Annotated in this window: 116 protein-coding genes (2 of these 116 running past the window's edge); 54 read left to right on the plus strand and 62 right to left on the minus strand. The window is 67.5% G+C overall.

Annotation, left to right across the window (positions count from 1 at the left end; translation table 11 throughout):
• Positions 1-284, minus strand: the 5' end (the start) of a protein-coding gene (locus A5697_RS17040) for a TDT family transporter (protein ID WP_068011454.1). 865 nt of this gene lie to the left of the window's left edge; only the first 284 of its 1,149 coding nucleotides appear in the window; its start codon is at positions 282-284; the stop codon falls past the left edge of the window.
• A 108-nt stretch (positions 285-392) separates the two neighbouring features.
• Between A5697_RS17040 and A5697_RS17045 the strand changes: the two genes are divergently transcribed.
• Together A5697_RS17045 and A5697_RS17050 are read left to right on the plus strand one after the other, a co-directional pair.
• The gene (locus tag A5697_RS17045) at positions 393-620 is read left to right on the plus strand and encodes a hypothetical protein (protein WP_231972093.1); all 228 of its coding nucleotides are present in this window, start codon (positions 393-395) and stop codon (positions 618-620) included.
• Between the two features lie 277 nt (positions 621-897).
• Entirely contained in the window at positions 898-2,457 is a 1,560-nt protein-coding gene (locus tag A5697_RS17050) for an LCP family protein (RefSeq protein ID WP_156673340.1), read from the plus strand.
• Between the two features lie 24 nt (positions 2,458-2,481).
• On the opposite strand, the gene A5697_RS17055 is transcribed toward A5697_RS17050, so the two are convergent.
• Complete coding sequence (locus A5697_RS17055) at positions 2,482-3,273, minus strand: SDR family NAD(P)-dependent oxidoreductase (protein WP_067951444.1); 792 nt, start codon at positions 3,271-3,273, stop codon at positions 2,482-2,484.
• Positions 3,274-3,350: 77 nt separating this feature from the next.
• On the opposite strand from A5697_RS17055, the gene A5697_RS17060 reads away from it, so the two are divergent.
• Positions 3,351-4,244 (plus strand): NAD(P)-dependent oxidoreductase, encoded by an 894-nt coding sequence (locus A5697_RS17060; protein ID WP_068011456.1) that lies wholly within the window; start codon positions 3,351-3,353, stop codon positions 4,242-4,244.
• Here A5697_RS17060 and A5697_RS17065 read toward each other — a convergent pair.
• From A5697_RS17065 to A5697_RS17080, 4 genes are all read right to left on the minus strand, one after another.
• A complete protein-coding gene (locus A5697_RS17065; protein WP_067951447.1) occupies positions 4,227-5,057 on the minus strand; it encodes an SDR family oxidoreductase in 831 nt (276 codons plus the stop codon). The two genes, A5697_RS17060 and A5697_RS17065, sit on opposite strands and share 18 nt — an antisense overlap.
• Before the next feature lie 81 nt (positions 5,058-5,138).
• Entirely contained in the window at positions 5,139-6,062 is a 924-nt protein-coding gene (locus A5697_RS17070) for an enoyl-CoA hydratase (protein WP_068011457.1), read from the minus strand.
• A gap of 64 nt (positions 6,063-6,126) precedes the next feature.
• Positions 6,127-6,924: an iron export ABC transporter permease subunit FetB gene (gene fetB / locus A5697_RS17075; RefSeq protein ID WP_068011458.1), complete on the minus strand. Its 798-nt coding sequence runs from the start codon at positions 6,922-6,924 to the stop codon at positions 6,127-6,129.
• Positions 6,924-7,601 carry a phosphate ABC transporter ATP-binding protein gene (locus tag A5697_RS17080; protein ID WP_197501040.1) on the minus strand — a complete coding sequence of 226 codons (678 nt, stop codon included), beginning with the start codon at positions 7,599-7,601 and terminating at the stop codon, positions 6,924-6,926. The genes fetB and A5697_RS17080 overlap by 1 nt, the downstream gene beginning before the upstream one ends.
• A gap of 16 nt (positions 7,602-7,617) precedes the next feature.
• Between A5697_RS17080 and A5697_RS27805 the strand changes: the two genes are divergently transcribed.
• The 3 genes from A5697_RS27805 (at position 7,618) to A5697_RS17090 (ending at position 9,925) form a co-directional block, all read left to right on the plus strand.
• Positions 7,618-7,782: a hypothetical protein gene (locus A5697_RS27805; RefSeq protein WP_102419489.1), complete on the plus strand. Its 165-nt coding sequence runs from the start codon at positions 7,618-7,620 to the stop codon at positions 7,780-7,782.
• Positions 7,783-9,261: a trehalose-6-phosphate synthase gene (locus A5697_RS17085; protein ID WP_068011459.1), complete on the plus strand. Its 1,479-nt coding sequence runs from the start codon at positions 7,783-7,785 to the stop codon at positions 9,259-9,261.
• Positions 9,262-9,346: 85 nt separating this feature from the next.
• Positions 9,347-9,925, plus strand: a complete 579-nt coding sequence (locus A5697_RS17090) for a hypothetical protein (RefSeq protein WP_067946109.1) — start codon at positions 9,347-9,349, stop codon at positions 9,923-9,925.
• On the opposite strand, the gene A5697_RS17095 is transcribed toward A5697_RS17090, so the two are convergent.
• From A5697_RS17095 to A5697_RS17150, 12 genes are all read right to left on the minus strand, one after another.
• Positions 9,922-10,413 carry a mammalian cell entry protein gene (locus tag A5697_RS17095; RefSeq protein ID WP_067946111.1) on the minus strand — a complete coding sequence of 164 codons (492 nt, stop codon included), beginning with the start codon at positions 10,411-10,413 and terminating at the stop codon, positions 9,922-9,924. The two genes, A5697_RS17090 and A5697_RS17095, sit on opposite strands and share 4 nt — an antisense overlap.
• The gene (locus A5697_RS17100) at positions 10,413-11,087 is read right to left on the minus strand and encodes a mammalian cell entry protein (RefSeq protein ID WP_067946113.1); all 675 of its coding nucleotides are present in this window, start codon (positions 11,085-11,087) and stop codon (positions 10,413-10,415) included. Before A5697_RS17100 ends, A5697_RS17095 begins: the two co-directional genes overlap by 1 nt.
• Before the next feature lie 14 nt (positions 11,088-11,101).
• Positions 11,102-12,826: a virulence factor Mce family protein gene (locus A5697_RS17105; protein WP_068011460.1), complete on the minus strand. Its 1,725-nt coding sequence runs from the start codon at positions 12,824-12,826 to the stop codon at positions 11,102-11,104.
• Between the two features lie 13 nt (positions 12,827-12,839).
• On the minus strand, positions 12,840-13,994 hold the full coding sequence (locus tag A5697_RS17110; protein WP_067946117.1) for an MCE family protein: 1,155 nt from the start codon (positions 13,992-13,994) through the stop codon (positions 12,840-12,842).
• Complete coding sequence (locus A5697_RS17115; protein ID WP_068011461.1) at positions 13,995-15,434, minus strand: virulence factor Mce family protein; 1,440 nt, start codon at positions 15,432-15,434, stop codon at positions 13,995-13,997. It abuts the gene before it with no gap.
• On the minus strand, positions 15,431-16,495 hold the full coding sequence (locus A5697_RS17120) for a virulence factor Mce family protein (RefSeq protein WP_067946120.1): 1,065 nt from the start codon (positions 16,493-16,495) through the stop codon (positions 15,431-15,433). The genes A5697_RS17115 and A5697_RS17120 overlap by 4 nt, the downstream gene beginning before the upstream one ends.
• On the minus strand, positions 16,485-17,537 hold the full coding sequence (locus A5697_RS17125) for a virulence factor Mce family protein (protein ID WP_067946122.1): 1,053 nt from the start codon (positions 17,535-17,537) through the stop codon (positions 16,485-16,487). The genes A5697_RS17120 and A5697_RS17125 overlap by 11 nt, the downstream gene beginning before the upstream one ends.
• Complete coding sequence (locus A5697_RS17130) at positions 17,537-18,739, minus strand: virulence factor Mce family protein (RefSeq protein WP_068011462.1); 1,203 nt, start codon at positions 18,737-18,739, stop codon at positions 17,537-17,539. The genes A5697_RS17125 and A5697_RS17130 overlap by 1 nt, the downstream gene beginning before the upstream one ends.
• A gap of 19 nt (positions 18,740-18,758) precedes the next feature.
• Positions 18,759-19,601: an ABC transporter permease gene (locus tag A5697_RS17135; protein ID WP_066955180.1), complete on the minus strand. Its 843-nt coding sequence runs from the start codon at positions 19,599-19,601 to the stop codon at positions 18,759-18,761.
• A 7-nt stretch (positions 19,602-19,608) separates the two neighbouring features.
• On the minus strand, positions 19,609-20,373 hold the full coding sequence (locus A5697_RS17140) for an ABC transporter permease (protein WP_067946127.1): 765 nt from the start codon (positions 20,371-20,373) through the stop codon (positions 19,609-19,611).
• A 236-nt stretch (positions 20,374-20,609) separates the two neighbouring features.
• Positions 20,610-21,524, minus strand: a complete 915-nt coding sequence (locus A5697_RS17145; protein ID WP_067946129.1) for a 3-oxoacyl-ACP reductase — start codon at positions 21,522-21,524, stop codon at positions 20,610-20,612.
• Positions 21,525-21,557: 33 nt separating this feature from the next.
• On the minus strand, positions 21,558-21,749 hold the full coding sequence (locus A5697_RS17150; RefSeq protein WP_066955960.1) for a ferredoxin: 192 nt from the start codon (positions 21,747-21,749) through the stop codon (positions 21,558-21,560).
• Positions 21,750-21,950: 201 nt separating this feature from the next.
• Between A5697_RS17150 and A5697_RS17155 the strand changes: the two genes are divergently transcribed.
• The 5 genes from A5697_RS17155 to A5697_RS17170 all read left to right on the plus strand — a co-directional run bounded on the left by A5697_RS17155 (position 21,951) and on the right by A5697_RS17170 (position 26,838).
• Positions 21,951-23,129, plus strand: coding sequence for an acyl-CoA dehydrogenase (locus tag A5697_RS17155; protein ID WP_068011463.1), 1,179 nt, complete (start codon positions 21,951-21,953; stop codon positions 23,127-23,129).
• Positions 23,130-23,156: 27 nt separating this feature from the next.
• Positions 23,157-24,254, plus strand: a complete 1,098-nt coding sequence (locus A5697_RS17160; protein WP_067946133.1) for an acyl-CoA dehydrogenase family protein — start codon at positions 23,157-23,159, stop codon at positions 24,252-24,254.
• Between the two features lie 4 nt (positions 24,255-24,258).
• A complete protein-coding gene (gene fadD17, locus A5697_RS17165) occupies positions 24,259-25,806 on the plus strand; it encodes a long-chain-fatty-acid--CoA ligase FadD17 (protein ID WP_068011464.1) in 1,548 nt (515 codons plus the stop codon).
• Between the two features lies 1 nt (position 25,807).
• Positions 25,808-26,017 carry a hypothetical protein gene (locus A5697_RS27295; RefSeq protein WP_231972094.1) on the plus strand — a complete coding sequence of 70 codons (210 nt, stop codon included), beginning with the start codon at positions 25,808-25,810 and terminating at the stop codon, positions 26,015-26,017.
• A 107-nt stretch (positions 26,018-26,124) separates the two neighbouring features.
• Entirely contained in the window at positions 26,125-26,838 is a 714-nt protein-coding gene (locus A5697_RS17170) for a serine hydrolase (RefSeq protein ID WP_067946137.1), read from the plus strand.
• Here the strand turns inward: A5697_RS17170 and A5697_RS17175 are convergent.
• The 4 genes from A5697_RS17175 to A5697_RS17190 are packed head-to-tail and all read right to left on the minus strand — an operon-like array spanning position 26,824 to position 31,623.
• A complete protein-coding gene (locus A5697_RS17175; protein ID WP_068011465.1) occupies positions 26,824-28,374 on the minus strand; it encodes an acetolactate synthase large subunit in 1,551 nt (516 codons plus the stop codon). The two genes, A5697_RS17170 and A5697_RS17175, sit on opposite strands and share 15 nt — an antisense overlap.
• Positions 28,371-29,195 (minus strand): amidohydrolase family protein, encoded by an 825-nt coding sequence (locus A5697_RS17180; RefSeq protein ID WP_068011466.1) that lies wholly within the window; start codon positions 29,193-29,195, stop codon positions 28,371-28,373. Before A5697_RS17180 ends, A5697_RS17175 begins: the two co-directional genes overlap by 4 nt.
• Positions 29,196-29,218: 23 nt before the next feature.
• Complete coding sequence (locus A5697_RS17185; protein ID WP_068011467.1) at positions 29,219-29,986, minus strand: fructosamine kinase family protein; 768 nt, start codon at positions 29,984-29,986, stop codon at positions 29,219-29,221.
• Positions 29,983-31,623, minus strand: coding sequence for an acyl-CoA synthetase (locus A5697_RS17190; protein ID WP_068011468.1), 1,641 nt, complete (start codon positions 31,621-31,623; stop codon positions 29,983-29,985). Before A5697_RS17190 ends, A5697_RS17185 begins: the two co-directional genes overlap by 4 nt.
• A gap of 70 nt (positions 31,624-31,693) precedes the next feature.
• Here A5697_RS17190 and A5697_RS17195 point away from each other — a divergent pair, with 70 nt between their 5' ends.
• Both A5697_RS17195 and A5697_RS17200 read left to right on the plus strand, forming a co-directional pair.
• Complete coding sequence (locus tag A5697_RS17195) at positions 31,694-32,512, plus strand: crotonase/enoyl-CoA hydratase family protein (protein WP_067946160.1); 819 nt, start codon at positions 31,694-31,696, stop codon at positions 32,510-32,512.
• A gap of 130 nt (positions 32,513-32,642) precedes the next feature.
• Positions 32,643-33,506 (plus strand): hypothetical protein, encoded by an 864-nt coding sequence (locus A5697_RS17200; protein ID WP_068011469.1) that lies wholly within the window; start codon positions 32,643-32,645, stop codon positions 33,504-33,506.
• Positions 33,507-33,542: 36 nt separating this feature from the next.
• Here the strand turns inward: A5697_RS17200 and A5697_RS17205 are convergent, their stop codons facing one another.
• Genes A5697_RS17205 through A5697_RS17215 form a run of 3 tightly spaced genes read right to left on the minus strand, consistent with a single transcriptional unit; the run spans position 33,543 to position 36,524 of the window.
• Complete coding sequence (locus tag A5697_RS17205) at positions 33,543-34,736, minus strand: cytochrome P450 (RefSeq protein WP_067946148.1); 1,194 nt, start codon at positions 34,734-34,736, stop codon at positions 33,543-33,545.
• A complete protein-coding gene (locus A5697_RS17210) occupies positions 34,733-35,449 on the minus strand; it encodes an acetoacetate decarboxylase family protein (protein WP_068011470.1) in 717 nt (238 codons plus the stop codon). Before A5697_RS17210 ends, A5697_RS17205 begins: the two co-directional genes overlap by 4 nt.
• A gap of 43 nt (positions 35,450-35,492) precedes the next feature.
• A complete protein-coding gene (locus A5697_RS17215) occupies positions 35,493-36,524 on the minus strand; it encodes an LLM class F420-dependent oxidoreductase (protein ID WP_068011527.1) in 1,032 nt (343 codons plus the stop codon).
• 64 nt (positions 36,525-36,588) lie between these two features.
• Between A5697_RS17215 and A5697_RS17220 the strand changes: the two genes are divergently transcribed.
• From A5697_RS17220 to A5697_RS17235, 4 genes are read left to right on the plus strand one after another with little or no spacing between them, the layout of a single operon-like run.
• Positions 36,589-37,584, plus strand: coding sequence for a Zn-ribbon domain-containing OB-fold protein (locus tag A5697_RS17220; protein ID WP_067943196.1), 996 nt, complete (start codon positions 36,589-36,591; stop codon positions 37,582-37,584).
• Positions 37,585-37,599: 15 nt separating this feature from the next.
• On the plus strand, positions 37,600-38,664 hold the full coding sequence (locus A5697_RS17225; RefSeq protein ID WP_068011471.1) for a thiolase domain-containing protein: 1,065 nt from the start codon (positions 37,600-37,602) through the stop codon (positions 38,662-38,664).
• Positions 38,664-39,863, plus strand: coding sequence for a thiolase domain-containing protein (locus A5697_RS17230; protein WP_068011472.1), 1,200 nt, complete (start codon positions 38,664-38,666; stop codon positions 39,861-39,863). The genes A5697_RS17225 and A5697_RS17230 overlap by 1 nt, the downstream gene beginning before the upstream one ends.
• On the plus strand, positions 39,860-40,267 hold the full coding sequence (locus tag A5697_RS17235; protein WP_068011473.1) for a nuclear transport factor 2 family protein: 408 nt from the start codon (positions 39,860-39,862) through the stop codon (positions 40,265-40,267). The genes A5697_RS17230 and A5697_RS17235 overlap by 4 nt, the downstream gene beginning before the upstream one ends.
• Here the strand turns inward: A5697_RS17235 and A5697_RS17240 are convergent.
• Entirely contained in the window at positions 40,264-40,788 is a 525-nt protein-coding gene (locus A5697_RS17240) for a gamma carbonic anhydrase family protein (protein WP_068011474.1), read from the minus strand. The two genes, A5697_RS17235 and A5697_RS17240, sit on opposite strands and share 4 nt — an antisense overlap.
• A gap of 127 nt (positions 40,789-40,915) precedes the next feature.
• Between A5697_RS17240 and A5697_RS17245 the strand changes: the two genes are divergently transcribed.
• Both A5697_RS17245 and A5697_RS17250 read left to right on the plus strand, forming a co-directional pair.
• Positions 40,916-42,073 carry a Rieske 2Fe-2S domain-containing protein gene (locus tag A5697_RS17245; protein WP_067943202.1) on the plus strand — a complete coding sequence of 386 codons (1,158 nt, stop codon included), beginning with the start codon at positions 40,916-40,918 and terminating at the stop codon, positions 42,071-42,073.
• Between the two features lie 5 nt (positions 42,074-42,078).
• Positions 42,079-42,525, plus strand: a complete 447-nt coding sequence (locus A5697_RS17250; protein ID WP_068011475.1) for a hypothetical protein — start codon at positions 42,079-42,081, stop codon at positions 42,523-42,525.
• Position 42,526: 1 nt separating this feature from the next.
• Here A5697_RS17250 and A5697_RS17255 read toward each other — a convergent pair whose 3' ends face one another.
• The 7 genes from A5697_RS17255 to A5697_RS17285 all read right to left on the minus strand — a co-directional run bounded on the left by A5697_RS17255 (position 42,527) and on the right by A5697_RS17285 (position 48,876).
• Entirely contained in the window at positions 42,527-43,672 is a 1,146-nt protein-coding gene (locus A5697_RS17255; RefSeq protein ID WP_067943206.1) for a sulfotransferase, read from the minus strand.
• Complete coding sequence (locus A5697_RS17260) at positions 43,672-44,454, minus strand: SDR family oxidoreductase (protein WP_067943207.1); 783 nt, start codon at positions 44,452-44,454, stop codon at positions 43,672-43,674. Before A5697_RS17260 ends, A5697_RS17255 begins: the two co-directional genes overlap by 1 nt.
• 2 nt (positions 44,455-44,456) lie before the next feature.
• Positions 44,457-45,584, minus strand: coding sequence for a hypothetical protein (locus A5697_RS17265; protein ID WP_067943209.1), 1,128 nt, complete (start codon positions 45,582-45,584; stop codon positions 44,457-44,459).
• Positions 45,585-45,671: 87 nt separating this feature from the next.
• The gene (locus A5697_RS17270) at positions 45,672-45,983 is read right to left on the minus strand and encodes a hypothetical protein (protein WP_068011476.1); all 312 of its coding nucleotides are present in this window, start codon (positions 45,981-45,983) and stop codon (positions 45,672-45,674) included.
• Between the two features lie 64 nt (positions 45,984-46,047).
• The gene (dmpG, locus tag A5697_RS17275; RefSeq protein WP_068011477.1) at positions 46,048-47,109 is read right to left on the minus strand and encodes a 4-hydroxy-2-oxovalerate aldolase; all 1,062 of its coding nucleotides are present in this window, start codon (positions 47,107-47,109) and stop codon (positions 46,048-46,050) included.
• Positions 47,106-48,038 (minus strand): acetaldehyde dehydrogenase (acetylating), encoded by a 933-nt coding sequence (locus A5697_RS17280; RefSeq protein ID WP_068011478.1) that lies wholly within the window; start codon positions 48,036-48,038, stop codon positions 47,106-47,108. The genes dmpG and A5697_RS17280 overlap by 4 nt, the downstream gene beginning before the upstream one ends.
• A gap of 52 nt (positions 48,039-48,090) precedes the next feature.
• Complete coding sequence (locus tag A5697_RS17285) at positions 48,091-48,876, minus strand: 2-keto-4-pentenoate hydratase (protein ID WP_068011479.1); 786 nt, start codon at positions 48,874-48,876, stop codon at positions 48,091-48,093.
• Between the two features lie 72 nt (positions 48,877-48,948).
• On the opposite strand from A5697_RS17285, the gene kstD reads away from it, so the two are divergent.
• Together kstD and A5697_RS17295 are read left to right on the plus strand one after the other, a co-directional pair.
• A complete protein-coding gene (kstD, locus tag A5697_RS17290; protein ID WP_068011528.1) occupies positions 48,949-50,631 on the plus strand; it encodes a 3-oxosteroid 1-dehydrogenase in 1,683 nt (560 codons plus the stop codon).
• Between the two features lies 1 nt (position 50,632).
• On the plus strand, positions 50,633-51,493 hold the full coding sequence (locus tag A5697_RS17295) for a MaoC/PaaZ C-terminal domain-containing protein (protein WP_068011480.1): 861 nt from the start codon (positions 50,633-50,635) through the stop codon (positions 51,491-51,493).
• Between the two features lie 108 nt (positions 51,494-51,601).
• On the opposite strand, the gene A5697_RS17300 is transcribed toward A5697_RS17295, so the two are convergent.
• From A5697_RS17300 to A5697_RS17330, 7 genes are all read right to left on the minus strand, one after another.
• Positions 51,602-52,441 (minus strand): hypothetical protein, encoded by an 840-nt coding sequence (locus A5697_RS17300; RefSeq protein ID WP_067943221.1) that lies wholly within the window; start codon positions 52,439-52,441, stop codon positions 51,602-51,604.
• Positions 52,442-52,567: 126 nt separating this feature from the next.
• Positions 52,568-53,737 (minus strand): lipid-transfer protein, encoded by a 1,170-nt coding sequence (locus tag A5697_RS17305; RefSeq protein WP_067943223.1) that lies wholly within the window; start codon positions 53,735-53,737, stop codon positions 52,568-52,570.
• Positions 53,737-54,138, minus strand: a complete 402-nt coding sequence (locus A5697_RS17310; RefSeq protein ID WP_067943225.1) for a MaoC family dehydratase — start codon at positions 54,136-54,138, stop codon at positions 53,737-53,739. Before A5697_RS17310 ends, A5697_RS17305 begins: the two co-directional genes overlap by 1 nt.
• Positions 54,135-55,088, minus strand: coding sequence for a bifunctional MaoC family dehydratase N-terminal/OB-fold nucleic acid binding domain-containing protein (locus A5697_RS17315; RefSeq protein WP_068011481.1), 954 nt, complete (start codon positions 55,086-55,088; stop codon positions 54,135-54,137). The genes A5697_RS17310 and A5697_RS17315 overlap by 4 nt, the downstream gene beginning before the upstream one ends.
• Complete coding sequence (fadE29, locus tag A5697_RS17320; protein ID WP_067943230.1) at positions 55,085-56,248, minus strand: acyl-CoA dehydrogenase FadE29; 1,164 nt, start codon at positions 56,246-56,248, stop codon at positions 55,085-55,087. The genes A5697_RS17315 and fadE29 overlap by 4 nt, the downstream gene beginning before the upstream one ends.
• Positions 56,239-57,252, minus strand: a complete 1,014-nt coding sequence (locus tag A5697_RS17325; protein WP_067943232.1) for an acyl-CoA dehydrogenase family protein — start codon at positions 57,250-57,252, stop codon at positions 56,239-56,241. The genes fadE29 and A5697_RS17325 overlap by 10 nt, the downstream gene beginning before the upstream one ends.
• Before the next feature lie 7 nt (positions 57,253-57,259).
• Entirely contained in the window at positions 57,260-58,501 is a 1,242-nt protein-coding gene (locus A5697_RS17330; RefSeq protein WP_068011482.1) for a cytochrome P450, read from the minus strand.
• Between the two features lie 122 nt (positions 58,502-58,623).
• Between A5697_RS17330 and A5697_RS17335 the strand changes: the two genes are divergently transcribed.
• From A5697_RS17335 to A5697_RS17350, 4 genes are all read left to right on the plus strand, one after another.
• Entirely contained in the window at positions 58,624-59,787 is a 1,164-nt protein-coding gene (locus A5697_RS17335; protein WP_067943236.1) for a steroid 3-ketoacyl-CoA thiolase, read from the plus strand.
• Positions 59,788-59,794: 7 nt separating this feature from the next.
• The gene (locus A5697_RS17340; RefSeq protein ID WP_068011483.1) at positions 59,795-60,181 is read left to right on the plus strand and encodes a hypothetical protein; all 387 of its coding nucleotides are present in this window, start codon (positions 59,795-59,797) and stop codon (positions 60,179-60,181) included.
• Positions 60,182-60,190: 9 nt separating this feature from the next.
• Positions 60,191-60,643 (plus strand): nitroreductase family deazaflavin-dependent oxidoreductase, encoded by a 453-nt coding sequence (locus A5697_RS17345; RefSeq protein ID WP_067943241.1) that lies wholly within the window; start codon positions 60,191-60,193, stop codon positions 60,641-60,643.
• Positions 60,644-61,027: 384 nt separating this feature from the next.
• Complete coding sequence (locus A5697_RS17350) at positions 61,028-61,912, plus strand: hypothetical protein (protein WP_156673341.1); 885 nt, start codon at positions 61,028-61,030, stop codon at positions 61,910-61,912.
• A gap of 167 nt (positions 61,913-62,079) precedes the next feature.
• Here A5697_RS17350 and A5697_RS17355 read toward each other — a convergent pair whose 3' ends face one another.
• Together A5697_RS17355 and A5697_RS17360 are read right to left on the minus strand one after the other, a co-directional pair.
• Complete coding sequence (locus tag A5697_RS17355; RefSeq protein ID WP_068011485.1) at positions 62,080-62,985, minus strand: SDR family oxidoreductase; 906 nt, start codon at positions 62,983-62,985, stop codon at positions 62,080-62,082.
• 14 nt (positions 62,986-62,999) lie between these two features.
• Positions 63,000-63,785, minus strand: a complete 786-nt coding sequence (locus A5697_RS17360; protein ID WP_197501041.1) for an SDR family oxidoreductase — start codon at positions 63,783-63,785, stop codon at positions 63,000-63,002.
• A gap of 59 nt (positions 63,786-63,844) precedes the next feature.
• Here A5697_RS17360 and echA20 point away from each other — a divergent pair, with 59 nt between their 5' ends.
• From echA20 to A5697_RS17385, 5 genes are read left to right on the plus strand one after another with little or no spacing between them, the layout of a single operon-like run.
• Entirely contained in the window at positions 63,845-64,603 is a 759-nt protein-coding gene (gene echA20, locus A5697_RS17365; RefSeq protein WP_068011486.1) for a (7aS)-7a-methyl-1,5-dioxo-2,3,5,6,7,7a-hexahydro-1H-indene-carboxyl-CoA hydrolase, read from the plus strand.
• Positions 64,600-65,484 (plus strand): cholesterol ring-cleaving hydrolase subunit IpdA, encoded by an 885-nt coding sequence (ipdA, locus tag A5697_RS17370; protein WP_068011487.1) that lies wholly within the window; start codon positions 64,600-64,602, stop codon positions 65,482-65,484. Before echA20 ends, ipdA begins: the two co-directional genes overlap by 4 nt.
• A complete protein-coding gene (gene ipdB, locus A5697_RS17375) occupies positions 65,481-66,224 on the plus strand; it encodes a cholesterol ring-cleaving hydrolase subunit IpdB (RefSeq protein WP_067949479.1) in 744 nt (247 codons plus the stop codon). The genes ipdA and ipdB overlap by 4 nt, the downstream gene beginning before the upstream one ends.
• Positions 66,224-67,300 carry a (3aS,4S,5R,7aS)-5-hydroxy-7a-methyl-1-oxo-octahydro-1H-indene-4-carboxyl-CoA dehydrogenase gene (gene ipdC, locus A5697_RS17380; RefSeq protein ID WP_067949477.1) on the plus strand — a complete coding sequence of 359 codons (1,077 nt, stop codon included), beginning with the start codon at positions 66,224-66,226 and terminating at the stop codon, positions 67,298-67,300. The genes ipdB and ipdC overlap by 1 nt, the downstream gene beginning before the upstream one ends.
• A 41-nt stretch (positions 67,301-67,341) precedes the next feature.
• A complete protein-coding gene (locus A5697_RS17385; RefSeq protein ID WP_067949475.1) occupies positions 67,342-67,767 on the plus strand; it encodes a nitroreductase in 426 nt (141 codons plus the stop codon).
• 99 nt (positions 67,768-67,866) lie between these two features.
• On the opposite strand, the gene fadA6 is transcribed toward A5697_RS17385, so the two are convergent.
• Genes fadA6 through ipdE1 form a run of 4 tightly spaced genes read right to left on the minus strand, consistent with a single transcriptional unit; the run spans position 67,867 to position 71,625 of the window.
• Positions 67,867-69,027 carry a steroid 3-ketoacyl-CoA thiolase FadA6 gene (gene fadA6, locus A5697_RS17390; protein ID WP_067949473.1) on the minus strand — a complete coding sequence of 387 codons (1,161 nt, stop codon included), beginning with the start codon at positions 69,025-69,027 and terminating at the stop codon, positions 67,867-67,869.
• Between the two features lie 4 nt (positions 69,028-69,031).
• The gene (gene kstR2 / locus A5697_RS17395) at positions 69,032-69,634 is read right to left on the minus strand and encodes a TetR family transcriptional regulator KstR2 (protein WP_156664354.1); all 603 of its coding nucleotides are present in this window, start codon (positions 69,632-69,634) and stop codon (positions 69,032-69,034) included.
• 45 nt (positions 69,635-69,679) lie between these two features.
• Entirely contained in the window at positions 69,680-70,468 is a 789-nt protein-coding gene (ipdF, locus tag A5697_RS17400; RefSeq protein WP_067949471.1) for a (5R,7aS)-5-hydroxy-7a-methyl-1-oxo-2,3,5,6,7,7a-hexahydro-1H-indene-carboxyl-CoA reductase, read from the minus strand.
• The gene (ipdE1, locus tag A5697_RS17405; protein WP_068011488.1) at positions 70,465-71,625 is read right to left on the minus strand and encodes an acyl-CoA dehydrogenase IpdE1; all 1,161 of its coding nucleotides are present in this window, start codon (positions 71,623-71,625) and stop codon (positions 70,465-70,467) included. Before ipdE1 ends, ipdF begins: the two co-directional genes overlap by 4 nt.
• Positions 71,626-71,673: 48 nt before the next feature.
• Between ipdE1 and fadD3 the strand changes: the two genes are divergently transcribed.
• From fadD3 to A5697_RS17430, 5 genes are read left to right on the plus strand one after another with little or no spacing between them, the layout of a single operon-like run.
• Complete coding sequence (fadD3, locus tag A5697_RS17410; RefSeq protein WP_068011489.1) at positions 71,674-73,218, plus strand: 3-((3aS,4S,7aS)-7a-methyl-1,5-dioxo-octahydro-1H-inden-4-yl)propanoate--CoA ligase FadD3; 1,545 nt, start codon at positions 71,674-71,676, stop codon at positions 73,216-73,218.
• Position 73,219: 1 nt separating this feature from the next.
• Positions 73,220-74,365, plus strand: coding sequence for an acyl-CoA dehydrogenase family protein (locus A5697_RS17415; RefSeq protein ID WP_068011490.1), 1,146 nt, complete (start codon positions 73,220-73,222; stop codon positions 74,363-74,365).
• Positions 74,362-75,297 carry an acyl-CoA dehydrogenase family protein gene (locus A5697_RS17420; RefSeq protein ID WP_068011491.1) on the plus strand — a complete coding sequence of 312 codons (936 nt, stop codon included), beginning with the start codon at positions 74,362-74,364 and terminating at the stop codon, positions 75,295-75,297. Before A5697_RS17415 ends, A5697_RS17420 begins: the two co-directional genes overlap by 4 nt.
• A complete protein-coding gene (locus A5697_RS17425; protein ID WP_068011492.1) occupies positions 75,294-76,244 on the plus strand; it encodes an acyl-CoA dehydrogenase family protein in 951 nt (316 codons plus the stop codon). Before A5697_RS17420 ends, A5697_RS17425 begins: the two co-directional genes overlap by 4 nt.
• A complete protein-coding gene (locus A5697_RS17430) occupies positions 76,241-77,398 on the plus strand; it encodes a pyridoxal phosphate-dependent aminotransferase (RefSeq protein ID WP_068011493.1) in 1,158 nt (385 codons plus the stop codon). The genes A5697_RS17425 and A5697_RS17430 overlap by 4 nt, the downstream gene beginning before the upstream one ends.
• On the opposite strand, the gene A5697_RS17435 is transcribed toward A5697_RS17430, so the two are convergent.
• The gene (locus tag A5697_RS17435) at positions 77,395-78,225 is read right to left on the minus strand and encodes an arylamine N-acetyltransferase (RefSeq protein WP_068011494.1); all 831 of its coding nucleotides are present in this window, start codon (positions 78,223-78,225) and stop codon (positions 77,395-77,397) included. The genes A5697_RS17430 and A5697_RS17435 overlap by 4 nt on opposite strands.
• A gap of 97 nt (positions 78,226-78,322) precedes the next feature.
• Here A5697_RS17435 and A5697_RS17440 point away from each other — a divergent pair, with 97 nt between their 5' ends.
• The 4 genes from A5697_RS17440 (at position 78,323) to A5697_RS17455 (ending at position 83,364) form a co-directional block, all read left to right on the plus strand.
• Entirely contained in the window at positions 78,323-78,925 is a 603-nt protein-coding gene (locus A5697_RS17440) for a DsbA family protein (RefSeq protein ID WP_068011495.1), read from the plus strand.
• 149 nt (positions 78,926-79,074) lie between these two features.
• Positions 79,075-82,224 (plus strand): serine/threonine-protein kinase, encoded by a 3,150-nt coding sequence (locus A5697_RS17445; protein ID WP_068011496.1) that lies wholly within the window; start codon positions 79,075-79,077, stop codon positions 82,222-82,224.
• A complete protein-coding gene (locus A5697_RS17450; RefSeq protein WP_197501042.1) occupies positions 82,224-82,769 on the plus strand; it encodes a nitroreductase family deazaflavin-dependent oxidoreductase in 546 nt (181 codons plus the stop codon). Before A5697_RS17445 ends, A5697_RS17450 begins: the two co-directional genes overlap by 1 nt.
• A gap of 145 nt (positions 82,770-82,914) precedes the next feature.
• Positions 82,915-83,364, plus strand: coding sequence for a hypothetical protein (locus A5697_RS17455; RefSeq protein ID WP_068011497.1), 450 nt, complete (start codon positions 82,915-82,917; stop codon positions 83,362-83,364).
• A gap of 172 nt (positions 83,365-83,536) precedes the next feature.
• Here A5697_RS17455 and hsaB read toward each other — a convergent pair whose 3' ends face one another.
• Genes hsaB through hsaA form a run of 4 tightly spaced genes read right to left on the minus strand, consistent with a single transcriptional unit; the run spans position 83,537 to position 87,064 of the window.
• Positions 83,537-84,100, minus strand: coding sequence for a 3-hydroxy-9,10-secoandrosta-1,3,5(10)-triene-9,17-dione monooxygenase reductase subunit (gene hsaB / locus A5697_RS17460; protein ID WP_067944993.1), 564 nt, complete (start codon positions 84,098-84,100; stop codon positions 83,537-83,539).
• 2 nt (positions 84,101-84,102) lie between these two features.
• Complete coding sequence (hsaC, locus tag A5697_RS17465; RefSeq protein ID WP_068011498.1) at positions 84,103-85,005, minus strand: iron-dependent extradiol dioxygenase HsaC; 903 nt, start codon at positions 85,003-85,005, stop codon at positions 84,103-84,105.
• Entirely contained in the window at positions 85,005-85,877 is an 873-nt protein-coding gene (gene hsaD, locus A5697_RS17470) for a 4,5:9,10-diseco-3-hydroxy-5,9,17-trioxoandrosta-1(10),2-diene-4-oate hydrolase (protein WP_067311088.1), read from the minus strand. Before hsaD ends, hsaC begins: the two co-directional genes overlap by 1 nt.
• 2 nt (positions 85,878-85,879) lie before the next feature.
• Positions 85,880-87,064, minus strand: a complete 1,185-nt coding sequence (hsaA, locus tag A5697_RS17475) for a 3-hydroxy-9,10-secoandrosta-1,3,5(10)-triene-9,17-dione monooxygenase oxygenase subunit (protein WP_067944987.1) — start codon at positions 87,062-87,064, stop codon at positions 85,880-85,882.
• Positions 87,065-87,220: 156 nt separating this feature from the next.
• Here hsaA and A5697_RS17480 point away from each other — a divergent pair, with 156 nt between their 5' ends.
• The 3 genes from A5697_RS17480 to A5697_RS17490 all read left to right on the plus strand — a co-directional run bounded on the left by A5697_RS17480 (position 87,221) and on the right by A5697_RS17490 (position 89,797).
• Positions 87,221-88,303, plus strand: coding sequence for a ferredoxin--NADP reductase (locus A5697_RS17480; RefSeq protein ID WP_067944985.1), 1,083 nt, complete (start codon positions 87,221-87,223; stop codon positions 88,301-88,303).
• 50 nt (positions 88,304-88,353) lie between these two features.
• A complete protein-coding gene (locus tag A5697_RS17485; RefSeq protein WP_067944984.1) occupies positions 88,354-88,887 on the plus strand; it encodes a hypothetical protein in 534 nt (177 codons plus the stop codon).
• A gap of 82 nt (positions 88,888-88,969) precedes the next feature.
• The gene (locus A5697_RS17490; RefSeq protein ID WP_068011499.1) at positions 88,970-89,797 is read left to right on the plus strand and encodes a class I SAM-dependent methyltransferase; all 828 of its coding nucleotides are present in this window, start codon (positions 88,970-88,972) and stop codon (positions 89,795-89,797) included.
• Between the two features lie 7 nt (positions 89,798-89,804).
• Here the strand turns inward: A5697_RS17490 and A5697_RS17495 are convergent, their stop codons facing one another.
• Entirely contained in the window at positions 89,805-91,922 is a 2,118-nt protein-coding gene (locus A5697_RS17495) for an acyl-CoA dehydrogenase (protein WP_068011500.1), read from the minus strand.
• 337 nt (positions 91,923-92,259) lie between these two features.
• Here A5697_RS17495 and kstR point away from each other — a divergent pair, with 337 nt between their 5' ends.
• Complete coding sequence (kstR, locus tag A5697_RS17500; RefSeq protein ID WP_040621610.1) at positions 92,260-92,859, plus strand: cholesterol catabolism transcriptional regulator KstR; 600 nt, start codon at positions 92,260-92,262, stop codon at positions 92,857-92,859.
• A 22-nt stretch (positions 92,860-92,881) separates the two neighbouring features.
• Here kstR and A5697_RS17505 read toward each other — a convergent pair whose 3' ends face one another.
• The gene (locus A5697_RS17505) at positions 92,882-93,961 is read right to left on the minus strand and encodes a LacI family DNA-binding transcriptional regulator (protein WP_068011501.1); all 1,080 of its coding nucleotides are present in this window, start codon (positions 93,959-93,961) and stop codon (positions 92,882-92,884) included.
• Between the two features lie 129 nt (positions 93,962-94,090).
• Here A5697_RS17505 and A5697_RS17510 point away from each other — a divergent pair, with 129 nt between their 5' ends.
• Genes A5697_RS17510 through A5697_RS17540 form a run of 7 tightly spaced genes read left to right on the plus strand, consistent with a single transcriptional unit; the run spans position 94,091 to position 100,434 of the window.
• Positions 94,091-95,032 carry a metal ABC transporter solute-binding protein, Zn/Mn family gene (locus A5697_RS17510; protein ID WP_082953450.1) on the plus strand — a complete coding sequence of 314 codons (942 nt, stop codon included), beginning with the start codon at positions 94,091-94,093 and terminating at the stop codon, positions 95,030-95,032.
• On the plus strand, positions 95,029-95,853 hold the full coding sequence (locus tag A5697_RS17515; protein ID WP_067944976.1) for a metal ABC transporter ATP-binding protein: 825 nt from the start codon (positions 95,029-95,031) through the stop codon (positions 95,851-95,853). Before A5697_RS17510 ends, A5697_RS17515 begins: the two co-directional genes overlap by 4 nt.
• Positions 95,850-96,710, plus strand: coding sequence for a metal ABC transporter permease (locus A5697_RS17520; protein ID WP_067944974.1), 861 nt, complete (start codon positions 95,850-95,852; stop codon positions 96,708-96,710). Before A5697_RS17515 ends, A5697_RS17520 begins: the two co-directional genes overlap by 4 nt.
• A gap of 31 nt (positions 96,711-96,741) precedes the next feature.
• Positions 96,742-97,452, plus strand: coding sequence for a sensor domain-containing protein (locus tag A5697_RS17525; RefSeq protein ID WP_231972095.1), 711 nt, complete (start codon positions 96,742-96,744; stop codon positions 97,450-97,452).
• A gap of 59 nt (positions 97,453-97,511) precedes the next feature.
• Entirely contained in the window at positions 97,512-98,270 is a 759-nt protein-coding gene (locus tag A5697_RS17530) for a LamB/YcsF family protein (protein ID WP_068011502.1), read from the plus strand.
• Entirely contained in the window at positions 98,270-99,187 is a 918-nt protein-coding gene (locus A5697_RS17535) for an MBL fold metallo-hydrolase (RefSeq protein ID WP_068011503.1), read from the plus strand. Before A5697_RS17530 ends, A5697_RS17535 begins: the two co-directional genes overlap by 1 nt.
• Before the next feature lie 5 nt (positions 99,188-99,192).
• On the plus strand, positions 99,193-100,434 hold the full coding sequence (locus A5697_RS17540; RefSeq protein ID WP_068011531.1) for an SLC13 family permease: 1,242 nt from the start codon (positions 99,193-99,195) through the stop codon (positions 100,432-100,434).
• On the opposite strand, the gene A5697_RS17545 is transcribed toward A5697_RS17540, so the two are convergent.
• Genes A5697_RS17545 through carD form a run of 6 tightly spaced genes read right to left on the minus strand, consistent with a single transcriptional unit; the run spans position 100,431 to position 105,480 of the window.
• Positions 100,431-101,405 (minus strand): glycerophosphodiester phosphodiesterase, encoded by a 975-nt coding sequence (locus A5697_RS17545; protein ID WP_369806124.1) that lies wholly within the window; start codon positions 101,403-101,405, stop codon positions 100,431-100,433. The two genes, A5697_RS17540 and A5697_RS17545, sit on opposite strands and share 4 nt — an antisense overlap.
• Positions 101,406-101,410: 5 nt before the next feature.
• Entirely contained in the window at positions 101,411-102,343 is a 933-nt protein-coding gene (rlmB, locus tag A5697_RS17550) for a 23S rRNA (guanosine(2251)-2'-O)-methyltransferase RlmB (protein ID WP_068011505.1), read from the minus strand.
• Complete coding sequence (gene cysS / locus A5697_RS17555) at positions 102,344-103,762, minus strand: cysteine--tRNA ligase (RefSeq protein WP_067944965.1); 1,419 nt, start codon at positions 103,760-103,762, stop codon at positions 102,344-102,346. It abuts the gene before it with no gap.
• A gap of 50 nt (positions 103,763-103,812) precedes the next feature.
• Positions 103,813-104,292: a 2-C-methyl-D-erythritol 2,4-cyclodiphosphate synthase gene (gene ispF / locus A5697_RS17560; protein WP_068011506.1), complete on the minus strand. Its 480-nt coding sequence runs from the start codon at positions 104,290-104,292 to the stop codon at positions 103,813-103,815.
• Positions 104,289-104,975, minus strand: a complete 687-nt coding sequence (ispD, locus tag A5697_RS17565) for a 2-C-methyl-D-erythritol 4-phosphate cytidylyltransferase (protein ID WP_068011507.1) — start codon at positions 104,973-104,975, stop codon at positions 104,289-104,291. Before ispD ends, ispF begins: the two co-directional genes overlap by 4 nt.
• Before the next feature lie 16 nt (positions 104,976-104,991).
• Positions 104,992-105,480, minus strand: a complete 489-nt coding sequence (carD, locus tag A5697_RS17570; RefSeq protein WP_007166539.1) for an RNA polymerase-binding transcription factor CarD — start codon at positions 105,478-105,480, stop codon at positions 104,992-104,994.
• 297 nt (positions 105,481-105,777) lie between these two features.
• Between carD and A5697_RS17575 the strand changes: the two genes are divergently transcribed.
• Genes A5697_RS17575 through disA form a run of 3 tightly spaced genes read left to right on the plus strand, consistent with a single transcriptional unit; the run spans position 105,778 to position 108,886 of the window.
• Positions 105,778-106,326: a hypothetical protein gene (locus tag A5697_RS17575; RefSeq protein WP_067944960.1), complete on the plus strand. Its 549-nt coding sequence runs from the start codon at positions 105,778-105,780 to the stop codon at positions 106,324-106,326.
• 59 nt (positions 106,327-106,385) lie between these two features.
• Complete coding sequence (gene radA, locus A5697_RS17580; RefSeq protein ID WP_067944958.1) at positions 106,386-107,816, plus strand: DNA repair protein RadA; 1,431 nt, start codon at positions 106,386-106,388, stop codon at positions 107,814-107,816.
• Positions 107,813-108,886 (plus strand): DNA integrity scanning diadenylate cyclase DisA, encoded by a 1,074-nt coding sequence (disA, locus tag A5697_RS17585; RefSeq protein WP_066955447.1) that lies wholly within the window; start codon positions 107,813-107,815, stop codon positions 108,884-108,886. Before radA ends, disA begins: the two co-directional genes overlap by 4 nt.
• On the opposite strand, the gene A5697_RS17590 is transcribed toward disA, so the two are convergent.
• Together A5697_RS17590 and A5697_RS17595 are read right to left on the minus strand one after the other, a co-directional pair.
• Positions 108,883-109,689, minus strand: coding sequence for a hypothetical protein (locus A5697_RS17590; RefSeq protein ID WP_156673342.1), 807 nt, complete (start codon positions 109,687-109,689; stop codon positions 108,883-108,885). The two genes, disA and A5697_RS17590, sit on opposite strands and share 4 nt — an antisense overlap.
• A 113-nt stretch (positions 109,690-109,802) precedes the next feature.
• Entirely contained in the window at positions 109,803-110,420 is a 618-nt protein-coding gene (locus A5697_RS17595) for a carbonic anhydrase (protein WP_068011508.1), read from the minus strand.
• Between A5697_RS17595 and A5697_RS17600 the strand changes: the two genes are divergently transcribed.
• Positions 110,419-111,330 carry an A/G-specific adenine glycosylase gene (locus A5697_RS17600; protein WP_068011509.1) on the plus strand — a complete coding sequence of 304 codons (912 nt, stop codon included), beginning with the start codon at positions 110,419-110,421 and terminating at the stop codon, positions 111,328-111,330. The genes A5697_RS17595 and A5697_RS17600 overlap by 2 nt on opposite strands.
• Before the next feature lie 10 nt (positions 111,331-111,340).
• Here the strand turns inward: A5697_RS17600 and A5697_RS17605 are convergent, their stop codons facing one another.
• On the minus strand, positions 111,341-112,700 hold the 3' portion of the coding sequence (locus A5697_RS17605) for an NADH-quinone oxidoreductase subunit C (RefSeq protein WP_068011510.1). 119 nt of this gene lie beyond the right edge of the window; 1,360 of the gene's 1,479 nt are visible here — the last part of the coding sequence; its start codon lies beyond the right edge, outside the window; it ends in the stop codon at positions 111,341-111,343.

Consider the following 112,700-nt stretch of genomic DNA (forward strand, 5'->3'; position numbering starts at 1 on the left):
AAGTGCGCCATCTGCGGATTGCGCGCGTGCGTGCGCGCAACGGTGGGGTGGCGCAACCAGTGCCCGCCCACGAGGACGATCAGCACCACGAGCAGGACGGCGGCGATCACCCAGACCACCTGGGCGAATGCGCGCAATCCCACCACATGCACGGGCAGGGTGGCACCGGCGATGGCGACGATCCCGGTGCCCATCACCGAGGCGAACCAGTTGGGTCCGATGTTGCCCAGTACCTCGACCCGGGTCTGCGGCGACGGCGGGCCCTCCGGGTTGGTGATGGTCATAGCTGAGAAACCCTACTGCGCCGCGCCGAACCGGGCGGGCGTCCCGCTTAGACTCCAACGGTGATGCATCAGGCCCCCACGACGAGGCAGGCAATCACGAGGGTCCCCATGATGATCGGGATTGCCGTGGTGGTGGCGCTCGCCATTCTCGCCATCCCGATCAAGCAACGATGCGGGGCGCCGGGCTTGTCCTGCGCGACGGCGGTGGACCCGCAAGGCAATGTGCATTACTACTACGAAGTCGAGCCGTTGGGTGTTTATCTCGCCGAAATCGTGACCGGCTCGAACATCACCGTTTTCTACGAGTCGGGCGAGGACCTGGTCCAAGCCCGGTAGCGGTGTCTCGACTCGATAACAGGTTCGAGTCGGTCCCCTCGGAAGTGTGACGTGGTCGAAACCACGATGCGACGCTCGAGCCGGAACGCGCTGGTCAGGCTCAGATTGCCACCGCTAACGCGCCCGCGGGCCGGCGCAACGGGCCGACCTGGGAAGCGTTCTCGATTGGGGGCTTCACAGCAAGCTAACGCATACTTGACACCATGCTTGAAGCGACATCGCCGCAAACCGCCGTTGCGGTGGCTGGTGATGCGCTAAGCGTGGGCAGAGGTTTGTGATGGCCCGCTCGGGCGGTGCCCATCGCCGTCATCGAGCCGTGCGCCAACCCTCACGTTTCCGTAAAGGGCTGACGCGTACCCTGGGCGCGCTGATCTCAGTGGCGGCGGTCGGGCTGACCGGGGCCGGGTACTACGTGGCCCACGGCGCGCTGGGCGGCATCACCGTTTCGAACGCCCTGCAGCCCGACGATCCGCGGTCCAGCGGTGACGACATGAACATCCTGCTGATCGGGCTGGACTCCCGCAAAGATCAGGACGGCAACGACCTGCCCTGGTCGATCCTGAAGCATCTGCACGCCGGCGATTCCGACGACGGCGGCTACAACACCAACACGCTGATCCTGGTGCACGTCAGTGCCGACAACAAGGTTGTCGCCTTCTCGATCCCGCGCGACGACTGGGTGCCCTTCACCGGGGTCCCCGGATACAACCACATCAAGATCAAGGAGGCGTACGGCCTCACCAAGCAGTACGTCGCGAACAAGCTTGCCAATCAGGGCACCAGCAGCCAGAAGGAACTCGAGACGAAGGGTCGCGAAGCCGGCCGGGCGGCGACCCTGCGTGCCGTGCGCAGCCTGACCGGCGTTCCGATCGACTATTTCGCCGAGGTCAATCTGGCCGGGTTCTTCGACCTGGCGCAGACCCTGGGCGGGGTGGAGGTCTGCCTCAACCACCCCGTCTACGACTCGTATTCCGGTGCCGACTTCCCGGCAGGGCGGCAGACGCTGGACGCCTCCCAGGCGTTGTCGTTCGTCCGGCAGCGCCACGGGCTGGAAAACGGGGACCTGGACCGGACCCACCGGCAGCAGGCGTTCATCTCGTCGGTCATGCAGGAGCTGCAGGCCTCGGGAACCTTCACCAACCTGGACAAGCTCAAGGGCCTCATGGCGGTGGCGCGTAAGGATGTGGTGTTGTCCTCCGGTTGGGACGAGGAGATGATCCAGCGGCTGGGTTCGCTGGCGTCCGGCGGACACGTCGAGTTCCGGACGCTGCCGGTAGTGCGCTACGACAACATCGACGGCCAGGACGTCAACATCATCGACCCGGCCGCGATCAAGGCGGAGGTGGCCACGGCGATCGGCGCCGCGCCCCCGACCACGACGCCCGCCACCACGGCCGCCAAACCGAGTCCGTCGACCATCGTCGACGTCATCAATGCCGGCAGCATGAGCGGACTCGCGACCGAGGTGTCCCACGCCCTGCAGAACCACGGCTACACCACGGGGCAGACCCGGGACCGCAATTCGGGTGAGCCGACGGCGAGCACCGTCGCCTATGGCGCCGGGGCGGAAACCGACGCGCGTAACGTGGCCAAACTGCTCGGCCTCGACGCGCCGAGTCAGCCCGACCCCAGCGTCCAGCCCGGACACATCAGGGTGACCGTTGACACCAATTTCTCGGTGTCGATGGTTGACGACGGCACTTCGGACGAAACGTCGAGCACCACCACAACGTCGACCAAAGCCAAGACTTATTACTACAACGGCACCACCACGACCTATCCGACGCCGGATCAAGGGAAACCGATCGACGGCGGCGGCGTGCCGTGCGTTAACTAGCGGCCAAGCCGGGTCGCATTCCGGTTAGGCGTGCGTCCCGCCGTCGATGCGGATCTCGGTGCCGGTGATGAACGCGCCGTCATCGGAGACCAGCATGGCGATCACCCCGGCGACCGCCGACGGGTCGGCCATCCCGGTGCCGCTGGACTCCACCGTGGTCGGCAGGATCGGCATCAACCTCGAAAACAACGACCAGTCAGCGTCTTTCGGGATGTATCCCCCGGTCGCGTCGGTGATTCCGGACTTGATGCTGCCAGGTGCCACGCAGACGGCGCGCAGACCATCACGCGCGTATTCAAGCGCCAGTGAATGGGTGAAGGCCTGAATTCCGCCTTTGCTTGCCGCGTATGCCGCCATATACGGGTGGGCGAACGACGCCGAGGTTGAACTGAAATTGACGATCGCGCTGCGAGGATTCGCCAGTAGCGTCGGAAGTGCTTCGCGCACAACGAGAAACGTCCCGGTCAGATTGACGCCGACGATTTGGTTCCACAGGTCCAGGCTGGTCTGGTGGGTGTGCGCGGCGCGCAGAATGCCGGCCGCATTGACCAACGAATCGAGGCCGCCGAGCCCGTCGACGGCCCGGCGCACGCCGTCAATCACCGAGTCCTCGTTGCCCACGTCCATCGGCACGGTGGTGAGGCGGCCGGCGGTCGCGGCCTCGTCGGCACGGGCCCGGGTGGCGTCCAGGCCGCCCTCGGCGACGTCGGAGGCGACCACGGTGGCGCCCTCGTCGAGGAGCCGCAGCGCGGTCGCCTGCCCGATCCCCGACGCGGCGCCCGTCACCAGGATTCGCTTGCCATCGAGTCGATTCATTGCTCGCTCCCGTGCTCGTCGCGTCACTAGGCGCTCATCATCGCAAAGGGCGGCCGCCGACAAGGCAGAGTGGGTGCATGGACATCGGATTCATCGGCTTGGGCAACATGGGCCAGGGCATGGCCGCCAACCTGATCGGGGCGGGCCATCAGGTCACCGTCTACAACCGCTCCCCCGGCAAGGCGCAGGGCCTGGTCGAGCGGGGCGCCACCGCCGCCTCGACCGTCGCCGAGGCCTGCACCGGCGACGTGGTGTTCACCATGCTGGCGGACGACCGCGCGGTCGAGGCCGTTGCGTTCGGCGAACAAGGGATTCTGGCGGCACTGACCCCGGGCGCCACGCACGTCTCGTCGAGCACCATCAGCGTTGCCCTCTCGGAGCGCCTGACCGCCGCGCACGGTGAAGCGGGCCAGCGGTATGCCGCGGCGCCGGTATTCGGTCGGCCCGAAGCGGCCGCTGCCGCAAAGCTTTTCATCGTCGCGGCGGGTGCGCCGCAGATGCTGCAACCGCTATCCCCGCTATTCGACGCGATCGGCCAGCGAACCTTTGTGGTGTCTGAGCAGCCGCACACGGCCAACCTGGTGAAGCTGAGCGGCAACTTCCTGATCGCTTCGGTGATCGAGAGCGTCAGTGAAGCCGTCGCGCTGGTGGCCAAGGCGGGGGTCGACAGGCAGCAGTACGTCGACATCCTCACGTCGACGTTGTTCGCGGCCCCCGTCTATCAGACCTACGGCGGGCTTATCGCCCGCCGGGAATTCGAGCCGGCCGGGTTCGCCGCCCAGCTGGGCCTCAAAGATGTTCGCCTGGCGCTCGCCGCCGCGGAGCAGTTGCAGGTGCCGCTGCCTGTGGCAAGCCTGCTGCGTGACCGGTTCCTTACGTTGGTGGCCACCGGCGGCGGACACCTGGACTGGTCGGCGCTCGCCACGCTCGCCGATCGAGACGCCGGCCTGGCTTCAGACGACTCCGCGTAGCCCGTCGGCGCCGAACGCGGGTTCCAGCATGGCGGAGTAGTCCGGGCCGCGGCGCAGCATGAGCCCACCGTCGACGTTGATGATCTGCCCGGTGATGTAGCACGCTGCGTCGCTGAGCAAGAACATCGCAAGGTTGGCGACGTCCTCGACCTCGCCGGGCCTTGGCAGCGGCGTGCACTCGCGGTAGTCCTCACTCACCTCCGGCAACGCGAAGACCGGGGCGACCAGATCCGTGCGGATCAGGCCCGGGCGGATGCTGTTGACGCGCACCCAGGACGGGCCGAGTTCGTCGGCGGCCAGCTGCATCATGTGATCGACGGCCGACTTGCTGACGCCATAGGCGCCGAACCATCGGTGGGTGTTGCTGGCGGCGATCGACGAGATGCCCACGAACGAACCACCGCCGCCGCGGACCAGCTCGCGCGCGGCGTGCTTGAGCACGTACATGGTGCCGTTGACGTTCAGGTCGACGGTGCGCCGCCAGCCCTCCGAGTCGATCTGGGTGATCGGCCCGATGGTCTCAGAGCCACCCGCGCAGTGCACCACGCCGTGGAGTTGGCCGTGCCAGGCCGTGGCGGCGTCCACCGCGCGGGCGGCCTCCTCCTCGTTGGTGACGTCGGTCGGCTCGTAGCGAATAGAGCCGCCACTGTGAAGCGCTTCGATCTCGCTGACGGCCCCCGCCAGCCGGTCGGGATTGCGGCCGACGATCATGACCGAGGCGCCCGCCCCGACCAGCCCCGCGGCCACGCCCTTGCCGATCCCGCTGCCACCGCCGGTGACCAGATATGTCCGGTTTTCGAAAGAAAGATGCACGCGACGCCCTCTCAAACTGAAACAGGTTCTAGATATCGAACCACGCGGAGAAGTCACCGCGGCAATGGGTGGCCGCGTGCGCTACGGCGTATCGCGGCGGGCCACCTGTGTCGGCTTCGCGTTGCGCCAGTCCTCGACGTCGGGCGGCAGTCCGACCGCGTACCTGTTCTCGTTGTGGGCCGCCCAGTGCGCATGTCCCAGCTCGTGGATGTGGAAGGCGTGCCGCAGGGCCTCGGTGAATCCCATTGCATCGGAAGCGGCATTGACCGAGTCCTTGACGAGCAGCGCCGCCATCGTGGGCCGGTCGGCGATGCGCCGGGCGAATTCGAGCGTCTTGTCGGCCAGCTCGTCGACCGGGAACACCTTGGACACCATGCCGAGCCGATAGGCTTCGTCGGCGTCGAGCGAATCTCCGGTCAGCAGCAGCTCTTTGGCCTTGCGGGGACCGAATTCCCAAGGGTGGGCATAATATTCGACGCCGGGCATCCCCAAGCGCACCGCGACGACATCGCTGAACTTGGCATTGTCGGCGGCCACGATCAGGTCGCACGCCCAAATCAGCATCAGACCCGCGGAGATCGCGTTGCCCTGCACCTGGGCGATGGTGATTTTGCGTAAATCCCGCCAACGGCAGGTGTTTTGGAAGAAGTAGTGCCATTCCTGCAGGTAGATCTTCTCCACGATCGGATCGCGCGTCCCGCCGTTGATCCGGAAGCTCGGAAGTTGGCTACGCTCCGCGATCGCCAGCTCTGAGCCCAAGTCATGGCCCGCGGAGAAGTTCTTGCCGCGCGCCGCCAGGATCACCACGCGCACGGTGTCGTCGGCCTCGGCGCGCAGAAACGCCTCGTCGAGTTGGACCAGCAGGCCGCGGCTTTGCGCGTTGTGGGCTTCCGGCCGGTTCAGCCATATCCGCGCGATGCGGCCCTCGTCGAGGGTTTCGTAGCTGACCAACTCGTCAGCTTCGGCGTTGCCCGTCTGGGCACCGGTTTGCTCGGAAAGTGTCATGCGGCCCACCTCACTTGTTGTCAGGTCCGACGTCGTTACACATTACGGCCAGTGTGTAAGTGGGTCACCGGTGGGTGGGTGAGCCGTCCGGCCGCATGCCCAGCGGCAACAGACGGTGATCGCGGGTGAACGCCAGGCGGATCAGTCCCGGTGCGACGACGACGGTGGTGGCCGCCACCGAGCCCAGGATCAAGAACATCACGACGGCCTGGACCAGCACGGCCTGCACCGGGTGCACGCCGGCGAGGATGAGCCCCGTCATGGCACCCGGGAGGAACACCAGCCCGGTGGCTTTGGTGGTTTCGATTTGCGGCGATATCGCCGACCGCAACGCGGTTCGCAGGTACGGGGAGGCGGCCTGACGGGAGGGCTGCCCGAGGGCGAGCCTGGCCTCGACCTCGTCGCGCTTGTCGCGGAGCTCGTCGACCAGCCGCCGGGCCACCAACACCGTGGCGGTCATCGAGTTGCCGATCATCATCCCGGCGACCGGCACCAACGTCCGCGCCTGCAGGGGGAACACCCGCAGTCCGAAAATCACCCCGAGGGTGATCACGGCCGCGGCGGCGAACGCCGCGATCGTCAGCGGCGCGAGTCGCGGCACCTCAGGCGCCCGACGTCGGGCGAGATCCCCCGCGTAGGCCACCATGCCGGCCACCCACGCCCACGACCACCACAGGGAACGGCCGGGCTCGAACAGCAAGGTCAGGCCGCCGCCGACCAGCAGCAGCTGCGCCAGGGCGCGAGCCGCCGCCCATGCGAGCTGGCCCTGCAGCCCCAACCGCTGCCAGAGCGAGACCGCCGCTGCGACCGCCACCAGAATCAGCGACGCCGCCAGGCCCATCCAGCCGACCTGGCCGTTCATCACGCCGCCGACCCGACCGGGCCGAGCCCCAGGCTTCGGCCCCGCTCGATGTGCAGGACGCGGTCCGCGGCGCGTTCCACCTGCGCCGAATCGTGGGTGACCCACAGCGCGGGAATCCCGTCGGCCGCCAGGTCACGCACCGCACGCTCGATCACCCTGGCGGCTTCGGCGTCGACCGCGGAGGTGGGTTCGTCGAGGAGCAACACCTGCGGTCGGGCCATCAGCGTGCGGGCCAGGCACATTCGCTGCGCCTCCCCGCCGGACAAGGCGGTGGCGTCGCGGTCCAGCCAGGATCCGGTCAAACCGACGCGGGACAGGGTGTCGCGCATCCGTCCGTCGGATGCGTCTGGATCGGCTGCCCGCAGGTTGTCGGCGACCGTCCCCGGAAACGGCGACGGACGCTGGAAACACATGCCCACCCGGCGCCGCAACCACAGCGGATCGATGCCGGCGACGTCCTCGCCGCAGAACGACACCGTGCCGCTCGTCGGCACCTCGAGCCGGTTGCACAGGCGAAGCAGGGTGGATTTGCCTGCGCCCGACGGCCCGAACACCGCCGTCACGCCCCGACCCGGGATGGCTGCCGTCAGGCCGTCCAGCGCCCGCACTCCGTGCCGCTCTACGACCACGTCGAGGAACTCGAACATCAAGTCCTCACCCACCTGCTCATCCTGCATCACCTACAGTTATGTCATGGCTACGAAATCTGACCCTGGCGAGATCGGCGACGTCGAACCGGTTGCCGACAGCACCGCGAGCCAGGCCAGGCGAGTCGTCGCGGCCTATGCGAACGACGCCGACGAGTGCCGCGTCTTCCTGTCCATGCTCGGTATTGGGCCCGCAAAACTCGACGCGTAAATGGCACCCGGGGACGGGCACGACTCGAAAACACCCTTCGGGAATTCCGATTTTGTGGTGGTCGCCAACCGGCTGCCGGTAGATCAGGAACGGCTTCCCGACGGCACCACCGCATGGAAGCGCAGCCCCGGCGGCCTGGTGACGGCCCTGGAGCCGCTGCTCCGGCGCCGGCGGGGAGCGTGGGTCGGCTGGGCGGGCGTCGCCGAGGAAGAGACCGACTTCGATGACGAGCCCATCGTCCAGGACGACCTGGAGCTGCGCCCGGTGCGGCTGAGCGCCGACGACATCGCCCAGTACTACGAGGGATTCTCGAACGCCACGCTGTGGCCGCTGTACCACGACGTCATCGTCAAACCGATTTACCACCGTCAATGGTGGGACCGCTACGTCGAGGTCAATCGGCGCTTCGCCGCGGCCACCTCCCGCGCCGCCGCGGAGGGCGCGACCGTGTGGGTGCAGGACTACCAGCTGCAACTGGTGCCGGCGATGCTGCGGGAACTGCGGCCCGACCTGACCATCGGCTTTTTCCTGCACATCCCGTTCCCGCCGGTGGAACTGTTCATGCAGCTGCCGTGGCGCACCGAGATCATCGAGGGCCTGCTCGGCGCGGACCTGGTGGGCTTCCACCTGACCGGGGGCGCCCAGAATTTCCTGTTCCTGTCGCGGCGACTGATCGGCGTGAACACCTCCCGAGGCTCGGTCGGCGTGCGCACACGGTACGGCGAGGTCGATCTCGGGTCGCGCGTCGTCCGGGTGGGCGCCTTCCCCATCTCCATCGATTCCGGCTCGCTCGACCAGGCCGCCCGCGACCGCGACATCAGGCGGCGCGCACGGGAGATTCGGACGGAGCTGGGCAACCCCCGCAAAGTGCTGCTCGGCGTCGACCGGCTCGACTACACCAAGGGCATCGATGTGCGGCTGAAGGCCTTCTCGGAACTGCTTGCGGAGGGACGCGCGAAACGCGACGACACCGTTCTGGTGCAGCTCGCGACGCCGAGCCGCGAACGCGTGGAGAGTTACCAGATTCTGCGCAACGACATCGAGCGCGAGGTGGGCCACATCAACGGCGAGTACGCCGAGGTCGGTCATCCGGTGGTGCACTACTTGCACCGTCCGGTCCCCCGCACCGAATTGATCGCGTTCTTCGTGGCCGCCGACGTCATGCTGGTCACCCCGCTGCGCGACGGCATGAACCTGGTCGCCAAGGAGTACGTCGCCTGCCGCAGCGACCTCGGCGGTGCGCTGGTCCTGTCCGAATTCACCGGCGCCGCCGCCGAACTCCGGCAGGCCTATCTGGTCAACCCGCACGACCTCGAGGGCGTAAAGGACGCGATCGAAGCGGCGCTGAACCAGCCCGTCGAGGAGGGCCGGCGCCGGATGCGGTCGATGCGGCGGCAGGTCCTCGCCCACGACGTCGACCGCTGGGCGCGCTCATTCCTGGACGCATTGGCGGAGCCGCAGGCGCAGGACGCCAAGTAGGCCGCGCGAACCCATGGTGCTGCCGCGCAAACGCTGTGATACTCGGGGGATCGGTCCAGGGGAAGGTCCGAGAAGGGAGGGCACTGTGAAGCTCCGTCGCGGGTTGGCCGCTGGCGCAGGCATCTTCTCGGCAGTCGCCATCGGGATCGCGCTGGATTCCGGTGACCCCGCGCACGCGATCGGACCGCCGCCGGATGGCAACTACAACTACAACGAGGCGGGGGTTTCCGGGGTGACCTGGACGATCTCGGCCCTGTGCGATCAGCCGTCCGGAACCCGGAACATGAACGACTACTCCGACCCGATCGTGTTCGCGATGAACTGCGCCCTGAACATCGTCAGCTCGACGAACGAGCGGATCAGCGCCGCGGACAAACTGCAGAACTTCAGCGGCAGGGCCCGGATGACCAGCATGCTGTGGACATTCAAAGTCGAGAAATCAGACGGGGTTTCGTGTCCGGGCGGCGGCACTGCACCGTCCACCGACACGTATGCGTTCAGCGACGAGAACATGAGCGGCACCCACACCAGCCTGCACGGCGCCGTCTGCGGGATGCAGCCGGAGATGAAGAAAACGCCGTTCTCCTTGGCCTTGGCCGGTCCGCCGCCCAGCCCGATCGAACGTTATCCGTTGTACTGCAACGGGATTGCGATGTGCTACTAGATCGGCGTGATGTAGGCGATCAGCCATTGCTTGCCGATCTTCTTGAAGTCGACCCGCAGCCGGCTGCCGTCGTAGAGCGGCTGGCGTGTTTTATCGGTCACGGTGCGGTTCATATAGACCATCAGCGATGCCGAATCACGCTTGGCGGACATCACTCCCACGCCCACGACGTTCGCCTGGACGACCACTTCGCGTTTCTTGGCCTCCGGAATGATCTGCGCGTTCGCGCTTTTCCGGAATTCCTGGCGATAGTCGGGGGTCAACAGCGGGTACGCGTCGCTGAGGCTGCGTTCCACCGTCTGATAGTCATAGGCGAAGACCTGGGGAATCTCCTTGGTAGCCAGGGCCGGTAGCACCGCCCGCGCCGCTTCCTCGCCGCGCGTCTGCACCCGCCCCCAGTAGAACCAGCCTGCCGCCGCGGACAACCCGACGAACACCAGAATCAGGAGGTAGCCCGCGACGATGAGCAGCCGGCGCCGCCACCGCATCAATTACCCCCGTTGGGGTACTTCAGGTCGTAGCCCGTCATCCGGCCCTGCTCGTCCTCGTGCACGATCACTCGCAGGCGATAGGGCATGGACGGTTTGTTCACGCCGTCGATGTCGGCGACTGTCACCCGCACCGAGACAAGCACGGACGCGTTGTCGGTTACGGTGTCAATTCCCTCGAGCGCGGCACCGTTGATGACCGCTTCCGACGTCGCGTTGGTGGAGCGGAAGATGCCCTTGAGGTTCTCGATGTTGTTGTTGGCGCCGAGCATGCCGCGCAGCGGTCCGCTGGTGCCGTTGAAGAAGCGGTTCACACTCTCGTCGATGTTGTCCTGCTTGTAGCTGAACATGTTGACCACCGTTTGCGTGGCGGTGTCGACGAACCGCTGGTCGCGCGCTTGCTGGGCGTTGGCGTGCCGCTGCTGGACGACGAGCACGGCCAAGCAGCCGGCCAGCGCGCCGATGGCCAACACCGCGGCCGCGAACGAAATCCATGCCACCAAGGCGCGGTGCGGCTGCCGCCGCGGTGGCGGCTTGAGGGATTTGAGCGTCTTGACGGACTTGGCCGGCTGCGCCGGCGCGGCTTCGACCTGCACCGTGGCGGCCTCGCTCGCCTCCCCTTTCGCGGGGCCGGCCGCGCGGGAGGCCCGGCGGCGAACGCGCGGATTGGTCATTGGCTCGACTGCCACTACATCGGCCTCGGATCAAGCATCAGGTCCACCCAATTCTCGGCGCTGGACACGCCGCTAGCACCGGCCGCGAAAATACCAGTGCCACCGGCCGGGTCCCTAAATGCGCCCGTCTTCTCGTCATAGGTGGCATATGCGGGCCCACTGGCCTGCGGCTGCGGACCAGGTGGCGGCCCCCACGGCTTCTCAGGTCCCGGGCCCGCCGGCGGGGGATTGATCCCTACTGGCGGAGCCGGCGGCGGCAGCCACTTGGGATATGGCAGCTGCGGTGGCACGGGCGGAACGCCGGGCGGCTGCCACGACGTGAACGGCGGTGGCGGCCCGTTGTCGTTGGGCGGCGGCGGATCGTATGCCGGCTGCTTGTTCGGCAACGGGCCCGGCCCCGGCGCCACCCCGGGCGGAGGCGGCCCGACGATCGGCGTGCCCGGGTCGGGTTCGGCATCCGGCGGGATGTAGGGGAACTTGTTGGGCGGCAACACGTTCAGCCCGTTGGTCATCGGGGTGTCGTACGGCACGGGCGGACCACGCCACGGGTTGCGGCCGATGGGAACGTAGCCCTTGGGGTCACGGCAGAGCTGAACGGTCGGCGCCCGTTTGCCGGGGAATTCCTGGCACGGATAGTTGCGCGCGCCCCGCACGGTGCTCGGATCGTTCTGAGCCACCTTGCAGTACATGTCCCGCGGCAGCTCGCGCACCGTCTCGTCGGCCGGCGTGCGCATCAACGGCGGGGGCAGGAAGCCGACGGCGCACGGCGGCGGGTCGTTGAGGTCCAGCTTGAAGTCCAGCTTGGCGCCTTCGTCCTGCGGTGCGCCGCCGGCCGCCGTCGTGATCGCGGCGAACAGCGCCGGCAGCACGACCAGCAGCTGCTCTATCGACTTGTGGTAGATAACGCCCACCCGACCCAGGTTGGCCAGGCTGGCGGCCAGTGTCGGGAAGGACGGGCGGATGCCGGAGAACGCGGTGCTGGCTTCGTCGGTCGCGCCCGGGGCGGTAGCCAGCGTGTCGCGCAGCTGCGGGTCGGCCTGGCGCACCTCGGAGGTGAACCGCGCGAGCCCGTCGGACAGCGATTTGATGTCGGCGCCGGCGCGAATCTGAGACTGCAGGAACGGGCCGGCCTGGTCAATCAGCTGTGAGGCCTGCGGGTAGTTCGCGTTTGCCTCGTCCACCAGCAGCCGGGCGGACTCGAACAACCGGGCCAGCTCGGGTCCGGACCCGTTGGCCGCGATGAACGTCTCGTGCAAAACCTCGCGCAAACGGGTGTCGCCCAAGCTGTTGGTCAGGGCCTCCGCGCGTTTCAACAGGTCGGCGACGTCCTGACCGATCCGGGTGTTTTGCCGCTCGATCCGAAACCCGTTGTGCAGCTTGGTCCCCGCCGGTGAGCTCGGTGGCACCAGGTCGATGTATTGCTCACCGACGGCCGACACGCTCTTGACGGTGGCGGTGACATTCGAAGGGATGGGCGTGCCGCTGTTCAGCCGCATCTCGGCGGTGACGCCATTGGGATTGAGTCCCACCGATTCCACCCGGCCGACGGCGACGCCGCGGTAGGTGACGTTGGCGTTCTTGTACAAGCCACCGCCGGCGACGAAATCGGCCGTCCCCGCGTAGGTTCCGAGGCCGAACGTCGCAGGCAGCCGCAGGTAGAACATCGCCATCACAGTCAGTGTGACGGCGGTGATCACCGCGAATATCCACAGCTGGATCCTGGTTAGCCTGTCGTGCATCTGCGCCCGCCCCCTACTGTCCTGAACCGGTGCCAGGCGGAATCTTGAACGGGTCGGCCGCCTGTCCGGACAGGTTGGCCATTTCACCGACCAAAAAGTCGGGCGGATTCAGGATCTCGTTCATGTGGGCCATGTTCGGGTCGAAATACGCCGTGGTGAAGAAGGTTTCACCGAGCCGGCGCAGCGTGAGGTCGAAGGTGGTGAACACGTTGAGGTAGTCACCGCGCACCGCATTCTTGATGCCGAAGTTGGGGAAGGGGAACGTCAGCAAGAGCTGAAGCGACGTGACGAAGTTCTTCCGGTTGTCGGCGAGCGCCTTGGATGCGGCGTAGAGGTCTTTGAGGTCGGCGGCGAAGTCCACCTTGGTTTTCGCCAGCACATGCGAGGTCACCGTCGCCAGCTTCTTGAGCGCGGAGAACGCCTCGACGATATGGTCGCGGTTCTTGTTGAGCACCCGAATCGCGTCGGGCAGTGTGTCCAGCGCCCGGCCCAGGTTGTCCTTATCGCGCGCCAGGCTCGCCGAAAATCGGTTCAGGCCGTCGACCGCATCGATGATGTCGTTGACTTGCCGGTTGAGTCCGGCGGTCAGTTCCGCCAGCCGCGGCACCAGGTCGACGAACTGGTCTTGCCGACCCGCGACGGCCTGATAGGTCTCGTCGGTGATCTCTTCCAGGGCACCGACGTTGCCCTTGTTCACCACGACGCCGAGGGCCGACAGCACCTCCTCGGTGGTGGGATAGCGGCCGGTGTTGGACTCGGAGATTTTGGACCCGTCGGTCAGTTTGCCGACGGCCGGCTTGCCCTTGGGGCGCGCCAGGTCGATGTGCATCGAACCCAGCAGCGATGTCTGGGCGACGGTCGCTGTCGCATTGGCGGGCAGCGAAACATGCTTGTCCAGTGACAATTTCACTGCCGCGAAGAACGATCCATCGGACCGCTGCACGGCTTGAATGCCCGAGACGCTGCCGACGGTGACGTCGTCAACCATGACCGGAGAGTTCTGCGGCAGGGTCGCCACGTCGGGCAGATCGACGGTGATCGAGTAGGCGCCCCCGCCATGGCCCGCCGTGCCGGGCATCGCCAGCGAGTTCAGACCGTTGAATTGACAGCCGGCCAGCAGAGCGCTTCCCGCAGCTAAAGCGCTGCCGCGCAACCATATTCGGTTCACTCAGCCGCCCCCTTGATCGGTAGGCGCCACCGGCGCCTGGCCCGGCGCGGGGCCCGGGAGCGGCCCGAAAGCGCTCCCCGGGGCGGGGCCGGGGGCCGGACCGGCATTACCCAAGGCCGGCGCGGGGCCGGGGGCCGGGCCGGTCTGCGGAGCCGGCGGGACCAGCAACGCCTGCAGGTCCGCCGGGTTCTGGGCGGCGGGCGGCGTCTTGGCACCATTGGCCGGGATCCAGGTGAGATCGGGGACCGGGGTCGCCGACTTGGCCTGGGTTTCCGGGGTGTCGTAGATGATCTGACCCTTGTAGGCCGTAATCGTGTTCAGCGGGTGGAACATGATCGGCGGGTAATTGACGGTGAGCCTGCGCAGCACCGGTCCTAGCCGCTCACGGCAGAGCTCGGCGCGCTTGAAGTAGTCGGGGGCGCGCGGTCCGGCGGCCGTCTCGAAGGACCCACCGCAGATGAACTGCACGGGGTTGGCGAATTCCGGTATCGAGAGCAGGCCGTTGAGCGTGCCCTGCGCCGGGTCGTAGATGTTGTAGAAATTTGCGATGCCGGGGCCCGCCACGTGCAGCACCTGCTCGATGTTCTCGCTCTGGTCGCTCAGCGTCTTGGCGAAGTCGTTGAGGTTGTTGACCGTATCGATGATGGTCGAGTTGTTCTCGTGCAGGAATCCCCGGATGTCGGAGAGCGCCTTGTTGAGGGTGCCCAGGGTGTTGTCGAGGTGACGTGAGCTGTCGGCGAGCACCTGGGAGACCGAGGCGACGTTCCCGGCGAACTGGACGATCTGTTCGTTGCTGGCCGACAGCGCGTTGACCAGAACCTGAAGATTCTTGACCGTGCCGAAGATGTCACTGCGTGAATCCCCCAGCCGCCCGGCGGCTTGGGAGAGTTCGCGCAACGCGTTGTGAAACGACTCGCCGTTGCCGTTGAACGTGTCCGCGGCCTGGTTGATCGCCCGGCCCAACGGCCCCTGCATCGACCCCGTGGTGGGCCCGAGCTGCACGGCCAGTTGCGTCAGCGACTCTTTGACCTCGTCCCACTCCACCGGGACCCCGGTATGTTCCAGGCCAATGCTCGCGCCGTCGGCCAGCACCGGGCCACCGGTGTAAGCCGGCGTCATCTGAATGAACCGCGCCGCCACCAGGTTCGGCGACATGATGATGGCCTTGGCGTCCTTCGGGATCTTCACGTCCTTGGACACCGACATGGTGATCTTGACATCGGAGGGCCGCGGCTCGATGGTGTCGATGTGCCCCACCGGAACGCCCAGGACGCGGACCTGGTCGCCGGGATAGAGACCGACGGCGGACGTGAAGTAACCGACGATGCTGCGCGTATTGCCGGTCGACGACAGCACATAAACGCCACCCACCAACACCGCAATGAGCGCGATGGCGGTGGTGTAGCGCAGCCCCCGGCTGCCGGCGATCCGCCGCATCATGGCGACTTCGGCCTAATGATCCAACGCTCCTGGATCAGCCCGCGCAGGTAATCGGCCAAGCTGGCCGGCATCTTCCCGGGCTGGTAGAAGAAGTCGAACATCGTCGCGAGCAGCGGCGCGGGGATCACCCCGTAGACGTTGACGTTGAATCCCGGTCCGGAACCCACGACCTCGCCCAACTCGGTCGCGTAGGTCGGCAGCCGTTTGAGGGCCTCGGTGATGTAGTCGCGGCGCTCGTTGAGATTGCTCAGCACGTCGTTGAGCTTGCTCAGCGACGGCCCGAACTCCTTGCGGTTGTCGGCGACGAAGCCGGAGATCTGCGCGGAGAGTCCCTGGATTCCCGAGATCAGCCGCCCCAGGGCGGCTCGCCGCTCGTCGAGCGCGGCGAACAACTCGTTACCGTCGTCGACCAGCTTGTTGACCTGGTCGGCGCGCTGGGACAGCACGCCCGTCACCGACTTCGCATGTGCGAGAAGGCTTTGCAGCGCCTCGTCGCGCCGGTTCAGCGTTCGCGACAGCGTCGTCACACCGTCGAGCGCACCGCGCAGCTCGGGGGTGGCGTCGTGCAGCGTGTCGGTCAAGACGTTCAACGCCTGCTCGAACTGAGGCTTGTTCAGGTTGTTGGCGTTTTGACCCAGATCCTCCAGCGCGCCGGCGAGTGTGTACGGCGTGGTCGTGCGGCTGAGCGGGATCGTGGTCGACCTGCCGCTCCCGGCCGGGCTCACGGCGATGGAGCGCTCCCCGAGGATGGTGTCGGTGCGGATCGCGGCCAGTGACTGATCTCCAACGGCGACATGGCGATCCACGCTGAAGCTGATCTTGGCGCTGTCTCCGGCCAGGCCGACCGACGTCACCTTGCCTACCTTGAGGCCAGAGACGTACACCGCGTTACCGGGATTGATGCCGCCGGCGTCAGAGAAATAGGCGTCGTAGATCTTTCCCTGCGGCCAGAACGGTAATGCCGCGTAGCCGAATGCGATGAGCACAACACACACGACCAGCACCACCCCGAAGATGCCTGTGCGCAGCGGATCGCGCTCACGCTTGGCGTTACTTGGCAAAAGCGCACCTCCCCTTGCTGGGATCCACCTGGCCACCGAGGGGCAGCAGGATGTCGCTTCCCGCGGGGCCGTTGATCTTGATCGTCACCGAGCAGAAGTAAATGTTGAAGAACGAGCCGTAGGCACCCAGCGCGGCCAGCCGCAGATAATCCTCGCCCAGCTGCTCGACGTCGTTGTTTACCTCGGCCTTGCGGTTGTCCAGTTCGGTCGCCAGCGGCCGGGTGTTCTCCAGGATGCCCTGCAGCGGCCGGCGCGAATTCTGCAGTAGCTCGGTCAGATCCGTCGTCGTCGACGCCAGCGGCGGAATGGCGCCCGCGATGTCGTCCTTGTTCTTGGCCAGCCCGCTGATCAGTTGCTGCAACTGGTCGACGCTGGTCGAGAATTGGGCGCTGCGCTCATCGACGGTCTTGAGCACCGTGTTGAGGTTGTTGATCACGTCACCGATCAGTTGGTCGCGCTGGCCCAATGCCGACGAGAACGCGCTCGTGTCGGCCAGCACGTTGGACAACGCGCCGCCCTGGCCCTGCAACAACTCGATGACCGCGCTGCTGATCGTGTTGACCTTGTCCGCGTCCAGACCCTTGAGCACCGGGCGAAGCCCACCCAGCAGCGCGTCGAGATCCAGTGCAGGCTGGGTGTGTTGGGCGTTGATCGTGCCGCCCGGCGGCAGCTTCCGCAGCTCCCCCGGTCCCGAGGTGATCTCCAGATACCGGTCGCCGACCAGGTTTTCGTAGCGAATCACCGCGCGCGTCGAGGAATAAAGCGTGTAACGATTGTCGAGACCGAACGACACGTCGATGGTGTTGTCGGGGTTGAGCTTTACGCCGGACACCGCACCGACCGGAACACCGGCGATGCGCACCTTCTGGCCCGCCTTCAACCGGGACACATCGGTAAACGTTGCGTGATAAGTGCTTTCGGGACCGAACCGGAAGTCACCGAAGATCACCACCAAGCCCGCGGATACGAGCAGCATGGCCACCGTGAAGATGCTGACCTTGATCATCATCGAGCGGTGCGTCGGCATCTCCCCCGCGGCCATCAGAAGTCGTCCCGTTCCGCGAAGGCGCCGTGGAACAAGAACTGAAGCGTCGAGGGCGCGTCGAACTGCAGTTCGGTGAACGGCTCGTACGGAATGTTCGCGTTGTCGGTGACCAGGAACGGTGACCGGAAGAACGACCCACCGGTCTGTTTCGTCGGAATGTCCGGCAGCCCACGGCAGTTCGGCCCACCTGAGGCGTTGACGATCGGCAGGGACTCGGGGAACGTGTACGACGGCGCGCCGAGGACGAAGCTCGAGGACGTGAACAGGCCCGCTTTGCGGACACCGAGCAGTGGGGCGAACTCCTTGATACCGCGCTCGATGCCGGCGAACAGGCAGCCGAATTCGGGTGAATAATCAGCGGCCACCTTCAGTGGGGCCCGCAGCCGGTTGATGGCGTCGATGAAGTCCTGTTCGGCCGGAGCCAACGTCTCATAAGCGTTGTTGGCCAGGCCGATCGTGGCCAGCAAGGTGTCGTTGAGGTTGTTCTGCTGGTCGACGACGGTCTTGTTGATCGTCGGAAGGTTGTCGAAGATGGTGTTGAGATCCGGAGCGGCGTCGGCGTAGATGTTGGTGACGACGGCGGCCTTGCGGAAATCCTCCTGCAGCGCAGGCAGCTTCGGGTTTGCCTGGCGTGTCAATGTGTTCAGGCCAGACAAGATACCGCCGAAGTCGTCGCCGTGACCGCGCAGACCCTCGGACAGCGCGCTCAAAGTGCCGTTGAGTTCGACGGGGTCGATCTTGTGCAGCAGGTCCATCAGCGACTGGAACAGGGTGTTGACTTCCAGCTGCACCGCAGAGGCCGCAACGTGGGCGTTCGGACGTAGGGAGGTCGGCGAAGGGTTCTGCGGCGGAAGGAATTCCACCGATTTGGCGCCGAATATGGTGTTACCCGCGATATGCACCGGCGCATTGGAGGGAACGAAGTGCATGTCGTCGCTGTTGATGCCCAGCGTCAGACGCGCCTGGTCATCGGAGTAGTCGATGGCCTCGACCTTGCCGATCTGGATGCCCCGGTATTTGACCTTGGCGCCTTTCTCCATCACCAGCCCGGCCCGGGGAGCCGAGACCGTGACCTTGTCGATCGAGGCGAAAGCCGCTGTGTAGGAAAGGTAAGTCACGACGGCGAACGCCAGTATCAGGCCGGCCAGCACTACGGCTGCCAGCCTGACGGAGGTACGTCGCGTTCCTGTGTCTGCCATGTTCCTTTAAGCGGTCCTCTTACCCGGAGAGGTTGAAGTTACCGGACGCGCCGTAAACGGCGAGTGAGATGAACAGTGTGATGACGACGACGACGATCAGCGAGGTGCGCACGGCCTGGCCGACCGCGATGCCGACGCCGACCGGCCCGCCGCTGGCGTTGTAGCCGTAATAGGTATGGACGAGCATCACCGCGATGGACATGACGATCGCCTGCAGGAACGACCACAGCAGGTCCGAGGGGATCAGGAAGGTGTTGAAGTAGTGGTCGTAGAGACCCTTGGATTGTCCGTTGATGTACACCGTGGTGAAGCGGGCGGCGAAGAACGCGGCCAGTACCGACAGTGAATACAACGGGATGATCGCGATGAGTCCGGCGATCAGCCGGGTCGACACCAGGTAGGACACCGAGTGCACCGCCATGCATTCGACCGCGTCGATCTCCTCGGACACCCGCATGGCGCCCAATTGCGCGGTGGCACCGGCGCCGATGGTGGCGGCCAGCGCGATGCCCGCGATCACCGGCGCGACCACGCGGACGTTGAGAAAAGCCGACAGGAAGCCGGTCAGCGCCTCGATGCCGATGTTGCCCAACGAGGAATACCCCTGCACGGCGATGACGCCGCCGGAGGCCAGGGTGAGGAAGGCCGCGACACCCACCGTGCCGCCGATCATCACGAGCGCCCCCGCGCCCATTGTCATCTCGGCGATCAGCCGGACCGTCTCTTTGCGGTAGCGGGTGAGGGCATTCGGGACGTACCGGACGGTCTGCCCGTAGAACAACGCCTGCTCACCGAAGTCGTCGATCGGCTCCTGCAGCCGGAAGGCGAGGTTACGCAGCCGGTAGGTGACGTCGTAGCTCATCGAGTACTCACTTCGCCGAGATTCGTACGCCGATGGCGGTCATCACCACGTTGATGACGAACAGACAGATGAATGCGTAGACCACGGTTTCGTTGACCGCGTTGCCGACGCCCTTCGGGCCACCCTTGACGGTCAGGCCGCGATAGCAGCCGACCAGGCCGGCCATCACTCCGAACAGCAGCGCCTTGACCTCGGCGAGCACCAGCTCGCGCAGGCCGGTCAGCACGGTCAGTCCGTTGATGAAGGCGCCCGGGTTGACACCCTGCAGGAAGACGGAGAACACATAACCACCGGACAGGCCGATGGCGCACACCAAGCCGTTGAGCAAAAGCGCAACAACAGTGGAGGCCAGCACGCGGGGTACCACGAGTCGCTGGACCGGGTCGATGCCCAGCACCCGCATCGCGTCGATCTCCTCGCGGATGGTGCGCGCGCCGAGGTCGGCGCAGATCGCGGTGGCGCCGGCACCCGCGACGACGAGCACGGTGACCACCGGACCCAGCTGGGTGATGGTGCCGAAGGCCGTTCCGGCGCCGGACAAGTCGGCGGCGCCGATTTCGCGGAGCAGGATATTCAGCGTGAACGCCACCAGCACAGTGAATGGAATCGATACCAGCAGCGTCGGGACCAGCGACACGCGCGCGATCATCCACGTCTGTTCGAGGAACTCGCCCAATTGGAACGGCCGGCGGAAAGCCTGCCGGCCGGTGTCGATCATCATTTCGAAGAACCCGCCGACGGCACGGGCGGGGACGGCAAGCTGCTGCATCAACTTGGCTACCCCCCTCAGCTGCTCGCGGCGAAGTCTATGCGTCGCCTTAGCGGTATCTCTCGTCGCATGCGGCTCGGTGTGAGCCGGATCATATTAACCCAGAACAAGTTAATGCTGTCAATGAACAGCATTTCCTTGTCTGAAACGTTAACTTGCCAGGTCAGATGCGCTTATGACATTCCAAACTGACACACGTTCTTACTGCTGATTCCCCCCCACGAAGTAACCTCACACAGCTATTGCTCCATCAGCCCCACCGCGGAAAAGTTCCGCTCCGGATCCCGCCCAGCAAAGTACTCTTGCAGCGTCGCACTCAGTTGCGCAGGCTCCCAAGCCTCCCCCGAGGCGCTGAACTGATGCTCAGCGGTCGGCGCCGCAACCAATGTCACCCGCGGCCCGTAGACGATGAATACCTGGCCGTTGACTTCCGCGGCCGCCGGCGACGACAAGAACTTGACCAGGCTGACCACGTGCTCGGGTGACAGCGGGTCGATCCCGCCCTCCTCGACGTCAGGTGCGGCACCGAAGACGTCGGCTGTCATGGCGGTACGGGCGCGCGGGCAAATCGCGTTGGCGCACACCCCGTACCGACCGAGCGCCCGCGCGGCCGTCAGGGTGAGCGAGATGATGCCGGCCTTGGCGGCGCCGTAGTTGGCCTGACCCACCGGGCCGACGAGCCCCGCCTCCGACGCCGTGTTGACCAGCCGGCCGTAGACGGTTCCCCCGGCATCCTTTGCTTTGGAGCGCCAGTAGGTGGCCGCGTTGCGGGTGAGCAGGAAGTGGCCGCGCAGGTGCACCGCGATCACCAGGTCCCATTCCTCGTCGGACATGTTGAACAGCATTCGGTCGCGGGTGATCCCCGCGTTGTTGACCACGATGTCCAGTCCACCGAGACCATCGGCCTGGGCGACCAGCTCGTCGGCGGTTGCCCGCTCGCTGATGTCGCCGGCCACCGCGACCGCCTTGGAGCCGGCGGTGTTGATCTCGTCGATGACGTCTGAGGCATCGAGGGCGGCGGCGATGTCGTTGACGACGACGGTGGCGCCGGCCCGGGCGAGGCCGAGAGCTTCGGCGCGGCCCAGTCCCGCGGCCGCACCGGTCACCACCGCGACCTTTCCGGAGAGATCGGTCGCGTTCGTGCTGCTAGTCAATTTATGAATACCTCTAGTTTCGGGTCACGCACTTCAGTCTTCGCGCAACAGCGCGGCTCGCGGGCATTCGGCAATCGCCTGCTCGGCCAACTGCTCCTGATCGGCGGGAATGGGGTCGAGCTTCACGACGGCGTAATCGTCGTCGTCCAGGTCGAAGATATCCGGCGCGATTCCCATGCACACGGCATTACCTTCACACCGGTCACGGTCGACGATCACCCGCACAGCACCCTCCTTGCACCTGGCCTTCACCTGAGGACATGCCCCATCAGTATGTAGGACCACCATAGGGCCCCGATACCGCCGGGGAAACGGCCGCTGGAATCTCAGACTAGAACGTGTTACAACCGGGAAGACGAACGGGTAGTTCTCGGCCGAGTAACGTCGGCTAGTCGAGGCGTGTCACGTTAACAAAGGACGGCTGGAATGCGCATCAGTTACACCCCTGAACAGGAGGAGCTGCGTCGCGAGCTGCGGTCGTACTTCACCACGCTGATGACCCCCGAGCGGCGGGAGGCGCTGCACTCGACGCAGGGCGAGGTGGGAACCGGCACCGCCTACCGCGACACCGTCGCGCAGATGGGCAAGGACGGGTGGCTGACCCTGAACTGGCCCAAAGAGTACGGCGGTCAGGACCGCTCGCCGATGGACTCGCTGATCTTCACCGACGAGGCCGCGATCGCCGGGGTGCCGGTGCCGTTCCTGACCATCAACAGTGTGGCGCCGACCATCATGGCGTTCGGCACCGAGGAACAGAAGAAATTTTTCCTCCCCAAGATCGCGGCCGGTGAGTTGCACTTCTCCATCGGCTACTCCGAGCCGGGTGCCGGCACGGACCTGGCGAACCTGCGGACCACCGCCGTCCGCGACGGTGATGACTACGTCATCAACGGCCAGAAGATGTGGACCAGCCTGATCGCCTACGCCGACTGGGTCTGGCTGGCCGTCCGCACCAACCCCGAGGCCAAGAAGCACCGCGGCATTTCCATGCTGACCGTCCCGACGACGGCCGAGGGGTTCTCCTGGACGCCCGTGCACACCATGGCCGGTGTGGACACCAGCGCTACCTATTACTCCGACGTGCGAGTCCCGGTCACCAACCTGATCGGTGAGGAGAACGGCGGATGGAAGCTGGTGACCAACCAGCTCAACCACGAACGCGTCGCTCTGGTTTCGCCGCAACCGATCTTCCTGGCGCTCCGCGAGGTTCGCGAGTGGGCGCAAAACACCAAGGATGCCGGCGGGGCCCGGTTGATCGACTCGGAGTGGGTGCAGATCAACCTGGCCCGGGTGCACGCCAAGGCCGAGGTCCTCAAGCTGATCAACTGGGAACTGGCGTCGTCCAACAGCGAGTCCTTGTCGCCGGCCGACGCGTCGGCGGCCAAGGTGTACGGCACCGAACTGGCCACCGAGGCGTACCGGCTGCTGATGGAGGTGCTGGGGACCGCGGCGACGGTGCGCCAGGATTCGCCGGGCGCGCTGCTGCGCGGCCGGGTCGAGCGGATGCACCGCGCGTGCTTGATCCTGACCTTCGGTGGCGGCACCAACGAAGTGCAGCGCGACATCATCGGCATGGTCGCGCTGGGCCTGCCTCGAAACCGCTGAGCCCCCTCTTCCTAAGGACGAACATCGATGGACTTCTCGACAACCGAAGCGGCGAACGATCTCGGCGGCCTGGTCGACACGATCGTGAATTCGGTATGCACACCGGAACACCAGCGTGAGCTCGACAAGCTAGACCAACGGTTCGACCGTGAGCTGTGGGGCAAGCTCGTCGACGCCGGCATCCTCACCAGCGCTTCGGCCACCTCGGTGGGCGGCGATGGATTCGGGGTGCTCGAGCAGGTCGCCATCCTGGTGGCGTTGGGTCACCAGTTGGCGGCCGTGCCTTACCTGGAGTCGGTGATGCTGGGCGCCGGTGCATTGGCCCGCTTCGGAACCGAGGCGCTGCAACAGGATTGGGCCGCCCCCGCGGTCAGCGGTGAGAAGATCATCGCCGTCGCGCTGCTGGGCGAGATGGGTGAGGGTCCAGTGCAGGCCACCCGCGCCGGCAACGGTTATCGCCTCACCGGTACCCGGACCCAGGTCGGCTTCGGGCCGGCGGCCGACGCCTTCCTCGTTCCGGCCGAGACCGATTCCGGCACGGCCGTTTTCGTCGTCGCCGCCGGCGATCCCGGCGTTTCGGTGACCGCGTTGCAGACCACCGGCCTGGGCAGCGTCGGGCACCTGGCGCTGGACGGGACCGAGGTGGACGGCACCCGGATGGTCGGCGGCGCCGAGGTTGTTGTCTGGCTCGACACGCTGGCTGCTCTGGGCCGCAGCGCCTTCCAGCTCGGAGTGCTGGAACGAGGGCTGCAGCTTACCGCCGAATACGCCCGTGAGCGCGAGCAATTCGACCGCCCGATCGGTAGCTTCCAGGCGGTGTCGCAGCGGCTGGCCGACGGCTACATCGACGTCAAGGGCTTGCGGCTGACGCTCACCCAGGCGGCGTGGAAGGTCTCCGAGGACGTTCCCGCCGACATCGACGTGGCCAGCGCCGCGTTTTGGGCCGCCGACGCCGGGCACCGCGTGGCGCACACCATCGTGCACGTGCACGGCGGCGTCGGCGTGGATACCGACCACCCCGTACACCGCTACTTCCTGGCCGCCAAGGAGGCCGAATTCGCGTTGGGTGGTGCCACCGGCCAGCTGCGCCGGATCGGCCGCGAGCTGGCGGAAACCCCTGCCTAGTTTCGTGCTTCCTCCTGACCCCACGGTCACCAGGCTGCTGGTACCGCTGGTCGAGATCGAGGACCGCGGCGTCTATTTCGAAGACTCGTACGTCAGCTGGCGCGATCACCTGCGTCACGGCGCCGCGATCGCGGCGGCCCTGCGTGACCGTCTCGACCCGTCGAGACCGCCGCACGTCGGCGTGCTGCTGGAGAACACCCCGTTCTTCTCGGCGATGCTGGCGGCGGCCGGCATGTCCGGGATCGTGCCGGTGGGCCTCAACCCGGTGCGCCGCGGCGACGCGCTGGCGCGCGACATCGCCCATGCCGACTGCCAAGTGGTGCTATCCGACACGAACTCGGCCGAGTCGCTTGGCGGTATCGACCACGTGAACGTCGACTCCGCCGAGTGGGCCGACGAAGTGGCCGCACATCGCGGTGCCGAGCCGCACTTCCAATCGGCGACGGCCGCAGACCTTTTCATGCTGATCTTCACCTCGGGTACCAGTGGCGAGCCGAAGGCGGTCAAGTGCAGCCACGGCAAGGTCGCGATCGCGGGCGTGACGATGACACAGCGCTTCGACCTCGGCCACGATGACGTCTGCTACGTGTCGATGCCGCTGTTTCATTCCAACGCGGTGCTGGTCGGCTGGGCGGTGGCGGTGGCCTGCCAGGGCTCACTGGCGTTGCGGCGCAAGTTCTCCGCGTCCAACTTCCTGGTCGATGTCCGCCGCTTCGGCGCCACCTACGCCAACTACGTCGGCAAGCCCCTGTCGTACGTGCTGGCCACGCCTGAAAAGCCCGACGATGCGGACAATCCGCTGCGGGCGGTGTACGGCAACGAGGGCGTGCCTCGCGATGTCGAACGCTTCGCACGGCGGTTCGGCTGCGTAGTCCAGGACGGGTTCGGTTCCACCGAAGGCGGGGTGGCGATCGCGCGCACCCCGGACACCCCGGACGGCGCGCTGGGCCCGCTGCCCGAGGGCGTGGACATCGTCGACCCCGACACCGGCGCGTCCTGCCCCGCCGGCGTGGTCGGGGAGCTGGTGAACACCGCCGGACCGGGCCGGTTCGAGGGCTACTACAACGACGAGGCCGCCGAGGCCGAGCGGATGGCCGGGGGGGTCTACCACACCGGCGACCTCGCCTACCGCGACGACGCCGGCTACGCGTACTTCGCGGGACGGCTGGGCGATTGGATGCGTGTCGACGGTGAAAACCTCGGTGCCGCCCCGATCGAACGGGTGCTGCTACGCCACCCCGACGTGACGGAGGTGGCCGTCTACGCGGTGCCGGATACGGTGGTCGGTGACCAGGTGATGGCCGCTTTGGTGTTGGCGTCCGGGGCCGAGTTCGACGCCGAGAAGTTCCGCGCCTTCCTGGCCGGGCAGCCCGACCTGGGGCCCAAGCAGTGGCCGTCCTACGTCCGGGTCAGCGCCGAACTTCCGCGCACGGTGACCTTCAAGGTGCTCAAGCGCCAATTGGCAGCGCAGGGTGTCGACTGCGACGATCCGGTGGTGCGAATCCAGCCGCAGAGGCAGAGAGGAACGTCCGCGGGTGATGAAACTCCGTAAGGTGATCGCAGCGTCGGCCCTTCTCGCCTCCCTGGGTCCGGCCGCGCTCGGGTTGGGTGCCGGTTTCGCCGCGGCCGAGCCTGTGCCGCCGCCGCCTCCGCTGCCTCCCCCGCCGCCGCTGGTATGGGCACCGCAGACGCCGGAGCCCGATCCGTGGCAACCGCCGCCGCAGGAGGAGTCACCCCCGCTGCCGCCGCTGCCGCCGAGCTAGCGACGCGCCGGCACCGTTGTCGCACTGGGCGTTCAGACGATCGACGATAATGCGACATTGCACAGACATGTCGTCGAAGGAGACGCGATGGTTGGTCCGATCAGCGCATGACTTCCCGGCCTCTGGAGACAGCGCTAGAAGCGAGCTTCGACCAGCTTTCCGCCACCGTACCGGCGGACGTCGGCATTGCGATCGCCCGGCCGGATCGCACCTACTCGCTGGGTCGGTGGTGGTCCGGTGTCGCGTGGTCGACCATCAAGGTGCCGTTGGCGATCGCCGCGCTGCGCTCCGATTGGTTGCACGCCAAGGACCTGGCGGTCAAGGCCATCACGGAATCCGACAATCGCGCGTCGGAGCAATTGTGGTCCCGCCTGGGCGATCCGGAGGAAGCGGCACGGCGAGTGCAGGGTGTGATCGCCGAGGGCGGTGACACGGCCACCGTCGTCGAATCTCGTCGGCTTCGGCGTGGGTATACGGCTTTCGGCCAGACGCAGTGGACCCTGCAGCGGCAAGCAAGGTTCGCGGCCGAGCTGCCGTCGATCCCCGATTCGACCGACGTCATCGACCTGATGCAGCGCCTCACCAGCGGTCATCGCTGGGGGCTGGCCGCCAAAGGCCTTGCGGCCAAGGGTGGTTGGGGCCCCGGCATGCACGGCGACTACCTGGTGCGGCAGTTCGGCATCGTGCCCACGCCATCGGGGCAGTGGGGCGTGGCGCTGGCGGCCCGGGTCCACGACGGGGTGTTGGAGACCGGCGTCGAGGTCATGAACACGATGTCCGAGTGGGTCCTCAGCCGCCTTCCCGGGTTAGCCCGTTATTGACGGCACCACGGCGTCGATCAGGTGCGGCCCGGGTTCGCTCAAGGCTTGACGCAGCGCGTCGGCGAATTCCTCCGCGGTGGTGACGCGGCGGGCGGGCACGCCCATCCCCTCGCTGAGCTTGACGAAATCCATTGTGGGGCGCGACAAGTCCAGCAGGTCCAGCGCCGTCGGCCCGGGGGCCGACCCGGCACCCACCCGAGCCAACTCGATCCGGAGGATGTCGTAGGCGCTGTTGTCGTAGATCACGGTCGTCACGTTCAGGTTTTCCCGCGCTTGAGTCCACAGTCCGGAGATCGTGTACATCGCCGAGCCGTCGGATTCCAGGCAGAGCACCGGACGATCGGGTGCGGCCACCGCGGCGCCCACGGCGGCCGGAATGCCGTATCCGATCGCCCCGCCGGTCAGCGTCAGCCAGTCATGGGCCGGCGCCCCCGCGGTGGCCTGGGCCAGCAGCACGCCGGAGGTGTTCGATTCGTCGACGACGATCGCCCGTTCCGGCAGCAGCGCGCCGATCACGTCGGCCGCCGATGCGGACGTCAGGGCGCCCGTCGGCAGCGGCGGCCGCGCCGCCGCCGCCACCGGGGCAGCCGTTCCGGGCGCGACCTCGTCGGCCACCGCGGCGAGCGCCTCGGCGGCACCACTGTGCCCGGCGAGCAGATGCACCTCGCAACCGGCCGGGACGAGGTCACTGGGCATGTTCGGATAGGCGAAGAACGACACCGGCGACTTGGCGCCGGCCAGCACCAGATGCTTGGCATCCCCGAGTTGGGCGGTTGCGGCCTCGGCGAAATAGGCCAGCCGCTCGACGGCGGGGACCCCCGCGCCGCGCTCCAGCCGAGTCGGAAACGTCTCGCACAACACCCGCGCGCCGGTCGCCTGCGCGATCCGCGCGGCGGCCGCAAGGCCCGGTCCGCGGGTGGCGTCACCGCCGATCATGACGACCGTCGGCTCTCCCGAGCGCAGCACCTCGATCACCTCGAACCCCAACCGCCGCTCGGCACCCGCGGGTTCCGCGGGCACGGTGCCGCAGGGTTGCGCGCCGTCCGACCATGACACGTCGGCGGGCAGGATCAGCGTCGAAATCTGCGAGCCCGCGCGGCTGGCGGCGATCGCCTCGGCGGCGTCGGACGCGACGTCCGCGGTGTGTTCGGTGCGACCCACCCACCCCGAGACCGTGCCGGCGAGCGCGTCGATGTCGGATTCCAGTGGGGCGTCGTACTTTTTGTGATACGTGGCGTGGTCGCCGACGACCACCACCATCGGCACCTGAGCACGCCGGGCGTTGTGCAGGTTCGCCAGGCCGTTGCCCAGGCCGGGACCCAGGTGCAGCAGCACTGCGGCCGGCCGGCCGGCGATGCGGGCATAGCCGTCGGCCGCGCCGGTTGCGACTCCCTCGAACAGCGCCAGCACGCCGCGCATGCGCGGGACGGTGTCCAGCGCGGCCACGAAGTGCATCTCCGAGGTGCCCGGGTTGGCGAAGCACACGTCGACGCCGCCGTCGACCAGGGTGTTGATCAGGGCCTGGGCACCGTTCACGTGATCGCCTCCAGTTTGAAAACGCGCTCGGCGTTGCCGTGCAGGAAGTCTCGGCGGCCCTCCTCGGCCAGGCCGAGGTCATCCAGTCCCGCCAGGGCGTGCGTGTGGGTCATCATCGGATAGTTGGTGCCGAACAAGACCTTGCGTTGTCCGGTACCGGTTTTCATGAACCGGACGAGCTCATCCGGAAGTCGCTTGATCGTGTAGGCCGACGTGTCGATGTAGACATTCGGATGCTTGCGTGCGACGGCGACCATCTCCTCGGTCCACGGATAACCGACGTGGCCGCACACGATCACCAGTTCGGGGAAGTCGAGCGCGACCTGGTCGATGTAGGGAATCGGGCGGCCGGTCTCCGATGGTCGCAGCGGACCGGTATGGCCCACCTGGGTGCAGAACGGCACGCCCAGGTCCACGCATTCGGCGAACAGCGGGTAGTAGCGGCGGTCGGTGGGCGGTGCGTTCCACAGCCACGGCACCACCCGCAGGCCCAGGAATCCCTCTCGAACACGGCGCCTCAGTTCACGGACCGCTTCCATCGGGCGATCGAGGTCGACGGTGGCCAGCCCGCCAAACCGGTTCGGATGCAGGCGAATCCACTCGGCGACCTCGTCGTTGGAAACCAAATCCTGGCCGCCGGGGCCGCGCCACGCGCTGAGCAGGCCGAAGCGGACATCGGCCGCGTCCATGCTCGCGATGCTCGCCTCGATCGGGACGTCGGCATCCGGTATGGAGTCACCGGTCCAGCGCCGCAAGGATGCCAGCATGTCGCTGCGCAGGAACCGCGCAGTCGGGTGCTGCATCCACACATCGACCGTCATAGAGGTCCAACAGTAGACGGAGGTTAGGCGGCCATCGCCCCGCGGGCGGCCGTGTGCGTCCGCTGGGCGTACCCGCCGCCGAAGAGCACGACGTGCGCCAGCAAGGGGAAGAGCTGGTGCAACCCGATGCGGTTGTGCCAGCCGGCGCGCAGCGGCCGGACCCGCTCGTAGCCCGCGATGATGTCGTCGTAGTGCGGACAGCCGAACAGCTCGAGCATCGCCAGGTCGGTTTCGCGGTGACCGGCGTGCGCGGCCGGGTCGATCAGCACCACCCCTTCGGGCGTCCACATCACGTTGCCGCTCCACAGATCGCCGTGCAGCCGCGCGGGCCGGTCGTCGTCGTCGAAATCGCCGGAGCGGCAACGCGCTACGACGGAATCGACGGCGCCGCGGGTGGAAGCATCGAGCCGCGGTGCGGCCAGTTCCGCCATCGGGATCAGCCGCTCCTCGGCGTAGAAGTCACCCCAGCGGCGGTGCCGCCGCAGCGACATCGGCAGCGGCTGAGACAGCGGCCCGAAGAACCCGGGTCCGTCCCATCCGTCGGGCCCGGCGCCGAACGCGGGGGCACCCGCGTCGTGCGTGACGGCGAGCCGGCCGCCGAACGCGAGCGCCGCCTCGGGGCTCGGTGGCACCGAGTCAAGCCGCCGCAGGGTCAGGCTCGTCGCGTCGACGGAGACGACGTGCGCGCACGGCACGCCCCCGTCGACTCCGGCCAGCCACCGCAATCCGGCGGCCTCCCACGCGAAGTAGCCGCTCGGCGCGGCCGGGTGTTGCTTGACGAAGTCGCTCAAGCGGTCGCGTGGGCGGCGTGCACGTCGTCGGCGGGACGCGCCTCCGTCTGCTCCTTGGCCCAGCGGTAGTCGGGCTTACCGGCCGGTGACCGCTTCACCTCGTCGACCAGCCAAAGGCTGCGGGGCACTTTGTATCCGGCGATATCGGAGCGCACAAAGCGGTCCAGCTCCGCCAGCGACGGCCGGGCACCCGTGCGGGGCTGCACGACCGCGGCCACGTGCTGGCCGTAGCGGGGATCGGGAACTCCGACCACCAGCGCGTCGAACACGTCGGGGTGGCCCTTGAGCGCCGCCTCGACCTCCTCGGGGTAGATCTTCTCGCCGCCGCTGTTGATCGACACCGAGCCGCGGCCCAGCATCGTGACGGTGCCGTCCTCCTCGACCAGGGCCCAGTCCCCAGGGATCGCGTAGCGGACCCCGTTGATGGTTTTGAACGTCTCGGCCGTCTTCTTCTCGTCCTTGTAGTAGCCGACGGGGATGTTGCCCTTCTTGGCGATGAAGCCGCGCACGCCCGAGCCCGGCTTCACCTCGTTGCCGTCCTCGTCGAGCACCACGGTGCGATGGTCGATGGTCACGCGCGGGCCGCTGCTGTGCGGCGCACCCTTGGCGACAATGCTGGTGCCGCCGAATCCGGTCTCCGAGGAGCCGATGGAGTCGGTGATGATCCGGTTGGGCAACAGCTCGAGCAGGCGCTCCTTGATGCTCGGCGAGAACAACGCCGCGGTGCTGCCCAACATGAACAGCGACGACAGGTCGTAGTCGTTCTTCTTGTCGAGCGCATCGAGCAACGGCCGGGCCATCGCGTCGCCGGTGAAGAACAGCATGTTCACCTTATGCTCGTGAATCGTGCGCCAGACCTCTTCGGCGTTGAATTCCGGTGCCAGCACGGTGGTTTGGCCCGAGAAGATCGACCGCCAGGTGGCCGACTGGGTCGCGCCGTGGATCATCGGCGGAACCGGGTAGTTGATCATCGGCGGGTTCGCGGCCGCGCCCTTGGCCAGGTCGTATTCGCCCTCGACGAATTCGCCGGTGGCGAAGTCTGTTCCACCGAGCAGCACCCGGTAGACGTCCTCGTGGCGCCACATCACGCCTTTGGGAAAGCCCGTCGTGCCACCCGTATACAGCAGGTAGATGTCGTCGGCGCTGCGCTCACCGAAGTCGCGCTCCGGCGAGCCCTGCGCGATCGCCGTGTAGAACTCGACGCCGCCGTAGCGCTGGTAGTCGTTGTCGCTGCCGTCCTCGACGACAAGGATCGTCTTGACGTTCGGGGTGTCCGGCAGCACGTTGGCCACCCGGTCGGAGTACTGCCGCTCGTGGACCAGGGCGACCATGTCGGAGTTGTCGAACAGATAGCGCAGCTCGCCCTCGACGTAGCGGTAGTTGACATTGACGATGATGGCGCCGGCCTTGACGATGCCGAGCATCGCGATGACGATCTCGATGCGGTTGCGGCAGTACAGCCCGACCTTGTCGTCCTTTTTCACCCCCTGGTCGATCAGGTAATGGGCGAGGCGGTTGGCCTTCTCCTCCAACTGGGCGTAGGTCAGCTTCTCGTCGCCGCAGATCAGGGCGACACGATCCGGCACAGCGTCGATGGCGTGCTCTGCGAGATCGGCAATATTCAGGGCCACGGCCACCAAATTAGAACGTGTTACATTTCTTGACAAGCTCACCCCCTACGTGGACGGAAAGGCGGTAGCCGTGGCTGTGCAGAATGGCGAGGCTCCAGCAAACGAACAACCGGGACCCGACGCCCTCGTCGAGCAGCGCGGTCACACCCTGATCGTCACGTTGAACCGGCCGCACGCTCGCAACGCCCTGAGCACCGAAATGATGGAAATCATGGTGCAGGCCTGGGACCGCGTCGACAACGATCCGGACATCCGCTGCTGCATCCTGACCGGGGCCGGTGGCTACTTTTGCGCCGGCATGGACCTCAAGGCGGCAACCAAGAAGCCGCCGGGTGAGTCGTTCAAGGACGGCAGCTACGACCCGTCGCGAATCGACGCTCTGCTGAAGGGGCGCCGGCTGACCAAACCGCTGATCGCGGCCGTCGAAGGGCCCGCGATCGCCGGGGGCACCGAGATCCTGCAGGGCACCGACATCCGCATCGCGGGCGAGAGCGCCAAGTTCGGCATCTCGGAGGCCAAGTGGAGCCTCTACCCGATGGGCGGGTCGGCCGTGCGGCTGGTGCGGCAAATCCCCTATACGGTCGCGTGCGATCTGCTGCTGACCGGCCGGCACATCACCGCCACCGAGGCCAAGGAGATGGGCCTGATCGGGCATGTGGTGCCGGACGGCCAGGCGTTGACCAAGGCGCTCGAGATCGCCGAGATCATCGAGAACAACGGCCCGCTGGCCGTGCAGGCGATCCTGCGGGCGATCCGCGAGACCGAGGGAATGCACGAGAACGAGGCCTTCAAGATCGACACCCAGATCGGCATCAAGGTGTTCCTGTCCGACGACGCCAAGGAAGGCCCCCGGGCGTTCGCCGAGAAGCGCAAGCCCAACTTCCAGAACAAGTAGACCCCTCTGGCGCAGACCCCTCGGGCACCCTTTTCCCGCCGAACGTGCTCTCAGGGCGGGAAAATCGGCTAAATCCCGCCACCAGAGCACGTTCGGCGAAACTGTCGGTGTCCGACGGCACACTTCCCGCGTGACTGCACCATTCCTCGGCAGCGAAGCACGGGCATCCGGCGAAGTAACGCGCCACGAGCTACGCACCCGGTTCGTCGCGATCTATCCCGACGTCTACGTTCGATCCGGATCTGACGTCACCGCCACGATGCGTGCTCGAGCCGCCTGGCTGTGGTCACGTCGCCGCGCACTCGTCGCCGGCCACTCTGCTTCGGCACTGCACGGCGCCAGGTGGGTCGACGACAGGGCGCCGGCGGAGTTGCTGCATCAACACCGGCGGCCGCCGCCGGGAATTCACACCTGGCTGGATCGAGTCGCCCCCGACGAGATACAGCTGATCGAAGGGATGTCGGCAACGACGCCGTCGCGAACTGCCTTCGACCTGGCTTGTCGCAATCCCATCGGCAGAGCCGTCGCCGCTATCGATGCGCTGGCAAGAGCCACGAGGCTCGACACCGCCGAGGTCGAACTACTCGCCGAACGCTACAAAGGGCACCGCAATGTCAGGCGCGCCAGGCAAGCACTCGAGCTGGTGGACGCCGGAGCCGAATCACCCCGCGAGACCTGGTTGCGGCTGCTGCTCATCAACGCCGGTTACCCGCGGCCGCGGACTCAAATTCCTGTCTACGGCGAATACGGCGAGCTCGTCGCGGTGCTTGACATGGGTTGGGAGGACATCAAACTGGCCGTCGAGTACGAGGGCGATCACCATCGCACCGATCGCAGACAATTCAATCGGGACATCGCGCGTTACGAGGCACTGTCCGATCTCGACTGGATCGTCATCCGGGTTACCGCCGACGACACGCGGGGCGGCATCCTCGCACGAGTGGCCGCGGCCTGGGCCCGCCGAACGTGCTCTCAGGGCGGGAAAATCGCCTAAATCCCGCCACCAGAGCACGTTCGGCGAAGACGGCGCCTAGTTCAACGGTGCGCTCGGCGTGAACGCCACCGGCATTTTCTCCAGACCGGAGACGAAGTTGGCCGGCCGCAGGGGCAGGTCGGCGTCCGAAGCCAGTCGCATGTCCGGCAGCCGCTGCAGCAGCCGGGTCTGCATGATCGACAGCTCCAGCCGGGCGAGCTGGTTGCCAAGACAGAAGTGCGTCCCGAAGCCGAAGGCGAGGTGGTTGTTCGGGTAGCGCTCGATGTTGAACGTCTCCGGGTCGTCGAACACCTTCTCGTCGAAGTTCGCCGACTCGAACAGCAGGATCATCTTCTCGCCCTGGCGCAGCTGGGTGCCGTGGAATTCGGTGTCGGCGGTGATCGTGCGCGCCATGTTCTTCACCGGTGCGGTCCAGCGCAGCATCTCTTCGATCGCGTTGGGCAGCAGGCTCAGGTCGGCCGCCAGGCGCCGGTGCTGCTCGGGATGCAGCAGCAGCTGGCGCGTCCCGCCGGACAGCGTGTGGCGCGTCGTCTCGTCGCCGCCGATCAACAGCAGGAGGACCTCGGTGACGATCTGGTGGTCCTCGAGCCGTGAGCCCTCGACCTCCGCGTGCACGAGGACGCTGACCAGGTCGTCGGTCGGCTCGGACTTGCGGGCCTCGATCATGCCCATCATGTACTGGCTGTAGGCCGCGAAAGCGTCCATGGTGACCTGGACGTCCGCTTCGGCCGCGGTGCTGCTCAACGCGCCGACCAAGTCGTCGGACCACTTGAGGAACATCTTGCGTTCCTCGGGGCGCACGCCGAGCATGTCGCCGATGACCGCCATCGGCAGGGGCGCGGCCAGGTCCCAGACGAAGTCGCACTCGCCGCGTTCACACACCGCGTCGATCAGCGTGTCACACAGCGAAACGATCTTGGATTCAAGGTCTTTCACGCGTTTGCGGGTGAAGCCGGAGTTGACGAGCTTGCGGCGCAACAGATGTTGCGGATCGTCCATCTCGATCATCATCTCGACCCCCGGTTGGTCGGGTCGGATGCCGCCGGCATTCGAGAACAGCTCCGGGTTGCGCTCGGCCTCGATCACTGCCTGGTAGGTCGAGGCGGCGGCTAATCCGTTGCGGTCGCGAAAGACAGGCTCGTTCTCGCGCATCCACTTGTAGATGGGTCGAGAGTCACCGGCGTAGAAAGTCCCGTCGGTGAGGTCGACGTCGGGTTTCGTCATGGTCATGAGATCTCCTGGGCATCACCGAAGGACATTTGTACGTGGTCGACAGAGCTGGACACCATGGCACGCTTTGGAAGACCAAGCGACGCAAGTTCTTTCGAGTACGGATGGTCGCCCAGCCGGATGCTCACCCCGCCGAATCGGGTGCGTACGCCGTCCAGGGTGTGTTCGAAGGCGGTTTCGCGGGTGATGCCGTCGCGGTGCGAGTACGTGCGTTGCGCTTGCTGGCGCGGGGTGAGCCGGAACGGCAGGCCGCGGCGAAATTCCATGCCGATCACCGGTTGACCGTCGATGCTGAGGTCGAAACCGAACCGACGGCCCTCCCGAAGGGTGAAGTCGCCCGTCACCTTCGGGTAACCCCAGATCTTGGTTCCCGCTTCCAGGGTGAACGGCTGGTCGACGGGAAGGTGATGGATGAAGGCGCCGGCCGACTGCAGGGCACGCGGCCCGCTTGCGTTCGAGCCGGGTGGGTTGACCATCACGCTGGTGCCGAACTCGTGGTACTGGCCCAGGTCGCCGTCGATGTAGTGCATCAACATCAGCACCACGATCGCGCGGCCGGGAAGGTAGCGGCAGACCTGCAGGCCGCTGTAGTCGATCATCTGCTGCGCGGCGTCGGCGTTCACGGAGAACATCGCCATGTGTTGGTTTGCCCGGCGGATTCGCACCGGCATCGTGAGTACCGTGCCCGCGATGGTGTGCTGCGAGGCTGTCATCGGGCCAATCTAGAACGTGTTCTATTCGTTCGGCAATAGCGGGTCAGATCAGCGTGGCGAGCTCCCTGATCTGCGCCTCGTTGCGCCCGTTGACCACCATCATGGTGACGCCGGCGGCTTCCCAGACCTTGACCTGCTCACGGACGTAGTTGATATCGCCGACGATCGCGGCCTCGTCGACGACCTCGTCCGGGATGATCTCGGCGGCCTTGTCCTTCTGGTTGCTGCGGAACAGCTTGGTCACCTCGTCGACCACCTCGGCGTAGCCCATCCGGCGGTATACGTCAGCGTGGAAGTTGGTGTCCTCGGCGCCCATGCCGCCCATGTAGAGGGCCAGATAGGGCTTCATGGCCGCGAAGGCGGCAGCACGGTCGTCGGTGATGACGATGTTCGCGGTCGCGCAGATCTCGAAGTCCTCGCGGCTGCGCCGCGCCCCGGGGCGCGCGAAGCCCTCGTCGAGCCATTCGTTGTAGGTATCCGCCATCCGCGGCGTGTAGAAGATGGGCAGCCAGCCGTCGCAGATCTCGGCGGCCAGCGCGACGTTCTTCGGCCCCTCGGCCCCGAGCAGGATCGGGATGTCGGGACGCAACGGGTGGGTGATGGGCTTGAGTGCCTTGCCCAGGCCGGTCGTCCCCTCCCCGGTCAACGGCAACGGATAGTGCGGCCCGTCGCTGGTCACGGCCTTCTCTCGCGCCCACACCTGCCGCATGATGTCGACGTACTCGCGGGTGCGGGCCAGCGGCTTGGGGAACGGCCGGCCGTACCAGCCCTCGACCACCTGCGGGCCGGAGACGCCGAGCCCCAGGATGTGCCGGCCTCCGGACAGGTGGTCGAGCGTCAGCGCCGCCATCGCGGTTGCCGTCGGGGTGCGCGCGGACAGCTGGATCACCGAGGTGCCCAGCCGGAGCCGGTGGGTTGACGATCCCAACCAGGCCAGCGGCGTGTAGGCGTCGGACCCCCACGCCTCGGCGGTGAAGACGGCGTCGAAACCCGCTTCCTCCGCCGCGGCTACGAGCTCCGCGTGATTCTCCGGCGGCTGAGCGCCCCAATACCCGAGCTGCAACCCCAGCTTCATCGTCATTGACCCTTCCGGCGACCCGATGTTGAAACCGTTCTTAGAACCTGTTCTACTCGATGGCGTGACAGCCAGCTCGAGCAGCCCGACCTTGACGGATCACCCTGAGCCACCGCTCTCCGCGCCACTAACGTTGTCTTTCGACTACACCCGTTCAGTTGGCCCCACGCTGAGCAAGTTCTTCACCGCACTGCGTGAGCGCCATATCTTGGGGGTGCGCGGATCCGATGGCCGGGTGCACGTTCCACCGGCGGAATATGACCCGGTTACCTACGAGCCGCTGGGCGAGATGGTACCGGTCTCCAGCGTCGGCACCGTCGTGTCCTGGACATGGCAACCCGAACCGTTGGAGGGTCAGCCGCTGGACCGCCCGTTCGCCTGGGCGCTGATCAAGCTCGACGGCGCGGACACCCCGCTGATGCATGCCGTAGACGCCGGCAGTCCTTCCGCCATCAAGAGCGGTGCCCGGGTGCATGTGCACTGGGCCGACGAGCCGGTGGGCGCGATCACCGACATCGCCTACTTCGAACTCGGCGAGGAAGCCGAACCCGTCTCCGAACCCGCGTCGGGCGAACAGGATCCGGTGACCATGATCGTCACGCCGATCTCGCTGACGATTCAGCACACCGCCTCCCACGAGGAGAGCGCCTACTTGCGCGCCATCGCCCAGGGCAAGTTGCTGGGCGCGCGTACCGGCAAGGACGGCAAGGTCTACTTCCCGCCGCACGGCGCGGACCCGGCCACCGGCCAGCCCACCACCGAGTTCGTCGAACTGCCGGACAAGGGCACCGTCACGACGTTCGCCATCATCAACATCCCGTTCCAGGGACAGCGCATCAAACCGCCCTACGTGGCGGCCTATGTGCTGCTCGACGGGGCCGACATCCCCTTCCTGCACCTGGTCGCCGACGTCGACGCCCACGAGGTGCGGATGGGCATGCGCGTGGAAGCGGTGTGGAAACCCCGGGAGGAGTGGGGCTTTGGCATCGACAACATCGAGTACTTCCGGCCGACAGGGGAACCCGACGCCGAGTACGACACCTACAAGCACCACCTGTAAAGGGCCCACCTGTAAATGAGCGTTCGCAACGTCGCGGTCGTCGGCTTCGCCCACGCCCCACACGTACGCCGCACCGACGGCACCACCAACGGCGTCGAGATGTTGATGCCGTGCTTCGCCCAGCTCTACGAGAACCTCGGAATTACCAAGGCCGACATCGGTTTCTGGTGCTCGGGTTCGTCCGATTACCTTGCGGGACGGGCTTTCTCGTTCATTTCGGCGATTGACTCGATCGGCGCCGTTCCGCCGATCAACGAGTCGCATGTCGAGATGGACGCGGCCTGGGCCCTCTACGAGGCATACATCAAGCTGCTGACCGGCGAGGTGGACACCGCGCTGGTGTACGGCTTCGGCAAGTCCTCGGCGGGGATCCTGCGGCAGATCCTGTCGCGGCAGACCGACCCCTATACCGTCGCACCCCTGTGGCCGGACTCCGTGTCGATGGCGGGGCTGCAGGCCCGCATTGGGCTCGAGAACGGCAAGTGGAGCGAGGAGCAGATGGCACGCGTCGCGTTCGACTCGTTTGCCAATGCGCGCCGGGTCGACAATGTGGAAGGGTCGATCAGCGTGGCCGAATTGCTCGAGCGGCCGTTCTTCGCCGAGCCCCTGCGGCGCCACGACATCGCGCCGATCACCGACGGCGCCGCCGCCATCGTGCTCGCTGCGGGTGACCGCGCCCGCGAACTGCGCGAAAACCCGGCCTGGATAACGGGAATCGAGCACCGCATCGAAACGCCTTCGCTGGGTGCGCGTGACCTCACCGAATCCGTGTCGACCAAGGTCGCGGCCGAGGTAGCCACGGGGGGCAGGACCGACAACCTCGACGTTGCCGAGATCTGCGCGCCCTTCACCCACCAGCACCTCATCCTCGAGGAGGCCATCCGGATACCGGGGCCGACCAAAGTCAATCCGTCCGGCGGCGCGCTGGCCGCCAACCCCATGTTCGTCGCCGGCCTCGAACGCATCGGGTTTGCGGCACAACACATCTGGAACGGCTCGGCCGAGCGGGTGCTCGCGCATGCCACCAGCGGGCCCGCGTTGCAACAGAACCTGGTCGCGGTCATGGAAGGAAAGAACTGATGGCCGGAGCGGGAGCATACCTGGCCGCGGTACTCGGTACCGGGCAGACCAAGTACGTGGCCAAGCGCCAAGACGTTTCGATGAACGGCATGGTGCGCGAGGCGATCGACCGCGCGCTGGCCGACTCCGGCTCCACGTTCGACGACATCGACGCCGTCGTCGTCGGCAAGGCTCCGGACTTCTTCGAGGGCGTCATGATGCCCGAGCTGTTCATGGCCGATGCCGTGGGAGCCACCGGCAAGCCGCTGATCCGGGTGCACACCGCGGGTTCGGTCGGTGGATCCACCGGCGTGGTCGCCGCCAGCCTGGTGCAGTCGGGCAAGTACAAGCGTGTGCTGGCGATGGCGTGGGAAAAGCAGTCGGAGTCAAACGCGATGTGGGCGTTGTCGATTCCGGTTCCCTTCATCAAGCCGGTCGGCGCCGGGGCGGGCGGTTACTTCGCCCCGCACGTGCGGTCCTACATCCGCCGGTCGGGTGCACCGTTGAACATCGGCGCCATGGTCGCGGTCAAGGACCGGCTGAACGGGGCCCGCAACCCGCTCGCCCACCTGCATCAGCCCGACATCACCCTGGAGAAGGTGATGGAGTCGCCGATGCTGTGGGATCCGATCCGTTACGACGAGACCTGTCCGTCGTCGGATGGTGCCGCCGCGGTCGTGATCGGCAACGAAGAGGCCGCCGAAGCCCGTCTGGCGCAAGGACAACCGGTGGCATGGATCCACGCCACCGCGCTGCGCACCGAGCCGTTGCAGTTCTCGGGCCGCGACCAGGTCAGCCCGCAGGCCGGGCGTGACGCGGCCGCCGCGCTGTGGAAGGCGGCCGGCATCACCAGCCCGATCGATGAGATCGACGCCGCGGAAATCTACGTCCCGTTCTCGTGGTTCGAGCCGATGTGGTTGGAAAACCTCGGGTTTGCGCCCGAGGGCGAGGGCTGGAAACTCACCGAAGCGGGCGAGACGGCGATCGGCGGCCGGCTGCCGGTCAACCCGTCCGGCGGTGTGCTCTCGTCGAACCCGATCGGCGCCTCCGGCCTGATTCGGTTCGCCGAGGCGGCGATTCAGGTGATGGGCAAGGGTGGGGATCACCAGGTTCCGGGCGCGCGCAAGGCCCTGGGCCACGCCTACGGCGGCGGCTCGCAGTACTACTCCATGTGGGTGGTGGGTGCGGACAAGCCGACGCCCGAGAAAGTCGGCGCGTGAGCGGACACCCGGCGCACGAGGCCGGTCGGCGCTCGCGCGAGGCGGTCATAGCCAGGGACAAAGAGGCGTGGCTGGCGGTGTTCGCCGACGACGCCATCGTGGAAGACCCCATCGGGCCCTCGGCCTTCGACCCGGAGGGCAAGGGCCACCGCGGTCGCGACGCGATCTCGGCCTTCTGGGACAAGGCCATCGCCCCGACCACCAAGATCGAGTTCGTCTTTCGCGACACCTACCAGTGCGGCAACGAGGAAGCCAACGTCGGGCACATCCTCATCACCCATGGTGACTACCAGGTGACCGCCGAAGGCGTGTTCACGTACAAGGCCGACGACGAGGGCAAGATGACCGCCCTTCGGGCGTACTGGGAGATGGACCGCGCGGCCGCTTCGGCCCGGAAGGTCTAAAGCGGCTCGAGCCCCGTCAGGTGGCGCTGAGCCAGTTCGCGGTAGGCCTGCGGATTCACCTTCACCCACATCTCGGCGCCCGTCCCGGCGACCGGACCCTTGATCTGCGCCGGCGCGCCGACGGCGAGCATCCCGGCTGGGATCTGGGTGCCGGCCGTCACCAGCGAGTGGGCCGCGATCAGGCTCCGCGCGCCGATCACCGCGCCGTCGAGGACGGTGGCGTGGTTGGCGATCAAGGCCTCCGACCCGACGTGCACCCCGTGAATGCAGCACATGTGCGCCACCGTGGCGCCGGGGCCGATGTCGACCGGGATGCCCGGCGGCGCGTGCAGCACGGACCCGTCTTGCACGTTCGCGCCCTCCCGCACGACGATGGGACCGTAATCGCCGCGCAGGACGGTGTTGAACCACACCGAAGCACCGGCCTCGACGACAACGTCGCCGATCAGGGTGGCGGTCGGGGCCACGAACGCGGTGGGATCCACCCGCGGCGCCCGACCTTCGAATGCAAACAGCGGCATCGTCTAGATATACCCCGAGCGGGCATCGGCCGCGCATATGTCGTGGCCAGACTCGCCGTCGTTGCGCGCCCCTGCCGCAAAACTGTAACGTGTTCTAGTTAGAGGGGTCGTGAGTTGGAGGTGACTGGTGAGTACCGACACCAAAGCGGTTGGCATCCGGGAGATCGATCCCGGCGCGTTGCCGACGAGGTACGCCCGGGGCTGGCACTGCCTGGGCGTCGCGAAGGATTTCCAGGACGGTAAGCCGCACTCCGTCGAGGCGTTCGGTACCAAGCTGGTGGTTTTCGCCGACTCGACTGGGGACCTGAAGGTGCTGGACGGTTACTGCCGGCACATGGGTGGGGACCTTTCGGAAGGCACCATCAAGGGTGACGAGGTGGCCTGCCCGTTCCACGATTGGCGCTGGGGTGGCGATGGGCGCTGCAAGCTGGTGCCGTACGCCAAGCGCACACCCAAGACGGCGCGCACCCGCTCGTGGACGACGGACGTACGTGGCGGCCTGCTCTTCGTGTGGCATGACCACGAGCAGAACCCGCCGGACCCGGCGGTGCGGATTCCCGACATCCCGGAAGCGGCCAGCGACGAGTGGACCGAATGGCGGTGGAACCGGATCCTTATCGAGGGATCGAACTGCCGCGACATCATCGATAACGTCACCGACATGGCGCACTTCTTCTACATTCACTTCGGTTTGCCGACGTACTTCAAGAACGTTTTCGAGGGGCACATCGCGTCGCAGTATCTGCACAACGTGGGGCGGCCGGACGTCAACGACCTGGGCACCTCATACGGGGAGGCGCACCTCGACTCGGAAGCGTCCTATTTCGGGCCGTCCTTCATGATCAACTGGCTGCACAACAGCTACGGCGGATACAAGGCCGAGTCGATCCTGATCAACTGCCACTACCCGGTGACCCAGAACTCGTTCATGCTGCAATGGGGCGTCATCGTCGAAAAGCCCAAGGGCATGGACGAAAAGATGACCGAGAAGCTGTCGCGGGTGTTCACCGAAGGCGTCAGCAAGGGCTTCCTCCAGGACGTCGAAATCTGGAAGCACAAGACCCGCATCGACAACCCGCTGCTGGTCGAGGAGGACGGCGCCGTCTACCAGCTGCGTCGCTGGTATCAGCAGTTCTACGTCGACGTTGCCGACATCCAGCCGGAAATGGTGGAGCGCTTCGAGATCGAGGTGGACACTACGCGCGCCAACGAGTACTGGAACGCCGAGGTCGAAGAGAACCTGAAGACCAAAGAGACCGAAGACGTTCCCGCGGAGCAACACTGACAGACATGCCCGGCGATCAGGTTCCTGACGTCGATCGGCTCGCTCGGTCGATGCTGTTGCTGCATGGCGATCACCACAATCACGACGAGCGACCGGTCAGTTCCGAACGAAACGGCGGAACTTGGTCGAAGTCAAGGGATTTCGCCAACGATCCGCAACGGGCCGCCGCCGTCGCCGAGGCCAGTCGCGCCGACCGAGAACGCTACCTCAGTTCGGGGCTGCTTCCGGTGGACTGTCGGTTCTGCCATGTCACGGTCACCGTCCGAAGGCTCGGCCCGGGCCACACCGCCGTGCAATGGAACACCGAAGCCTGGCAGCGCTGCGCGCACTTCACCGAGGTGCGTAACTCCGGTGGCGATACCGCACGCATCCGGTCGTGCCCCAAACTGAGCGACAGCATCGAACACGCCGTTGCGGAGGGCTATCTGGCCGAGCCGGCGCCCGAGGACTGATCTACAGCCCGGCGAAGCGTTCCTTCACCGTTTCGGTGGTCAGCCCGTAATCGGCCAGCGAGTACCGATGTTTCGGCGCCCGCTCGCCGGACTGGCTGTCGGCGTGCGTCTTTTCCATCGCCGCCTTCGCCTCATCGGTCAGCGTCAAACCGAAGTGCCGATAGATGTCGGCCACCGTGCCGATCGGATCGGCGATCAGTTCCTTGTAGTCGACGTCATAGAACTGGGCCGGCGAGTATTTGGCGCGGGCGGTGTTGAAGCGCTCCAGCCCACGCGACCAGGTGTCCATTGCGTCAGCGCCGATTTGAGCTCCGTCGAACGACGTCGACCATCCCTCCGCGGTGTGCTGGGCAAGCGAGCACATCGATGCCATGATGGTCTCGACCGGCCGGTGCGTCTGAATCACCAGCGCGTCGGGATACGTTGCCATCAAGGCGTCCAACGCGAACAGATGGCTGGGATTCTTCAGCACCCAACGCTTTTCGACGTCGTTGAGTCCAATCAGCTGGAGGTTCTTCCGATGCCGCTGGTAGGACGGCGTCCAATCCTGCTGCGACAGCCACTGCGCGTAGGTGGGCACGTGCGCCAACGTCTCGTAGGACACCGAATGCAGCGATTGCCGAAGCAGCTGCCAGCACTCCTCTAGTTCGTACGCGGCCATGAAGTGCAGTCCGGTGTAACCCGGATTGTCCCGGTGGTGCTGGTTGAATTGCGCGTCGAGTTGGCGATAAAGCGGGTGCGAATCCCAGGTTTCGCGCGGTGGACGCGGCTGCGGGAATTCGGCCAGCCACATGTGCAGGCCCTGATGAGCGGGGTCGGCGCCGAGCAGGCGGTGCAGCGCGGTGGTGCCGGTGCGCACCAGGCCGGTGACGAAGATCGGGCGTTCGATCACTACGTCGGCGTGCTGCGGGTACTGCTTCCACGAAGCCTCGGACAGCAACCTGGCCACCAGCGCGCCGCGCAGGAAGAACCGATTCATCTTGCTGCCCAACACCGTTAGGCCGGCTTCGCGCCGGTAGGAATCCAGCAGCACCTCCAGCGCTTCGAGGTAGTTGTCGTCGTCGGCGCCGAAGTCGTCGAGGCCGGTCACCTTGGTGGCGGATGCATGCAGTTCGTCGACGGTGCCGATATCGGTGCGATCGGACATCAGTTGTGGTACTCCCCGCAGTTGACATCCAGGGTCTGTCCGGTGATGCCGCTCGACAGATCGCTGGCCAGGAATAGGATCGCCGAGGCCACCTCGTCTTCGGTGGGCAGGCGCTTCAGGTCGGAGTTCGCCGCGGTAGCCGCGTAGATCTGGTCCGCCGTGGTGCCGTACTTGCCAGCCTGGTGCTCGAAATAAGCCTGCAACGTCTCACCCCAGATATAGCCGGGGGCAACGGAATTGACGCGGATCCCCTTCTCACCCAATTCGGTGGCCAGCGATTGCGACATGGACAGCAACGCCGACTTGGCCATCTTGTAGGCGCCGTATTTGGCCTGAGAGTGCCGTAGCACCATGGAGTTGACGTTGACGATCGATCCGTGCGAGGACTCCAGCGCGGGCGTGAAGGCCTGGATGAGCCGTAACGCGCCGAGCGCGCTCAGCTCGATCGCGTCACGGATGTGCTGGAAGCTGGTGCCGGCCAACGGTTTCATGGACGGCACCCGGAACGCGTTGTTGATCAGCACGTCGACCTTGCCGTAGGTCGCCATCGTGGTCTCGACGAGGTAGTTGACTTCGTCGTCGTCGGTGATATCGGCACGCACCGCCAGTGCCTTGTGCCCGGTGTCGTTGATCTGTTTGGCGACACTTTCCAGTCGCTCCACGGTGCGCGCTGCCAGCACCAGGTCGGCGCCGTCCCGGGAGCACCGGTGCGCCAGGGTGGTGCCGAGCCCCGGTCCCACGCCACTGATGACGACGACCTTGCCGTCGAGCATTTCTGACATCGTCACCCCAGCATCCTGGCCGCAATTTGTTGTTGACGCAGCGCTATTCGCGCACGCCACTCGTCATCGGAAATCTTATTGTGCTCGAAGTAGGGCAACGCGGCCGGTATGGCGTCGAAGTCGACCAGCTCCACGGTGGGGCCGTCGGCCTCGGTGAGTTGACGGGACACCCGCTGCCAGCGGAACTGCAGGAAGCCCCGCCGATGGTTCAGCGTCTCCACCCAGTTCGTCACACCCGGGTTCTGGTCGGCCACGACGATGCGCACCTTTCCGTCCGGATCCGCTTGCGCCTGAGTGTTGTTCAGCGACGTCTGGTGGTTGATGTAGTCCAGCGAGATGTACCACAGGCTGCCGAGTTGGAAGCCGAGGTAGGGTGCGTCGGAGACCGGGATGGTGATCACCAGCGCCTGATCGGGCCGCAGGTCGTAGTGGCCCACCGACGAATATTGCGTCGCCAGACCGCCCGGCGTCAGCCGGGGCGCGACCATCGTGTTGACCGGCAGGTCGAGATAGAACCATTGCGGGAATTGCAGCCAGGTCTTCACCCGGTTAACAAGTTGCTTTCCGGCCGTGGCGTAACGCTTTTCGATGGTCTCGCGGGTCAGCGGGGGCGGGGCGGTACCCGCGGTGTCCAGCCGGGAGATGGCCAGCGTCCCGCGCTGTGCCGACCAGTCACCATAGACCTCGCGGATGACCAGCTGCCCGTTGCTGGTGGGCCGCACCCGCCACTCGAAGCTGCCGTCCGCGGCGATGTCTAGCTCACGGTCGTCGAACGCCGCTTGGCTGGCCGGCACGTTGTCGTCGGTGTATTCCCCGCCGAGCAGCTGGAAGCTCAGATCGGTCGTGGTGCCGCGCTTGCCGGTGACGACATAGTCGTGATTGGCGTGCACCCGGGTGCCGAAGTAGAGAGTGTCGGGGTTGTCCAGGCCCATCTTGGTGAACGGCCCGGTTCCTGACTGCAGGAACGGGTGGTCCCGGTCGTAGTCGAAGGCTAGGTGGATGCAGGCCGAAACGCAGCCCGCCAGATACTGCAGCCCTTCGAGCAGGTCTGCTTCGGTCTCGATGAAGGGTGCGTCGGCGACCAGTTTCTCGGCTTCGACGATCGCTGAGGTGAGAGGATCAGAGAACACGCCTAGACGCTAGAACGTGTTCTACTTTTTCGTCAATGGCGAACATTCCCGCGCGTCGGCCGCACGTTCAAAGACGAGGCCGACTCGCTAAGGTGCGCACTGCTGCGACAGGTCGATCAGATGCTGCCGCACGTCGGGATGCCGATTCAGGTAGTCCATGACGTTGCCGTTGCCGCCCTCCGCCTGAGACTTGGCCTGCAGCTGCTGGTGGAGCTGCGGATGCTGCTTCAGGTACGAGTCGATGGAATTGCCGACCGTCTGATTGCACTGCGGAGCCGCGTTGACTGTGCCCGCCAGTGGCACCGCGATCACCGCGGCGGCGGCAGCGGTCATTAGCCCCCCGACGAGCAGGCCGTACAGCCCGTGGCGGCGGGCGCCGACTGTGTTGGATGTGCTCATGCGCGCCAGAATACTCGCGGCAGCTTTGCGTAGGCTGTGCGTTCCGGAGCTCAGGAACCAGTGGTCAGCGTGAGGCGGCGGCGCCGCTTTCTTGCTCGCGCTTGATCTCCAGCGCGATGTCGATGAGCTGGTCTTCCTGGCCGCCGATGAGCTTGCGCTGGCCCGCACGGTGCAGCAGCTGGTGGGCGGGCACGCCGTAGCGCTCGGACTGGCGGATGGCGTGCTTGAGGAAGCTCGAGTACACCCCGGAGTAGCCCATGATCAGCGCATTGCGGTCCAGCAGACACTCGGCCGGCATGGCCGGTGCGACCACCTCTTCGGCGGCGTCGGCGATGTCGAAGAAGTCGATACCCGTCTTCACGCCGATCTTGTCGAACACCCCGATGAGCGCCTCGACGGGCGCGTTGCCCGCGCCGGCGCCGAACCGCCGACACGAGCCGTCGATCTGCTTGGCGCCCGCCCGAACGGCCTCCACGGTGTTGGCCACCCCGAGCCCGAGGTTCTCGTGCCCGTGGAAACCGACCTGGGCGTCATCGCCAAGCTCGGCGACCAGCGCGGCCACCCGGTCGCGGACCCCCTCGAGAACCAGCGCGCCGGCCGAGTCCACCACGTAGACGCACTGGCAGCCCGCGTCGGCCATGATGCGGGCCTGGGCGGCGAGCTTTTCCGGCGAGATGGTGTGGCTCATCATCAGGAACCCGACGGTCTCCAGCCCCAGCTCGCGCGCCAGGCCGAAGTGCTGGATCGACACATCCGCCTCGGTGCAGTGGGTGGCGATCCGGCAGATCGAGCCGCCGTTGTTCTGGGCTTCCTTGATGTCCTCTTTGGTGCCGACGCCGGGCAGCATCAAAAAGGCGATCTTGGCTTCCTTGGCCGTCTCGGCGGCCAGCTTGATCAGCTCCTGCTCGGGCGTCTTGGAGAACCCGTAGTTGAAGCTCGATCCGCCCAGCCCGTCGCCGTGGGTGACCTCGATGACCGGCACGCCGGCGGTGTCCAGGGCCGCCACGATGGCGCCCACCTCTTCTTTGGTGAATTGGTGGCGTTTGTGGTGAGAGCCGTCCCGCAGCGACGTGTCGGTCAACCGCACGTCCCAGATCGGGTTGAAGAAGATGTCGTGCGTACTCATGCCTGCGCTCCCGGCGCCGTAGCGGATAGTGACTCCTTGGCGATCTCCTCGCCGACCTTGGTGGCCGCGGCGGTCATGATGTCCAGGTTGCCCGCGTACGGGGGCAGGTAATCGCCTGCGCCCTCGACCTCGACGAACGTGGTGACGACCGCCTGGCCGCCGGAGTTGATCGACGGCTCGTCGAACTGCGGCTCGTTGAGCAGCCGATATCCCGGCACGTAGGTCTGCACCTCGGCCACGACGTCGTGGATGGATTTGGCGATCGCGTCCCGGTCGGCGTCTTCGGGGATGGCGCAGAAGATGGTGTCGCGCATGATCATCGGCGGGTCTGCGGGGTTGAGGATGATGATCGCCTTGCCACGCTTGGCGCCGCCGATCGTTTCCACACCCTTGCTGGTGGTCTTGGTGAATTCGTCGATGTTGGCGCGGGTGCCCGGCCCCGCCGACACCGACGCCACCGACGCCACGATCTCGGCGTACGGCACGCCGCCCTGATCGACCAATGCGCGACTGACCGCGTACACGATCGGGATGGTCGCCTGACCCCCGCAGGTGATCATGTTGACGTTCGGCGCATCCAGGTGCTGCCGCAGGTTGGCCGGCGGGATGACCGCCGGACCCACCGCGGCCGGCGTCAAATCGATCGCGCGGATTCCCGCCGCCTCATACTTCGGCGCGGCGTCGCGGTGCACGTAGGCGCTGGTCGCCTCGAACACCAGGTCGGGTTTCTCCGACTGCGCCAGCAGCCAGTCCACCCCTTCGTGGGTGGTCTCCAACCCCAGCTTGCGGGCCCGTGCCAGGCCTTCGCTGTCCGGGTCGATGCCCACCATCCAGCGCGGCTCCAACCAATCCGACCGCAACAATTTGTAGAGCAGGTCAGTGCTGATGTTTCCCGACCCGACAATGGCCACACTCGCCTTAGCCGGCATGACGCTCCTTTGCGAAGCTCTCGATATTTAAGTCCGACGATTTAATTCGAGACTATTCGAACGACAATTGAACAGAACCCAGGCCCGTGAAGTCGGCCACGAACTGGTCTCCGGCGTGCGCGTCGATCGCTCGCGTGCACGATCCGGGAAGCACCAGGTCGCCTTTGCGCAGCCGTACGCCGAAGCCCTCCACCTTGCGGGCCAGCCAAGCCACCGCGGTGACCGGGTTGCCCAGCACCGCGTCGGTGCGGCCCTTGGCCACGACCTCGCCGTTGCAGCTGAGGACCGCATCGATTCCTTTGACGTCGATGTCGCGCGGCGAGACGCGCCCCTTGCCGAGCACGAAGCCGGCGGACGAGGCGTTGTCGGCGATGGTGTCGCACAACTCGATCTTCCAGTCGGTGATCCTGGTGTCGATCAACTCGATCGAAGGGACCAGCGCCTCGGTGGCCGCCAGCACGTCCTCCTCGGTGCAGCTGGCTCCCGGCAGGTCGGCGTTCAGGATGAAACCGACCTCGACCTCGACCCTCGGCCACAGGTAGCGGCTCGCCTTGACCGGCGTGTCTTCGAACAGTTGCATCTCGTCCAGCAAATGCCCGTAGTCCGGCTCGTCGACCCCCATCATCTGCTGGATCGCCTTCGACGACAGGCCCACCTTGTGGCCCAGCACGCGGGCTCCCTCGGCGACCCGCTGACGAATGTTGATCAGCTGGATTTCGTAGGCGTCGACGACGTCGATGTCGGGGTAGGCGGCAGTCAGCGGCGCGATCGGCTCGCGGCTCCGCTCAGCCTGCGCCAAGTCGGCAGCGAGCTCGTCTCGCGTCGCAACACTGAGCATCTGCGGAAGTCTCCTCATTCGTGTGACCGGCCCAGTAGCGCCCGGCCCGGGCAATTCTATAACGTGTTCTACATGACAGCACAGGAGCTCGACGTCGTCGTGGTCGGGAGCGGCGGAGCCGGCATGGTCGCTGCCCTTACCGCCGCTCACCGGGGCCTTTCCACAGTAGTCATCGAGAAAGCTGCGCACTTTGGGGGCTCGACCGCGCGGTCGGGTGGGGGCGTCTGGATTCCCAACAACGAGATCCTCAAGCGTGACGGCGTCCGGGACAACCCCGAGGCGGCCCGGACCTACCTGCACGGGATCGTCGGCAACGTCGTCGAGCCGGAACGCATCGACACCTACCTCGACCGCGGACCCGAGATGCTGTCGTTCGTGCTGAAGCACACGCCGCTGAAGATGTGCTGGGTTCCGCGCTACTCGGACTACTACCCGGAGGCGCCGGGCGGGCGCGCGGAAGGCCGCTCGATCGAACCGAAGCCGTTCGACGCCCGCAAGCTCGGACCCGACGAGGCCGGTCTGGAGCCGGCATACGGCAAGGTGCCGCTCAACGTGGTTGTGATGCAACAGGACTACGTGCGGCTGAACCAGCTCAAGCGACACCCTCGGGGCGTGCTGCGCAGCCTGAAGGTCGGCGCCCGCACGATGTGGGCGAAGGCGACCGGTAAGAACCTCGTCGGCATGGGCCGGGCGTTGATCGGCCCACTGCGGATCGGGCTCCAGCGGGCGGGCGTTCCGGTGTTGCTCAACACCGCGCTGACCGACCTGTACGTCGAGGACGGCGTGGTGCGTGGGGTGTATGTCCGCGATAGCGGGGCATCCGAGTCGTCGGAGCCGCGCCTCATCCGAGCCCGGCGCGGGGTGATCCTCGCCTCCGGCGGCTTCGAGCACAACGAACAGATGCGCGTGAAGTACCAGCGCGCGCCGATCACCACCGAGTGGACCGTGGGCGCTAAGGCGAACACCGGCGACGGCATCGTGGCCGCCGAAAAGCTGGGTGCCGCACTGGAACTGATGGAAGACGCCTGGTGGGGCCCCACGGTTCCGCTGGTGGGCGCACCGTGGTTCGCGCTGTCGGAACGCAATTCGCCGGGATCGATCATCGTGAACATGTCGGGCAAGCGGTTCATGAACGAGTCGATGCCCTACGTCGAGGCCTGCCACCACATGTACGGCGGGGAATTCGGCCAGGGGTCGGGGCCGGGCGAGAACATTCCGGCGTGGCTGGTGTTCGACCAGCAATACCGCGACCGCTACATTTTCGCGGGATTGCAGCCGGGGCAACGCATTCCCCGCAAGTGGCTGGAGTCCGGGGTCATCATCCAGGCCGACACGCTCGAGGAGCTCGCCCAAAAGGCCGGCCTTCCGGCGGCCGAGTTTCAGGCCACGGTGCAGCGATTCAACGGCTTCGCCCGGTCCGGCGTCGACGAGGATTACCACCGCGGCGAGAGCGCGTACGACCGTTACTACGGCGACCCAACCAACAAGCCCAACCCCAACCTCGGCGAGCTCACGCACGCGCCGTACTACGCCGCCAAGATGGTGCCCGGAGACCTGGGCACGAAGGGCGGCGTCCGCACCGACGTCCACGGCCGTGCGCTGCGCGACGACGGATCGATCATCGAAGGCCTCTACGCCGCAGGCAATGTCAGTGCCCCGGTGATGGGTCACACCTACCCGGGCCCGGGCGGCACGATTGGCCCGGCCATGACGTTCGGTTACTTGGCCGCACTGCACATCGCGGGGGAAAACTGACATGCCCATCGATGTAGACGTCGCGCTGGCCGCCGAGCTGGATCCGATCGACTTCGCTTGGACGAGCAGCGATGTGCAGCTCTACCACTTGGCGTTGGGGGCCGGCAAGGATCCGATGGATCCGCGCGAACTGCGTTACCTCGTTGACGACACACCGCAGGTCCTGCCGACGTTCGGCAACGTGGCGGCCTCGTTTCACATGACCAAGCCACCGACCGTGCAATTCCCCGGCATCGACATCGAGCTGGGCAAGGTGTTGCACGCCAGCGAGCGGGTTGAGGTGCCCGGGCCGCTGCCGCCCTCCGGATCCGCTCGCGCCGTCACCAGGTTCACCGACATCTGGGACAAGGGCAAGGCCGCGGTGATCTGGAGCGAGACGACGGTCAGCGCGCCCGACGGCACGCTGCTGTGGACCCAGCGGCGGTCCATCTTCGCCCGTGGCGAAGGCGGATTCGGCGGCGAGCGCGGGCCGTCCACGTCGGACCCGGCACCGGACCGGGCGCCCGATGTCGAGGTCGCGGTGCCGATCCTGCCGCAGCAGGCGCTGCTCTACCGGCTCTGCGGGGACCGCAACCCGCTGCACTCCGACCCGGAATTCGCTGCGGCTGCAGGCTTTTCGCAGCCCATCCTGCACGGCCTGTGCACGTACGGCATGACGTGTAAGGCCATCGTGGACACGCTGCTGGACGGCGACGCCGGCGCGGTGGCCGCCTACGGTGCACGCTTCGCCGGTGTGGCGTTCCCCGGGGAGACGTTGCGCGTCAACGTCTGGAAGGAAGATGGGCGTTTCGTGGCCAGCGTTGTCGCTCCTTCGCGCGACAACGCGGTGGTCTTGAGCGGCGTAGAGCTGGTGCCGGCGTAGGTTTCTTCCCCGTGCGCCGCCGACCCGCCGACCCGCCGACCCGCCGTCCCGCCGTGTCCACCGAGTGTGAAGTTAGCTTCACATTGGGCCTCGAGTGTGAAATTAGTTTTACGCTCGACCGGCACGAGCCGCGCGCACCCTGTGGATGATGTCGCGGGGCCGGTCACCGGTGACCACCCTTATTACGATCCAGCCGCGTCGCTGCAGCATTTCGGCCCGACGAATATCCCAGCCATACTGACGGCGATCAGTCCGATGATGATCACCGTCATACTCGACCGCGACTTTGACGTCCTCCCAGCCCATGTCCAGATAGGCGATCGCACTGCCGAATTCATTGAGCACTGGAATCTGCGTCTGCGGCCTCGGCAGGCCCGCCTGGATCAGCACGATGCGCAGCCAAGACTCCTTAGGAGACTGCGCCCCACTGTCGAAGAGTGCGACTGCCTCCCTTGCCTGGACGATGCCTCGGCGGCCTGAGTACCTTTCCACGAGCAGCTCGACATCCGCCGTCTTGATTTGGGTTGCACGAGCCAATGCATCAATGCCGGCAACCGCCGCAATAGTCGGATACCAGCAGCCTAGGTCCAGGGCGGTCCTGGCTGCCGACGTCACCGAGATGCCCCCTATGACAACAGTTTCATCTTCCTCAACGCGGTCTCCATGAACTCTGATCCCAGCGTGACGGTGGCGGTTGTCGTGAAAAAGGTCAACCACGGCCGCGTCATCGACCCATTTGCTCCCGTGCAGCGCCGCGGCGGAGAACCCGGCGACCACGCCCTGACGCCCAGTCCACAACCATCCGGCCCTGGCGCGCAGAGTGGCCGTCACTTCTGCATCCCGACTGACGTACACGTCGCGGAAAAGTCGGGTGTAACCAGCGCTCAGCTGGCCTCTAGTCAAAGCGCCTCGGGCAACGGCTTCACTGCCAAGGAACGGCTCCCCCATGACGGGAGCGTTGCATGAGTCAAGCGCAGCGTCACTTCACTCATGAGTGTGAAGTTAGTTTCACACTCGACGACCAGCGTGAAACTAACTTCACACTCGGCGGGAAGGGGTGAGGCCTAGAAAGCGCTAGCCCAGGATCAAGCCCGACGTGGGGACGCCCGTGCCCGCGGTGACGAGGACGTGTTCGACGTCGGGTACCGGGTTCACCGACGTACCGCGCAATTGCCGCACACCCTCGGCGATGCCGTTCATGCCGTGGATGTAGGCCTCACCGAGCTGACCGCCATGCGTGTTGATGGGAAGCCGGCCGCCAACTTCGATCGCGCCGTCGGCGATGAAGTCCTTGGCCTCGCCCTTGCCGCAGAATCCCAACTCCTCCAACTGAATCAGCGTGAAGGGGGTGAAGTGGTCGTACAAGATTGCGGTCTGGATGTCCGACGGCCGCAGGCCGGATTGCTGCCACAGCTGCTTCCCCACCACGCCCATCTCGGGCAGGCCCAGTTCCGGTCGGTAGTAGCTGACCATCGTGTACTGGTCGGGACTGGAGCCCTGCGATGCCGCCTCGATGACGGCCGGTCGCTGCTTGAGGTCGCGCGCCCGCTCGGGTGAGGTCACCACGATCGCGACCGCGCCGTCGGTTTCCTGGCAGCAGTCCAGCAGCCGCAGCGGCTCGGCGATCCACCGCGAATTCTGGTGGTCCTCAATGGTGATCGGCTTCTCGTAGAAGTACGCCTTCGGGTTCTTGGCGGCGTGCTTGCGGTCGGCCACCGAGATGGCGCCGAAGTCGCGGCTGGTCGCGCCGGACAGGTGCATGTAGCGCTGGGCGATCATGGCGACTTGCGCGGCCGGTGTGGAGAGGCCGTGCGGGTAGGAGAAGGAATTGTCCGCCGCGGTCGAATCCGCCTGCGCGCGAGCGTCTCCCGCCAACCGGGTCTGGACCTGGCCGAACCGCATGCCCGACCGCTCGTTGAACGCCCGGTACGCCACCACGACGTCGGCCACCCCGGTGGCGACGGCCATCGCCGCCTGCTGGACGGTCGCGCACGCGGCGCCGCCGCCATAACCGATCTGCGAGAAGAACTTCAGATCACCGATGCCGACCGCGCGGGCCACCGCGGTCTCGTTGTTGGTGTCCATCGTGAAGGTGGTCAGCCCGTCGACGTCCGAAGGCGAAAGGCCCGCGTCGTCCAACGCGTCCAGCACCGCCTCGGCCGCCAACCGCAATTCGCTTCGGCCGGAGTCCTTCGAGAAGTCGGTGGCGCCGATGCCGACGATCGCGGCCTTGCCCGACAACATCAGGAATCTCCCATCGTTAACGTCACTGTCGCGATGACGTGGTCACCAAGGCTGTTGCGGCCGAACACCTTCACGGTGATCAGGCCGTCGTCCACGGCGGTCACCTCACCGGAGAAGGTCACGGTGTCGTAGGCGTACCACGGCACCCCGAGCCGCAGCCCGATCGATTTGATCAGCGCCGACGGGCCGGCCCAGTCGGTGACGTAGCGCTGCACCAGCCCGGTGTCGGTCAGGATGTTGACGAAGATGTCCTTCGACCCCTTGGCCTGTGCCAGATCGCGGTCGTGGTGCACGTCCTGAAAGTCCCGCGTGGCCAAGGCCGTAGAGATGATAAAGGTGGGATCACCGTGCAGCTTCAGCTCCGGCAGTACGGTGCCCACTTCGATGGTCGGGGCGCTCATGCGTCTGGCTCCCATGCGTACAGGGTCCACTCGGGGCCGGCGTCACCGGCCGGGAAGTCGATATAGGTTGCGCGCACCGGCATTCCGATCGTCACAGAGCCCGGGTCCGCGCCCCGCAGCTCGCCCAGCATCCGCACGCCCTCTTCGAGCTCGACCAACGCGATGACGAAAGGCAGCGTGCGCCCGGGCACCTTCGGTGCGTGGTGCACCACGAAACTGAAGACCGTGCCCTTGCCGCTGGCCACCACGTAGTCGATCGGGGCGGCCTTGTCCTGCCAGACGGCGGGCACCGGCGGGTGCTGCAGGCTGCCGTCGGGCCGCCGCTGGATCCGCAGCTCGTGCTCCTTGACGCCCTCCCAGAAGAACGCCGTGTCGCGCGACGACGAGGGACGCATCATGGCATCGGGGTCGAGATCCGTCGGCACCGACGACGCCTGCTCAGCGGTCTCACGCGGCCTGAATTTGAGGATGCGCCAATTCATCTCGGCGACGTCCTCGTCCCCGACCCTCCAGATGATGTGCTGGTTGATGAAATAGCCCTCGCCCAAACCGGTCTGCTTGGGTCCGACTACGTCACCCATCTCCGAGGTGATGCTGACGTGCTCGCCCGGCTGCAGGTAACGGTGATAGGTCTGCTCACAGTTCGTGGCGACGACGCCGATGTAACCGGCGTCGTCGAACAACTGCATGATCGGACCCATCGGGTCGTCCTTAGGCCGTTCCCCGCTCAGGCCGAACATGGTCCACACCTGAATCATGGCCGGCGGGGCCACGATTCCCGGGTGTCCGACGGCTCGCGCGGCAGCCTCGTCGACATAGATCGGGTTGACGTCGCCGATGGCCTCCACCCAGTTGTTGATCATCGGCTGGTTCACCGGATCGCGGCCGGCGCGCGGCTTCGGACCCCCGGCCGCCTTGATCTCCGCGATCGCTTCCTGGATGTCGGTCACCTGGGCACCCTCGGCACTTTGAGGCCGGCGGCCGCGATCATTTCCCGCATGACTTCGTTCACGCCTCCACCGAAGGTGATCACCAGGTTGCGCTTGGTCTGCGAGTCCAGCCAGTTGAGCAGCTCGGCGGTCTCCGGCTCGGCCGGGTTGCCGTACTTGCCGACGATCTCTTCGGCGAGCCGGCCGATGTACTGAATACGCTCCGTGCCAAAGACTTTCGTCGATGCGGCGTCAGCCACGTTGATGTCCTCGCCGGCGGCGGCGACCTGCCAGTTCAGCAGCTCGTTGATCCGCCACATCGCGTGGATCTCACCGAGCGCCCGCTTGACGTCGGCGTGGTCGATCGGTGTGACGCCGTCGGCACCCGGCTTCGACGCCCAGGCCTGCACCCGGTCGTAAATGCCGGCGGTGCGGCCCGCGGGGCCCAGCATGACCCGTTCGTTGTTGAGCTGGGTGGTGATCAGTTTCCACCCGCCGTTCTCCTCGCCGACCAGCATGTCGGCGGGCACCCGGACGTCGTTGTAGTACGTGGCGTTGGTGTGGTGGGCGCCGTCGGACAGGATGACCGGCGTCCAGGAGTAACCGGGATCCTTGGTGTCGACGATCAGGATCGAAATACCCTTGTGCTTCACGGCTTCCGGGTCCGTCCGGCAGGCCAGCCAGATGTAGTCCGCGTCATGCCCGCCGGTGGTCCACATCTTCTGGCCGTTGACGATGTATTCGTCCCCTTGCCGCACGGCGGCGGTCCGCAGGGAGGCCAGGTCCGTCCCCGCCTCGGGCTCGCTGTAGCCGATCGCGAAGTGCACCTCGCCGGCCAGAATCGCCGGCAGGAACTTCTTCTTCTGCGCCTCGGTGCCGAACTGCTGCAGGGTCGGGCCGACCGTCTGCAGCGTCACCGCGGGCAGCGGCACGTCGGCCCGATGCGCCTCGTTGACGAAGATCGACTGCTCGATGGGGCCGAAGCCCAAGCCGCCGAATTCCTTTGGCCAACCGACCCCGAGCTTGCCGTCCCGGCCCATCCGCCGGATCACCGCGCGGTAGGCCTCGTTGTGACGGTCCTGCTCCATCGCCTTCATCTCGTCGGACGAGATCAGGTTCGAAAAGTATTCCCGCAGTTCCGCCTGCAGCTGACGCTGCTCCGGAGTCAGGTCTATGAACATTGCGCTCCCACCAGATCGAGACGATGAGAAGGCCCGCCCAGCAGCCGGGTCAGGTCTTTGATTGTGGAGTAGTACCGGTGCATCGGGTAGGTGATGTCCATGCCCATGCCGCCGTGCAGGTGGTGGCAGGTTTGCATCACCGGCGGCGCCTGCGAGGCGACCCAGTATCCGAGCACATCGAGGTCGTCGTCAGCGTCCCGTCCTTCGGACAATCGCCAGACGACCGACTTGGCCGCCAAATCGATGGTGCGCGAGGCGATGTACACCTCGGCGAGCTGGGCGGCCACCGTCTGGAACGTCGACAGCGGCTTGCCGAACTGCTTGCGATTGGCCACGTAGTCGGCGGTGAGGCGCAATGCCCCGGCCACCAATCCGTCGGCGTAGGCACCGATCGCCGCCAGGGCCAACTGGTTGACCCGGGGCGCCGTCGCGTCCGCCAGCACGTCGGAGTCGGCGACCGCGACGTCGGCGAACGTCACCGTGTACTCATCGGCGCCGCTGGATGTCGGAGTCTGGATGAGCTGCACACCGTCGGCCTTCGGCGACACGACGACGACCGCGCTGTCGGCGGTGACGATCATCCAATCCGCTTGCCCGGCATAGCCGACACCGACCTTGGTACCCGACAGCCGGCCGTTGGCGAAGGTGGTCGACGGCCGGTCGGGCAGCGCGGCGCCCGGCTCGTTGAGCGCGGCCGTCAGCACGCCGCCCTTCGGGACGCCGGCCAGGAACCGATCCTGCTGTTCGTCGGAGGCCAGGTCGAGCAGCGGCACCACGCCGAGGCCGAGCGTGACCAGCGCCGGCGTAATGGCGCCGTGGCGACCCACTTCTGTCAGCACCGTGGCGACCTCGGGCAGGCCCACGCCGTCGCCGCCCAGGCGCTCGGGGACCGGCAGTGCGGGCACGCCCCCACTGACCAGTGCGTCCCAGCTCAGGTCGCGGTCCAGAACGGACGTCACCACATCGGCGACGGCCTGTTGCGTCGCAGTGAGATTGAAGTCCATCAGGACGTCACCGAGTTGCGCCGGTGTAGTCGACCTGCCAGTGCTTGATCCCGTTGAGCCAACCGGACCGCAGTCGCTCCGGCTCACCGATCGGCTTGAGGTCCGGCATGTGGTCGGCGACCGCGTTGAAGATCAGGTTGATGGTCATGCGGGCGAGGTTCGCGCCGATGCAGTAGTGGGCGCCGGTGCCGCCGAAGCCGACGTGGGGATTCGGATCGCGCAGGATGTTGAAGGTGTGCGGGTCGTCGAAGACCTCTTCGTCGAAGTTGGCCGACCGGTAGGACATCACCACCCGCTGACCCTTCTTGATCTGCACGCCGGCCAACTCGGTGTCCTCGTTGGCGGTGCGCTGGAAGGCCGATACCGGGGTGGCCCACCGGATGATCTCGTCGGCGGTGGTCGATGGGCGCTCCTTCTTGAAGAGCTCCCATTGATCGGGGTTGTTCGCCATGGCGATCATTCCGTGGGTGATCGAGTTGCGAGTGGTCTCGTTGCCGGCCACCGCGAGCATGACCACGAAGAAACCGAACTCGTCGTCGGAAAGCTTCTCACCCTCGATGTCGGCCTCGATGAGCGTGGTGACGATGTCGTCGGTGGGGTTTTTGCCCCGCTCCTCGGCCATGGCCATCGCGTACGTGATCAGCTCCATCGACGACTGCGCGGGATCGACGTGGGCGTACTCGGGGTCGGTGCCACCGGTCATCTCGTTGGACCAGCGGAAGAGCTTGTCGCGATCCTCCTGGGGAACGCCGAGCAGGCCCGCGATGGCTTGCAGCGGCAGCTCGCACGAGACCTGTTCGACGAAGTCGCCGCTACCCTCGCTCGCCGCGGTCTTGGCGATGTTCTGGGCGCGCTGGGCCAGTTCGGCTTCCAGCCGTCCGATGGCCCGCGGCGTGAAACCGCGGGAGATGATCTTGCGCAGCCGGGTGTGGTGGGGGGCGTCCATGTTGAGCATGACGCTGCGCTGCAACTCGACCTGCTCGCGCTTCATCTCCGGCGGCCAGGTCGGGATGGCGCCGTTCAGCCAGCTCGAGAAGATGTCGCTGCGCTTCGAGACCTCCTTGACGTCGGCGTGCTTGGTAACGAGCCAGTACCCGTGGTCCTCGAACCCACCCGAGCCGTTGGGGATGTCGACCCAGTGGATCGGCTCCGCCTTGCGCAGCCAGGCGAGTTCCTCAACGGGCAACCCTGCGAGGTTGACGTCCGGGTCGAGAAAGTCGAAGTCGGCGGGAATGTTGGGGGGTGCCATGATGTGTGCGCTCCTCAATTGCAACGTGTTCTAGTGCCAGTAAAACACGGCTCCTGCGCAGATAAAAGGCAGGTCACCATCGTCGCTTGTCAGACTAATGAAACGTGTTCTAGCCTGACGGAATGGGTAACCCGGTAATCGTCGAAGCCACCCGCAGCCCCATCGGCAAACGCAACGGATGGCTGTCAGGCCTGCACGCCACCGAGCTGCTTGGTGCGGTGCAGAAGGCACTGGTGGAGAAGGCCGGCATCGACGCCGGCGACGTCGAACAGGTGATCGGCGGCTGCGTGACGCAGTTCGGCGAGCAGTCCAACAACATCAGCCGGGTCAGCTGGCTGGTCGCCGGGCTGCCGGAGCACGTTGGCGCCATGACCGTGGACTGCCAGTGCGGCAGCGGACAGCAGGCCAACGGCCTGGTCGCCGGTCTGATCGCGGCAGGCGCCATCGACATCGGCATCGCCTGCGGCATCGAGGCGATGAGCCGCGTCGGGCTGGGCGCAAACGCCGGTCCCGACCGCAGCATCCTGCGGCCCGCGTCGTGGGACATCGACCTGCCCGACCAGTTCACCGCGGCCGAGCGGATCGCCAAGCGGCGTGGCATCACCCGCGAAGACATCGACGAATTCGGTTACCAGTCGCAGGCCAAGGCCAAACGGGCGTGGGAGGAGGGCCGCTTCGACCGCGAGATCTCCCCGATCGAGGCGCCGGCGCTCGACGAGAACAAGCAACCGACGTCGGAGCGGGTCACCATCTCCCGCGACCAGGGCCTGCGCGACACCACCCTCTCGGGCCTGAGCTCGCTGAAGCCGGTCATCGAGGGTGGGATCCACACGGCGGGAACGTCGTCGCAGATTTCCGACGGGGCCGCGGCCGTGCTGTGGATGGACGAGGACAAGGCCAAGGCGCTCGGATTGCGGCCGCGCGCCCGCATCGTCAGCCAGGCGCTGGTCGGCGCCGAGCCCTACTACCACCTGGACGGCCCGGTGCAGTCGACGGCCAAGGTGCTGGAGAAGGCCGGCATGAAGATGGGCGACATCGACATCACCGAGATCAACGAGGCGTTCGCGTCGGTCGTGCTGTCCTGGGCCCGGGTGCACAACCCGGACATGGACAAGGTGAACGTCAACGGCGGCGCCATCGCGCTGGGCCACCCGGTGGGCAGCACCGGCAGCCGGCTGATCACCACCGCGCTGCACGAACTGGAGCGCACCGACCAGAGCACCGCGCTGATCACCATGTGCGCGGGCGGTGCCCTGTCGACCGGCACCATCATCGAACGCATCTAGCCTCTCGGTGCTCGTCTCCGAAGAGAGCCGCGTCGCCGCGGCGCGGGCTTACATCGACGCGCTCGTCAGCCATGACGGTGACTCCGTTCCGTTCGCTGCCGGCTGCACCCGGATCGAGCAAGGCATCAAGAACGGGTTCTCCGGAAACCACTTGCGCCGCAGCCTCAGTCGCGGAGCTCAGTACCGATTGCTTGCGGACACGACCCCGCCGGAATACCGGATCGACGGCGACCGGGTGCACGCGGCATACATCGTGCTGACCAAGGCGGCGTTCGCGGGTCGGCGGCTGGCCGCACGAGTCGACGAGACCTTCGTCATTCCGGCCGAAAGCTCAAGCGGCAAGGCCGAAATCCACCACATCAAGGTTCGCTTCCAACCTTTTGTCCAGCGCTAAGGGAAAATCATGCCTAAACCGAAGCCACGCTCTTTGAATGCGCCCTGGGTCGGCTTCATCATCAAATGGATGGCCAAGGGCAACACGTGGATCTACCGACTTAGCAACGGAAGATTCGGCGGCACCTTCCAGAATGCACCGGTCGCACTGCTCACCACGACGGGACGAAAAACGGGTGAACCGCGGGTGAGCCCGCTGCTGTATCTACGCGAAGGGAACCGGGTGGTATTGGTCGCTTCGAAGGGCGGCAGCGACAAGCACCCGCTGTGGTACCTCAACCTCAAGGCCAATCCCAAAGTCTCCGTGCAGATCAAGGACGAGGTACTGCAACTGCAGGCCCGCGACGCCACCGAGGCCGAGCGCGCGGAGTACTGGCCGAAGCTGGACGCCATGTACCCGTCGTTCGACGACTACCGGTCGTGGACCGATCGGGTCATCCCCATCGTCATCTGCGACCCGTAACGGCAGACACGTGCCACAGGGATTCGGCGACTCGCGCCGTCTCGCCTTAGCGCTGAAATACTTTGCCCGCGAGCACATTTCGATATACCGCGTTACCAATGCCCGGTGGCGCCCGGTTGCTGTGGTTCCCGGCGGCGCTGCTGACCACGATCGGACGCAAATCGGGTAAACCCCGGCCATGGTTTGACGGCGGCCACAGCGAGTCGCCTCGTTCTGAGGTCACCGATCCTTCGGAAACGCATTGATCTGGCAGGCACCAGTTCGCCGCGGGTTGGCCGAAAGTGTAGGGAAATCCCTTATTGGTCCGGCCACCCTGGCCGCCATAGGCTGCAAAAAGTTTGAGGCGTGCGACCTTGCGTCGCACACACTTCGGGAGGCACTGCCGTGGCTAAGCGAGTGACAAAACGTTTCGCAGTCCTGACCGCCGCGGCATGTCTGTTCGGAATCGTCGGTGCCACACCATTGATGGCGCCGACCGCCAGCGCCGACACGCTGCCGAATGGCTACAGCGTGACCTGTACGCCCAACGGTCCGCACGAGCCGACCTGCATCGTCTCCGGGTGCCCGCGCGTGCACGGAGACGAGGCCGGCGACGTGATCCACCTCAACGGCAAGGGTTATTTCATGCAACCCGAGCTCAGCAAGGGGTGCAACAACACCGCGTCCTTTATCATCCCTGCAAGTACGACGCCGCAGACCTTCTCGATCCAAGGTTGTCGCAAGCACTTCCCAGGTACGGATGATTGCGGCGCCTGGTCGGACTACACGTATGTGCCACCTGCGGCGGCGGCACCTCCCGCACCAGCGCCCGCGCCGGCGCCAGCACCGGCGCAGTTGCCCGTGCGATGCACCGGCGGACCGGACGCGGGAAAGACTCTTCCTCCCGGCTCGAATTGCCCCGGAGATCCGGCTCCGGTGAAATGCCCTACCGGCTCGGTGACCGACACCGTCCCAGCCGGCCAGCAATGCGGCGCGCCGACGAACGCCGTCGCGGTGAACATCTCGCGGAATGGATTCAATGCCCGCGTGGCTATCACCAACAACTCCAGCCTGCCCGCCAAATGCAGCTACACGGCTACGAAATCCAGCGGATTCGGGCCGCAGGAGGTCGATAGAAGCATCGACGTCGCTGCGAACAGCACCGGTACGATTACCGACATGTTGTGGCCCCCCTTGGGAACCAGCTATGACACAACGGTCAAGTGCACGGTCAACTACAACAACAAGCAGACCTCTATCGGTCAGTCCAGCCAGAAAGTCAGCGGCTGACGATCGATCGCGGTAGCCGAGTACGACATCTACGAGGTGTTCCGCACCGGCAACGCTGCGACCATCGATGCCGTGCTTCAGACCGGTCTCAGCCAGGTCGACTCGGCTTTGGCACAGTTCCCCAACGCAGTGTTCGACAACCTGGTCACCGCGCTGGGGAGTTCACCCTAAGCCCCGTAGACCGGAACCGGCGGGCGCGCCTTGGCGAGCAGATCGGCGACCACCGGCCCCAGTTCCGCAGGATCCCACTTCGCGCCCTTGTCGATCTGCGGTCCGTGCGCCCAGCCCTCGGCGACCCGGATCTTGCCGCCCTCGACCTCGAACACCTTCCCCGTGACGTCGCGAGACTCGGCGCTGCCCAGCCAGACGACCAGCGGTGAGATGTTCTCCGGGGCCATGGCGTCGAAATCCTGGTCCTGCGTTGCCATCATCTCGGCAAAGACGGTCTCGGTCATGCGGGTGCGCGCCGACGGCGCGATGGCGTTGACGGTGACGCCGTAGCGGCCCATCTCCGCGGCGCCGACCAGCGTCAGCGCCGCGATGCCGGCTTTGGCCGCGCTGTAGTTGCCCTGGCCGACGCTGCCCTGCAGGCCGGCACCCGAACTGGTGTTGACGATCCGCGCGTCGACGGTCTTGCCCTCTTTGGACAGCCCGCGCCAGTACGACGCGGCGTGCCGCATCGTGGCGAAGTGGCCCTTCAGGTGCACGGCGATGACGGCGTCGAACTCCTCTTCGCTGGTGTTGGCCATCATCCTGTCGCGCACGATGCCGGCGTTGTTCACCAGAACGTCCAGGCCCCCGAAGGTGTCGACGGCGGTCTGGATCAGGCCCGCGGCCTCGTTCCAGTCCGCGATGTTGAATCCGTTGGCGACGGCTTCCCCACCGGCCGCGGTGATTTCGTCGACCACGCCCTGCGCGGCGCTGCCGCCCCCGGCGGGCGAACCGTCGAGACCCACCCCGATGTCGTTGACCACAACGCGGGCGCCTTCGGCGGCGAAGGCGAGCGCATGCGCGCGACCGATGCCGCCGCCCGCTCCGGTGACGATGACGACGCGGCCGTCAACCACTCCCATTGTTCGTGTCTCCTCTACTTGATCGCACTGGCGTTCGTCGTGGCCAGATAGTGCGGCGGCTCACCGCCGCCGTGCACCTCCAGCGACGCGCCACTGATGTAGGACGCTGTGTCCGACGCCAGAAACGCTGTGGCCCAACCGATGTCCGCAGGCTTGGCCAGCCGGCCCAGTGGCACGTTCTTTGAGATCGCGGCGATGGACTCGGCGTCGCCGTAGAAAAGTTCGGATTGCTCGGTCTCGACCATGCCGACCACGCAGGCGTTCACCCGGACCTTCGGCCCCCACTCCACCGCGAGGGTCTGCGTGAGGCTTTCCAGGCCGGCCTTGGCCGCCCCGTAGGCGCCGGTGCCGGGCGATGGCCGCCGACCGGACAGGCTGCAGATGTTGATGATCGAACCACCGCGGTCCTGATTTTGCATTTGAGCGTTCGCGTGTTGTGAAACCGACAGCGCGCCAATCAGGTTGAGCTCGATGATCTTGCGGTTGAACTTCGCGCTGGACTCCGCGGTCAGCACGTACGGCGAACCGCCGGCGTTGTTGACCACGACGTCGAGCCGGCCGTGTTCGTCGACGATGGAGTCGATCAGTGCCTTGACGGCGTCGTCGTCGCGGATGTCGCACGAGTGGAACTCATAGGGCAGGCCCTCGACGGGCCGCCGTGCGCAGGTGATGACGGTCGCGCCCTGCGCGGCGAAGACCGAACTGATGCCGGCGCCCACTCCGCGGACCCCGCCGGTGACCAGGACCACCCGCCCGGCCAGCCCCAAGTTGATGGCGTCGGGTGCTTCGGCGCGAGTCACTGTGCTAGCGTACCAAGCAAGTGCTTGCTTAGGTAGTTACCCCACAAGGAAGTGGCACCGTGCCCATCACATCCAAAACCACCGAGCCGGGCATCGTCGCGGTCACCGTCGACTTTCCCCCGGTCAACGCCATCCCGTCGCGCGGCTGGTTCGAACTGGCCGACGTCATCACGGCGGCCGGTCAGAACCCCGAGACCCACGTCGTCATCCTGCGGGCCGAGGGCCGTGGCTTCAACGCCGGGGTCGACATCAAGGAGATGCAGCGCACCGAGGGATTCACCGCCCTGATCGACGCCAACCGCGGTTGCTTCGCCGCCTTCCGCGCCGTCTACGAGTGCGCGGTGCCCGTCGTCGCCGCCGTGAACGGCTTCTGCGTCGGCGGCGGCATCGGCCTGGTCGGCAACTCCGACGTCATCGTGGCCTCCGACGACGCCACCTTCGGGCTGCCCGAGGTGGAGCGCGGTGCACTCGGCGCGGCCACCCACCTCTCCCGGCTGGTGCCGCAGCACATGATGCGGCGGCTGTTCTTCACCGCCGCCACCGTGGACGCCGCCACCCTGCGCCACTTCGGTTCGGTGCACGAGGTGGTGCCGCGCGACCAGCTCGACGAGGCCGCTTTGAAGGTGGCGCGAGACATCGCCGCCAAGGACACCCGGGTCATCCGCGCGGCCAAGGAGGCGCTCAACCTCATCGACGTGCAGCGGGTCAACTCGAGTTACCGCATGGAGCAAGGGTTTACGTTCGAGCTCAATCTGGCCGGCGTCGCCGATGAGCACCGCGATGCGTTCGCCGGTACGGCGAAGGGCAAGAAGGAATGAGCGACAAGCGAACCACCCTCGACGCGGCGGTCGGGCAGTTGCGCAGCGGCATGACGATCGGCATCGGCGGCTGGGGCTCCCGGCGCAAGCCCATGGCGTTCGTGCGCGCCATGCTGCGCACCGATGTCAAGGACCTGACCGTGGTCACCTACGGCGGACCCGACCTCGGCCTGCTGTGCTCGGCCGGCAAGGTCAAACGCGCCTACTACGGCTTCGTCTCGCTGGACTCCCCACCCTTCTACGACCCGTGGTTCGCCAAGGCGCGCACCAGCGGCGCCATCGAGGCCCGGGAAATGGACGAGGGCATGCTGCGGTGCGGTCTGCAAGCCGCCGCGCAACGCCTGCCGTTCCTGCCGATTAGGGCCGGGTTGGGCAGCTCGGTCCCCGACTTCTGGGAGGGCGAGCTGCAGACCGTGACCAGCCCCTACCCGGCACCCGAGGGCGGCAACGAGACGCTGATCGCCATGCCGGCGCTGCGCCTGGACGCGGCCTTTGTGCACCTCAATCTCGGTGACTGCCAAGGTAATGCGGCCTACACCGGGATCGACCCCTACTTCGACGACCTGTTCCTGATGTCCGCCGACAAGCGCTTCCTGTCGGTGGAGCGCGTCGTCTCCACGGAGGAGCTGGTCAAGGCCGTTCCCCCGCAGGCCCTGCTGGTGAACCGGATGATGGTCGACGCCGTGGTGGAGGCGCCCGGCGGCGCCCACTTCACCACCGCCGCGCCGGATTACGGCCGCGACGAGAAGTTCCAGCGACACTACGCCGAGGCGGCATCGACCGACGAGGGCTGGCAGAAGTTCGTCCAGACGTATTTGTCCGGCAGCGAGGACGACTACCAGGCTGCGGTTCGCGCATTCGCAGAGGAGGCCGGAAAGTGAGCAACACCCGCGCCGAGGTCTGCGCAGTCGCCTGTGCCGAACTGTTCAGGGACGCAGGCGAAATAATGGTCAGCCCGATGACGAACATGGCCTCCGTCGGTGCGCGGCTGGCGCGATTGACCTTTTCGCCCGACATCTTGCTGACCGATGGCGAGGCGCAACTACTGGCCGATACCCCGGCCCTGGGCAAGACCGGACCCGTCGAGGGCTGGATGCCGTTCGGCCGGGTGTTCGAGACCCTCGCCTGGGGGCGCCGGCACGTGGTGATGGGCGCGAATCAGGTTGACCGGTTTGGCAATCAGAACATCTCGGCATTCGGGCCACTGCAACACCCGACCAGGCAGATGTTCGGCCTGCGTGGCGCGCCCGGCAACGCGATCAACCACGCGACCAGTTATTGGGTGGGCAACCACTCGAAGCGGGTGTTCTGCGAGACCGTCGACGTGGTCTGCGGCATCGGCTGGGACAAGGTCGACCCGGACAATCCGGCGTTCCGCTTCGCCAACACGTATCGGGTCGTGTCCAACCTGGGCGTGTTCGACTTCGGCGGCCCGGACCACACGATGCGCGCGCTGACGCTGCATCCCGGGGTGTCACCCGACGACGTTCGCGAGGCCACGTCGTTCGACGTGCATGGCGTCGACGAGGCCGGGGAGACCAGACTGCCGACGGACGACGAGCTCCACCTGATCCGCGAGGTGATCGATCCGAAGTCCCTGCGCGACAGAGAGATACGTTGATGAAGTTGCGCACGCCGCTGACCGAGCTGGTCGGTGTCGAGCATCCGGTGGTACAAACCGGGATGGGCTGGGTGGCCGGCGCCCGGCTGGTGGCCGCCACGGCGAACGCGGGCGGCCTGGGCATCCTGGCTTCGGCCACCATGACGCTGGACGAGCTGGCGACGGCCATCGGAAAGGTCAAGGTCGCCACCGACAAACCGTTCGGGGTGAACATCCGCGCCGACGCCGCGGACGCCGGTGACCGCGTCGATCTCATGATCCGCGAGGGCGTGAAGGTGGCGTCGTTCGCGCTGGCGCCCAAGCAGGAGTTGATCGCGCGGCTGAAAGAGGCCGGCGCCGTGGTGATCCCGTCGATCGGCGCCGCCAAGCACGCGCGCAAGGTCGCGGCCTGGGGCGCCGACGCGATGATCGTGCAGGGCGGCGAGGGCGGCGGACACACCGGACCCGTCGCCACCACGTTGCTGCTGCCGTCGGTGCTGGACGCCGTGCAGGGCACCGGCATCCCGGTGATCGCGGCGGGCGGGTTCTTCGACGGGCGCGGGCTGGCGGCCGCGCTGAGTTACGGCGCCGCCGGGGTGGCGATGGGCACCCGCTTCCTGCTGACCTCCGATTCGACCGTGCCCGAAGCGGTCAAGCGGCGCTACCTCGAGGCGGCGCTGGACGGCACGGTGGTGACCACGCGGGTGGACGGCATGCCGCACCGGGTGCTGCGCACCGGGCTGGTCGAGAGGCTGGAAAGCGGTTCGCCGGTGCGGGGTCTCACCGCGGCCGTGCGCAACGCGGCGAAGTTCAAGCACATGTCGCAGATGACCTGGCGGTCGATGATCCGCGACGGCATGGCCATGCGCCACGGCAAGGAGCTGACCTGGTCTCAGGTGGTGATGGCGGCCAATACCCCGATGCTGTTGAAGGCCGGTCTGGTCGAGGGCAACACCGAGGCCGGGGTGCTCGCTTCCGGCCAGGTCGCCGGCATCCTCGAGGACCTGCCATCATGCGCCGAGCTGATCGACGCGATCGTGTGTGACGCGATCAAGCACCTACAGGCGGCATCCGCGCTGATCGAATCCGGCGACTAAAGACCCTGGCTTAGGCGCGGGTCCGCGATCATCGTGGAGTCATGAGTGCGCTATTACCTGAAGCGTGGCCCAAGCCGTTGCTGGGCGCGATCCGTGTTTCCAACAGATACCTGCTCAACCCGCTGATGTTGCGCCTGGCCGGGCGCAAACACTGGTATGCGTCGGTGATCCACCACACCGGCCGGCGGTCGGGCAAGCAGTTCGCCACGCCGGTCGTCGCTGACCGGACGGCCAGCGGGTTCGTCATCCCGCTGCCTTACGGCACCGGAGTGGACTGGTTGCAGAACGTCCTCGCCGCGGGGCGGGCGAGCATTTCCTGCCAGGGCGAGAGCTACGACGTCGCGCAGCCCGAGGTGATCGACGCCGAGGCGGCCTTGCCCATGCTGTCGGCCGACCGCAAACGCACGTTCGCCCGACTCGGCATCGCGCATTACCTCAAAGTGTCAGACGCTTCGTCGCCGAACTGAGCTCGGCGCCGTTCGTCGAGACATAAACCACGCACACCGTTTACGGCGTGTCGGGTGCGTGGTTTCAGTGTCGCGGCACCCGACGAAGGGCGCCGGGCCCTACAGCCGCTCGATGATGGTGACGTTCGCGGTGCCCCCACCCTCACACATCGTCTGCAGGCCGTAGCGGCCGCCGATGCGCTCGAGTTCGTTGAGCATGGTGGCGAACAGCTTGGCGCCGGTCGCACCCAGCGGGTGCCCAAGGGCGATCGCGCCGCCATTCGGGTTGACCTTCTCCGGGTCGGCCTTGATCTCCTTGAGCCAGGCCATCACCACCGGCGCGAACGCCTCGTTGATTTCGACGGTGTCGATGTCGTCGATCGACAGCCCGGCCTTCTCGAGCGCGTGCCGCGTGGCCGGGATTGGCCCGGTCAGCATGAACACCGGATCGGCGGCGCGGGCGCTGATGTGGTGAATGCGCGCGCGGGGAGTCAGCTTGTGGTCCTTCACGGCCTGCTCGGAAGCCAGCAGCACCGCGCTGGCGCCGTCAGAGATCTGGCTGGCCATCGCCGCCGTCAGCCGGCCGCCCTCGACGAGCGTCTTCAGCCCGGCCATCTTCTCCAGCGACGACTCACGCGGACCCTCGTCGACCCGGAACGGCCCGGATTCCGTTTCGACGGTGATGATTTCGTTGTCGAAGTGACCGCCGCGGATCGCGGCGAACGCGCGCTCATGGCTGGTCAGCGCGTAGCGCTCCATCTCTTCGCGCGACAGATTCCACTTCTCGGCGATCAGCTCCGAGCCGCGGAACTGAGAGATCTCCTGGTCGCCGTAGCGGTGCAGCCACTGCTTCGACTCGTTGGTCGGCGAGGTGAACCCGAACTGCTCGCCCACGGTCATGGCCGACGAGATCGGGATCTGGCTCATGTTCTGCACACCGCCGGCCACGATGAGGTCTGCCGTGCCGGCCATGATCGCCTGGGCGCCAAAGGAAATCGCCTGCTGGCTGGAGCCGCACTGCCGGTCGACGGTGACACCGGGAACCTCTTCGGGGTAGCCCGCGGCCAGCCACGAGAGCCGCGCGATGTTGCCCGCCTGCCCGCCGATAGCGTCGACGCAGCCGGCGATCACGTCGTCGACGGCGGCGGGGTCGACGTCGACCCGGTCGAGCAGCCCACGCCAACCGAGGGCACCCAGGTCCACGGGATGCACGCCGGCCAGCGATCCGTTGCGCTTACCGACCGCGGTACGCACAGCGTCGATGACGTATGCCTCAGCCATAATGTCAGACTCCTTCTTTGGTAATCCCACCAAGAACGATGGCGAGGTATTGCTGACCCACCTGTTGTGCGGTGAGGGGCCCGCCAGGTTGGTACCAGCGCACCGACACCCACGTGGTGTCACGAATGAAACGGTAGACGAGGTCGACGTTGAGGTCGGGCTGGAAGTAGCCCTCGTCGATGCCTTGGTTGATCACCTCGACCCACATCTTGCGCTGCTGGCGGTTCATGTCCTCGATGTAGGAGAACCGGGGCTGCGACAACAACCGTTGGGCTTCGTCCTGATAGATGACGACTTGCGCGTGCCGATGCTCGATCGCTTCGAACGACGCCATGAACAGCCCCTTGAGCCGCTCCAGCGGGTTGGCCTCGCTGTCCACGATCTCTCGGTAGCGGGCGAACAGCCAGTCCAGGAAACTGCGCAGCAGCTCGTCGACCATTTCCTCCTTGGAGGAGAAGTGGTGATACAGGCTGCCGGAGAGGATGCCCGCGCTGTCGGCGATGTCGCGCACGGTGGTGGCGCGCAATCCGCGCTCGGCGAACATGGTCGCGGCGAGCTCTAACAACTCGTCGCGGCGACTGTTTGCCTGACCGGCCACTCGGTCCACCCGATCAGCGTATCAACCAAGCGCTTGCTTGGCCAGCAGGGACGCTCACGGATGCTGGCTGGACACCGAGATGACCTCGCCGGTCAGGTAGCTGGAGTAGTCGCTGGCCAAAAAGGCGATGGTGGCCGCCACCTCCCACGGCTCGGCCGCCCGCCCGAACGCTTCACCGGCCGACAGCCGGTCGAGCAGGTCCGTCGAGGTCGTCTTGTCCAGAAACTTGTGCCGGGCGATGCTCGGAGACACCGCGTTGATCCGTACCCCGTATTCGACGGCTTCGATTGCGCTGCAACGGGTTAACGCCATCACGCCCGCTTTGGCGGCCGCATAGTGCGACTGCGAGTGCTGCGCCCGCCAGCCCAGAACGCTTGCGTTGTTGACGATCACGCCGCCATGGTCCGCGTCGCGGAAGTACGCGAGCGCCGCCCGGGTGGCCCGGAACACCGACGACAGGGTCACGTTCAGGACGCGGTCCCACTCGTCGTCGGTCATGTCGACCACCGGCGTCTGACCGCCCAGCCCGGCGTTGTTGACCAAAACGTCGAGCCGGCCCATCCGAGCGGTGGTCGACGCGATCAGCGCGTCCACCTGCGCGCTGGACGTGACGTCGCACAGCACACTCTCGACGCGGCCCAGGCCCAGTCCGGACAGCTCGGCGGCGGTCTCGCCCAGCCGTCGTTCGTGGTGGTCGGACACCACCACGTCGGCGCCCTCGACCAGGGCCCGGCGCGCCGTCGCCGAGCCGATCCCGGTGCCGGCGGCCGCGGTCACGACGACCACCTTGCCCTGCAGAAGCCCGTGCCCGGCAACCTCTTTCGGAGCTTCGGACAGGCTCATCCCTTTACCTCCCGGGGCAGGCCGAGCACCCGCTCGGCGATGATGTTGCGCTGGATCTCGTTAGAGCCGCCGTAGATGGTGTCGGCGCGGGTGAACAGGAAAAGCCGCTGCCACTCGTCGAATTCGCCGTCCGACAAGGTCAGCCCCGGCTTGCCGATCACGTCCATCGCCAGCTCGCCCAGACCGCGATGCCAGTTGGCCCACAACAACTTCGAGACGTTATCTTTCCCGGCGGCCCGGCCGCCTCCTTCGACGTCCATCGTGGCCAGCGCGTACGAACGCATCGCGCGCAACCCGGTCCACGCGCGGGTCAGCCGCTCGCGGATGAAGGGATCCTCGGCGGCGCCATTGCGCTGCGCCAGCTCGGCCAGGTTGGAAAGCTCACGCGCGTAGCGGATCTGCTGCCCAAGCGTGGACACGCCGCGCTCGAAGGTCAGCGTGCCCATGGCGACGCGCCAGCCGTCGCCGGGCTGGCCGACCACCAGGTTGGCGTCGGTGCGGGCGTCGTCGAAGAACACCTCGTTGAATTCCGAGTCGCCGGTCAGCTGGATGATCGGGCGGACCTGGACCCCGGGCTGATCCAGCGGAACCAGCAGGTAGGACAGCCCGGCGTGCCGCTTGGAGCCCTTCTCGGTGCGAGCGACCACGAAGCACCACTGCGCCCAGTGCGCCAGCGAGGTCCACACCTTCTGGCCGTTGATCACCCACTGGTCGCCGTCCAATTCGGCGGTGGTGGAGACGTTGGCCAGATCGCTGCCGGCGCCGGGCTCGGAATAGCCCTGGCACCACAGCTCGGTGACGTCGAGGATCTTCGGCAGGAAGCGCTGCTGCTGCTCGGGCGTCCCGAAGGCGATCAGCGTCGGGCCGAGCAGCTCCTCGCCGAAGTGGTTGACCTTGTCCGGGGCGTCGGCTTTGGCGTACTCCTCGTAGAACGCCACCCGGTGCGCGGTCGAGAGCCCCCGGCCGCCGTGTTCCACCGGCCAGCCCAGGCAGGTCAGGCCGGCCTTGGCCAGGTGCTGGTTCCATGCCCTGCGCTCTTCGAACGCCTCATGCTCGCGCCCCGGTCCGCCAAGGCCCTTGAGAGCTGCGAATTCGCCGACCAGATTGTCGGCGAGCCAACCGCGGACCTCCGCCCGGAACTCCTCGACGTCCTGCATGCCCTGTAGGCTAACCTACCAAGCACTTGCTTTGTTAGAGGAGCATCCATGGGGAGCGATCCGCGCACCGTACCGGCGGCGCTCGATCGTTTGGCGCAGCAACTCCCCGATCACGACGCGTTGATCACCGACGAGCGGTCGTTCACGGCGGCCGCCCTGCGCGACGAGGTGCATCGGGCGGCGGCCGCGCTGATCAGCCTCGGCGTGCAAGCGGGAGACCGCGTGGCGATCTGGTCGCCGAACACCTGGCACTGGGTGGTGGCTTGCCTGGCGATCCACCACGCCGGCGCGGCGATGGTGCCCCTCAACACCCGCTATACCGCCGAGGAGGCCGCCGACATCCTGGCTCGCACCGGTGCGCCCGTGCTGTTAGGGATGGGTCGATTCCTCGGCCACGATCGCATCGCCGACCTGGACCGCTTGGGCCCTGACGCCCTGCCCGCGCTGCGCCACATCGTGCGGATTCCGATCGAGGCTGATGACGGAACGTGGGACGACTTCATCTCCCGCGGCTCCGACACGACGGCGGTCCAGGCCCGCGCCGCCGCGGTCACCCCCGACGACGTCAGCGACATCCTGTTCACCTCCGGCACCACCGGCCGCAGCAAAGGGGTGCTCTGCGCGCACCGGCAGTCGCTGTCGGCGTCGGCGTCGTGGGCCGCCAACGGCAAGATCACCCACGACGACCGCTACCTGTGCATCAACCCCTTCTTTCACAACTTCGGGTACAAGGCCGGCATCCTGGCCTGCCTTCAGACGGGTGCGACGCTCATCCCGCACCTGACCTTCGACCCGCTGCGCGCGCTGCAGGCGATCGAGCAACACCGCATCACCGTGCTGCCGGGACCGCCCACCATCTACCAGACGCTGCTGGACCATCCGCGGCGCAAGGACTATGACCTGAGCTCGCTGCGGTTCGCGGTGACCGGAGCGGCCACCGTTCCCGTCGTGTTGGTCGAGCGAATGCAGTCCGAGCTCGACATCGACATCGTGCTGACCGCCTACGGGCTGACCGAGGCGAACGGCATGGGCACCATGTGCCGCGCGGACGACGACGCGGTCACCGTCGCCACGACCTGTGGGCGCCCGTTCGCGGACTTCGAATTGCGCATCGCGGCAACAACTCCCGGCGAAGCGGGTGAGGTTCTGCTGCGCGGGCCGAACGTCATGCTGGGTTACCTCGACGACCCGGCCGCCACGGCGGCCGCGATCGACGCCGACGGGTGGCTGCACACCGGTGACATCGGCGCCGTCGACGCGGCCGGCAACCTGCGCATCACCGACCGGCTCAAGGACATGTACATCTGCGGCGGATTCAACGTCTATCCCGCCGAGGTCGAGCAGGTGCTGGCCCGGATGGAGGGGGTCGCCGACGCAGCGGTGATCGGGGTTCCCGACGAGCGCCTCGGCGAAGTCGGCCGGGCGTTCGTGGTGCCCCGGCCCGGCGCCGACCTCGACGAACAGTCCGTGATCGCCTACACCCGTGAACATTTGGCGAACTTCAAGGCGCCGCGGTCGGTGCGGTTCGTCGACGCGTTGCCGCGCAATCCGGGCGGCAAGGTGGTCAAACCACAACTGCGAGAGTGGACGTGAAGTGGATCTGGAATTAGACGAAGAGACCCTGTCCTTCCAGGCAGAGGTGCGGGAATTCTTGTCGGCCAACGCCGATTCGATTCCGACGAAGTCCTACGACATCGCCGAGGGCTTCGCCCAGCACCGCCAGTGGGACCGCGTGCTGTTCGACGCCGGGCTGTCGGTGATCACCTGGCCGGAGAAATACGGGGGTCGCGACGCGCCACTGCTGCACTGGGTGGTGTTCGAGGAGGAGTACTTTCGCGCCGGCGCCCCGGGACGGGCCAGCGCCAACGGCACCTCGATGCTGGCGCCGACGCTGTTCGCCCACGGCACCGAAGAGCAGCTGGACCGTATCCTGCCGAAAATGGCCAGTGGCGAACAGATCTGGGCACAGGCGTGGTCGGAGCCGGAATCCGGCAGCGACCTTGCCTCCCTGCGATCCACCGCGACCAAGACCGACGGCGGGTGGCTGCTGAACGGGCAGAAGATATGGAGTTCCCGCGCGCCGTTCGCGGAAATGGGCTTCGGGCTGTTCCGGTCGGACCCGGCGGCCGAGCGGCACAACGGCCTGACGTACTTCATGTTCGACCTGAAGGCCAAGGGCGTCACCGTGCGACCCATCGTGCAACTGGGCGGCGACACCGGCTTCGGCGAGATCTTCCTCGACGACGTGTTCGTCCCCGACCACGACGTCATCGGCACCCCGAACGAGGGCTGGCGCGCCGCGATGAGCACGTCGAGCAACGAGCGCGGCATGTCCCTGCGCAGCCCGGCCCGGTTCCTCGCGGCGGCCGAACGATTGGTGCAACTGTGGAAGGACCGCGGCTCCCCCGCGGCGTTCGCCGACCGGGTGGCCGACGCGTGGATCAAGGCCCAGGCCTACCGGCTGCAGACCTTCGGCACGGTGACCAGGCTGGCCGAGGGCGGTGAGCTGGGCGCCGAATCGTCGGTGACCAAGGTGTTCTGGTCGGACCTGGACGTGGAGCTGCACCAGACCGCGCTCGACGTACTCGCGGCTGACGGCGAGCTCGCCGGCAAGTGGACCGATGGCCTGCTGTTCGCGCTGGGCGGCCCGATCTACGCCGGCACCAACGAGATTCAGCGCAACATCATCTCGGAGCGGCTGCTGGGCCTGCCGCGCGAGAAGTCCGGGAGCAAGAAGTGAAATTTGCGCTAGACGAACAGCAGCGTGACTTCGCGGCCAGCATCGACGCCGCCCTGGGCGCGGCCGACCTGCCCGGCGTGATCCGCGCGTGGTCGGCGGGCGATACCGCGCCCGGCCGCAAGGTGTGGGGCCAGTTGGCCGACCTCGGCGTCACCGCGCTGGCGGTCCCCGAGAAGTTCGACGGCATCGAGGCGCATCCGGTCGACCTGGTGGTCGCGCTCGAACGCCTGGGCCGGTGGTGCGTGCCCGGGCCGGTAGCCGAATCCATCGCCGTGGCACCGGTTTTGCTCGCTGACGACGACCGCTGCGCCGCCCTGGCCTCCGGTGAGCTCATCGCCACCGTCGCGATGCCGCCGCAGACGCCGCGCGCGGTGGACGCGGACACGGCCGGGCTGGTGCTGGTGGCCACCGACGAGGGCGTCGCCGAAGCGACCCCGGGTGGAGAGCACGAGTCGGTCGATCCGAGCCGGCGCCTCTATGACGTCACCGCGTCTGGCGAGCCCCGGCCAGCGGACGTCAGGCGCGCCTACGAGTTCGGGGCGCTGGCCTCCGCCGCGCAGCTGGTCGGCGCGGCCGAGGCTCTGCTGCGCGACACCGTCGACTACGCCAAGCAGCGGTCGCAATTCGGCCGGGTGATCGGTTCCTATCAGGCGATCAAGCACAAGCTCGCCGACGTGCACATCGCGATCGAGCTGGCCCGGCCGCTGCTGTACGGCGCGGCCCTGACGCTGGAGGCCCGCGACGTCAGCGCGGCCAAGGCGGCGGCGTCGGAGGCGGGCCTGCTTGCCGCGCGGTCGGCGTTGCAGACCCACGGCGCGATCGGGTTCACCCAGGAACACGACCTGTCCCTGTGGTTGCTGCGGGTGCAGGCATTGCGTTCGGCCTGGGGTACGCCCGAGGAGCATCGGCGGCGAGTGCAGGAGGCGCTGTGACTGAAGAACGGGAGATGCTGCGCGAAACCGTCGCGGCCCTGGTGGGCAAGCACGCGAACCCGGCGGCGGTGCGCGCGGCGATGGAGTCGGACCGCGGCTACGACGAGTCGCTGTGGCAGCTGCTGTGTGAGCAGGTGGGCGCCGCCGCGCTGGTCATCCCCGAGGAGTTGGGTGGCGCCGGTGGCGAACTAGCCGATGCCGCAACGGTTTTGCAAGAACTGGGCCGGGCCCTGGTCCCTTCGCCACTGCTGGGCACGACGCTGGCGGAGCTGGCGCTGCTGGCCGCGCCCGAGCCCGACGCCGAGACGCTGGGCGGCCTCGCCGAGGGTACCTCGATCGGCGCGCTGGTGCTCGACGCCGACTATGTGGTCAACGGCGATATCGCCGACGTCGTAATCGCCGTCGACGACGGCCAATTGAGCCGGTGGACCCGATTCGGCGCGCAGCCCGTCACCAGCATGGACCCGACCCGGCGGCTCGCGCGCCTCAAGGCTGAGGCGACCGAACCGATCGGCACCGACCCCGGCCTCGCCGACACGGCGGCTATCCTGCTGGCAGCCGAGCAGATCGGCGCCGCCGAACGGTGCCTGGAGCTCACGGTCGAATATGCCAAGGACAGAGTGCAATTCGGCCGGCCGATCGGGAGTTTCCAGGCCCTCAAGCACCGGATGGCCGACCTGTACGTCACGATCGCCGCCGCGAAGGCCGTCGTTTCCGACGCGTGCGACGAGCCCACCCCGACCAACGCGGCCACCGCGCGCCTCGCCGCGACCGACGCCCTGTGCACCGCGGCCGCAGAAGGCATCCAGCTGCACGGCGGGATCGCGATCACCTGGGAACACGACATGCACCTGTATTTCAAACGCGCCCACGGCAGCGCGCATCTGCTCGCCACACCACGGGAACTGCTGGCACGCCTGGAAGCCGAGGTGCTCGAGACGTCGTGAACGACCACGTCGCGCTGCGCGCCGCCATCCCGCCGTTCTATGTCATGGACGTGTGGCTGGCCGCGGCCGAGCGCCAGCGCAGCCACGGCGACCTGGTGAACCTGTCGGCCGGCCAGCCCAGCGTGGGGGCGCCGGAGCCGGTGCGCGCGGCCGCGGCCTCCGCCCTGCACCTCAACGAGCTCGGTTACACGGTGACGCTGGGGACCCCCGAGCTGCGCGCGGCGATAGCGGCGGATTACCAACGCCAGCATGGGCTTCGGGTCGAACCAGACGAGGTGGTGGTCACCACGGGTTCTTCCGGCGGATTCCTGCTCGCGTTTCTGGCGTGCTTCGACGCCGGTGACCGGGTGGCGCTGGCCAGTCCCGGCTACCCGTGCTACCGAAACATTTTGTCCGCGTTGGGATGTGAAGTGGTCGAAATCCCCTGCGGACCGCAGACCCGATTCCAGCCCACCGCGCAGATGCTCGCCGAACTCGACCCGCCGCCCCACGGTGTGATCGTCGCCAGTCCGGCCAATCCCACCGGAACCGTGATAGCGCCGTCCGAGCTGGCCGCCATCGCGTCGTGGTGCGAGGCGTCCGGGGTGCGGCTGATCAGCGACGAGGTTTACCACGGCCTGGTGTACGAGGGCGCGCCGCAGACCAGCTGCGCCTGGCAGACATCACGAGACGCCGTGGTGGTCAACAGCTTTTCGAAGTACTGGGCCATGACGGGCTGGCGGCTGGGCTGGATGCTGGTACCGCCGGCGCTGCTGCGAGCGGTGGACCGGCTGACCGGCAACTTCACCATCTGCCCGCCCGTGCTGTCGCAACTGGCGGGCGTGGCGGCCTTCACTCCCGAGGCGATCGCCGAAGCCGACGGCAACCTGCACCACTACGCGACCAACCGCGCGCTGCTGCTCGATGGGCTACGTCGGATCGGCATCGACCGGCTCGCGCCCACCGACGGCGCGTTCTACGTCTATGCCGACGTCTCCGGCCTGACCAAGGATTCGACCGGTTTCTGCTCGAAGTTGTTGAGCGACACCGGCGTTGCCATCGCCCCGGGGATCGATTTCGACACCGCGCACGGCAATTCGTTCGTACGGCTGTCGTTCGCCGGGCCGACGGAGGACATCGATGAGGCCCTGCGGCGGATCGGGTCCTGGATCTAAGCGTCCAGGATCTTGTCGAGGCGAGCCTCGAGGGCGCCGCGGTCGCCGACGTCGGACACGTTGATGCCGAACCGGGCGCTGAGGGTGTCGATTACCGCCGCCGCGTCGTCCAGGCGGATCTTCTCGCTGGCGTCGGCGCGGTGGATGGCCAGGTTTCGGCCGGCCAGGTTCAGCCGTGCGTCGTCGGTGACGCGCGCGGCCGTCAGTCCGGTGACGAAGTGCGACGAGGGATGCGTCGAGACGAACCAGCTGCCCACTTGCAGGTCGATGTCGGGCGCGGTCCGGGTGCTGAACTCGTACAGCGGTTGCCACTCGCCGCGAACCTGGGCCTGCAAGACCAGGCCGTCGCCCCGGTCCTCCAGCCGGTAGGGCTCGTGCGTCGTCTGTTGCACACTGCCGGTCTCGATCCGCAGTGGCGAGGTGGGTGTCTGGCCGCCGAAGCCGACGTCGACGAGATACGAAGCGTGGGAGCCGGGGAACGTCACCGCCAGCACGGTGTGCGTCTGCGGCGGTGACGGCGCGTCGAGCGGCCGCATCCACACCACCCGGCCGGCCAGGCGCCGCACGCGGAAGCCCAGCTCGCTCAGCACGTAGCCCATCAGGCCGTTCTGCTCGTAGCAGTAGCCACCGCGGCCCCGCTGAACCAGCTTGCCGGCCAGGGCGCCCGGGCTCAGGTCGTCGACCGGCACACCCATCACCGGATCGAGGTTCTCGAAGGGAATCGCCTTGGTGTGCGCGCTCACCAAGGACCGCAGGACGTCGAGGTTGGGATCCGTGGCGCCGCGATAGCCGATGCGTTCGAAGTACTCGCCCACGTTCAGCGTCATAGGGCCATTCTGCTGCCAACGCCATCGCCAGGCGTGCGACGGCGGGTAGCGGGTATGCCGTCCCCTAGCCCTAAGCCCCGGTTCGAAGGAGGAACCCGTGCCCGACATAGCCCTCTATCTCGACCCAGTCTGTCCGTTCTCCTGGGTGACCGCGCGCTGGTTGCGCGACGCCGCGCAATCCACGCACACGCCGGTCGCCCTGCGGCAGATGAGCCTGGCGGTGCTCAACGAGGGCCAGGACGCCGACGCGAAACAGCAACGCATGATGGACCGGTCGACGCGGTTGGGACGCCTGTTCGCCGCGGCCGTCGCGGAGCGGGGGCCGGACGCGTTCGCGGACCTTTACGACTCGATCGGTCAACGCATCCACGTGCGTGGCGACGAACTCAACGCAGCCGCGATCCGCGAAGCCCTCGCCGAGAACGGCCTCGAGGAGAAGCTCGCCGAAGCGCTCGACGATAGCGGCTTCGACGAAGCGGTCAAGCGGGCGCACCACGCCAGCCAGGACGCCTTGGGCGACGAGGCCGGCAGCCCGATCATCGCGATCGATGACCACGCGTTCTCCGGCCCTGTCCTGACCCGAACACCGAACAAGCGGGACGGTATTCGCTTGCTGGAGGCCGTGCTCACCATCGCCGAGGTTCCGGAATTCGCCGAGCTGCAACGGCCCCATCAGGGCCCGCCGACCATCGACGGCTGAGTGCGCCCGAACGGCGTTCTCGGCTAACTTTCTCCGGCCGGATCGCGGCCGGGTGAACCCAAGGTTGCCGAAAGGCACACCCGCGAGGTTCTGAGCGCTAATCTTGAGCTCGCCCGTCACATCTTTCGCGGAGGGTAGAGCGCCAGCAAATGCCTGAAGAGCCCCGGCCTGACACTGTCGCGCCGGTACCGAGCGGCATCGCCGCGGAGCTGGCGGCCGCGGGGTTCGAGGACGCGCGCCAAGTAGCTCGGGGCGGGGCGGGGGTCATCTACTGCTGCTACGAAACCGCCCTCGGCCGAAGCGTTGCGGTGAAGGTGCTGCCGTCGCACATCGACGACGACAGCCGCGAACGGTTCCTCCGCGAGGGCTACGCGATGGGCGGGCTCTCCGGGCACCCGAACATCGTCAACATCCTGCGGGTCGGCGTCACCCCGAGCGGCAAGCCCTACATCGTGATGCCCTACCACTCGGCGGATTCGCTGGCGGTCCGGCTGCGCCGGGAGGGGCCCGTCGCGTGGCCCGAGGCGTTGCACATCGGTGTAAAGCTCTGCGGCGCACTGGAAACCGCGCATCGAACCGGCACGTTGCACCGCGACATCAAGCCCGCGAACATCCTCGTGAACGATTACGGCGAGCCGCAGCTCAGTGATTTCGGGATCGCCCACATCGAGGGCGGATACGAGACGGCGACCGGTTTCTTCTCCGGCACCATCGACTTCACCGCGCCCGAGGTGATGACGGGCAATCCCGCCACGGTCGCCTCCGACATGTATTCGCTGGGCGCCACGCTCTACGCACTCATCGCGGGCAACGCCGCGCACGAGCGCAAGAAGGGCGAAGACCTGATCGCGCAGTACCTGCGGATCAGCACCACCGGGATCCCGGACATGCGTCCCGACGGCATCCCCGACGCGGTGTGCTCGGCGATCGAGCGGGCGATGTCGATCGACCCGGCCGAGCGGCCCGCCTCGGCCGAGGAGTTCGGCCGCGAACTGCAGGCCGCCCAGCGCGCCAATGGTTTGAAACCCGACGCGATGGCCATCACCGGACGTCCCTCGGCCGTGGCGGGGGACGTCCCGTATGCCGCGTCGGTCCCACCCGGCGGCCACAGCGAGGTGGCGCGGCCGTCCGCCCTGAACACATCGAGCATGCCCGCGCCGACGCGTGGGCCGGGTGGGCACGACGACCCGACCTCCGCGATCAGCGCTCCGCTCGGCCGCGATCACGCGCTGGAGACCGCGGCGCTTCCACCGCCGGCGCCCGCCGAGCTGGCCAGCTTGTTGCGCGGAGGAAAGGCACCGGCGACCCAGCCGAAGGTGCGGCCGCCTAACGCAGCCCCGCCGCCGGGCCGAAACGGCGGCGCCCAGGGCCCGCCGCGTAGTCCGAGGGACCGGGCCGCGGCTTGGTTCACGGAGCCCGGGAAGAAGCGGAACCGCATCGCGCTGGCGGCCGGCGCGGTCGCGGCGGCCGTGCTATTGGTAGCCGGGGGGATCTATTTTGCCCTCTCGCCGGACAACAACGCCGGGTCGAAGGGTACGTCGGGCCAACCGACCGCGCAGCCGCCCATGCAGTGGAAGCCGATCACCAACGCGCGCATCTCGCGGGACGCGGCGGCCACCACGCAGGCCGACGGCACGATCTGGATCTTCGGCGGTATCCGCAGCGACGGCGCGCTGACCGGACTGCAGGAGGGTTACGACCCCGTCATCGACAGCTGGAAGGGCGGCGACGACCTACCCGTCCCCGTCTCGCACGCCATGGCGGTCACCTGGCAGGGCAACCCCGTCGTCCTCGGCGGCTGGAAGCGCGAAGGCGGCAAACCCGTTGCCACCGACCAGGTCTGGCGGGTCGTCAACAGCCGCTGGGTCGAGCTTCCGCACCTGCTGCAGCCCCGGGCGGCCGCAGCGGCGGCCGTGGTGGGCGACCGCCTGATCGTCACGGGCGGGGTCGACGCGAGCGGCGCGCTGCTGAACACCACCGAGGTGTTCGACGGCAACACCTGGACCCTTGGCGCGCCCATCCCGACCCCGCGTCAGATGCTGGCCGCCGCCTCGGACGGAAAGCTGGTGTACACCGTGGGCGGCGCCAGCGGCTCCACGGATCTGGCGACGGTCGAGGCCTACGATCCGGCCGCGAAGACGTGGACGCCGTTGCCCGCGCTGAGCCAGCCGCGAAGCGACCTCGGCGTGGCGATCGTCGACGGGCGCCTGGTCGCGGTCGGCGGCGTGTCGGCCGGGCAAATCCTCAAGAGCGTCTCCGCCTTCGACCTGATGACGAAGACGTGGTCGGGTCTGCCCGACATGACCACCGCGCGACACGGCATGGCCGTCGACGCGGTGGAGAAATCCGTGTACGCGATCGGTGGGTCGACCGCCGTCGGCGACGGCCAGCTCACCTCGTCGGCGGAAGCCCTGAAACTGCCGGCCCGCAGGATCCAGCCGGCGTCTCAGTGGCGCACGCTGCCGGACGCGCCCACCGCCCGGTTGATGACGGCATGGGCTGTGGTCAACGACAAGATCTGGATCGTGGGCGGCCTGCGCAACGGTGTCGCGCTACAGACGGTGGAGAGCTACGACCCGCAGACCGGCGCCTGGCAGACCGGGCCGCCCCTACCCATCCCGCTGCATCACGCGGCGGCGGCGGCCTATCGCGGCGAGGTGGTGGTGCTCGGCGGTGCCAGCGATCAGCTGGCCGACGCGTCCGACAAGGTGTTCGCGCTGCGCGGCGGCAATTGGGTCGAGTTGCCGCATCTGACGCACGCGCGTGCGGCACCGGCCGCGGCGGTGGTGGGTGACAAGCTCGTCGCGGTGGGCGGCCAGAACGCCAAACAGGTCGTCCCGCAGACCGAGGTCTTCGACGGCAGTTCGTGGCAGGATGCCGCCGACATGCCGACGCCGCGCGAACATCTGGCCGCGGTGTCGGATGGCACCTACGTGTACGCGATCGGCGGTAGGTTCCTTTCGGCCGACAAGAACTCCTCGGCGAACGAACGGTTCGATCCGCAATCGGGCAACTGGACCAAACTGGTCGGCATGCCGACCCCGCGCGGGAGTTACGGCGCGACCTACATCGACGGCCGCATCGTGGTCGTCGGCGGCGAGGAGCCGACGATGGTGCTGAACGTCGTCGAGATGTACGACATCGCCGACGCGAAGTGGAGCACCCTGCCGCCGATGCCCACCGCGCGCCACGCCGAGGTGGTGGCGACGGTGGGCAACACCGTCTACTGCATCGGCGGCGCGAACCGGCCGACCCACGAGGGCCCGATCGCGACCGTGGAGGCGCTCGACTTCATGTAATGACGATCAGCGTGGTTGTCGACTGGTTGTACGGCGTCAAGCGGTGGATGTATCGGGGTGGGCGGCCCGGCTTTCCGGCCAGAGTGCTGAATCGGCTGTCCGCACTGCAGTATTCGGCCGGCATTCTCTCCCCGGCGCGGGCGATGACCCTCGAGGTGCTTGGACGGCGGTCCGGACGGGTGGTTTCGGTGCCGGTGGTCGTCGTCGATTACGAAGGCGGGCGCTATTTGGTGTCGATGCTCGGCAACGACGCGAACTGGGTGCGCAATGTTCGTGCCGCCGGCGGGAGGGCCGTCCTGCGCCGTAGGCAGGCGGAACCGGTCCACCTGCTTGACGTTGGCACCGATGCCCGCGCACCGATCTTGCGCCGCTACGTCGCGGTCGCACCCGGGGCGCGCCCCCACATTCCGCTCGGCAGCAACGCCCCGTTGGCCGAATTCGAGCGCATCGCCGCGCGCTACCCCGTCTTCCGGGTAATCCCCGACGACCCGTCCGGTTCGCAAGGGCACTGGCGCGAGGGTGGGCAACGAGGAACAGCGCCGTAGCACCCAAGTGAGCGGCCAGGGCGGGCGCCATTCAGCCGGCACGCGGCCGCGGCCGAAGTCGGTTGTTTTACTTGCGCCAAATACGGGGACCCTGCTACGAGCCCGTGCCCAGCACAGGCGACAACCGATCTGACGGGAGCCGAGGATGAATAGCAGCACTACCTGGATCGTGGTCGCCGCGGCGGCGATCTTGCTCATTCTCGTCGCGGTCGTCGCGCTCAACAGCATGCGGCGCCGTCGGCGGCAGCGACAGGCCGAGGAGATTCGCGAACAAGCGAGGCTGGCCACGGCCGAAGTTGAGCGGCGGGAAGCCTTGGCGCAGGAGACGGCCGCCAAGGCTCGCGCGGCGCAAGCCGAGGCGGAGGTCAAGGCCGCCGAGGCCGCACGGCTGCAAGAGCGGGCAGCCGAGCATCAAGGCGAGGTCGCGACATCGCGCGAGCAGCTCCGTGAGCAATGGAACCGTGCCGACAGCCTTGACCCCGGGGCGGAAAAGCAAACGGGTGAGCCTGAATCCTCAGACCAACCGGCAGTCGCTCACGAGGCCGGCCAGGTCGGCAGTCACCGCGCCGCCTCTGATCGGCCGCCCGCCGGCTGACCAAGGCCCACTGGGCTACCGGATGGATCGCCCCCTCAGCGAGCCATCGGGTAGCCCACAATGCCGGGCCGGGCGCATCGACCGCTTGCGACGATTCGTTGGCGCGAAATGTCAAGGGAGGACAACGCCGCCATATCCGCGAAGCGGGCGATGCCCCGGCCCGCGCGAACGTTTAGAGCCAGGTGTCCTGGGTGGTGGCGGTGAGGAACGCCTCCAGGTCGTCGCGCCACTGGGCCGGTGTGGTCTTGTCCGGTTCGATCCCGGTGTATTCCCCGCGATAGAACAGCAGCGGGCGCGGCTTGATCTTGGGCGCCTCCGACAGTGACTGGACCGCGCCGAATACCACGAAGTGGTCGCCGCCGTCGTGCACCGACGCCACCGTGCAGTCGATGTAGGCCAGCGACCCGTCGATGATCGGTGAGCCGAGTTCGGAAGCGTGCCAGTCGATTCCGGCGAACTTATCGGGCTCCTTCGATCCGAATCGAGCCGAAACGTGCTTCTGCTTCTCGGTCAGCACGTTGACGCAGAACCGGCCGCTGGCCTCGATGGCCTGCCAGGACCGCGACACCTTTGTGGGGCAGAACAACACCAGCGGCGGGTCCAGCGACAACGCCGCGAACGACTGGCAGGCGAAGCCGATAGGGACGTCGTCGTGCACCGTGGTGATGATGGTTATGCCGGTGCAGAACTGACCCAGCACCTGCCGGAAGGACCGCGGATCGATCGGCGCAGACATGACTATCCGCGGGCGCCGACCGTGAAGTCGTGGCCCCACAGGCTGACGGCCGTGCTTTCCCGGGCAACCCAGTCGTTATCCTCGACTTGCCTTCCCTCGCAGCCGAATTCGACGTCGAACCCGCCGGGTGTCTTCATGTAGAAGGACAGCATCAGGTCGTTGACATGCCGGCCAAGCGTGGCCGACATGGGCACCTTGCGGCGCAACGCCCGGTCGAGGCAGAGCCCGACGTCGTCGGAGTTCTCGACCTCCATCATCAGGTGCACGATGCCGCTCGGCGTCGGCAGCGGCAGGAAGGCCAGACTGTGGTGACGCGGGTTGCAACCGAAGAACCTCAGCCACGCGGGCGCACCGTCGGCGGGTCGACCGACCAGCTGGGGCGGCATCCGCATGGAGTCGCGCAACTTGAAGCCGAGCACGTCACGGTAGAAGTGCAAGGCCTCGTCGTCGTCGCGGGTGGACAACACCACGTGGCCCAGGCCCTGCTCGCCGGTGACGAACTTGTGCCCGTACGGGCTGACCACGCGGCGGTGCTCCAGTGCGACGCCGTGGAAGACCTCCAGGCAGTTGCCGGACGGGTCGGCGAACCGGATCATCTCGACGACGCGGCGGTCCGCCAGCTCGGCCGCGGTGGCCTCCTTGTAGGGCACGCCCTCGACGTCGAGCCGGTCCCGAATCTCTTGCAGCCCTTCGGCATTGGCGCATTCCCAGCCGGCCTCCATGAGGTGGTCGCGCTCGCCGGGCACGATCACCAGCCGGGCCGGGAAATCGTCCATGCGCAGATACAGCGCGCCCTCGGTAGTGCCGCTGCCCTCGACCATGCCGAGCACCTTGAGGCCGTACTCACGCCAGGCCGCCATGTCGGTGGCCTCGATGCGCAGGTAGCCCAGCGATCGGATGCTCATCACGCACCTCCCAGGAAATCAACGGTCAACTTGTTGAACTCGTCGAACTTCTCCACCTGCGCCCAATGTCCACACTGCCCGAAAACGTGGAGCTGCGCACGCGGAATGGTCTTCAGCGCGACCAGCGCGCCGTCCAGCGGGTTGACCCGGTCCTCGCGGCCCCAGATCAACAACACGGGCTGGCGCAGCCGGTGCACCTCGCGCCACATCATCCCGAGCTCGAAGTCGGCCCCCGCGAACGACATTCCCATCGCCCGGGTCGCCGTCAGCGATTCCGGCGTGCTGGCCAGCGCGAACCGCTCGTCGATCAGCTCCGGCGTGATGAGCTTCTGGTCGTAGACCATGACCCGCAGGAACGCCTCGAGGTTTTCCCGGGTGGGTTCGACCGAGAACTTCCCCAGCCGCTTGACGCCCTCGGTCGGATCGGGGGCGAACAGGTTGATGCTCAGCCCGCCGGGCCCCATCAACACCAGTCGGCCGGCCCGGTCCGGGTAGTCGAGGGCGAACCGCACCGCGGTGCCCCCGCCAAGCGAATTACCCACCAGCGGAACGCGTCCCAGCTCGAGCTGGTCGAACAGCCCCTTGAGCGCCCGCGCGGCGTAGTGGTTGAACTGCCCGTGCTCGGCGCGCTTGTCGGATAGTCCGTAGCCGGGCTGATCGACGGCCAGCACATGGAACCGCTGCGCCAGCACCGGGATGTTGCGCGAGAAGTTCGTCCAACTGGCAGCGCCGGGGCCGCCGCCGTGCAGCAGCACCACGGTTTGGTCGTTGCCGACCCCGGCCTCGTGGTAGTGCAGCTTCAGCGGTCCGTCGACGTCGACTTCGGCGAACCGCGAGGTGGACTCGAACGTCAGCTCTTCGGTAGCCGTCACGGCTAGACCATCGTGTCGCCCGGCGGCAACCCGAACTCGTTGTTCCCGAAGATCTGGTAAGCCCGCTCGGGATCGTTGGCGGCGTGCACCCGGCCGGCGTGCGCGTCGCGCCAGAACCGTTGCACCGGTTGGTCGTTGCCGAGCGCAGTGGCCCCGGAAGCCTCGAACAGCCGGTCGATGGAAGCGATCGCACGTCCGGTCGCACGCACCTGGTCGCGGCGGGCGCGGGCGCGCAGCTCGAACGGGATCTCCTTGCCCGCGGACAACAACGCGTACTCGTCGGCGACGTTGCCGCTCAACTGGCGCCAGGCCGCGTCGATATCGCTGGCCGCCTCGGCGATGCGCACCTTGGCGAACGGATCGTCCTTCGCCTTCTCCCCGGCGAACGCCGCGCGCACCCGCTTGCCCTGATGCTCCACGTGCGCGTCGTACGCGCCGTAGGCCATGCCGACGATCGGCGCGGAGATGGTGGTGGGGTGCATTGTGCCCCAAGGCATCTTGTAGACCGGAGCGGTGTTGGTCTGGTACCCGCCGGCGGTGCCGTCGTTCATCGCCTTGTAGGACAGGAACCGGTGCCGGGGCACGAAGACGTCCTTGACGACCACGGTGTTGCTGCCGGTGCCGCGCAAGCCGACGACATGCCAGACGTCGTCGATGCGATACTCGCTGCGCGGGATCAGGAAGCTGCCGAAATCGACCGGACGGCCGTCCTTGATCACCGGACCGCCGAGGAAGGCCCACGTGGCGTGGTCACATCCCGACGACCAGTTCCAGGAACCGTTGACCAGATATCCGCCGTCGGTCACCACACCCGCGCCCATCGGCGCGTAGGACGACGAGACCCGCACGTTCGGGTCGTCGCCCCAGACTTCCTCCTGGGCCTGCTGGTCAAACAGCGCCAGGTGCCAGTTGTGCACGCCGATGATGGAGCTCACCCATCCGGTGGAACCGCAGGCGCTGGCCAGCCGCCGTACCGCCTCGTAGAACAGGCCGGGATCGCATTGCAGCCCACCCCACTGCTCGGGCTGGAGCAGGGTGAAGAAGCCGACGTCCTGCAGATCCTGAACGGTTTCGTCGGGCAGCCGCCGCAAATCCTCCGTCGCCTGGGCGCGCTCCCGAATCCGCGGCAGCAGATCATCGATGCCAGCCAAAACCGACTGCGCGTCGCGTTGTTGAATGGACGTCACTAGGTTTGCCTCCTGGGCCAAACTTATTCAGCGGACTTACACCAGAGACTAGAACACGTTCCGATTTGTGTCGAGCAGGGTATTCCTGCGGCTGGTAGCGATACGAATCCGCTTTTCTGTAACATGTTCTAGTTGTAACGAGAGGGAGGATGGGTCTTGGCCGAGGCCAATCTCGACGAGCCGCTCGGTGACCACGTCCTTGAACTGCAGATCGCCGAGGTCGTCGCCGAAACGGACGACGCGCGGTCGCTGGTGTTCGCGGTGCCCGATGAGCCGGGCGACCCCGACATCCCGCCCGAACGGTTGCGCTACGCACCGGGCCAGTTCTTGACGTTGCGCGTTCCCAGCGAGCGCACCGGATCGGTGGCCCGCTGCTACTCGCTGTGCAGCTCGCCGTTCACCGACGACGCGCTGACCGTCACGATCAAACGGACCGCCGACGGATACGCGTCGAACTGGCTGTGCGAGCACGCGCGGGCGGGCATGCGGATCCACGTGCTGGCGCCGTCGGGCAACTTCGTGCCGAAGACGCTCGACGACGACTTCCTGTTGATGGCCGCGGGCAGCGGGATCACCCCGATCATGTCGATCTGCAAGTCGGCCCTCGCCGAGGGCAGCGGCCAGGTGACGCTGCTCTATGCCAATCGCGATGACCGGTCGGTGATCTTCTCCGACGCGCTGCGCGACCTGTCGGCCAAATATCCCGACCGGCTCACGGTGGTGCACTGGCTGGAATCGCTGCAGGGCATGCCGAGCGTGACCGCGCTGGCCAAGCTCGCCGCCCCCTATACCGATCGGCCCGTGTACATCTGCGGGCCCGGCCCCTTCATGGACGCCGCCCGCGAAGCGCTGGATTCACTGAAAGTTCCTGCGCCGCAAGTCCATATCGAGGTGTTCAAGTCGCTGGACTCCGACCCGTTCGCGGCGGTGAAGATCGAAGACACCGCCCCGGGCGACGAGCCGCCGGCCACTGCGGTGGTGCAGCTGGACGGTGAAACCCACACCGTGTCGTGGCCGCGCAACGCCAAGCTGCTCGACGTGTTGCTCGCGAAAGGTTTGGATGCGCCGTTCTCCTGCCGCGAGGGCCATTGCGGTGCGTGTGCGTGCACCCTGCGCAGCGGAAAGGTGAGCATGGAGGTCAACGACGTGCTCGAGCAACAGGACCTCGACGACGGCCTGATTCTGGCCTGTCAATCTCACCCGGAATCTGATTCGGTAGAAGTCACCTACGACGAGTAGTGGTGGGGTTAGGTTCACCGTTAGGGTTGGCGAACCGAGAGGGGAGCAGCATGAAGCGGCTGATAACCGGGTTTGCCGTGGTCGGATCGGCGCTGACGTTCCTGCCCGGCCCGGTCGCCGGCGCGGCCAGCAACACCGCGACCACGTTGTTCCCGCTGGACGGCCCCAACCAGCTGGAGACGCGCACCATCCTGAATTGCTTCAAGTCCGACGGCCACTGCGACTTCACCGCCGGCGCGGACATGCTGACGCCCGACGGGCCGACCGGGTTTCCGCACGAGCTGTGGGCCCGCCAGACCACCGAGATCCGGTCGTCGAACCGGCTGGCCTACCTGGACGCGCACGCCACCGGCCAGTACGAGCGGGTGATGAAGTCGATGGGTTCCGACGAGATCACCACGGTCTACTTCGGCGAGGGCCCGCCGGACAAGTACCAGACGACGGGTCGCATCGACTCCACGGATTGGCAGACGGGCCAGCCCAAGACCGACAACAACGTCATCGTCTGCACCCACATCCAGGTGGTCTACCCCGGGGTCAACATCACCTCGCCCAGCACCTGCGCGCAGACCACGTTCTCTTAGGGCGTCGAGATTGCGCCCGCGGTTGTGATGTCGCGCATTCCACGACCGTGGCGGCGATCTCGCCGCATGCCCCGGGCACATCATGGGTGAGCGCATAAACCTGACCGGGACGCAGCAGACCGCGCTGGTCACCCTCTACGGCAAGGCGCTGGACAGTCGCCGGCCCGATTCCATCCTCGGCGACCGGGAAGCCGACAGGGCCGTGCGGCGCCTCGACTACGACTTCAGCAGCCTGCACATGCGCCCCCGCGATCAGCAGTCCTCCGCGGTGCGCTCCAAGGCCTACGACCGGCGGGTCATGCGATTCCTCGACGGCCACCCCGACTGTGTCGTCTTGCATTTGGGCTGCGGGCTCGACACGCGGGCCTACCGCGTCAACCCGCCGACCACCGTCGACTGGTACGACATCGACTTGCCCGACGTGATCGCGTTGCGCCGCAAGCTGTTTGAACCGCGCGCGGGCCTGCACCTCCTCGGCGCCTCGGTCACCGACCCGCAGCTGCTCGACGGAATCGCCCGCGAGCGTGAGGTCCTGGTTGTCGCGGAGGGGCTGACACCCTATCTACGGCGCGCCGACGGCCTGGCGATGCTGCGGCGCATCGTCGGGCATTTCGAAGCCGGGGAGATGCTGCTGGACGGCTACAGCCGGGCCGGAGTGTGGCTCCTGCAGCGCTACCCTCCGGTCAAAGCCTCTGGTGCGCAACTTGATTGGAGCATAGGCGACCCGCGTGCGCTGGAGCGGGCCGTGCCGGGGCTGGTGTTCGACGGCGAGTGGTGGTTCGCCGACGCCGAAGAGATCCGCCGGGTCTACTCACCGTGGTACTGGTGGCTGATGCAGGTGCTGTTCCGGATCACGCCGGTCAGGCGCCTGGGCCGCGGCCTGCGTTACCACTTTCGGATCAGCCGTTGACACCGAGTCAGCGCGGTAGGCCGAGCAGTCGCTCGGCGGCCACGGTAAGCAGGATCTGCTCGGTACCACCGGCGATGGTGAGGCAGCGGGTGTTGAGGAAGTCGTACACCGCGTGGTTGCGGACCAGCCCCCCGCCCTCGGAGACGTCCATCATGTATTCGGCCAGCGCCTGCCGGTAGCGCACCCCGATGAGCTTGCGGACGCTGGACTGCGCCCCCGGGTCTTGCCCGCCCACGGCGAGCTGGGCGATCCGCTGGTCGAGCAACGCGCCGGTCTGGGCGATGACGATCAACCGGCCGAGCCGATCCTGCTGCGCCGCATCGAGATCCAACTCCGCGAGCACCTTGAGCAACTCCTCCATCGGGTTGCCCAGCGCGGTGCCGGTGGCCATCGCGACCCGCTCGTTGGCCAGCGTCGTGCGGGCCAGCCGCCAGCCGTCGTTCACCTCGCCGACCACCATCTCGTCGGGGACGAACACGTTGTCCAGGAAGACCTCGTTGAACAGTGAATCACCGGTGATCTCGCGCAGCGGGCGGATCTCGATGCCCGGCGATTTCATGTCCACCAGGAAGTAGGTGATGCCCTTGTGCTTCGGGGCGTCGGGGTCGGTGCGCGCCAGGCACACGCCCCACCGCGCCTTGTGCGCCGCCGACGTCCACACCTTCTGCCCGGTGAGCAGCCAGCCGCCCTCCCCGCGCACCGCCTTGGTGCGCAGCGACGCCAGATCGGAGCCGGCTCCCGGCTCGGAAAACAGTTGGCACCACAGGAATTCACCGCGCAGGGTGCCCGGGACGAAGCGCTCGATCTGCTCCGGCGTGCCGTGCTCGAGGATGGTGGGCGCCGCCCACCAGCCGATCACCAGGTCCGGCCGCACCACGCCGGCCGCGGCCATCTCCTGATCGATCAGCAGCTGCTCGGCCGGCGACGCGCCGCGCCCGTGCGGCGCAGGCCAGTGCGGCGCCTGCAGCCCCGCCTCGGCGAGCGCCGCCTGCCGTTTCTCTTCGGGCAGCGCGGCGATTTCGGCGACGGCGGCGGCGATCTCCGCACGCTGGCCCTCGACGCCGGTGAGGTCGATCCCCAGTCGCCGCCGCACACCGCCCTGGGTGAGTTCGGTGACGCGGCGCAACCAGCGCTCGGCGCCGCCGAGGAAGCTGCCGATGGCGTGCGCCCGGCGCAGGTACAGGTGCGCGTCGTGTTCCCAGGTGCAGCCGATGCCGCCGAGCACCTGGATGCAGTCCTTGACGTTGGCTTTCGCGGCGGCGATGCCGATGCTGGCCGCCAGTGCCGCCGCGATGGAGAATTGGTCCGCATCGGAATCCGCTGCGGCGCGGGCGGCGTCGGCGGCGGCCACCTCCGCCTGCTCGGCGCGACACAGCATCTCCGCGCACAGGTGCTTGACGGCCTGGAAGCTGCCAATCGGTTTGCCGAACTGCTCGCGGACCTTGGCGTAGTCGACGGCGGTGTCCAGCGACCAGCGGGTGATGCCCGCCGCCTCGGCCGCGAGCACCGTCGCTGCCAGTTCCTCGACGCGCTGGGACGACGCGGTGACCTTGGTGGCCGGGGCGGACGTCAGCACCACCCGGGCCAACGGGCGCGAGAAGTCGGTGGCGTCCAGCGTCTCGATTTGCACGCCGGCGCTCTCGGAGTCGACCAGGAGCCACGTCCCGCCGGCAGGCAGCAACAGGACGCCCCCGCTGGCGGCGCCCAACACCAATGGCAGGGTGCCGGAGGCCCGCTGACCGTCGAACTGCGCGTCCCCGTCCAGCGCCAGCCCAGCGAAGCGTTCGCCGCCGGCCAGCTGAGCCAGCAGTTCGGGGTCGGAGGCCACGAGCGTTGCCAGCGCCGTCGTCGCCACCGGCCCGGGCACCAGCGCCTTGGCGGCTTCCTCGACCATCGCGCACAAATCCTCGACGCTGCCGCCTGCCCCGCCGTGCTCCTCCGGGATCGCCACACCGAAAATGCCCAGCTCGGCGAGGCGGGCAAACACCGGGCGCCACGCGTCGGCGTCACCCCGCTCGACCTCGCGGATCGCCGTGGTCCCGCCGGGCCCCGCCGCCGAATTGCGGGCCCAGTCGCGCACCAGCGCACGCGCGGCGAACTGCTCGTCTGTGACGGTCGCTACCACTTTCGGGACCTCCGCGTCCTTGGACTCAACGTGACGCTGGGGCCTACGACCCCTAGCTCTCGATTCTCCTGCGTGTCTCGGGTCGCTGCGCAACCCGCCTCGTCGCAGACTAGAACGTGTTCTAATAGTGCCAGCGATCGACCGTCAAGTCGAACGCCATCACAGCAGCACACGCGGCTGTCCCGGCGGTACGGAGGTGGGAAATTCACACTCAGCATGCGTATCGTTTGCAAGCGAGCCGCCAGGAACAGGAGCAACCCGTCATATGCCAGCCGGTGCCAACTCGAGGGCCAACGCGAGCCGCGCGTCTGACTCGCAACCGCGCGAGGTCATGAACGTGGCGGTATTGGCGGAGTCCGAACTCGGCTCGGAGGCACAGCGGGAACGCCGGAAGCGCATTCTGGACGCCACCATGGCCATCGCATCCAAGGGCGGCTACGAGGCGGTTCAGATGCGCGCCGTCGCGGACCGCGCCGACGTGGCGGTGGGCACGCTGTACCGCTATTTCCCGTCGAAGGTGCACCTGCTGGTGTCGGCCCTGGGCCGGGAATTCAGCCGCATCGACGCCAAGACCGACCGCTCGTCGGTTGCCGGGGGTACGCCGTTTCAGCGGCTGAACTTCATGGTCGGCAAGCTCAACCGCGCGATGCAGCGCAATCCGCTGCTCACCGAGGCCATGACGCGGGCCTACGTCTTCGCCGACGCCTCGGCGGCCAGCGAGGTCGACCAGGTCGAGAAGCTCATCGACTCCATGTTCGCGCGGGCGATGGCCGACGGCGAACCGACCGAGGACCAGTACCACATCGCCCGGGTGATCTCCGACGTCTGGCTGTCCAACCTGCTGGCCTGGCTCACCCGGCGGGCGTCGGCCACCGACGTCAGCAAGCGGCTGGACCTGGCAGTGCGGTTGCTGATCGGCGACCAGAACGGCGGCTAGCCGGCGGGTCGCCGCCATCCGGCTAGGCGGGCGGACCGGCGGTGCGGCCCCGGATCAGCTCGGTAGCCAGGACCTCCGCGACCGGTAGGCCTGACCGCGGCGGATTCAGCAACATTTCACCGGCCCGGCGGCCCTTCTGCAGGCTCGGCTGCGACACGGTGGTCAGCCCCCGGCCGATCGCGTCGGGCACGCCGTCGAAACCGGTCACGGTCATCTGCCCGGGCACGTAAATGCCATGTGCGCGAAAGTAATCCATGGCGGACAGGGCCAATATGTCGGCCGTGCACATCAGCGCGGTGATCCGCGGGTTGGCCTCCAACGCCGCCTTCGCGGCGGCTCCGCCGGAATCCGGCAGGTGCTCGTAGCTCTCCACCACGGTCAGCGCATCCGGGTCGACGCCGGCGGCCGTCATCGCCTCCCACACGCCGACGATGCGTTCGCGCTGCACGTCGAAGGCCGGCGACCGTAACCGGTCCGCGTCCACCAACCCCTGCCGGCGGTCCCGGCCCAGCCGCATCGTCAGCAGCCCGATCTCGCGATGCCCGAGCCCGAGCACGTAGTCCGCCAGCTCACGCATCGCCGCCCGGTCGTCGATGCCCACCCGGGACACCCCGGCGAGCCCCTTCGGCTGGTCGACGACCACGACCGGTAACCGGCGCTGCAAGACGACCTGCAGGTATGGGTCTTCTTCGCAGACCGAATACACGACGAAGCCGTCCACGCCGGCACCGAGCACCGCGCCGGTCCCGTCCTCCATCCGCCGGCCGGGCCCGACGGCCACCAGCAGCAGCCCCTGCCCCAGCTCTTCGCAGGACTGGGCGACCCCTGCGACGAAATCCCGTGCCGCGGGATCACTGAAGAAGTAGGTGAGCGGTTCGGCCATCACCAGACCGACCGCACCGGCCTTGCGGGTGCGCAGCGAGCGCGCCACCGGATCGGGACCCGGATAACCCAGCCGCTTGGCCGTCGCCAGCACGCGCTCACGCAGGTCGGCGGAGAGCTGATCCGGCCGGTTGAAGGCGTTCGAAATCGTGGTGCGCGAAACCTTCAGTTCGTCCGCCAACGACGCCAGCGTCGCACGCCGGCGCGGTGCGGGGCTCACAGTCGGTGACGCTACAACGAAGCCGCGGGCGCGCCTAAGCGGCTTCCACTCGTCACTTTGTAATGGAAACGATTTTCATTACTATTGTGTGTCGGCCAGTCGGCCAGCGAGAGGACATCGGACGTGCGCATGGCGATCAAGCGGGTACGAAGCGCGGCCACCAGCGCACTGCGTTGGCTGCCTGCCGTGCTGGTCCTGCTCGCTGCCGGCACCGCGCCCACCGGCTGCGGCAGCCCGGCGCATCCGCGCGCGGCCACCGTGGTGGCCTCCACCGGCGTATGGGGCAGCGTGGCCCGCGCCATCACCGGCCGTCGCGTCGCGGTCAATTCCCTGCTGACCGGCGGCGACACCGACCCGCACTCCTACCAGGCCAGCCCGTCGGACGCGGCCGCGATCACCGACGCCGCCCTGGTCGTCTACAACGGCGGCGGCTACGACCCCTGGGTCGACCAGGTGTTGGCGGGGCATCCGGATGTGAAATCGATCGGCGCCTATGCGTTCCTGAAAAAGGACCGCGCGGGACAGCAGCCGGCCAACGAGCACGTGTTCTACAACCTCGACGTCGCGAAATCGGTCGCGTTCGCCATCGCCGACCGCATGGCCGTCGTCGACCCCGCCCACGCCGGCGACTACCGCGCCAACGCCGCCGAGTTCTGCCGCGGCGCCGACGGCATCGCCATCTCCGAACACGCCATCGCCAGCGCCTACCCCGGCACCGGGGTCATCATGACCGAGCCGGTCGGGTACTACCTGCTGGCGGCGTCCGGCCTGGTCAACCGCACCCCGCAAGCGTTCACCGCGGCCAACGAGAACGAGACCGATCCCGCACCGGCCGACATGGCGTTCGTCCTCGACCTGATCGACCACCGTCAGGTGTCAGCGGTTCTGGTCAATCCGCAGACCTCGACGTCCGCGATCAACGGCGTGCGGGATGCGGCGCGGCGCGCGGGCGTGCCGGTGACCGAGGTGAGCGAGACGCTGCCCGACGGGACCGACTACCTGAGCTGGCAGCGCAACACCGTCAGCCAGCTGCTGACGGCGCTGCAGTCCGGCCGGTCAGTACAGCCGTGAGCCTCGACGCGGTCCCGGCCGTCGACCGCTACCCGGACACCGTCTCGCTGCGGGGCGCCCGGCTCGCGTTCGGTGACCGCGTGCTGTGGGACCACCTCGACCTGTCGGTGTCGCGCGGCGAGTTCATCGCCGTCCTCGGCCCCAACGGCAGCGGCAAGACGTCGTTGCTCAAGGTGCTGCTGGGCCAGCTTTCGCTGTCCGCCGGGGTCGCGCTGGTGGACGGAAGGCCGATGAACTCGGGCAGCGGACGCGTCGGTTACGTCCCGCAGCACCGACCGATGGACCACGACGTGATGCTGCGCGGGCGGGACCTGGTTCGGCTGGGCGTCGACGGACATCGGTGGGGCGGCATGCCACGCAGATCCGCCGACCGGGCCCACCGGCGCGCGGCCGTGAGCGAGGCGCTGCGACAGGTCAACGCCGAACACCTGGCCGACGTCCGGGTGGGGGTGATGTCGGGCGGCGAGCTGCAGCGGATCCGCATCGCGCAGGCGCTGGTCAGCGACCCGATGCTGCTGTTGTGCGACGAGCCGCTGCTGGCCCTGGACCCGGCGAACGCGAGGCTGGTGTCCGGCCTGATCGACCGCCGCCGCCGGGATGCGTCGACCACCGTCATCGTCGTCACCCACGACCTCAACGCGATCCTGCCGTACGTGGACCGGCTGATCTATCTGGTCGACGGGCGCTTCCGGGTCGGCACCGTCGAGGAAGTGATGACCACGGAGACCCTGTCCATGCTGTACCGGGCCGACATCCAGGTGGTGAAGGTCAAGGACCGCTACGTGGTGGTGGGCGAGCCGACCGACTGGGCCCACCAGTGAACCATCGGCTCACCGGCGTCCTGGCGCACCTGCTCGACTTCGACGTCACCGCGCACCTGCTCCGCCACGACTTCGTCCAGCAGGCCCTGCTCGCGGCCGCGCTGCTGGGGCTGGTGGCCGGTCTGATCGGGCCGTTCATAGTGATGCGTCAGATGTCGTTCGCCGTGCACGGTTCCAGCGAATTGTCTTTGACGGGAGCGGCTTTCGCGCTGCTCGTCGGCATCCAGGTGGGCGTGGGCGCGCTGGTCGGCAGCGCTTTGGCGGCCGCGCTCTTCGGCGTTCTGGGTCGGCGGGCCCGCGAACGCGACTCGGTCATCGGCGTGGTGCTGGCCTTCGGCCTGGGCCTGGCGGTGCTGTTCATCTACCTCTACCCGGGCCGGACCGCGACCAGCTTCGCGCTGCTCACCGGGCAGATCGTCGGCGTCGGCTACACCGGCCTGAGCATGCTGGCGCTGGTATGCCTGCTCGTCATCGCCGTCATCGGGGCCTGCTACCGCCCGTTGTTGTTCGCCACCGTCGACCCCGACGTCGCCGCGGCCCGCGGCGTGCCCGTTCGCGCGCTGGGCATCGTATTCGCCGCACTGGTCGGTGTGGTGGCCGCTCAGGCCGTCCAGATCGTCGGGGCGCTGCTGGTGATGTCGTTGCTCATCACGCCGGCCGCAGCGGCCGCCCGAGTGGTGGCCTCGCCGGCGGCGGCGATGGTCGCCTCGGTCGTCTTCGCCGAGGTTTCGGCCGTGGGCGGCATCGTGTTGTCGCTGGCGCCGGGTGTACCGGTGTCGGTCTTCGTCGCGGGGATCTCGTTCGCGATCTATCTGTTCTGCTGGCTGCTGGGACAGCGGCAGGGCGTCCCCTCCTAAGCTGGTCTGCACAGACGTCCGAAAGGCTCTGGTGGCAAGGCAACTCCCGATCCTCCTGCAGGCGGCGACGTGCGTCCTCGCGGCCGGCTGCACCACCGTCGTCGGCGGTAGCGCCGCGCCCGCGGACACCCGCGGTCCGCTGACGCAGGCCCCGGTCGCCGTCACCGCCCTGGACGGGCTGCTGCTCGACGACGGGAAGATCAACGACATCCTGGGCGCGGGAATGCGAATCCGGTATCGCACGCAGGAGATGTGGGACTCCAGCCAGACGTTCAGCGAGAAGAGCTGCTTGGCCATGGCCGGGCCCGCCCAGCAGGCCGTATACGCGGACACCGGCTGGACCGCGGTGCGCGGCGAGCGACTGGACGACAGCTATGACGACCCCAAGGTGCGCAACGACTCCGTCAACCAGGCCGTGATCGCCTACCCCACGGCCCGGCAGGCCAACGCCTTCTACGAGGCGTCGGTACGGAGGTGGTCCGCCTGTGCCAACCGCCGATTCGTCGACCATCCCCAGGGGCAGCCCGAGATCGCGTGGGCGGTGGCCGATTCCCACAAGGTCGGCGGCACACTCAGCATGTCCGAAGAGCAGGTAGGCAGCCAGGACGACTGGCGGTGCCAGCGCGCGCTCACCGCGCGCAACAACATCGTCATCGACGTGGCCGCCTGCGGCTCGTTCCTGTCCGGCGGGTCCGCGGTCGACGTCGCCCAACAGATCGCGGCCGCGGTCGTCACCCGGTAGCGACGGATAAGACGACCGCCTCTACGGGTGGCGCTGGCGCTGCCCCATAAGCTGAGCGGGTGGCCCGCATCGACCTCAACGCCGACCTTGGCGAGGGCTTCGGCGTCTGGCGCCTCGGAGATGACGACGCCATGCTGCGGATCGTCACCAGCGCCAACGTGGCGTGCGGATTCCACGCGGGTGATCCGACCGGATTATCGCGGGTCTGCCGGGCGGCAGCCGAGCGCGGCGTCCGCATCGGCGCGCAGGTGAGCTATCGGGACTTGGCCGGGTTCGGCAGGCGCTTCATCGACGTCGCCGCCGACGACCTGGTCGCCGATGTCGTGTATCAGATCGGCGCTCTGCAGGCGATCGCGCGCGCATCGGGTTCCGCGGTTTCCTACGTCAAACCCCATGGGGCCCTGTACAACACGATCGTGAGCAACCGCGACCAGGCGAGCGCCGTCGCGGAGGCGGTGCGGCTGGTGGACCCGGCGCTGCCGGTGCTGGGCATGGCGGGCTCGGTGTTCTTCGACGAGGCCTCGCGCCGCGGCCTGCGCACGGTGGCCGAGGCCTTCGCCGACCGCGCCTACCGGGCGGACGGTCAGTTGGTGTCCCGGCGCGAACCCGGCGCAGTGCTGCACGACCCCGCGGCAATCGCCGACCGCGTGGTGGGCATGGTGACCTCCGGCCGGGTCACCGCCGTGGACGGCACACCGGTCACGGTCAGCGCGGAATCGGTCTGCGTGCACGGCGATTCGCCCGGTGCGGTGCAGATCGCGGCCGCCGTCCGCGACGGGCTCGCCGCCGCCGGCGTCGAGATCGGGGCGTTCGGCTGATGCGGGTGAAACTCGGCCGGCCCGACATCGGACGGTACGCGGACCGGTTCGACGCCCCCGCCGCCGAGCCGGGGTCCCTGTCGGTGACCTGGATGGGCGTGGCGACGCTGCTGATCGACGATGGGTCGTCGGCGCTGCTGACCGACGGCTACTTCTCCCGGCCCGGCCTCGCGCGGGTCGCCACAGGCAAGGTGGCACCGTCGCCGGCACGCGTCGACGGCTGCCTGGCCCGGGCCAAGGTGTCCCGGCTGGAGGCCGTGATCCCGGTGCACACGCACATCGACCACGTGCTCGACTCCGCGCTGGTCGCCGACCGCACCGGGGCGCGACTGGTCGGCGGCCGGTCGGCGGCCAACGTCGGGCGCGGATATGGACTACCCGAGGACAGGCTCGTCGTCGCCACCAGCGCCGAGCCAATTGCCTTGGGTGCCTTCGACGTAACGCTGGTCGAATCCCATCACTGCCCGCCGGACCGGTTTCCCGGCGTGATCGACGCGCCGCTGACCCCGCCGGTCAGGGCGTCCGCCTACCGCTGCGGGGAGGCCTGGTCGACGCTGGTGCACCACCGCCCGTCTGGCCGGCGGCTGCTGATCCAGGGCAGCGCCGGTTTCGTCAAGGGCGCGCTGTCGGGCCACCGCGCCGAAGCCGTGTATCTGAGCGCCGGGCAGTTGGGGCTGCAACCGAAGCCATACCTGGTCGACTACTGGACCGAAACCGTGCGCGCGGTAGGGGCGCGCCGGGTGATCCTCATTCACTGGGACGACTTCTTCCGGCCCCTGTCAAAGCCGTTGCGGGCCTTGCCCTATGCGGGTGATGACCTGGACGCGTCCATCCGCATCCTCGACGAGTTGGCCGCAGCCGACGGTGTCGCGCTGCACCTGCCGACGGTGTGGCGGCGCGAAAACCCCTGGGCCTGAATACCTTGACCCTGACCCTTGCGCTGCTGCTGCTCGCTGCCGTCCTGGCCTTCGCCGTCGTGCGCCCGAGGGGCTGGCCGGAGGCGGCGGCGGCGGTCCCCGCGGCCCTCATCCTGATCGCGGTCGGCGCCATCTCGGTGCGTCAGGCGAGCGAGGAGGTGGCCGGTCTTTCGGGGGTGGTCGGGTTCCTGGGCGCGGTGCTGGTGCTGGCCAAGCTGTGCGACGACGAGGGCCTGTTCGAGGCGGCTGGTGCGGCGATGACGCGCGGCCGCGTCGGGTCGGGCGGCCTGCTGTTGCGGGTTTTCGTCATCGCCTCCCTGATCACCGCCGTGCTGAGCCTGGACACCGCGGTGGTGCTGCTGACCCCGGTCGTGCTGGCCGGCGTCCGCCGGCTGCGAACCCCGTTGCGGCCGTACGCCTATGCCACCGCGCACCTGGCCAACGGCGCCTCCCTGCTGCTCCCGGTGTCCAACCTGACCAACCTGCTGGCGTTTCACACCGCCGGCCTTTCCTTCACGAGGTTCACCTTGTTGATGGCGTTGCCGTGGGTGGGCGCGGTGGTAACGCTGTATGCGATATTCCGCTGGTTTTTCGCCGCCGACCTGCGCGTGCAGCCGCACCCGGAACAACCCGGGCCGGCGCCGAGGCCGCCCGTGTTCGTGTTGGTGGTGGTCGGGCTGACGCTGGCCGGCTTCGCGGTCGCCCAGTCCGTCGGGGTGGCCCCCGCCTGGGTGGCGCTCGCCGGCGCCGCGGCCCTGGCCGTGCGCAGCCTGAGCCGTGGGCACACCTCGGTGGTGGACATCGCGCGTTCGGCGCACGTGTCGTTCCTGGCGTTCGTGCTCGCGCTGGGCGTCGTCGTGCGGGCGGTCATGCTCAACGGCATGGACAGGGCGATGTCGGCGGTGCTGCCGACCGGTTCGACGCTGCCCGCGCTGCTCGCCATCGCCGTGGTGGCCGCGGTGCTGGCCAACGTCGTGAACAACCTGCCCGCCACCCTGGTGCTGCTGCCACTGGTCGCGCCGAGCGGACCGATCGCGATTCTGGCCGTCCTGCTCGGGGTCAACATCGGACCCAACCTCACCTACGTCGGGTCCCTGTCGAACCTGTTGTGGCGGCGTGTGCTTCGCCAGCACGACGTCGATGCCGGCGTCTGGGAATACACCCGGCTCGGGCTGTGCACCGTGCCCGCGTCGCTGGTCGTCGCGGTCGTCGCGCTGTGGGGGTCGGCGCGGCTGCTCGGCGTCTAACCGCGGTGGTAGGCCGGCGGCAGCGGCATCCCGAGCCCGGCGAGCACGCCGCGCAGCAGTGTCGGGAAGTCGGTGATGATGCCGTCGACGCCATCGGCGATCTGGTCGCGCATGGCGGCCGCGTCGTCGACCGTCCACGGGATCACCTTGAGCCCCAGCGCATGCGCGCGATCGACGTACGGTTTGCCCGCGACCAGCTTGTACCTGGGCGAGATGATGTTTGCGCCCACCAGCTTCGCCCCGATCATCGGGTCAACGATGGCGGTGGCGTTCTCCCCGGCCAGCCATGGTGAATCCGGCGCCCAGGTCTCTTCGTTGTACAACGCCACCAACGGAATGGACGGCTCTGCTGCGTGCACCAACGGCAGGGTCCGCCAGTCGAAGCTCTGGATCTCAACCCGGTCGATCTTGTCGGCCGACCTGACCGCCGCCAGTATCACGTCGACGAACTGTTGGGGACCGGCCGAGGTGCCGGGCTTGTCGGCGGCCACCTTCGTCTCGATGTTGTAGCGCACGGCCGCATGGTAGGAATCGGCCAACGCGAACACTTCCGGCAGGACGGCTATCTTGTTGCCCCGCACCACTTCGGCATCGGGAAACTCGGCCAGGCGCCGCCCGCAGTCCAGCGTGCGAATCTGGGACAGGGTCAGTTCGTACACCAACTTGCCGACGTAGGGATACTGCGGATCGCCGGCGAAGGCGGGCCCGGTGTCGGCGCATTTCTCGGCGTCGATCGTCGGATCGTGCCACACCAGCGGTTGCCCGTCTCTGGTGATGTTGATGTCGAGTTCGAGCGTGCTGACGCCTAATTCGAGTGACTTCGCGAAGGCCCGCAACGACTCCTCCGTCGTCTCCCCGCGCCCGCCGCGATGAGCCTGCAGGTCGAATTCGGGGGCCTGAGCGGCGGTCGCGGGCGCAAGCACGATGAGTAGGGCCAGCGCGGCGCCGAGGCGCACAGGCCAGCGGCGCACCGGGTTTAAGCCCTGCGCTGGCGCGCGATCTCGGCGAGCACCACCCCGGCGGCCACCGAGGCGTTCAGCGATTCGGCGTGCCCGGCCATCGGAATGGACACCACCTGGTCGCAGTTCTGCCGGACCAGTCGCGAGAGCCCTTTGCCTTCCGATCCGACGACCACCACGAGCGGGTCGGCGCCGTCCATGTCGTCGACAACGGTGTCACCGTCGGCGTCCAGCCCGATCACCCGGATGCCGCGGTCGGCCCAATCCTTGAGCGTCCGAGTGAGATTGGTGGCCCTTGCCACCGGGATGCGCGCAGCGGCCCCGGCGCTGGTGCGCCAGGCCACCGCCGTCACCGACGCCGAGCGTCGCTGCGGGATCAGCACACCGTGACCGCCGAACGCTGCGACCGAACGCACGATCGCGCCGAGGTTGCGCGGATCGGAGATGTTGTCCAGCGCGACCAGCAGGGCGGGCGGCGAGTTGATCGCGGTGGTCAACAGGTCGTCGGGGTGGGCGTAGTCGTACGGCGGCACCTGCAGCGCGATGCCCTGATGCAGGTGGTTGCTCGTCATCCGGTCCAGGTCGGCACGCGGCACCTCGAGGATCGAGATGCCCGCATCCGCTGCGCGGGTGACGCTTTCGGTGACCCGCTCGTCGGCCTCGGTGCCCAGGGCCACGTACAGCGCGGTCGCCGGGACGCCGGCCCGCAGGCACTCCAGCACCGGGTTGCGGCCGAGCACCGTCTCCGTCTCGTCGGTGGTCCGCTTGGCAGGCCGCCGCGGCGGCGACTGGGCACGCTTGGCGGCGGGATGGTGCGGACGCAGGTGCGCCGGCGGCGTGGGACCGCGGCCCTCGAGCGCGCGGCGACGCTGGCCGCCCGAACCCACGGTGGGTCCTTTCTTGGTGCCCGCTTTGCGTATTGCCCCGCGGCGCCGCGAATTGCCGGCCATCTAACCGCCGTGCTTTTCTTCGCGGGCGAGCAGTTCCCATTGCGGCCCGTCCGCGGTGTCGGTGACCTCGATGCCGGCGATCTTCAGCCGGTCTCGGATCTCGTCGGCGAGCGCCCAATTGCGTTGCTCGCGAGCCTTTTCCCGGTTCTCCAGTTCGGCCCGCACCAACACGTCGACCGCGGCCAGCGCGGCCGTCGTCTCGTCGCGGGTTTCCCAGCGCTCGTCGAGCGGGTCGCAGCCCAAGATGCCCATCATGGTGCGGATCGCGCGGGCTTGCCGCAACGCGCCGTCGTGGTCGCCGGTGTCGAGGGCGCGGTTGCCCTCGGCCCGGGCGTGGTGCACCTCGGCCAGCGCTGCCGGAACCGCCAAGTCGTCGTCGAGCGCCTCGGCGAACCGCGGAGTCCATTCGCCGGGCTCGACGGCTCCGACGCGAACGCGGACGCGGTGCAGGAATTCCTCAACGCCCACATAGGCTTTCACCGCGTCCTGCAGTGCGGTGTCGGAGAATTCCAGCATCGACCGGTAGTGCGCGCTGCCCAGGTAGTAGCGCAGCTCCGCCGGTCGCACCCGCTGCAAGAGCGCCGGTATCGCCAGCACGTTGCCCAGCGACTTGCTCATCTTCTCGCCGCCCATGGTGACCCAGCCGTTGTGCAGCCAGTAGCGGGCGAAGCCGTCGCCGGCGGCGCGGCTCTGCGCGATCTCGTTCTCGTGGTGCGGGAAGACCAAGTCCATCCCGCCACAGTGAATGTCGAACTCCGGACCGAGATATTCGTGCGCCATCGCCACGCACTCCGAATGCCAGCCCGGCCGTCCCCGGCCCCACGGTGTGGGCCAGGACGGCTCACCCGGTTTGGCACCCTTCCACAGCGTGAAGTCGCGTTGATCGCGCTTGCCGGTGGCCGCCCCCTCACCCTGGTGGACGTCGTCGATCTTGTGCCCCGACAGCGCGCCGTACTCCGGATAGCTGAGCACGTCGAAATAGACGTCGCCGCCGCCGGTGTAGGCATGACCGGTTTCGATCAGCCGCTCGATCAATTCGACGATCTGGGTGATGTGCCCGGTGGCTCGGGGCTCGGCCGACGGCGGCAGGACGTCCAGGGCGTCGTAGGCGGCGCTGAACGCGCGTTCGTAGGTCGCGGCCCATTCCCACCACGGCCGGCCGGCCGCGGCGGCCTTGTTGAGGATCTTGTCGTCGATGTCGGTGACGTTGCGAATGAAGGCGACGTCGCAGCCGCGCGCCATCAGCCAGCGGCGCAGGATGTCGAAGGCCACGCCGCTGCGGACATGGCCGATGTGCGGCAGGCCCTGAACGGTGGCGCCACACAGGTAGATGGAGACGTGGCCCTCGCGCAGCGGAACGAAATCGCGCACGGCACCGGCCGCGGTGTCGTGTAGCCGCAAGCGGGCGCGATCGGTCACGACGTGCCAGCTTACCGGGTGGTTCCGAGTTGCCCGGCGCTGCGCACGCCTTAGCCGGCCGTGATTACCAACGCAGTGGCGATGGCGGCGCGGCCCTCGCCGCGGCCGGTCAGGCCCAGCCCGTCGGTGGTGGTCGCCGCCACCGAGACCGGAGCCCCGAGCAGCTCCGACAGCACGCGCTGCGCCTCGGCCCGGCGCGGACCGACCTTCGGCTGGTTGCCGATCACCTGCACCGCGGCGTTTCCGACCCGAAAACCGTCCCGCGCCACCAAATCGACGACGTGGCGCAGCATGTCGGCGCCGCTGACCCCTTTCCAGCGTGGGTCGTCGACCCCGAAGACGGCACCGATGTCGCCCAGCCCCGCGGCCGACAGCAGCGCGTCGCACAGCGCGTGCGCCCCGACGTCGCCGTCGGAGTGCCCGGCGCAGCCGTCGGCGCCGGGAAACAGCAGACCCACCAGCCAGCAGGGCCGCCCGGGTTCGATCGGGTGCACGTCGACCCCGAGGCCGACCCGAGGCAGCTCGCTCACCGGCGCACGACCGCTTCGGCCAGCAACAAATCGAGCTGGGTGGTGATCTTGAATGCCAGCACGTCACCGTCGACCACCTGGACCTGACCGCCGACATGCTCGACGAGCGAGGCGTCATCGGTGAAATCGGCGGTGCCGGCCCGCTGGTACGCCCGCAGCAGCAACTCACGGGCGAAGCCTTGCGGCGTCTGCACGGCGCGCAGTCCGGCCCGCTCGGGCGTGCCCAGCACCACGCCGTTGGCGTCCACGGCCTTGATGGTGTCATGCAGGGGCAGCGCCGGCACGACGGCGTCGTGCCCGGCCCGCAACGCGTCCACCACGCGCACGATCAGTTCGGGCGGGGTCAGGGCGCGCGCGGCGTCGTGGACCAGGACGAAATCGGGTTCACCGGCGAGTGCGGCCAACGCCAGGCTCACCGATGTGGTGCGGTCGGCCCCACCGGAAACGACGGTCGCCCGCTCCCCCAGGGCCCGCTTGGCCTCGTCGACCCGGGCCGCCGGGACGGCGACGACCACATGGTCGACGACCCCGGATTCCAGCAAACCCTCGACGGAGCGGTCCAGCAAAGTGCGTCCGCCGACCTCGCAGAATGCCTTGGGGATGCCGGCGCCGAGTCGCTCGCCCGACCCTGCGGCCGGGACCACTGCGACAACCGTGCCCGAGGAGACCGTCCCCGTGACCACCGAAGAATCAGGGCCTTCAGGAAGCGGCGGCCAGAACCTCGTCGAGGATGGTTTCCGCCTTGGCGTCGTCGGTGCTCTCGGCCAGCGCCAATTCGCCCACGAGGATCTGGCGGGCCTTGGCCAGCATGCGCTTCTCGCCGGCGGACAGACCGCGCTCCTGGTCGCGACGCCACAGGTCGCGAACTACCTCAGCCACCTTGTTGACATCGCCGGAGGCCAGCTTTTCCAGATTGGCCTTGTAGCGGCGCGACCAGTTGGTCGGCTCTTCGGTGTGCGGAGCCCGCAGCACCTGGAACACCTTGTCGAGGCCTTCTTGCCCGACGACGTCGCGAACACCGACGTACTCAGCGTTGTCGGCGGGTACTCGAACTGTGAGGTCTCCCTGCGCCACCTTCAAGACGAGATATTCCTTTTGTTCCCCTTTGATGGTGCGGGTTTCAATCGCCTCGACTAACGCAGCACCGTGATGCGGGTAAACAACGGTGTCGCCGACCTTGAAGATCATCTGATTCGAGCCCCTTTCGTTACTTCAGTCTAACACGGCCGCCCAATCGCGCGTGGAGCAACGATGCAGGTCAGGGGCACAACACGCGCAGATTAGGGGTTGACAGGGGGAGCAGAACGTGCAGTGATGCACATTACCAATGCGCCCATCCGCCCCCGAGGGCGGCCCCTGAGCGCCGTAGGAGGCCCCGCGGGATCGGCTCCCGGGCTGGTCTTACGCCCCGCGCTACCGCGCGCGAAACCTTCCTACTACTGTGCATAGTTGCATCAGTCGAACCGGCCCAGCAGGAGGCATTGAGTGAACCGATTCGAGATCAGCCTCTCGTTCCGGGCCGCGCTCGTCGGCCTGGTCGCGGTGCTCGCGGTCCTGCTGAGTGGCTGTGGGGCCGGCCAAGTCTCCCAGATGGCCGTCCAGGAGCCCGCCATCAACGGCAACAAGGTCACCTTCAACAACGTGGCGCTGCGCGACATCCGCATGCAGGCCGCGCAGACCGGTGAGGCCGTGCAGCCGGGGCGGACGGTCGATCTGGCGCTGGTGGCCATCAACCAGTCGCCCGACACGCCGGACCGGTTGGTCAGCATCACCAGTGACGTCGGCTCGGTGGCCTTGAGCGGAGACGGTCGCCTGCCCGCCGGCGGCACGCTGATGATCGGGACGCCGGAGGGCCAGAGGGTGCAGCCCGGTCCCCTCGGCTCCAACACCAACGCGGCCAAGGCGACGGTCACCCTCGCCAAGCCGATCAGCAACGGCCTCCTGTACAACTTCACCTTCAATTTCGAGAAGGCCGGACAGGCCACGGTGCTGGTGCCGGTTTCGGCCGGGCTGAACCCGCCCCAGCAAAGCTAGGCGCGCGTAACCGCCTGTCATAGCCGGGATTTGTCGTACCGGCTCGATACCGTCATGGCGTGGCAAATCCGCGCTCGCAATACCGCTGCTCCGAATGTCAGCACGTCACCGCCAAGTGGGTGGGCCGCTGCTTGGAGTGCGGCACCTGGGGCACTGTCGACGAGGCGCCGGTACTGACCGCGGTCGGCGGCCGCCGAGCGGGTTCGGCCGCGGCTTCCGCTTCCCGGCCGGTCCCGATCACCTCCGTCGAACCCAACGCCAGCCAGCACCGCTCGACCGGCGTCGGGGAACTCGACCGGGTGCTCGGGGGCGGCGTGGTGCCCGGTTCGGTCACGCTGCTGGCCGGCGATCCGGGCGTGGGAAAGTCGACGCTGCTGCTCAAAGTCGCCCATCGCTGGGCGCTTTCGGGCCGGCGCGCGCTGTACATCTCCGGTGAGGAGTCCGCCGGCCAGATCCGGCTGCGTGCGGACCGGATGGGCTGCGGCGCCGACGAGGTCTACCTGGCCGCCGAATCCGACGTGCACACGGTGCTGGACCACATCGCGACCCTGCGGCCCGCCCTGGTGATCGTGGACTCCGTTCAAACCATGTCGACGACCGAGGCCGACGGCGTCGCCGGCGGGGTCACGCAGGTCCGCGCGGTCACCGCCGCGCTGACCGCGGCCGCGAAGGCCGACGGCGTCGCACTGATCCTGGTCGGCCACGTCACCAAGGACGGGGCGATCGCCGGGCCGCGTTCGCTGGAACACCTGGTCGACGTGGTGCTGCATTTCGAGGGAGACCGCAGCGGGTCGCTGCGGATGGTCCGCGGGATCAAGAACCGGTTCGGGGCGGCTGACGAGGTCGGCTGTTTCACGTTGCACGACAGCGGGATCGAGGACGTTTCCGACCCGTCGAACCTCTTTCTGGATCAACGGCCGGCGCCGGTCGCCGGCACCGCCATCACCGTGACGCTGGACGGTAAGCGACCGCTGATCGGGGAGGTGCAGGCGCTGCTGGCAACCCCCGGGGGCGGCTCGCCGCGCCGCGCCGTCAGCGGTATCGACCCCTCCCGGGCCGCCATGATCAGCGCCGTGCTGGAAAAGCACGGCAGGTTGCCCGTCAGCGTCCACGACATCTACCTGTCCACCGTGGGCGGGATGCGGCTGACGGATCCGTCGTCGGATCTGGCCGTCGCGATCGCGCTGGCCTCCGCGTACTCCGACCGGCCGCTGCCGACGACGGCGGTGATGATCGGCGAGGTGGGGCTGGCGGGCGACCTGCGGCGGGTCAGCGGAATGGAGCGGCGGCTGGCCGAGGCCGCGCGCCAGGGCTTCAGCATCGCCCTCATCCCGGACGGCGACGACCCCCGCCGCGAGATCGTTCCCGAAGGGATGCGGGCGCTGCGGGCACCGACCATCGTCGCGGCGCTGCAACACGTGAAAGCCATCGCCGAGCCGCGCAACGGCTGGACGCATAACGCGGCGGGGCCGCACAATGACACGCTGTGACACGTCCGACACTGCGTGAGACCGTCGCCCGCCTGGCGCCGGGCACCGGGCTGCGCGACGGCCTGGAGCGCATCCTGCGTGGCCGCACCGGTGCGCTCATCGTCATCGGCAACGACGAAAACGTCGAAGCCATCTGTGACGGCGGCTTCGCCCTCGACGTCCGGTACGCGCCGACCCGGCTGCGCGAGCTCGCGAAAATGGACGGCGCGGTCGTGCTGTCCACCGACGGCAGCCGCATCGTGCGGGCCAACGTGCAGCTGGTGCCGGACCCGTCGATACCCACCGACGAATCCGGGACGCGGCACCGCTCGGCGGAACGGGCGGCGATTCAGACCGGCTATCCGGTGATCTCGGTGAGCCACTCGATGAACATCGTGACCGTCTACGTCGGCGGGGAGCGCCACGTGGTGGCCGACTCCGCGACCATCCTGTCGCGGGCCAACCAGGCGATCGCGACCCTGGAGCGGTACAAGACCCGGCTCGACGAGGTGAGCAGGCAGCTGTCGCTCGCCGAGATCGAGGACTTCGTCACGCTGCGCGACGTGATGACGGTGGTGCAGCGGCTCGAGCTGGTCCGGCGAATCGGTCTCGTGATCGATTACGACGTCGTCGAGTTGGGCACCGACGGGCGTCAGCTGCGCCTGCAGCTCGACGAGCTGCTGGGCGGCAACGACATCGCGCGGGAACTGACCGTGCGCGACTACCACGCCAGCCCGGAGCCGCTGTCCAAAGCGCAGATGACCGCGACCCTCGACGAGCTGGACGCCCTCTCGGACACCGAGCTACTCGAACTCACCGCGCTGGCAAAGGTTTTCGGCTACCCGACCACGGCCGAGGCGCAGGACTCGGCCGTGAGTCCGCGCGGCTACCGCGCGTTGGCCAGCATCCCGCGGCTGCAGTTCGCTCACTCCGACCTACTGGTCCGGTCGTTCGGGACGCTGCAGGGCTTGTTGGCGGCCAGCGCCGGCGACCTGCAGTCGGTCGAGGGCATCGGCGCGATGTGGGCCCGCCACGTGCGCGAGGGTCTATCGCAGCTCGCGGAGTCGACGATCTCCGACCCGCTGAGTTAGCCGGCGGGAACCGGCGCGACCGGCGGCGCCTCCGGCGGCGGCGCGGCGGCCTGACCTGGCCCGGGCGCCGGGCCCGGCGGCGGTGGCGGCTGGTTCAGGATGAACGGAACCGGCTGCGAGCGCAGGTTGCCCAGTTGCACGACGAGGTTGTAAGTGCCCGGCCCGATCGCCGGCCGGGGCAGCGGGCAGTGCGGTGCCGACCCCATTCCCGTCCACGTCACCGCTGTCGTCACCTGCTCGCCCGGGGTGAAGGTCTTGATCAGCGTCTCGTTGGAGGGCGCGCAGTCCAGGTTGGACCACAGTCGCTTGTTGTCCAACGAGTACACGTATGCCGCCAGCACCGCGGCGCCGACGTCCCGCTTGCAGGACACCAGGCCGATGTTGGTGACGACCATGGTGAATTTCGGCTGATCGCCGATGAAGTACTGGGGCGCATTGGTCAGGCCCTTGACCGCCAGCGTCGAATCGGGGCAGTCGTCGCCCTCCTTCAGCACCGGCGGCGGCTGCACCGCGGCGGTCGGGGTGGGCATCTCGGGGTTCTGGCCCTGTTGGGGCACCCCCGGATTGGGCTGCTCCCCGGGCGCGGCCGGCGGAGGCGCCTGCGGCGCCGGCGAGCCGGGCTTGCTCTGAGCGGAATTGGGTTTGTCGGCACTGGCGGGCTTGGCGCCCGTGTTGTGTCCCATGAAGGCAATGACCGCGGCGACCACGATCCCTACGACGACGACCGCGACGCCCACGGCCAGGCCACGGCGCCGCCAATAGATCTCGGTAGGTAGCGGGCCACGCGGTTCCAGATCCAGCACGTTTGCAGCGTAGGTCCAGGTCACGTCGAGTTGCCTGACCCGCCCCGGCGTGTCGCGGGGTTTGCTGGCTGATCGCCGTGTTAGTGGCGGGGCCGAACCGGGGCGATTCGCCGCTATTCGCCTATGTCGCCCACGTGGTCGACCAGCGCCGCCCGCCCGTCGGCCAGGTGATAGGTGGCGCCCGCTATCGCCAGCGTGCCCTCGGCAATCCGTTCGGAGATCGCCGACGAGCGCGACGTCAACTGGGCGATGGTCTCGCGCACATGGCGCGCCTCGAACTCGTCGACGCGGCTGAGGCCGTCGCGGCGGCCCATCAGTATCGAGGGGGCGACCCGCTCCACCACGTCTCGCACGAAGCCGCCCGGGATCGAACCGTCGTTGATGGCCGACAGGGCGGCCTTGACGGCGCCGCAACTGTCGTGGCCCAGGACAACGATCAGCGGCACGTCGAGCACCGTCACCGCGAACTCGATGGAGCCAAGCACCGCCGAGTCGATGGCCTGTCCGGCGGTACGCACCACGAACATGTCGCCCAGGCCTTGGTCGAAGATGAGCTCGGCGGCGACCCGGCTGTCCGCGCAACCGAACACGACCGCGGTGGGCTTCTGGCCGGCGGCCAGGCTGGCCCGGTGTTCGACACTCTGGCTGGGATGCTGGGGCTTCCCGGCGACGAATCGCTCGTTACCCTCTTTGAGTGCTTTCCACGCGGTTACTGGGCTGGTGTTAGGCATGGCTGACATCATGCCGCATCCGCCGGAGAACGGCCCGAAACACATATCAGTTACCGACCTTCTCGACTGGTACGAACGGTCCCGCCGCGACCTGCCGTGGCGGGAGCCCGGCGTCAGCGCATGGCAGATTCTGGTCAGCGAATTCATGCTGCAGCAGACGCCGGTGTCGCGGGTGCTGCCGATCTGGTCGGACTGGGTGCGGCGGTGGCCCACCCCTTCGGCCACCGCCGCCGCCAGCGCCGCCGACGTGCTGCGAGCCTGGGGCAAGCTGGGTTATCCGAGGCGGGCCAAGCGCTTGCACGAGTGCGCGACCGTCATCGCGCGCGAGCACGACGACGTGGTTCCCGACGACGTCGACACCCTGCTGACCCTGCCCGGCGTCGGCAGCTACACCGCGCGCGCCATCGCCTGCTTCGCCTACCGCCAACGGGTCCCGGTGGTGGACACCAACGTCCGCCGGGTGGTCGCGCGGGCCGTGCACGGGCGGGCCGACGCCGGGAACCCGTCCGCGACGCGCGACCACGCCGACGTCGACGCGCTGCTGCCCGCCGACGATAGGGCGCCGCGGTATTCAGTCGCCCTGATGGAACTGGGTGCGACGGTGTGCACCGCGCGATCGCCGCGATGCGGGCTGTGCCCGCTTGCTCGGTGCGCGTGGCGGGACGCCGGTCATCCCCCGGCGCAGGGGCCGGCCCGGCGGGTGCAGACCTACGCCGGAACCGACCGGCAGGTCCGCGGACGCCTGCTGGACGTGTTGCGGGGCAACGCCTCTCCGGTCACCCGGGCGGAGCTGGACGTGGCGTGGTTGACCGATACCGCGCAGCGGGACCGGGCCCTGTATTCGTTGCTGGCCGACGGTCTGGTCGCGCAGACGGCCGACGGCCGGTTCGCCCTGGCGGGCGAAGCGTAGCGGCGACGCGTCAGAGGTCGTTGCCGGCATAGGACTGGTTGAAGCTCTTGTTGGCCAGCGGGAAGTCAGGGACGATCGTGTCGGCCATCGCGACGGGCAGCGCGGGCCAGTTGAACCAGGACGGGTCGACGATCTTCGCGCGAGTGATCCGGTTGGTGCCGCCCGTTTCGACGCGGTGGACGATGGTGCCGCGCCAGCCTTCGACAATGCCGATGCCGCTGCCGGGTATGCGTGCCGCGGGCAGGTTGTCGGCGTATTCGATTGGGCCCCTGTGTGATTCGATCAGGTGGAAGGCCAGCTCGGTGGATGCGGCGAACTCGTCGCGCCGCACGGTGTAACGGGCCAGCACGTCACCCGCGGCAGCATCGGTCTCGTTGACGGGCAGTGCGATGGTGGGGTGTTCGAGCCGGGCGTCGGTGCGCACACCGCTGGCCCGAGCGACGTAGCCCAGGCAGCCGAGGGACTCGGCGTCGTCTCGGTGCAGGACGGCGGTCCCGGCGAATCGGTCGTACACGACGGAGTTGCGCAGGGTCAGCTCGGCGACCTCCGCAACGTCGGCCGCAATGGATCTCAAGTCGGCGACGTCGGGTAGCCTCCGCAGCGCGACTCCGCCCGGCCGGATGGCGCCGCGCAGCAGCCGATGCCCGGCGACATCTGCGTTGAGCCGCAGCAGTTGTTCGCGGATGCGTTGAGCGTGGGCGTGGGCGAGCCCGAACCCGACGTCGTTGGCCAGCGCGCCCAGATCGGCGGCGTGGTTGTAGAGGCGTTCGAGTTCGACCACCAGCGACCGCAACCGGTGCACGTCGTCGGGAAGTTCCATTCCGAGCGCGTCTTCGACGGCGAGGCAGTGGGCGAGCGCGTGCGCGGCGGAGGTGTCGCCGCTGACGCGTTCGGCCAGATCGACGGCGCCGCCGGCCGGCCGGCCCTCGAACAGCTTCTCCACGCCGCGGTGGACGAACCACAGTCGGGCCTTGAGCCGCAGCACGGTTTCGCCGGCGACGGAGAAGCGGAAATGGCCGGGTTCGATCAACCCCGCATGCACCGGACCCACCGGGATTTCGTACACGCCGGGACCCTCGACGGTCACGAACGGGAAGCGGCCGGCGCCATCGAATTCGCGTGCGGGCGACGCGTCGCGGCGCATTGGATACCAGTCCCCTGGCCAGTGGGCGTGCCGCACCAGAGGGCGCGCCTTGGGGTGCCCCACGGGCCGGATCCCGTACAGGTCCGCAATTTCGCGCTCGAACCGGCTGGCCGGGAAGGACAGGTAGGCCAGCGATCGGACCTTCGGATCATCCTTCGGCACCACGCATTCGAGCTCGACGCGGCGATCCGGGTATCCGGCGAGGAACAGGTAGACGACGCGTAGA

Source organism: Mycobacterium sp. E3251, assembly GCF_001666835.1.
Classification (GTDB): Bacteria; Actinomycetota; Actinomycetes; order Mycobacteriales; family Mycobacteriaceae; genus Mycobacterium.

Bases quoted from the DNA above. Each gene is read 5' to 3' on its own strand.
- A5697_RS17135 (WP_066955180.1), bottom strand. From the start codon at position 19,601: ATGAGCTACGACGTCACCTACCGGCTGCGTAACCTCGCCTTCCGGCTG.
- fadE29 (WP_067943230.1), bottom strand. From the start codon at position 56,248: ATGTTCATAGACCTGACTCCGGAGCAGCGTCAGCTGCAGGCGGAACTG.
- A5697_RS17155 (WP_068011463.1), top strand. From the start codon at position 21,951: ATGCGCATCAGTTACACCCCTGAACAGGAGGAGCTGCGTCGCGAGCTG.
- A5697_RS17215 (WP_068011527.1), bottom strand. From the start codon at position 36,524: ATGAAGCTGGGGTTGCAGCTCGGGTATTGGGGCGCTCAGCCGCCGGAG.
- A5697_RS17115 (WP_068011461.1), bottom strand. From the start codon at position 15,434: ATGATGCGGCGGATCGCCGGCAGCCGGGGGCTGCGCTACACCACCGCC.
- fetB (WP_068011458.1), bottom strand. From the start codon at position 6,924: ATGAACGGCCAGGTCGGCTGGATGGGCCTGGCGGCGTCGCTGATTCTG.
- A5697_RS17445 (WP_068011496.1), top strand. From the start codon at position 79,075: ATGCCTGAAGAGCCCCGGCCTGACACTGTCGCGCCGGTACCGAGCGGC.
- A5697_RS17300 (WP_067943221.1), bottom strand. From the start codon at position 52,441: ATGGGGGAGCCGTTCCTTGGCAGTGAAGCCGTTGCCCGAGGCGCTTTG.
- A5697_RS17355 (WP_068011485.1), bottom strand. From the start codon at position 62,985: ATGGGAGTGGTTGACGGCCGCGTCGTCATCGTCACCGGAGCGGGCGGC.
- A5697_RS17600 (WP_068011509.1), top strand. From the start codon at position 110,419: ATGGCTGACATCATGCCGCATCCGCCGGAGAACGGCCCGAAACACATA.
- A5697_RS17450 (WP_197501042.1), top strand. From the start codon at position 82,224: ATGACGATCAGCGTGGTTGTCGACTGGTTGTACGGCGTCAAGCGGTGG.
- A5697_RS17345 (WP_067943241.1), top strand. From the start codon at position 60,191: ATGCCTAAACCGAAGCCACGCTCTTTGAATGCGCCCTGGGTCGGCTTC.
- A5697_RS17280 (WP_068011478.1), bottom strand. From the start codon at position 48,038: ATGCCGGCTAAGGCGAGTGTGGCCATTGTCGGGTCGGGAAACATCAGC.
- carD (WP_007166539.1), bottom strand. From the start codon at position 105,480: ATGATCTTCAAGGTCGGCGACACCGTTGTTTACCCGCATCACGGTGCT.
- A5697_RS17100 (WP_067946113.1), bottom strand. From the start codon at position 11,087: ATGACCAATCCGCGCGTTCGCCGCCGGGCCTCCCGCGCGGCCGGCCCC.
- A5697_RS17385 (WP_067949475.1), top strand. From the start codon at position 67,342: ATGAGTGCGCTATTACCTGAAGCGTGGCCCAAGCCGTTGCTGGGCGCG.
- A5697_RS17045 (WP_231972093.1), top strand. From the start codon at position 393: ATGATGATCGGGATTGCCGTGGTGGTGGCGCTCGCCATTCTCGCCATC.
- hsaC (WP_068011498.1), bottom strand. From the start codon at position 85,005: ATGAGCATCCGATCGCTGGGCTACCTGCGCATCGAGGCCACCGACATG.
- A5697_RS27805 (WP_102419489.1), top strand. From the start codon at position 7,618: ATGGCTACGAAATCTGACCCTGGCGAGATCGGCGACGTCGAACCGGTT.
- A5697_RS17060 (WP_068011456.1), top strand. From the start codon at position 3,351: ATGGACATCGGATTCATCGGCTTGGGCAACATGGGCCAGGGCATGGCC.
- A5697_RS17285 (WP_068011479.1), bottom strand. From the start codon at position 48,876: ATGCTCAGTGTTGCGACGCGAGACGAGCTCGCTGCCGACTTGGCGCAG.
- A5697_RS17510 (WP_082953450.1), top strand. From the start codon at position 94,091: ATGGCGATCAAGCGGGTACGAAGCGCGGCCACCAGCGCACTGCGTTGG.
- A5697_RS17180 (WP_068011466.1), bottom strand. From the start codon at position 29,195: ATGACGGTCGATGTGTGGATGCAGCACCCGACTGCGCGGTTCCTGCGC.
- rlmB (WP_068011505.1), bottom strand. From the start codon at position 102,343: ATGGCCGGCAATTCGCGGCGCCGCGGGGCAATACGCAAAGCGGGCACC.
- A5697_RS17160 (WP_067946133.1), top strand. From the start codon at position 23,157: ATGGACTTCTCGACAACCGAAGCGGCGAACGATCTCGGCGGCCTGGTC.
- A5697_RS17295 (WP_068011480.1), top strand. From the start codon at position 50,633: ATGCCCATCGATGTAGACGTCGCGCTGGCCGCCGAGCTGGATCCGATC.
- A5697_RS17255 (WP_067943206.1), bottom strand. From the start codon at position 43,672: ATGTCCGATCGCACCGATATCGGCACCGTCGACGAACTGCATGCATCC.
- A5697_RS17050 (WP_156673340.1), top strand. From the start codon at position 898: ATGGCCCGCTCGGGCGGTGCCCATCGCCGTCATCGAGCCGTGCGCCAA.
- A5697_RS17105 (WP_068011460.1), bottom strand. From the start codon at position 12,826: ATGCACGACAGGCTAACCAGGATCCAGCTGTGGATATTCGCGGTGATC.
- A5697_RS17250 (WP_068011475.1), top strand. From the start codon at position 42,079: ATGCCCGGCGATCAGGTTCCTGACGTCGATCGGCTCGCTCGGTCGATG.
- A5697_RS17325 (WP_067943232.1), bottom strand. From the start codon at position 57,252: ATGGACTTCAATCTCACTGCGACGCAACAGGCCGTCGCCGATGTGGTG.
- A5697_RS17095 (WP_067946111.1), bottom strand. From the start codon at position 10,413: ATGCGGTGGCGGCGCCGGCTGCTCATCGTCGCGGGCTACCTCCTGATT.
- A5697_RS17490 (WP_068011499.1), top strand. From the start codon at position 88,970: ATGGGTGAGCGCATAAACCTGACCGGGACGCAGCAGACCGCGCTGGTC.
- A5697_RS17225 (WP_068011471.1), top strand. From the start codon at position 37,600: ATGAGCGTTCGCAACGTCGCGGTCGTCGGCTTCGCCCACGCCCCACAC.
- A5697_RS17435 (WP_068011494.1), bottom strand. From the start codon at position 78,225: ATGACGCTGAACGTGGGCGAGTACTTCGAACGCATCGGCTATCGCGGC.
- A5697_RS17210 (WP_068011470.1), bottom strand. From the start codon at position 35,449: ATGACAGCCTCGCAGCACACCATCGCGGGCACGGTACTCACGATGCCG.
- ipdC (WP_067949477.1), top strand. From the start codon at position 66,224: ATGAAGTTGCGCACGCCGCTGACCGAGCTGGTCGGTGTCGAGCATCCG.
- A5697_RS17130 (WP_068011462.1), bottom strand. From the start codon at position 18,739: ATGGCAGACACAGGAACGCGACGTACCTCCGTCAGGCTGGCAGCCGTA.
- A5697_RS17310 (WP_067943225.1), bottom strand. From the start codon at position 54,138: ATGAGCGCCCCGACCATCGAAGTGGGCACCGTACTGCCGGAGCTGAAG.
- A5697_RS17125 (WP_067946122.1), bottom strand. From the start codon at position 17,537: ATGGCCGCGGGGGAGATGCCGACGCACCGCTCGATGATGATCAAGGTC.
- ipdE1 (WP_068011488.1), bottom strand. From the start codon at position 71,625: ATGCAGGACGTCGAGGAGTTCCGGGCGGAGGTCCGCGGTTGGCTCGCC.
- A5697_RS17595 (WP_068011508.1), bottom strand. From the start codon at position 110,420: ATGCCTAACACCAGCCCAGTAACCGCGTGGAAAGCACTCAAAGAGGGT.
- A5697_RS17240 (WP_068011474.1), bottom strand. From the start codon at position 40,788: ATGCCGCTGTTTGCATTCGAAGGTCGGGCGCCGCGGGTGGATCCCACC.
- A5697_RS17085 (WP_068011459.1), top strand. From the start codon at position 7,783: ATGGCACCCGGGGACGGGCACGACTCGAAAACACCCTTCGGGAATTCC.
- fadD3 (WP_068011489.1), top strand. From the start codon at position 71,674: ATGGGGAGCGATCCGCGCACCGTACCGGCGGCGCTCGATCGTTTGGCG.
- A5697_RS17260 (WP_067943207.1), bottom strand. From the start codon at position 44,454: ATGTCAGAAATGCTCGACGGCAAGGTCGTCGTCATCAGTGGCGTGGGA.
- A5697_RS17335 (WP_067943236.1), top strand. From the start codon at position 58,624: ATGGGTAACCCGGTAATCGTCGAAGCCACCCGCAGCCCCATCGGCAAA.
- A5697_RS17070 (WP_068011457.1), bottom strand. From the start codon at position 6,062: ATGACACTTTCCGAGCAAACCGGTGCCCAGACGGGCAACGCCGAAGCT.
- fadA6 (WP_067949473.1), bottom strand. From the start codon at position 69,027: ATGGCTGAGGCATACGTCATCGACGCTGTGCGTACCGCGGTCGGTAAG.
- ipdF (WP_067949471.1), bottom strand. From the start codon at position 70,468: ATGAGCCTGTCCGAAGCTCCGAAAGAGGTTGCCGGGCACGGGCTTCTG.
- kstD (WP_068011528.1), top strand. From the start codon at position 48,949: ATGACAGCACAGGAGCTCGACGTCGTCGTGGTCGGGAGCGGCGGAGCC.
- hsaB (WP_067944993.1), bottom strand. From the start codon at position 84,100: ATGTCTGCGCCGATCGATCCGCGGTCCTTCCGGCAGGTGCTGGGTCAG.
- A5697_RS17535 (WP_068011503.1), top strand. From the start codon at position 98,270: ATGCGGGTGAAACTCGGCCGGCCCGACATCGGACGGTACGCGGACCGG.
- dmpG (WP_068011477.1), bottom strand. From the start codon at position 47,109: ATGAGTACGCACGACATCTTCTTCAACCCGATCTGGGACGTGCGGTTG.
- A5697_RS17305 (WP_067943223.1), bottom strand. From the start codon at position 53,737: ATGTTGTCGGGCAAGGCCGCGATCGTCGGCATCGGCGCCACCGACTTC.
- A5697_RS17330 (WP_068011482.1), bottom strand. From the start codon at position 58,501: ATGGCACCCCCCAACATTCCCGCCGACTTCGACTTTCTCGACCCGGAC.
- A5697_RS17230 (WP_068011472.1), top strand. From the start codon at position 38,664: ATGGCCGGAGCGGGAGCATACCTGGCCGCGGTACTCGGTACCGGGCAG.
- A5697_RS17170 (WP_067946137.1), top strand. From the start codon at position 26,125: ATGACTTCCCGGCCTCTGGAGACAGCGCTAGAAGCGAGCTTCGACCAG.
- ipdA (WP_068011487.1), top strand. From the start codon at position 64,600: ATGAGCGACAAGCGAACCACCCTCGACGCGGCGGTCGGGCAGTTGCGC.
- A5697_RS17055 (WP_067951444.1), bottom strand. From the start codon at position 3,273: ATGAATCGACTCGATGGCAAGCGAATCCTGGTGACGGGCGCCGCGTCG.
- A5697_RS17485 (WP_067944984.1), top strand. From the start codon at position 88,354: ATGAAGCGGCTGATAACCGGGTTTGCCGTGGTCGGATCGGCGCTGACG.
- A5697_RS17080 (WP_197501040.1), bottom strand. From the start codon at position 7,601: ATGCAGGATGAGCAGGTGGGTGAGGACTTGATGTTCGAGTTCCTCGAC.
- A5697_RS17455 (WP_068011497.1), top strand. From the start codon at position 82,915: ATGAATAGCAGCACTACCTGGATCGTGGTCGCCGCGGCGGCGATCTTG.
- A5697_RS17205 (WP_067946148.1), bottom strand. From the start codon at position 34,736: ATGACCATGACGAAACCCGACGTCGACCTCACCGACGGGACTTTCTAC.
- A5697_RS17270 (WP_068011476.1), bottom strand. From the start codon at position 45,983: ATGAGCACATCCAACACAGTCGGCGCCCGCCGCCACGGGCTGTACGGC.